Source organism: Lysinibacillus sphaericus OT4b.31 (assembly GCF_000392615.1).
Lineage (GTDB): Bacteria > Bacillota > Bacilli > Bacillales_A > Planococcaceae > Lysinibacillus > Lysinibacillus sphaericus_B.
Window position 1 is genome coordinate 859,076 of sequence record NZ_KB933398.1, and the last position, 115,343, is coordinate 974,418.

At 37.1% G+C, this 115,343-nt stretch carries 95 protein-coding genes and 1 riboswitch (2 of these 96 running past the window's edge); of the genes, 70 read left to right on the top strand and 25 right to left on the bottom strand.

What is annotated here, in order from left to right; translation table 11 throughout:
• A protein-coding gene (locus H131_RS03955; RefSeq protein WP_010857765.1) for a glycerol-3-phosphate acyltransferase crosses the window boundary here: on the bottom strand, nucleotides 1-21 show its 5' portion. It extends 609 nt beyond the left edge of the window; 21 of the gene's 630 nt are visible here — the first part of the coding sequence; the start codon lies at nucleotides 19-21; its stop codon lies beyond the left edge, outside the window.
• A 157-nt stretch (nucleotides 22-178) separates the two neighbouring features.
• Nucleotides 179-292, top strand: a riboswitch (SAM riboswitch).
• Nucleotides 293-410: 118 nt separating this feature from the next.
• Here H131_RS03955 and H131_RS03960 point away from each other — a divergent pair.
• From H131_RS03960 to H131_RS03970, 3 genes are all read left to right on the top strand, one after another.
• A complete protein-coding gene (locus tag H131_RS03960) occupies nucleotides 411-1,712 on the top strand; it encodes an O-acetylhomoserine aminocarboxypropyltransferase/cysteine synthase family protein (RefSeq protein ID WP_010857766.1) in 1,302 nt (433 codons plus the stop codon).
• 503 nt (nucleotides 1,713-2,215) lie between these two features.
• Entirely contained in the window at nucleotides 2,216-2,602 is a 387-nt protein-coding gene (locus H131_RS03965; RefSeq protein ID WP_010857767.1) for a hypothetical protein, read from the top strand.
• A gap of 513 nt (nucleotides 2,603-3,115) precedes the next feature.
• Nucleotides 3,116-4,102, top strand: coding sequence for a homoserine dehydrogenase (locus tag H131_RS03970; RefSeq protein ID WP_010857768.1), 987 nt, complete (start codon nucleotides 3,116-3,118; stop codon nucleotides 4,100-4,102).
• A gap of 46 nt (nucleotides 4,103-4,148) precedes the next feature.
• Here H131_RS03970 and H131_RS03975 read toward each other — a convergent pair whose 3' ends face one another.
• Entirely contained in the window at nucleotides 4,149-4,379 is a 231-nt protein-coding gene (locus H131_RS03975; RefSeq protein ID WP_010857769.1) for a MerR family transcriptional regulator, read from the bottom strand.
• 148 nt (nucleotides 4,380-4,527) lie between these two features.
• Between H131_RS03975 and H131_RS03980 the strand changes: the two genes are divergently transcribed.
• The 3 genes from H131_RS03980 to H131_RS03990 all read left to right on the top strand — a co-directional run bounded on the left by H131_RS03980 (nucleotide 4,528) and on the right by H131_RS03990 (nucleotide 8,518).
• Nucleotides 4,528-5,385 carry a DMT family transporter gene (locus tag H131_RS03980; RefSeq protein ID WP_010857770.1) on the top strand — a complete coding sequence of 286 codons (858 nt, stop codon included), beginning with the start codon at nucleotides 4,528-4,530 and terminating at the stop codon, nucleotides 5,383-5,385.
• Between the two features lie 102 nt (nucleotides 5,386-5,487).
• The gene (locus tag H131_RS03985) at nucleotides 5,488-6,180 is read left to right on the top strand and encodes a response regulator transcription factor (protein WP_010857771.1); all 693 of its coding nucleotides are present in this window, start codon (nucleotides 5,488-5,490) and stop codon (nucleotides 6,178-6,180) included.
• Nucleotides 6,181-6,331: 151 nt separating this feature from the next.
• Nucleotides 6,332-8,518, top strand: coding sequence for an MFS domain-containing histidine kinase (locus H131_RS03990; protein WP_230491874.1), 2,187 nt, complete (start codon nucleotides 6,332-6,334; stop codon nucleotides 8,516-8,518).
• An 84-nt stretch (nucleotides 8,519-8,602) separates the two neighbouring features.
• On the opposite strand, the gene H131_RS03995 is transcribed toward H131_RS03990, so the two are convergent.
• Nucleotides 8,603-9,751 (bottom strand): acyl-CoA dehydrogenase family protein, encoded by a 1,149-nt coding sequence (locus H131_RS03995; RefSeq protein ID WP_010857774.1) that lies wholly within the window; start codon nucleotides 9,749-9,751, stop codon nucleotides 8,603-8,605.
• 157 nt (nucleotides 9,752-9,908) lie between these two features.
• Between H131_RS03995 and H131_RS04000 the strand changes: the two genes are divergently transcribed.
• The 4 genes from H131_RS04000 (at nucleotide 9,909) to H131_RS04015 (ending at nucleotide 14,746) form a co-directional block, all read left to right on the top strand.
• A complete protein-coding gene (locus tag H131_RS04000) occupies nucleotides 9,909-10,988 on the top strand; it encodes a metallophosphoesterase (RefSeq protein ID WP_036129807.1) in 1,080 nt (359 codons plus the stop codon).
• A gap of 142 nt (nucleotides 10,989-11,130) precedes the next feature.
• Nucleotides 11,131-11,964, top strand: coding sequence for an undecaprenyl-diphosphate phosphatase (locus H131_RS04005; RefSeq protein WP_010857776.1), 834 nt, complete (start codon nucleotides 11,131-11,133; stop codon nucleotides 11,962-11,964).
• Nucleotides 11,965-12,266: 302 nt separating this feature from the next.
• On the top strand, nucleotides 12,267-13,559 hold the full coding sequence (locus tag H131_RS04010; RefSeq protein WP_010857777.1) for a globin-coupled sensor protein: 1,293 nt from the start codon (nucleotides 12,267-12,269) through the stop codon (nucleotides 13,557-13,559).
• 224 nt (nucleotides 13,560-13,783) lie between these two features.
• The gene (locus tag H131_RS04015) at nucleotides 13,784-14,746 is read left to right on the top strand and encodes a 2-hydroxyacid dehydrogenase (RefSeq protein ID WP_010857778.1); all 963 of its coding nucleotides are present in this window, start codon (nucleotides 13,784-13,786) and stop codon (nucleotides 14,744-14,746) included.
• 173 nt (nucleotides 14,747-14,919) lie between these two features.
• Here H131_RS04015 and H131_RS04020 read toward each other — a convergent pair whose 3' ends face one another.
• Nucleotides 14,920-15,720 carry a TIGR00266 family protein gene (locus H131_RS04020; RefSeq protein WP_010857779.1) on the bottom strand — a complete coding sequence of 267 codons (801 nt, stop codon included), beginning with the start codon at nucleotides 15,718-15,720 and terminating at the stop codon, nucleotides 14,920-14,922.
• Between the two features lie 472 nt (nucleotides 15,721-16,192).
• On the opposite strand from H131_RS04020, the gene H131_RS04025 reads away from it, so the two are divergent.
• From H131_RS04025 to H131_RS04040, 4 genes are all read left to right on the top strand, one after another.
• Nucleotides 16,193-17,671, top strand: coding sequence for an aldehyde dehydrogenase family protein (locus H131_RS04025; protein WP_010857780.1), 1,479 nt, complete (start codon nucleotides 16,193-16,195; stop codon nucleotides 17,669-17,671).
• Nucleotides 17,672-17,697: 26 nt separating this feature from the next.
• Entirely contained in the window at nucleotides 17,698-18,870 is a 1,173-nt protein-coding gene (locus H131_RS04030) for a saccharopine dehydrogenase family protein (RefSeq protein ID WP_010857781.1), read from the top strand.
• A gap of 9 nt (nucleotides 18,871-18,879) precedes the next feature.
• Nucleotides 18,880-20,073, top strand: coding sequence for an acyl-CoA dehydrogenase family protein (locus tag H131_RS04035; RefSeq protein WP_010857782.1), 1,194 nt, complete (start codon nucleotides 18,880-18,882; stop codon nucleotides 20,071-20,073).
• A gap of 114 nt (nucleotides 20,074-20,187) precedes the next feature.
• Nucleotides 20,188-22,299, top strand: a complete 2,112-nt coding sequence (locus H131_RS04040; RefSeq protein WP_010857783.1) for a beta-propeller domain-containing protein — start codon at nucleotides 20,188-20,190, stop codon at nucleotides 22,297-22,299.
• Nucleotides 22,300-22,401: 102 nt separating this feature from the next.
• On the opposite strand, the gene H131_RS04045 is transcribed toward H131_RS04040, so the two are convergent.
• The gene (locus H131_RS04045) at nucleotides 22,402-23,814 is read right to left on the bottom strand and encodes a polysaccharide deacetylase family protein (RefSeq protein WP_010857784.1); all 1,413 of its coding nucleotides are present in this window, start codon (nucleotides 23,812-23,814) and stop codon (nucleotides 22,402-22,404) included.
• A 184-nt stretch (nucleotides 23,815-23,998) separates the two neighbouring features.
• Between H131_RS04045 and H131_RS04050 the strand changes: the two genes are divergently transcribed.
• Together H131_RS04050 and H131_RS04055 are read left to right on the top strand one after the other, a co-directional pair.
• Nucleotides 23,999-24,751 carry a threonine/serine exporter family protein gene (locus tag H131_RS04050; RefSeq protein WP_010857785.1) on the top strand — a complete coding sequence of 251 codons (753 nt, stop codon included), beginning with the start codon at nucleotides 23,999-24,001 and terminating at the stop codon, nucleotides 24,749-24,751.
• A 12-nt stretch (nucleotides 24,752-24,763) separates the two neighbouring features.
• Nucleotides 24,764-25,231: a threonine/serine exporter family protein gene (locus H131_RS04055; RefSeq protein ID WP_010857786.1), complete on the top strand. Its 468-nt coding sequence runs from the start codon at nucleotides 24,764-24,766 to the stop codon at nucleotides 25,229-25,231.
• A 66-nt stretch (nucleotides 25,232-25,297) separates the two neighbouring features.
• On the opposite strand, the gene H131_RS04060 is transcribed toward H131_RS04055, so the two are convergent.
• Nucleotides 25,298-27,319 (bottom strand): EAL domain-containing protein, encoded by a 2,022-nt coding sequence (locus H131_RS04060; protein WP_010857787.1) that lies wholly within the window; start codon nucleotides 27,317-27,319, stop codon nucleotides 25,298-25,300.
• A gap of 186 nt (nucleotides 27,320-27,505) precedes the next feature.
• Between H131_RS04060 and H131_RS04065 the strand changes: the two genes are divergently transcribed.
• The 4 genes from H131_RS04065 (at nucleotide 27,506) to H131_RS04080 (ending at nucleotide 33,232) form a co-directional block, all read left to right on the top strand.
• Nucleotides 27,506-28,399 (top strand): DMT family transporter, encoded by an 894-nt coding sequence (locus H131_RS04065; RefSeq protein WP_010857788.1) that lies wholly within the window; start codon nucleotides 27,506-27,508, stop codon nucleotides 28,397-28,399.
• 75 nt (nucleotides 28,400-28,474) lie between these two features.
• A complete protein-coding gene (locus tag H131_RS04070; protein WP_010857789.1) occupies nucleotides 28,475-30,196 on the top strand; it encodes an ABC transporter ATP-binding protein in 1,722 nt (573 codons plus the stop codon).
• Nucleotides 30,196-32,022 carry an ABC transporter ATP-binding protein gene (locus H131_RS04075; RefSeq protein ID WP_010857790.1) on the top strand — a complete coding sequence of 609 codons (1,827 nt, stop codon included), beginning with the start codon at nucleotides 30,196-30,198 and terminating at the stop codon, nucleotides 32,020-32,022. Before H131_RS04070 ends, H131_RS04075 begins: the two co-directional genes overlap by 1 nt.
• Nucleotides 32,023-32,362: 340 nt before the next feature.
• On the top strand, nucleotides 32,363-33,232 hold the full coding sequence (locus H131_RS04080; RefSeq protein WP_230491819.1) for a GNAT family N-acetyltransferase: 870 nt from the start codon (nucleotides 32,363-32,365) through the stop codon (nucleotides 33,230-33,232).
• A 395-nt stretch (nucleotides 33,233-33,627) separates the two neighbouring features.
• On the opposite strand, the gene helD is transcribed toward H131_RS04080, so the two are convergent.
• Complete coding sequence (gene helD, locus H131_RS04085; RefSeq protein ID WP_010857792.1) at nucleotides 33,628-35,856, bottom strand: RNA polymerase recycling motor HelD; 2,229 nt, start codon at nucleotides 35,854-35,856, stop codon at nucleotides 33,628-33,630.
• A gap of 264 nt (nucleotides 35,857-36,120) precedes the next feature.
• Here helD and H131_RS04090 point away from each other — a divergent pair, with 264 nt between their 5' ends.
• Nucleotides 36,121-36,843: a glycerophosphodiester phosphodiesterase gene (locus H131_RS04090; protein ID WP_010857793.1), complete on the top strand. Its 723-nt coding sequence runs from the start codon at nucleotides 36,121-36,123 to the stop codon at nucleotides 36,841-36,843.
• Nucleotides 36,844-36,890: 47 nt separating this feature from the next.
• Here the strand turns inward: H131_RS04090 and H131_RS04095 are convergent, their stop codons facing one another.
• Together H131_RS04095 and H131_RS04100 are read right to left on the bottom strand one after the other, a co-directional pair.
• Entirely contained in the window at nucleotides 36,891-37,913 is a 1,023-nt protein-coding gene (locus H131_RS04095) for a DUF2804 domain-containing protein (protein WP_010857794.1), read from the bottom strand.
• A 33-nt stretch (nucleotides 37,914-37,946) separates the two neighbouring features.
• Nucleotides 37,947-38,243, bottom strand: a complete 297-nt coding sequence (locus H131_RS04100; RefSeq protein ID WP_010857795.1) for a hypothetical protein — start codon at nucleotides 38,241-38,243, stop codon at nucleotides 37,947-37,949.
• Between the two features lie 68 nt (nucleotides 38,244-38,311).
• On the opposite strand from H131_RS04100, the gene H131_RS04105 reads away from it, so the two are divergent.
• Both H131_RS04105 and H131_RS04110 read left to right on the top strand, forming a co-directional pair.
• Nucleotides 38,312-38,806, top strand: coding sequence for an amidase domain-containing protein (locus tag H131_RS04105; protein ID WP_010857796.1), 495 nt, complete (start codon nucleotides 38,312-38,314; stop codon nucleotides 38,804-38,806).
• A 100-nt stretch (nucleotides 38,807-38,906) separates the two neighbouring features.
• Nucleotides 38,907-39,479, top strand: a complete 573-nt coding sequence (locus H131_RS04110; RefSeq protein WP_010857797.1) for a nitroreductase family protein — start codon at nucleotides 38,907-38,909, stop codon at nucleotides 39,477-39,479.
• A 681-nt stretch (nucleotides 39,480-40,160) separates the two neighbouring features.
• On the opposite strand, the gene H131_RS04115 is transcribed toward H131_RS04110, so the two are convergent.
• From H131_RS04115 to H131_RS04125, 3 genes are all read right to left on the bottom strand, one after another.
• Nucleotides 40,161-41,543, bottom strand: a complete 1,383-nt coding sequence (locus H131_RS04115) for a dipeptidase (protein WP_010857798.1) — start codon at nucleotides 41,541-41,543, stop codon at nucleotides 40,161-40,163.
• 92 nt (nucleotides 41,544-41,635) lie between these two features.
• Nucleotides 41,636-42,838 (bottom strand): site-specific integrase, encoded by a 1,203-nt coding sequence (locus H131_RS04120; RefSeq protein ID WP_010857799.1) that lies wholly within the window; start codon nucleotides 42,836-42,838, stop codon nucleotides 41,636-41,638.
• Between the two features lie 55 nt (nucleotides 42,839-42,893).
• Nucleotides 42,894-43,772, bottom strand: a complete 879-nt coding sequence (locus H131_RS04125) for a helix-turn-helix domain-containing protein (RefSeq protein WP_010857800.1) — start codon at nucleotides 43,770-43,772, stop codon at nucleotides 42,894-42,896.
• Between the two features lie 137 nt (nucleotides 43,773-43,909).
• Here H131_RS04125 and H131_RS04130 point away from each other — a divergent pair, with 137 nt between their 5' ends.
• The 18 genes from H131_RS04130 to H131_RS04210 all read left to right on the top strand — a co-directional run bounded on the left by H131_RS04130 (nucleotide 43,910) and on the right by H131_RS04210 (nucleotide 57,168).
• A complete protein-coding gene (locus H131_RS04130; protein ID WP_010857801.1) occupies nucleotides 43,910-44,080 on the top strand; it encodes a helix-turn-helix domain-containing protein in 171 nt (56 codons plus the stop codon).
• A 19-nt stretch (nucleotides 44,081-44,099) separates the two neighbouring features.
• Entirely contained in the window at nucleotides 44,100-44,369 is a 270-nt protein-coding gene (locus H131_RS04135) for a hypothetical protein (RefSeq protein ID WP_010857802.1), read from the top strand.
• Between the two features lie 60 nt (nucleotides 44,370-44,429).
• The gene (locus H131_RS24210; RefSeq protein ID WP_155242368.1) at nucleotides 44,430-44,582 is read left to right on the top strand and encodes a hypothetical protein; all 153 of its coding nucleotides are present in this window, start codon (nucleotides 44,430-44,432) and stop codon (nucleotides 44,580-44,582) included.
• A gap of 203 nt (nucleotides 44,583-44,785) precedes the next feature.
• On the top strand, nucleotides 44,786-45,775 hold the full coding sequence (locus H131_RS22985) for a hypothetical protein (RefSeq protein ID WP_010857803.1): 990 nt from the start codon (nucleotides 44,786-44,788) through the stop codon (nucleotides 45,773-45,775).
• A 143-nt stretch (nucleotides 45,776-45,918) separates the two neighbouring features.
• Nucleotides 45,919-46,149 (top strand): hypothetical protein, encoded by a 231-nt coding sequence (locus tag H131_RS04145; RefSeq protein ID WP_010857804.1) that lies wholly within the window; start codon nucleotides 45,919-45,921, stop codon nucleotides 46,147-46,149.
• Between the two features lie 21 nt (nucleotides 46,150-46,170).
• Nucleotides 46,171-46,692 (top strand): ERCC4 domain-containing protein, encoded by a 522-nt coding sequence (locus tag H131_RS04150; RefSeq protein WP_010857805.1) that lies wholly within the window; start codon nucleotides 46,171-46,173, stop codon nucleotides 46,690-46,692.
• A gap of 389 nt (nucleotides 46,693-47,081) precedes the next feature.
• Nucleotides 47,082-47,423 carry a hypothetical protein gene (locus tag H131_RS04155; protein WP_010857806.1) on the top strand — a complete coding sequence of 114 codons (342 nt, stop codon included), beginning with the start codon at nucleotides 47,082-47,084 and terminating at the stop codon, nucleotides 47,421-47,423.
• Between the two features lie 109 nt (nucleotides 47,424-47,532).
• Entirely contained in the window at nucleotides 47,533-47,838 is a 306-nt protein-coding gene (locus tag H131_RS04160) for a hypothetical protein (protein WP_010857807.1), read from the top strand.
• 750 nt (nucleotides 47,839-48,588) lie between these two features.
• A complete protein-coding gene (locus tag H131_RS04165) occupies nucleotides 48,589-49,197 on the top strand; it encodes a BRO-N domain-containing protein (protein WP_010857808.1) in 609 nt (202 codons plus the stop codon).
• 16 nt (nucleotides 49,198-49,213) lie between these two features.
• Nucleotides 49,214-49,645 (top strand): hypothetical protein, encoded by a 432-nt coding sequence (locus tag H131_RS04170; RefSeq protein ID WP_010857809.1) that lies wholly within the window; start codon nucleotides 49,214-49,216, stop codon nucleotides 49,643-49,645.
• A gap of 4 nt (nucleotides 49,646-49,649) precedes the next feature.
• Nucleotides 49,650-50,279 carry a hypothetical protein gene (locus tag H131_RS04175; RefSeq protein WP_010857810.1) on the top strand — a complete coding sequence of 210 codons (630 nt, stop codon included), beginning with the start codon at nucleotides 49,650-49,652 and terminating at the stop codon, nucleotides 50,277-50,279.
• Between the two features lie 219 nt (nucleotides 50,280-50,498).
• The gene (locus H131_RS04180; RefSeq protein WP_010857811.1) at nucleotides 50,499-51,332 is read left to right on the top strand and encodes a hypothetical protein; all 834 of its coding nucleotides are present in this window, start codon (nucleotides 50,499-50,501) and stop codon (nucleotides 51,330-51,332) included.
• A 59-nt stretch (nucleotides 51,333-51,391) separates the two neighbouring features.
• Nucleotides 51,392-51,583 (top strand): XtrA/YqaO family protein, encoded by a 192-nt coding sequence (locus tag H131_RS04185; RefSeq protein ID WP_010857812.1) that lies wholly within the window; start codon nucleotides 51,392-51,394, stop codon nucleotides 51,581-51,583.
• A gap of 133 nt (nucleotides 51,584-51,716) precedes the next feature.
• Nucleotides 51,717-52,040: a hypothetical protein gene (locus H131_RS04190; protein WP_010857813.1), complete on the top strand. Its 324-nt coding sequence runs from the start codon at nucleotides 51,717-51,719 to the stop codon at nucleotides 52,038-52,040.
• Between the two features lie 19 nt (nucleotides 52,041-52,059).
• Entirely contained in the window at nucleotides 52,060-54,246 is a 2,187-nt protein-coding gene (locus H131_RS04195) for a tape measure protein (protein ID WP_010857814.1), read from the top strand.
• 53 nt (nucleotides 54,247-54,299) lie between these two features.
• Nucleotides 54,300-54,728 carry a hypothetical protein gene (locus tag H131_RS04200; protein ID WP_010857815.1) on the top strand — a complete coding sequence of 143 codons (429 nt, stop codon included), beginning with the start codon at nucleotides 54,300-54,302 and terminating at the stop codon, nucleotides 54,726-54,728.
• A gap of 139 nt (nucleotides 54,729-54,867) precedes the next feature.
• Nucleotides 54,868-55,317: a hypothetical protein gene (locus H131_RS04205; RefSeq protein ID WP_010857816.1), complete on the top strand. Its 450-nt coding sequence runs from the start codon at nucleotides 54,868-54,870 to the stop codon at nucleotides 55,315-55,317.
• Nucleotides 55,318-55,332: 15 nt separating this feature from the next.
• Nucleotides 55,333-57,168 carry a hypothetical protein gene (locus tag H131_RS04210; RefSeq protein ID WP_010857817.1) on the top strand — a complete coding sequence of 612 codons (1,836 nt, stop codon included), beginning with the start codon at nucleotides 55,333-55,335 and terminating at the stop codon, nucleotides 57,166-57,168.
• A gap of 312 nt (nucleotides 57,169-57,480) precedes the next feature.
• On the opposite strand, the gene H131_RS04215 is transcribed toward H131_RS04210, so the two are convergent.
• A complete protein-coding gene (locus H131_RS04215; protein WP_010857818.1) occupies nucleotides 57,481-57,696 on the bottom strand; it encodes a helix-turn-helix domain-containing protein in 216 nt (71 codons plus the stop codon).
• 433 nt (nucleotides 57,697-58,129) lie between these two features.
• Between H131_RS04215 and H131_RS04220 the strand changes: the two genes are divergently transcribed.
• From H131_RS04220 to H131_RS04260, 9 genes are all read left to right on the top strand, one after another.
• Nucleotides 58,130-58,459 (top strand): hypothetical protein, encoded by a 330-nt coding sequence (locus H131_RS04220; protein ID WP_010857819.1) that lies wholly within the window; start codon nucleotides 58,130-58,132, stop codon nucleotides 58,457-58,459.
• Nucleotides 58,447-58,707, top strand: a complete 261-nt coding sequence (locus H131_RS04225; RefSeq protein ID WP_010857820.1) for a hypothetical protein — start codon at nucleotides 58,447-58,449, stop codon at nucleotides 58,705-58,707. Before H131_RS04220 ends, H131_RS04225 begins: the two co-directional genes overlap by 13 nt.
• Nucleotides 58,704-59,003, top strand: a complete 300-nt coding sequence (locus H131_RS04230; protein WP_010857821.1) for a S24/S26 family peptidase — start codon at nucleotides 58,704-58,706, stop codon at nucleotides 59,001-59,003. The genes H131_RS04225 and H131_RS04230 overlap by 4 nt, the downstream gene beginning before the upstream one ends.
• 241 nt (nucleotides 59,004-59,244) lie before the next feature.
• Nucleotides 59,245-59,802 carry a YfbU family protein gene (locus H131_RS04235; RefSeq protein WP_010857822.1) on the top strand — a complete coding sequence of 186 codons (558 nt, stop codon included), beginning with the start codon at nucleotides 59,245-59,247 and terminating at the stop codon, nucleotides 59,800-59,802.
• Between the two features lie 385 nt (nucleotides 59,803-60,187).
• Nucleotides 60,188-60,730: a hypothetical protein gene (locus H131_RS04240; RefSeq protein WP_010857823.1), complete on the top strand. Its 543-nt coding sequence runs from the start codon at nucleotides 60,188-60,190 to the stop codon at nucleotides 60,728-60,730.
• Nucleotides 60,727-61,479 (top strand): hypothetical protein, encoded by a 753-nt coding sequence (locus tag H131_RS04245; RefSeq protein WP_036129816.1) that lies wholly within the window; start codon nucleotides 60,727-60,729, stop codon nucleotides 61,477-61,479. The genes H131_RS04240 and H131_RS04245 overlap by 4 nt, the downstream gene beginning before the upstream one ends.
• Nucleotides 61,479-62,486: a hypothetical protein gene (locus H131_RS04250; RefSeq protein ID WP_010857825.1), complete on the top strand. Its 1,008-nt coding sequence runs from the start codon at nucleotides 61,479-61,481 to the stop codon at nucleotides 62,484-62,486. Before H131_RS04245 ends, H131_RS04250 begins: the two co-directional genes overlap by 1 nt.
• 683 nt (nucleotides 62,487-63,169) lie before the next feature.
• A complete protein-coding gene (locus H131_RS24215) occupies nucleotides 63,170-63,307 on the top strand; it encodes a hypothetical protein (RefSeq protein ID WP_010857827.1) in 138 nt (45 codons plus the stop codon).
• A gap of 479 nt (nucleotides 63,308-63,786) precedes the next feature.
• The gene (locus tag H131_RS04260; RefSeq protein WP_010857828.1) at nucleotides 63,787-64,335 is read left to right on the top strand and encodes an RNA polymerase sigma factor; all 549 of its coding nucleotides are present in this window, start codon (nucleotides 63,787-63,789) and stop codon (nucleotides 64,333-64,335) included.
• A 625-nt stretch (nucleotides 64,336-64,960) separates the two neighbouring features.
• Here the strand turns inward: H131_RS04260 and H131_RS04265 are convergent.
• The 5 genes from H131_RS04265 to H131_RS04285 all read right to left on the bottom strand — a co-directional run bounded on the left by H131_RS04265 (nucleotide 64,961) and on the right by H131_RS04285 (nucleotide 69,321).
• On the bottom strand, nucleotides 64,961-65,407 hold the full coding sequence (locus tag H131_RS04265) for a MarR family winged helix-turn-helix transcriptional regulator (protein ID WP_010857829.1): 447 nt from the start codon (nucleotides 65,405-65,407) through the stop codon (nucleotides 64,961-64,963).
• Between the two features lie 22 nt (nucleotides 65,408-65,429).
• Complete coding sequence (gene spx, locus H131_RS04270; RefSeq protein ID WP_010857830.1) at nucleotides 65,430-65,834, bottom strand: transcriptional regulator Spx; 405 nt, start codon at nucleotides 65,832-65,834, stop codon at nucleotides 65,430-65,432.
• A gap of 396 nt (nucleotides 65,835-66,230) precedes the next feature.
• Complete coding sequence (locus H131_RS04275) at nucleotides 66,231-67,796, bottom strand: ABC-F family ATP-binding cassette domain-containing protein (protein WP_010857831.1); 1,566 nt, start codon at nucleotides 67,794-67,796, stop codon at nucleotides 66,231-66,233.
• A 27-nt stretch (nucleotides 67,797-67,823) separates the two neighbouring features.
• Complete coding sequence (locus H131_RS04280) at nucleotides 67,824-68,009, bottom strand: SE1832 family protein (RefSeq protein ID WP_010857832.1); 186 nt, start codon at nucleotides 68,007-68,009, stop codon at nucleotides 67,824-67,826.
• 265 nt (nucleotides 68,010-68,274) lie between these two features.
• The gene (locus H131_RS04285; protein WP_010857833.1) at nucleotides 68,275-69,321 is read right to left on the bottom strand and encodes a PseG/SpsG family protein; all 1,047 of its coding nucleotides are present in this window, start codon (nucleotides 69,319-69,321) and stop codon (nucleotides 68,275-68,277) included.
• Nucleotides 69,322-69,442: 121 nt separating this feature from the next.
• Here H131_RS04285 and H131_RS04290 point away from each other — a divergent pair, with 121 nt between their 5' ends.
• From H131_RS04290 to H131_RS04310, 5 genes are all read left to right on the top strand, one after another.
• A complete protein-coding gene (locus H131_RS04290) occupies nucleotides 69,443-70,288 on the top strand; it encodes an NAD(P)H-binding protein (RefSeq protein WP_010857834.1) in 846 nt (281 codons plus the stop codon).
• 139 nt (nucleotides 70,289-70,427) lie between these two features.
• Nucleotides 70,428-70,982 carry an NADPH-dependent FMN reductase gene (locus tag H131_RS04295; RefSeq protein WP_010857835.1) on the top strand — a complete coding sequence of 185 codons (555 nt, stop codon included), beginning with the start codon at nucleotides 70,428-70,430 and terminating at the stop codon, nucleotides 70,980-70,982.
• A 219-nt stretch (nucleotides 70,983-71,201) separates the two neighbouring features.
• The gene (locus tag H131_RS04300; RefSeq protein ID WP_010857836.1) at nucleotides 71,202-74,990 is read left to right on the top strand and encodes an AAA domain-containing protein; all 3,789 of its coding nucleotides are present in this window, start codon (nucleotides 71,202-71,204) and stop codon (nucleotides 74,988-74,990) included.
• 1 nt (nucleotide 74,991) lies between these two features.
• Complete coding sequence (locus tag H131_RS04305; protein WP_010857837.1) at nucleotides 74,992-75,741, top strand: hypothetical protein; 750 nt, start codon at nucleotides 74,992-74,994, stop codon at nucleotides 75,739-75,741.
• 143 nt (nucleotides 75,742-75,884) lie between these two features.
• Complete coding sequence (locus H131_RS04310; RefSeq protein ID WP_010857838.1) at nucleotides 75,885-76,958, top strand: glycosyltransferase; 1,074 nt, start codon at nucleotides 75,885-75,887, stop codon at nucleotides 76,956-76,958.
• Between the two features lie 113 nt (nucleotides 76,959-77,071).
• On the opposite strand, the gene H131_RS04315 is transcribed toward H131_RS04310, so the two are convergent.
• From H131_RS04315 to H131_RS04340, 6 genes are all read right to left on the bottom strand, one after another.
• Nucleotides 77,072-77,269 (bottom strand): hypothetical protein, encoded by a 198-nt coding sequence (locus H131_RS04315; RefSeq protein ID WP_010857839.1) that lies wholly within the window; start codon nucleotides 77,267-77,269, stop codon nucleotides 77,072-77,074.
• A gap of 536 nt (nucleotides 77,270-77,805) precedes the next feature.
• A complete protein-coding gene (locus H131_RS04320) occupies nucleotides 77,806-79,557 on the bottom strand; it encodes an ABC transporter ATP-binding protein (RefSeq protein WP_010857840.1) in 1,752 nt (583 codons plus the stop codon).
• Nucleotides 79,550-81,343, bottom strand: a complete 1,794-nt coding sequence (locus tag H131_RS04325; protein WP_010857841.1) for an ABC transporter ATP-binding protein — start codon at nucleotides 81,341-81,343, stop codon at nucleotides 79,550-79,552. Before H131_RS04325 ends, H131_RS04320 begins: the two co-directional genes overlap by 8 nt.
• A 13-nt stretch (nucleotides 81,344-81,356) precedes the next feature.
• Nucleotides 81,357-82,772 (bottom strand): ABC transporter ATP-binding protein, encoded by a 1,416-nt coding sequence (locus H131_RS04330; RefSeq protein WP_010857842.1) that lies wholly within the window; start codon nucleotides 82,770-82,772, stop codon nucleotides 81,357-81,359.
• Nucleotides 82,769-83,488 carry an energy-coupling factor transporter transmembrane component T gene (locus tag H131_RS04335; protein WP_036129822.1) on the bottom strand — a complete coding sequence of 240 codons (720 nt, stop codon included), beginning with the start codon at nucleotides 83,486-83,488 and terminating at the stop codon, nucleotides 82,769-82,771. The genes H131_RS04330 and H131_RS04335 overlap by 4 nt, the downstream gene beginning before the upstream one ends.
• Nucleotides 83,489-84,076, bottom strand: coding sequence for an MptD family putative ECF transporter S component (locus H131_RS04340; RefSeq protein WP_010857844.1), 588 nt, complete (start codon nucleotides 84,074-84,076; stop codon nucleotides 83,489-83,491).
• A 294-nt stretch (nucleotides 84,077-84,370) separates the two neighbouring features.
• Between H131_RS04340 and H131_RS04345 the strand changes: the two genes are divergently transcribed.
• From H131_RS04345 to H131_RS04390, 11 genes are all read left to right on the top strand, one after another.
• On the top strand, nucleotides 84,371-84,808 hold the full coding sequence (locus H131_RS04345) for a VOC family protein (protein ID WP_010857845.1): 438 nt from the start codon (nucleotides 84,371-84,373) through the stop codon (nucleotides 84,806-84,808).
• Between the two features lie 151 nt (nucleotides 84,809-84,959).
• Entirely contained in the window at nucleotides 84,960-85,130 is a 171-nt protein-coding gene (locus tag H131_RS24220) for a hypothetical protein (RefSeq protein ID WP_155242370.1), read from the top strand.
• Nucleotides 85,105-89,457, top strand: a complete 4,353-nt coding sequence (locus H131_RS04350) for a non-ribosomal peptide synthetase (protein ID WP_010857847.1) — start codon at nucleotides 85,105-85,107, stop codon at nucleotides 89,455-89,457. Before H131_RS24220 ends, H131_RS04350 begins: the two co-directional genes overlap by 26 nt.
• Nucleotides 89,450-90,532: a saccharopine dehydrogenase NADP-binding domain-containing protein gene (locus H131_RS04355; RefSeq protein ID WP_010857848.1), complete on the top strand. Its 1,083-nt coding sequence runs from the start codon at nucleotides 89,450-89,452 to the stop codon at nucleotides 90,530-90,532. The genes H131_RS04350 and H131_RS04355 overlap by 8 nt, the downstream gene beginning before the upstream one ends.
• A 23-nt stretch (nucleotides 90,533-90,555) precedes the next feature.
• Nucleotides 90,556-91,611, top strand: a complete 1,056-nt coding sequence (locus H131_RS04360; RefSeq protein WP_010857849.1) for a methyltransferase — start codon at nucleotides 90,556-90,558, stop codon at nucleotides 91,609-91,611.
• A complete protein-coding gene (locus tag H131_RS04365) occupies nucleotides 91,559-93,178 on the top strand; it encodes a (2,3-dihydroxybenzoyl)adenylate synthase (RefSeq protein ID WP_010857850.1) in 1,620 nt (539 codons plus the stop codon). Before H131_RS04360 ends, H131_RS04365 begins: the two co-directional genes overlap by 53 nt.
• 11 nt (nucleotides 93,179-93,189) lie before the next feature.
• The gene (locus tag H131_RS04370) at nucleotides 93,190-102,087 is read left to right on the top strand and encodes a non-ribosomal peptide synthetase (protein WP_010857851.1); all 8,898 of its coding nucleotides are present in this window, start codon (nucleotides 93,190-93,192) and stop codon (nucleotides 102,085-102,087) included.
• 207 nt (nucleotides 102,088-102,294) lie between these two features.
• Complete coding sequence (locus tag H131_RS04375) at nucleotides 102,295-104,499, top strand: bifunctional Gfo/Idh/MocA family oxidoreductase/class I SAM-dependent methyltransferase (RefSeq protein WP_010857853.1); 2,205 nt, start codon at nucleotides 102,295-102,297, stop codon at nucleotides 104,497-104,499.
• Nucleotides 104,492-105,244, top strand: coding sequence for a thioesterase II family protein (locus H131_RS04380; RefSeq protein WP_010857854.1), 753 nt, complete (start codon nucleotides 104,492-104,494; stop codon nucleotides 105,242-105,244). Before H131_RS04375 ends, H131_RS04380 begins: the two co-directional genes overlap by 8 nt.
• Nucleotides 105,241-105,858, top strand: coding sequence for a 4'-phosphopantetheinyl transferase family protein (locus H131_RS22990; protein WP_010857855.1), 618 nt, complete (start codon nucleotides 105,241-105,243; stop codon nucleotides 105,856-105,858). Before H131_RS04380 ends, H131_RS22990 begins: the two co-directional genes overlap by 4 nt.
• Before the next feature lie 14 nt (nucleotides 105,859-105,872).
• Nucleotides 105,873-107,012 carry an isochorismate synthase gene (locus H131_RS04390; protein WP_010857856.1) on the top strand — a complete coding sequence of 380 codons (1,140 nt, stop codon included), beginning with the start codon at nucleotides 105,873-105,875 and terminating at the stop codon, nucleotides 107,010-107,012.
• Between the two features lie 421 nt (nucleotides 107,013-107,433).
• Here the strand turns inward: H131_RS04390 and H131_RS04395 are convergent, their stop codons facing one another.
• Nucleotides 107,434-109,626: a DNA topoisomerase III gene (locus H131_RS04395; RefSeq protein ID WP_010857857.1), complete on the bottom strand. Its 2,193-nt coding sequence runs from the start codon at nucleotides 109,624-109,626 to the stop codon at nucleotides 107,434-107,436.
• A 787-nt stretch (nucleotides 109,627-110,413) separates the two neighbouring features.
• On the opposite strand from H131_RS04395, the gene H131_RS04400 reads away from it, so the two are divergent.
• From H131_RS04400 to H131_RS04415, 4 genes are all read left to right on the top strand, one after another.
• On the top strand, nucleotides 110,414-111,562 hold the full coding sequence (locus tag H131_RS04400; RefSeq protein ID WP_010857858.1) for a M20 peptidase aminoacylase family protein: 1,149 nt from the start codon (nucleotides 110,414-110,416) through the stop codon (nucleotides 111,560-111,562).
• Nucleotides 111,563-112,479: 917 nt separating this feature from the next.
• Entirely contained in the window at nucleotides 112,480-113,127 is a 648-nt protein-coding gene (locus tag H131_RS04405; protein WP_036131055.1) for a TetR/AcrR family transcriptional regulator, read from the top strand.
• A 90-nt stretch (nucleotides 113,128-113,217) separates the two neighbouring features.
• Entirely contained in the window at nucleotides 113,218-114,360 is a 1,143-nt protein-coding gene (locus tag H131_RS04410) for an acyl-CoA dehydrogenase (RefSeq protein ID WP_010857861.1), read from the top strand.
• A gap of 31 nt (nucleotides 114,361-114,391) precedes the next feature.
• Nucleotides 114,392-115,343, top strand: partial view of an AMP-binding protein gene (locus H131_RS04415; RefSeq protein WP_010857862.1) — the 5' portion only. It continues 683 nt past the right edge of the window; only the first 952 of its 1,635 coding nucleotides appear in the window; its start codon is at nucleotides 114,392-114,394; its stop codon lies off the right edge, out of view.

The following is a 115,343-nucleotide window of genomic DNA, read 5'->3' on the forward strand; positions in this document are numbered from 1 at the left end:
AATTATCAAGGCTTTTACCATAAAAATACTCCTCTCAAAAAATATATTTTAATGTAGTGTATGTGTTCATATTACGCAAAGGAACAGACAGAAGTTTCAGAAAAAATGAAATTTTAGTGTTGACAGAAAAAAACTCTATGTTTATACTGTGTAACAACGATGGAAATTGAATCACATACTCTTATCAAGAGCGGCGGAGGGATAGGCCCTATGATGCCCGGCAACCAGTGAGTAACCTACTTGCTAAGGTGCTAATTCCTACAGATTCTTACTTGGATCTGGCAGATAAGGGGAGGAAAACTTGCAACCGCAACCCTCTTCTTAACTGAAGAGGGTTTTTGTTTTCTACAGAAAATCCTCCTCATCTCCGGTACCATCGTAAAAAAATAACCATTTTAGGAGGAACAAAAATGACTAATTTTAAACCAGAGACATTACTACTACACGGAGGCCAAGAGCCAGACCCAGTCACAGGCTCTCGTACAGTCCCAGTGTACCGTTCAACAGCTTTCGTATTTAAAGACACTGCTCATGCGCAACGTCTTTTCGCTCTAGAAGAAGCGGGCAATATTTATACACGTATTACAAACCCAACTGTCGACGTTTTTGAAAAACGCATTGCTTTATTAGAAGGTGGGACAGCAGCAGTAGCATTTTCATCTGGTGCAGCGGCTATCGCATTTTCGATTTTAAATGTTGCGGGTGCAGGCGATGAAATCGTTGCAGCAAGTTCTTTATACGGAGGCACATATAACTTACTAGCAAATACATTACCAAACTACGGTATTAAAACTATTTTTGTAGATGAAACAAACCCAGAAAATTTCCGTTCAGCTATTAACGAAAAAACAAAAGCCATATTTGCTGAAGGATACGGCAACCCAAGCTTAAAAGTATTAGATGTTGAAACAGTTGCTAACATCGCACATGAAAATGGCTTACCTCTCATTATCGATAGCACATTTGCTTCTCCGTATGGCTCTACACCAATTGATTTTGGTGCAGATATTGTCGTCCACTCAGCAACAAAGTGGATTGGTGGTCACGGCACAACTTTAGGTGGAGTTGTTGTAGATGCAGGGAAGTTTGACTGGACACAAGGAAGATTCCCTGGCTTTACAGAGCCAGATGCCTCCTACCATGGTATACGTTACGGTATCGATACAGCAGCGGCTGCATTTGCCACAAAACTGCGCGTGCAATTACTGCGCGACTTCGGACCAACCTTAAGCGCTGATGCTGCATTTAACTTTTTACAAGGTTTAGAAACGCTTCATTTGCGTATTCCTAAACACAACGAAAATGCATTAGCTGTAGCTGAATATTTACGTAACCACCCATCCGTGGAGTATGTAAATTACAATGGTTTAGAAGATTTCGCTACCCATGATTTAGCGAAGAAATACTTGAAAAATGGCTTCGGTTCCGTGCTTACATTTGGCATTAAAGGTGGACGTGAAGCAGGGCGCAAACTAATTGATAGTGTCAAATTATTCTCACACGTAGCGAACGTAGGGGATGCAAAATCATTAATTATTCATCCAGCATCTACTACACACCAACAGTTATCTGCTGAAGAATTAATCCAGACTGGGGTATCTGAGTCGCTTATTCGCTTATCTATTGGCTTGGAAGCAATAGAGGATATTATTGCTGATTTAGAACAAGCTATTGCACAAGTAACTGCAGCTCAACAAGAGGTAGAAGCATAATTCTTTACAAAATATGATTCAGATATTGATGCTTGCGTGTTGTAACGTTTACGTATTTTCTCATGTGAAAAGCCTCATTTGGCAATGCGTAAACGTTACTACATAAAGCGTGCACCTCATTCGGTAACTAATCTGAAATTTCAAACAAGTAATACCTAGTAATTTTATAAGTATTATTGACATCGTTAAAGTCATGCTATATACTAGGGATTAAGTTAAAGGTTCGAGGGCTACCAACCAAGAACGACAGTGAATATATATACAATCACATCTTATCTCATTCGATAGATGTTCATTGATAGGGCTTTTAGAATCAAAGGCTCTGTAAAAATAGTACACATCCTATTAACAGATAGTTGATGTGGTCGATGAAATTTATTACGATTAACATTGTTTTCATAAGTGCTCCCCACTTTTGAATATATAGCGGGATAAGAGTGTAGTAGCATAGCCAGCTACTATACTCTTTCCTAAAAAAACGGATCGAAAAAGGAGTGTTTGAAATGGGAAATGTTTATAGTGCACAAAACGTCGCGTCTTATTTTATTTACGAGTTAAATGAGTGTCATGAGTTTGTCAACAACATCTCTATTCAAAGCTTACTGTCGATCGTCGAAAAAAAATGGCATCAAACTTTTGGCCATACTGCTTTTAAGGAAACGGTGCACACGAAAGAAGGAAGCTATGCGGTGCGAGAGGTTTTCGAGAGCTATCAAGCGTATGGTACAAATCATATTTCACTACCAGCAACAGAGTATTACTTAAGATATGGTACATTTCAATTAGTTGAGCGTACATATCCAATACCAAACTTTACACAAGAAGAAGAGATTCTTGTGCAAGTAGCTTTAGCTCATTACCGATATTTGTTGTTAACAAAAGTAAGCTAATTCTCCCTTATATAAAATCGGCTCATTCTCTACTGCTATAGGGAATGAGCTTTTTTTGCAAATTAGGCTAATTAAATCGAAACAGAAGTGATTGTTACGCTACATGTATTTATTTTTGATGAGGAAAAAGACATCTCTGTTAGTTCTAAACTTTGTACGTGTGTAAAGGGAAAAATATTTGTTACTATCTTACAAAAGAACAATTCTATATTACGTCTTTACATACATATATATAATAGAAGAAAGACGTAATTTTTTTATAAAGCAATCGTCGATTTTTGTTCAATAATTATAGAATAACTGAAAAAACGTATAATAAAGGGAATGAAACCGATTTCTTTTGCACGTCTAGGGAAAACAAATGTCCATCCTAGAAAGATTTTTCTTGTGTAAAGTATTTATTTACGTTACAATTTTCTTTAAGTTGAATTTTGAATTATTTGAATTTGTGTGAGGCACAGATTTTTAACTTCATTAAAACCGCGGAAGTGTACGTTGGAGGGAATAACAGGAATGGCAACTATAAAGGCAGCAATATTAGGATTTGGAACAGTAGGTCAAGGTATTTATCATATTTTAAATGAAAAGCGAGTAGAGCTTAAAAATAAATTAGGTATAGAGTTAGAAGTAGCGAAAATTTTAGTTACAGATGCTAGCCGTGAACGCGTACCCGGTACAGCACATTTGATGACAACAAGTATGGATGAAGTTTTAGCAGAGTCAGGTATGCAGGTTGTTTTTGAAGCAATCGTCAATGAAGAACCGGCTTTTGGCTATTTGAAGCGTGCTGTTGAACATAAATGTCATGTGATTACTGCAAATAAAGTGATGTTTGCGAAGCGTGGTTTAGAGCTGCAAGAACTTGCTAAAGCAAATGGTGTCTTTGTTGGCTTCGAGGCAACAACAGCTGGTGGTGTACCTGTTATTAAAACGATGAAAAATATTTTGCTTGTGAATGATGTAAATCGTATCCAAGGAATTTTAAATGGTACATGTAACTATATTTTAACGAAAATGCGAGCAGAGGGCTGGTCTTTCGATACTGCTCTAATAGAAGCACAAAAATTAGGATATGCAGAGGCAGATCCATATAATGACGTATCTGGTCAAGATGCCTTCAAAAAACTAATGATTTTAAGTGCTTTAGCATTTGGTGAGCAACCAGATTGGGCTAATGTTGAAGTCATTGGTATAGATAGTATTTCGGCACAGCAAGTAAAAGAAGCATATGAAAAAGGCTTACGTTATCGCCATGTGGCAGAGGTTGAAAAGCTCGTTGATGGTAGTGTGGTAGCAAAGGTTGGCCCGCAATTAGTAGATAAAGAACATCCACTTTACCCAGTTGACGACGTTAATAATGCGGTAGCATTGGATACAAATTACATCGGTACATTAACGCTGGTCGGTCCTGGTGCAGGTATGTATCCAACTGCAAGTGTTATGGTCGAGGATTACGCTGAGATTATAGGTAAACGAGCAGGTTTTGTCGTAACGATATAGTGCCAGGCACCCAAACAATTCTGAATTGTTTGGGTGCCTGGTATTTTTAGTCTTCATCTTTGATATCGATATCTTCGGGAATGGGTGTATTACGCCAAATTTCAATTTCCTCTTTAATACGCTCTAATTGTTCAAAGTAAGTGCTGAATTGACCGCTGTTAATAAGTACTTGCTTGCCATCATAGACAGAGCGGATACGTCCCTCGTATACAAGACGTTGTACTTGGTGTTCTGGCATACCAAGCTCAATAGCTGTTTCTTCAATTGTTTTGTACATAATCGCTCGCTCCTTTTGTTGTTATTATTATAACTTTTCTTTAGCAGAAAGCCTAATAACGTAGAAGAGACAAGAGGGAAAATAGGAATTGTCTATTTTTGGATAAATCTGTATAGTTATTGTTAATGGTATAGATTGGAGGAGCCAAATGATACGATATCCATTTTTTGTTCTTCTAGCCGCAATTTTATGGGGGATGACAGGAACTGTACAAACATTTTTAGATAATGGCGTTTCACCGATTGCTGTAGCGACGATTCGTTCAAGCATTGGAGGCGGATTATTATTAGTTGTAGCAGTAATGCTCCGTAAAATATCCTTACGTAAATGGTCTTGGAAATGGACCATTTTAGCGGCTGTAAGTATCGCATTGTTCCAAGGACTCTTCTTCTCGTCAATTCGTTTAACAGGAGTAGCTATTGGAACAGTTGCAACAATTGGCAGCGCTCCTGTATTTTCAGGTGTGTTTGAATGGTTGCTTTGGAAAATGCACCCAAACAAGGTGTGGGGTATGGCAACATTAATGGCGATTTTCGGTTGTGTTTTATTACTCAATAATAGTGGTGGTGAAGCAGTTCATCTGGGCGGTATTGTGCTAGCTCTTTGTGCGGGAGCATCCTTTGCGTTGTATACAAATTTTAGTAAAAAGCTAATGGCGCAAGAAGAGGCATTGCCTGCAGTGGCAATGACATTTTCACTCTGTGCATTATTGTTAGGCCTGTTTTCGATGAATGGCGGTTTTAGCTGGCTAATGGAAGTACATAACTTATGGACAATGCTCTTTATGGGCGTCATGTGTACAAGTGTAGCCTATTTATTATTTTTAAGTGGTCTTCAGAGGATTAGTTCCTCTTCGGCGGTGACATTGTCCTTAGCGGAGCCTTTAACTGCAGCGATGCTGGGTGTATTCCTTATTGGTGAATACTTAAGTGTGTCGTCCTGGTTTGGGGTAGCGATGTTGCTTGGGAGCATTGTTGTGCTAACGATGGGGGGAAGAAAAGTGTGATTCTATATTGATGAGAAAAAGCTTAAGAATTTCTTCATATTTATGCTAGCTGGTTTTTAAGATTTGAAAGGTACACTATTATTTGAGAGCGAGGTGTATATCATGACGAAGTTAACGGTTCTTGTAACAGATGACGATCAAGATATTCGTGATGGTATTGAAATTTACTTAAAAAACGAAGGCTACAATGTTATTAAAGCGGCTGACGGTGTAGAGGCACTGGAGCAGCTTGAGAACAATGAAGTTCATTTAATTATTTTGGATATTATGATGCCGAATATGGATGGCATTACGGCAACTTTTAAAATCCGTGCAGAACGCAATATTCCAATTATTATGCTTAGTGCGAAGGCGGAAGACGGCGATAAAATTCATGGCTTATCCGTTGGAGCCGATGATTATGTCACAAAGCCATTCCATCCATTAGAGCTTTTGGCACGTGTGAAATCACAGCTACGACGATATGTACAACTTGGGACGTACAATGATGAAACAGCGAAGGTAGAAATTGACGGTCTTGTGTTAGATGAGGATGCTAAAGAAGTAATTTTGGAAGGCGAGCCCGTTCGTTTAACACCAATTGAATATAAAATTACAGAATTATTAATGAAGAATGCAGGGCGTGTTTTTTCGATTCGAGAGATTTATGAGCGTGTTTGGAATGAAGAAGCCTACAATGCTGAAAATATTGTAGCAGTACACATTCGTAAAATACGTGAAAAAATTGAGGCAGATCCGAAAAATCCACGCTATTTAAAGGTGGTATGGGGCGTTGGCTATAAAATGGAGAAATAAACTAGAACATTATCTAACAATAGCAGGTTTTGTGGCTGGGGTTATTGGCCTTATCTATTTTGGCGTGTATGCGTATCAGATGGTAAATGCCCGTTCATCTGAAGTGCTACAATTGCTTGAAAGAATTTTTTAGAGGGGAGTCGTTATAGTGATGAAAAAATGGAAGTCTCTTCTCACACTTGTTTGTTTAATCTGGCTGGTTTTTGGCGTCTTTACATTTTCGAAGATTGGCTATCAGTATATAGGGAAGTCATATTTTCAATCTGAAGATTTTCAGCATGAGCTAGATAATTTTCAATCAGAGCTAGGGCCGCTGATATTGAATAAACCAAATGCTGAGGAATTAAAGAGCAAAATAGAAGTTACGCAAAATGAAATTGAAGAACATCGTAATTACTATGGTTCACTAAGTGACCAGGTAGCAAATATTAATGCACAATACGACAATCGCATTCAAGAAGCGGCTGATGTCAATGCGACTGAATTGAAGAAAAAGCTTGAAAGCGAGCGAAATGAAAAAATTAAGGACATTACTACGAATTTCCAAGATGATGAATATGTTCGCAAGAAAATTCAAGCAGACAAGGAAGCGCTTGTTGACAAATATATAAAATCTGCGCAAGAGGAAGCAAAAAGTTTCGCACAAAACTATCATTACTGGTCATATGAATTAACAAATAACGAAACCGGTGAAGTATTTGATTCAGGCGATGTTTCTGACAGCAGTGCATACAAAGTAAAATATACGTATCAGCACCCTTTAAGTACTTGGAATATAAGTAATAATTTAAATCATATTTTTTCTTCATCCAATGTCTATCTTGATTACGAAATATTCAATGAAACTGTAAATTACACAGGTACACTTACAATTTCTAAAAAGGCAGCGCAGGCAGCAGCAGTGATGGATGGCTATGATCGTTTCAAACGAAATCAATACATGTTTTTTATCATTTGGATAATAAGTATACTAGCAGCAATCTTTACATGGAAAGGACGTAAAGAAGTGCTTCTAGCAGTGCAAGGCTTAAAAGAGAAAAATAATCTGGAAAAGCTACGAATTGATATACAAGTCGCTATTTTGTTCATTACTGGCTGTATATATTGGTCTTCATCGTATATGGCCTTCGAATCGATTGAATTTGCATACGAGTCCAATTATGTACGCTTTTTCATTGATTTTCTATTGAAACTATTCGTTTTAATTATTATAGGTATTGCATTTTTCGTACAACTTATTTGGTTGTATGATCGAGTGAGTACAGCAAAAAAACTAGGGGATAACTTGAAAGACAGTTATTTATGGGGATTAGGAGATTCGCTAACTGATCTGTTTTTAAATCGTTCCATCGCATTACATTCCATTGTTATGGTCGCAGCTGCTTTTTTTGGTGGTGGTAGTCTTGTCGCTTCGATGGTAGCTGGCGGATTCCCGGTATTCGTATTTGGGGTCTGTGCTTTTGTAGGTATACCAGCAATGGTCGTTTTTCTTTCGAGAATGGGTTATCTAAACCGTATTATGAAAGACACGAAGGACATGGCAGAAGGGCGTCTGAACCGCGACGTCATGATAAAAGGGAAATCACCACTTGCCAATCATGCGGAGAATCTTAATCACTTACGTGAAGGTGTTCGTACGTCGATGCATGAGCAGGCAAAAAGTGAACGTTTGAAAACAGAGCTCATTACGAATGTTAGCCATGATTTACGTACGCCGTTAACATCCATTATTACCTATACCGATCTACTGAAAAAATCAGATATTACTGACGAAGAGCGCAAGCAGTATATTCATATTCTCGATAAAAAATCAGAGCGTTTAAAAGTACTGATTGAGGATCTCTTTGAAGTATCGAAAATGGCGAGTGGGAATATTGAGCTTCATCGAAGTCGTGTTGATTTAACACAGCTTGTGCAGCAGGCAGTAGGGGAGCATGAGGAGGACTTAGCGCAAGCACGTTTAGATTTACGAATGACGATGCCGCGCGAACCACTTTATGCTTATGTAGACGGACAAAAATGGTGGAGACTCATTGATAATTTGATCGTCAATGTATTGAAGTACGCATTAGAAGGTACGCGTGTCTATGTTACCTTAAAACGTACAGCTAATGGTGATGTAGAATTCACCGTAAAGAACGTCGCAAAATATGAAATCAGTGAAAATGCAGATGAATTGTTTGAGCGCTTTAAGCGAGCAGATGCTTCACGTCATACGGAAGGTTCAGGGCTAGGTTTAGCCATTGCACAATCAATCGTGGATTTGCATGGAGCACGTATGAGCATCGATGTTGATGGAGATTTATTTAAAGTGATCGTTCGTATACCAACAGTGTAAATGGACAGCGGCAGATAGTGCCGCTGTTTTTTTGTAATGAACGATGATAAGACAGTTGGGATTCACGTAGAAAGTGTAAAGCTCTTATAGTCCTAAATTTTTTGCTATAATCATTTTCATCACTTCATTTGTACCGGCGTAAATAGACATTACAGGAATATCACGATAACGTCTTGCAATTTTATATTCATCCATATAGCCGTAGCCACCGTGCAACTGCATACACTGGGCAGATAGCTCTCGCGCATTTTCAGTAATCCAATATTTTGCCATTGAAACTTTAGTCACAACATTTTTGCCAGCGATATGTTCTTCTATTAAAGATTCTAAAAAAGTTTTGCCAAGTTCTATTTTTGTCGCCATTTCAGCTATTTTAAACTGTGTATTTTGGAACTCACTAATGGCTTTCCCGAAGACCTGACGTGATGTTACATAATCTATTGTTAAAGCCAGCATATCCTCGGCAGCTGTTTGGGCAGCAATAGCTACTGCTAAACGTTCTTGTTGCAACTTTTCCATCATATAGGTGAATCCTTTTCCTTCTTCACCAAGTAGGTTTTCTACTGGAACACGACAATCTTCAAAATATAGTTCGGCCGTATCCTGCGCATGCATGCCAACTTTTTCAAGCTGTCGTCCCTTGGTGAATCCAGGTGTACCTTCTTCAATGACGAGAAGGCTAATACCGCGATGTTTTTTCTCCGCAGATGGATTAGTTTTCACCGCTATAACGGCTAAATTTGTATGAATACCATTTGTGATAAATGTTTTTTGTCCGTTGACGATATAATGATCACCGTTGCGTATTGCTGTTGTTTGGATATTTGCTAAATCAGAGCCTGTACCTGGTTCTGTCATGGCAATCGCCGTAATGTATTCCCCTGTGATACATTTCGGTAGCCAGCGAGATTTTTGTGTTGCTGTACCATAAGCCTCAATATACGGGACGACAATATCATTATGCAGGCCGATACCAATAAGACTTGAACCAATGCGCTCTAGCTCTTCTTGGATAATAACACTAAAGCTAAAATCTAAACCTAGGCCACCGTATTGTTCCTCTACTTGTGGGCATAGGTAGCCCATTTCTCCAAACTTCCGCCAAAATTCCAGCGGTACAAGATGATCTTTCTCCCATTGTGCATAATGTACTTCAGCCTCTTCTGCTAAAAACTTACGTAAGGTTTTACGGAATAACTCATGCTCTGTTGATTCAAATTTGTATCTTACCATTCGAATAACACCCCTTTTCGCTTGTTTATACGTAAATAATCTCTTACATGTATCATGTTACAGAAAGTATGGAAAAAATAAAAGAGCTTTAGAAAATACGATTTTACATTGTAATGCTATAATCAACTATGAATATATGAAAATAGAGGGCTTTTATATGGCAAAAGTAATAATAGGAATACTCGTAGTTGGTATATATAGTGCGTTAAACTTCTGCATAGGGTGGAGCGTAAAGCAGTGGCTTGTTGCGATGAACTGGTTCAACTATCCAGTTTTTTATTGGTTGTGCTTTTATATTCTAGCCTTTAGCATTGTTATTGGACGGATACATGAATCTATAAGAGTGTTTTCAATTATAGGGAATTATTGGATGTTTGTGTTCGAATATGGCTTACTGCTGTGCTTGGCAGCGCATTTTGTTTTTTGGTTAACCCCGTTTAAAAATGTACAAATAATCGGAAGTATAGTAATGACTCTATTCGTTCTCTTCTGCATAGTTGGCTCTTACTTAGCGTATTCTCCAGTTGTACGTAATTTAGAAATAACGATGGATAAAAAGGATAGTGAACTATCTGCGATGCGTGTTGTAGTTGCTTCGGATTTCCATCTAGGTGTGCTATCAAATAAAAAGCACTTACAACGTTTTGTCAATTTATCGAATGAAGCGAAGCCAGATATTGTTTTTCTAGCAGGAGACATTGTGGATGATGATCCTAAATGGTTTGTGAAAGAAGGAATGGCAGAGACGATGAAATCACTAACCGCTACTTACGGAGTCTACGGTGTGCTTGGAAATCATGAATATTACGGCAAAAAAATTCCGGAATTTGTAGAAGTGATGGATAAAGCAGGTGTGAATATTTTAAGAGATGAAACAATTCGAGTTGAAAATGCGTTTATAGTAACGGGTCAAGAAGATATTACAAATAAAGAGCGACAGCAATTAGATGCATTGCGACACAGTGATAATTTGCCATGGTTTGTCATGAATCATACACCAAATGATCTTGTAACTCCATCTCAAGAAGGCGTAGATTTTCATATGTCAGGTCATACACATAAGGGACAAATGTGGCCAAATCAATATATTACGGCACGTGTATTCGAGCTTGATTATGGTTATAAGTTGAAGGATCAAATGCATACACTTGTTTCATCGGGATTTGGGTTCTGGGGTCCACCGATGCGTATAGGCAGTCGTTCGGAGCTTTGGGTAATCGATATAACTTTTCGTTAAAAAGCTATAGTATATGGAAAAAGAGTATCTTATAATTAGTTGGTGTTTGGAAAAATTAATTACGCCTTGCGTAATGTGGCTGGCGTATTGCTGGCGCCACAAAAAACGATTGTTGAATAATGTTAAAAGGTAAGGTGACAATGTGGATTTCATAGAGTTATTAAAGGCACTTATTTTAGGCTTTGTTGAGGGAATGACAGAGTTTGCACCAGTATCGTCTACCGGGCATATGATTATTGTGGATGATATGTGGTTAAAAACAGAAGAATTTTTAGGGAAGTATCCTGCTAACACATTTAAAATCGTCGTACAGCTAGGTTCAATTTTAGCGGTAATCGTCGTTATGTGGAAGCGCATGTTAAGTCTAGTTGGTTTATACAATATTGATGGTCAATCAAGATCGATGAAAGGACGATTCAACTTAATGCATGTGATTGTTGGTATGCTACCAGCAGTAGTATTAGGTTTCGCATTTAAAGATTTTATAGACGATCACTTATTTAAAGTAGAGCATGTCATCTATGCATTAGTGGCTGGCGCAATTCTAATGATTGTTGCCGATAAGTTTGCACCGAGAAAGCCAAAAGTTGATTCTTTAGATGATATTTCATATGGCTTAGCATTCAAAGTTGGCTTAGTTCAGTGTTTATCTCTATGGCCAGGTTTCTCACGTTCGGGTGCAACAATATCGGGTGGGGTCCTTTTCGGGATTAGTCACCGTGTAGCAGCTGATTTCACATTTATAATGGCGGTCCCAATTATGGCAGGGGCAAGTCTTGTATCGGTACTGAAAAACTGGGATACGCTGTCAATGGATTACTTTGGTTTTTATGCAGTCGGCTTTATTAGTTCATTTATATTTGCTTTACTATCCATTAAGTTCTTCTTAGCGCTTATCTCAAAAGTGAAACTGATGCCATTCGCGATTTACCGTTTGGTATTGGCTGCTATATTAAGTATTATTATTTTTATGTAAACGAAAAGTCACTCATCTGTCACAAGGATGAGTGACCTTTTTTGTATATAGAATTTTTTAACCATATATTTCATGTATTTTTTGAATTTTGTAACTTTTTTTGATGGTTTTTCATTGTGTTAGTAGTTTTAAAGAACTATAAAATGGGATTTCTTTAAAATATACATTATCTTTACCATTGTAAATATGAGAAAATATACATTATAATCAATTTTATATAAGGTTATAATACTTTTATTCTATTAATAGTATTTAGTAAAAAAGACATGTAATGCACAAGATAATATTTATGGGGTGGAAAGATGTTTCAGTTTGGAAGTAAACCTAAGCGAAATACAATTGTTATGAGTGATGTGTCAAATACTGGGGTTATTATTCAAGAACAAGAACGTTTATTGCAGTTAAATCTCGTCAATCTTACAGAACAAGATTTACAATTAATTAGAAGTTTGAAACCTTATATTGAGCAAAATGCTGTAGAGGTTGTAGCAACGTTTTATGAAGCAGTTGAAAGTGTACCGGCTTTACTGGAAATTATTCAAAAGCACAGTTCGAGTGAGCGCTTACGCCAAACGTTGCGTCGCCATATTATAGAAATGTTTGAAGGGCGAATTGACGAGGCCTATTTAGAAAAACGACGACGTGTTGGGAAGATGCATGTAAAGATTAACTTGTATCCAAAGTGGTATTTAGCTGCATTTCAAAACCTTGAAAAATCATTGCGCAAGATCGTCTATGAACTGCATTTAATAAAAGATGAAGAAGAAAAATTTTGTGATGCCATCAGCAAAATTTGTAATTTCGAACAGCAAATTGTATTAGAAGAATACGATAATTACACTCATACGTTATTAGAGGAGCAACGTAATAATGTACGTGCACACGTAAAGGGGATTGTTGGTGAAATTTCAACGCAGTTAGAGACTCATTCTCATGAAACCAATGAGGCGGTAACTGAACTTATTTCTAGTACGAAGCAAGTGAATGCATATTTGAAGGAAAGTATAGATGAAGCGAATACAATGCAGCAGGTGTCTACTGAAGGTTATTCAAAAATAGTAGTAATAAATGAGCAAACTGGAAAAATAAATAATAAGACGATTGAAATGGCGAAGATGGTGGAGCAATTAAATCATTCATCCTCAAAAATTAATGTTGTAGTTGAAATGGTTAAAAATATTTCAGGACAAACAAACCTACTTGCACTAAATTCAGCAATTGAGGCTGCTCGTGCAGGAGAACATGGAAAAGGTTTTGCGGTTGTTGCCGATGAGGTACGGAAGCTAGCAGATCAAACGAAAGATTCAGTGCAACAAATAGCAGATTTAATCGGGATGTCCAACGGTATTACAAATCAGGTAGTACAAGCGATTCAGGAAATTCAGGAGCTTGTGAATAGCAGTATTGAACAAAACGTAGAATCCTTAAAAGCATTTAATGCCATATCAGGCTCGGTGAACAGCTCTATAGTAAACTTTCAAAATGTGGGACACCAAATAACAGAGTTGGCGAATATTATTGAATCCATAGGCGAGTCCTCAGAGGAATTGGAGAGAGTTTCAAGTCGCCTCGATACAACAATAAAAGAATTTTAACTAATTGGATGAAAGGCTATGCATTGGAAAGGGTGCATAGCTTTTTTATAGGTGAAATTGTTGATAGTTGAAGTGACGGATAAAAAGGGTAAAATGACAGATAAAATCAAACAGCCAATTGTTTTTAATAGCGACTGTCAAATGTAAATGGCTGCTTGAGCACATGACTTATTAGTGATACGCTAAAAGCGACATGGGGAAATGAACAGAGGGGTGTTGGGAACATGAAAAAGAAATTGTTTATTACACGTAAATTTCCGGCGCATATTGTCGAGCCGTTAGAGGAATTTTATGAGATTGAGCAGTGGCAGGATGAAGAAATCGTTATCCCGCGAGACAAACTTTTAGCAGCTGTCGCGGACTGTGAGGTATTATGGGTAACGATTGCGGATAAGGTTGATAAGGAATTACTTTCACACGCACCCAATTTGAAACTTGTGACAAATTTAGCGGTAGGTTTCAATAATATTGATGTGGTAGCGTTACGCAAACGAGGCATCATGGCAACAAATACTCCTGGTGTCTTAACTAATACCACTGCAGATTTAGTATTTGGCTTATTGCTTGCAACAGCCCGAAGAATACCAGAAAGTGAGCGTTATTTGCGTGATGGCAAATGGCAAAGTTGGTACCCAATGCAGTTAGTTGGTAAGGATGTGTCTGGTACAACTATAGGGATTATCGGAATGGGACGTATCGGTCAGGCAGTAGCAAGACGTGCAAAGGGGTTCGACATGAAGGTTTTATATCATAATCGTAGACGTCGCCATGAGGCAGAGGAAATGTACGGTTTTCGATATGCACCTCTTGAGGATCTCTTAAAACAATCTGATTTTGTTGTCATTATGACACCATTTAACAGTGATACAGTTGGATTAATTGGCGCGAAGGAATTAGCTATGATGCAGGAAGACGCGGTGCTGATTAACGCTTCTCGAGGGGGCATTATTGATGAGACTGCACTTTACGATACCTTGAAGAATGGCAAGCTATGGGCAGCGGGGCTAGATGTTTTTGAACATGAGCCGATTTCGATGGATCACCCGTTATTAACGCTCCCGAATGTTGTAGCACTTCCCCATATTGGTAGTGCTTCGTTGAAAACAAGAACAGCGATGCTGACACTCAATGTCAACGCACTTACTGCATACGGGCAGGGCAAGGCCGTATCCAATAGAATAGACTGAAAAACGGTCAGTAAGCCGCCCACCTCAAGTGGAAAGAGGTGAGCGAGCAACTGACCGGCAAAGCCCGATTGGTTCAACTAACAATCAGTGGGAATGAAGAATCCTAACTGATTGAAGTTTCACCTTATGGTTGTTTAAGTATTTGCTAGTGAAAAAAAGAAAAATGGGCATTATTATTTATTGAACATGTCAAATAGACCGCCAATTCCACCCTCACCTGAGGATTGGCCACCGCCGCCTTGTGAAATTGGAGCGGCTGCAAAGATACGGCTTGCCAAACGGCTAAATGGTAATGATTGAACCCATACAGTACCAGGACCACGTAAAGTTGCGAAGAAAATGCCTTCCCCACCAAATAATGCTGTTTTTACGCCCCCTACCATTTCGATATTGTAATCTACATCAGATGTCATAGCGACTAAACATCCTGTGTCGACACGTAAAACTTCTCCTGGTTGTAGGGTTTTTTGATGAATAGCCCCACCAGCATGAACGAAGGCCATGCCATCGCCTTCAAGTTTTTGCATAATGAAACCTTCACCGCCGAAGAAACCTACACCGATTTTTTTCTGAAATTCGATACCGACTGAAACGCCCTTAGCGGCTGCTAAAAAAGCATCCTTTTGACAAATAATTTTTCCATTCAATTGACTCAAATCCATTGGAATAATTTTACCAGGATATGGAGAAGCAAAATACACATGACGTTTCCCTGTACCGGCGTTGGTGAACGTTGTCATAAATAAGCTTTCACCTGTGATTATACGTTTCCCCGCACCAAGTAATTTCCCCATAAAGCCACTTTGTGCACTGCCTTTAGAGCCATCGCCAAAAATAGTCTCCATCTCAATCGATTGATCCATCATCATTAAAGCTCCTGCTTCTGCAACTACCGTTTCCTGTGGATCTAGTTCAACCTGCACGTATTGCATGTCATTACCAAATATTTTGTAGTCAATTTCATGGTTATTCATTATACAATTCCTCCAATAGTAATTTTGTTGTTACTTTATACGATTATAAGACACAATAGTTTCACTGTGTAATTAATTATTTTAGAAAAAAAGGGAATAAACTAGAAAATGTCGAATATAAAAAACTAGAATGTGTATTATTTTTTTCATTCAGCAAAAGATTTTCGAGGGATTTGTACGTTGAATGTAGAGGACATTCTTTCTTTTGTGGGTGCTCAATGACAGCTGAATAAAGATAAAGCCTCTGGCGGATGTCAATATATTGAAGGGGAATCAGACTTGAAGTTTGCCTAGATTTGAGCATTCATACAAAAATCTTATCTTTACAAAAGCGGTAAACGTTTTTTATTGCCAGTGTTTAGCCAGATGCATATCAGCTAAAACTAGTCTGCATCTAGTAGGCCCAAGCAACCTCTATAATATGGTGTAATTCCGCTCAGGCATAATTGAAATCTTTCAGGGGGTGTTTTTAATGGATATTAAAAACTATATTGGCGGTGAATGGGTAGCACATTCACATTTACAAAGTATAGCAGTGACGAACCCTGCAAATGGTGAGCTTCTAGCTACTATTCCTCGCTCAACGACAAGTGAAGTAGAGGAGGCGGTAGCTGTAGCAAAGCAAGCGCAAAAAGAATGGGCACTTGTGCCAGCACCAAAACGTGCAGATTATTTGTACGCCGTCGGTCAAAAGATGAAAGAAAAAAAAGAATACCTAGCTACTGTTTTAACAAAAGAAATGGGAAAAGTTATTGAGGAGGCAAGGGGCGAGGTACAGGAAGGGATTGATATGGCTTATTATATGGCGGGAGAAGGGCGACGATTGTTTGGGGAGACAACGCCGTCTGAACTTGCCAATAAATTTGCCATGAGTGTACGTGCCCCGATAGGTGTTGTGGGCTTAATAACACCTTGGAATTTCCCTGTTGCCATTGCTACATGGAAGTCGTTTCCTGCTTTAGTGGCAGGAAATACATTTATTTGGAAACCATCAAATGAAACACCGATGATGGCCTATGAAATGGGGAAAATTTTTCAAGAGATAGGCTTGCCAGCTGGTGTTGCCAATATTGTCTTTGGTACAGGACCAACTGTAGGAACAGCATTAATTGAACATCCAGATGTAAAAGTTATTTCGTTTACCGGATCTACTACAACAGGGAGTAAGGTAGCAGAGCTTGGTGGAAAGCATTTGAAAAAAATCTCTTTGGAGATGGGTGGGAAAAATGCGGTTATTGTTATGGATGATGCGGATTTACATCTTGCTGCGGAAGGAATTTTATGGAGTGCTTTTGGTACGGCAGGTCAAAGATGCACAGCATGTAGTCGCGTGATTGTGCATAAGGATGTAAGAGAAGAATTAGAAAAACTTCTTTTAGAGGCAATGCAGCATTTAACAATTGGAGATGGCTTGGATGAAAGCGTGAAAATCGGTCCTGTTATAAGTAAAGCTGCCCTCGAGAAAATAAATCATTATGTGCAAATTGGTAAAAAAGAAGGTGCAACATTACTAGCTGGAGGAAGAATCTTAAATGAGGCACCCTATGACAAAGGGTTTTACTATGAACCAACATTGTTTACCAATGTAAAGCCTAATATGATTATTGCGCAGGAAGAAATTTTCGGGCCAGTAGTTTCTCTAATTGAAGTCACAAGTTTAGATGAAGCGATCGAAGTAAATAATGGTGTGAAATTTGGCTTATCTAGCTCTATTTTCTCACAAAATATTAATACAATTTTCCGCGCACAACGAGATTTAGACACAGGTATTGTTTATGTAAATGCAGGCACAACAGGTGCTGAAATTCATTTGCCATTTGGTGGAACAAAGGGGACGGGGAATGGTCACCGTGACTCAGGTGTTGCCGCATTGGATGTATATACGGAATGGAAAAGCATTTATGTAGATTACAGTGGGAAATTACAAAGAGCACAAATCGATACAGAGTAACCTATCATTGAAAGGGGATGTTCATGATGAAAGTTGTTGTATTAGGTGCAGGGTTAATGGGGAAAGAGGTAGCTCGTGATTTAATTAAAAATAACAATGTAGAACGTGTATTTTTAGGGGATATTGACGTGAAGACAGCACAGGAATTTGTGGACACGTTGCATACAGATAGAGTTGAAGTCGTTGAGCTTCATGCGGAATCGGATGACTCATTGACGTCAGTTATTGCGAAAGGAAATGTCGTTGTGAATGCCTTATTTTATTCATTCAATGAGCGTGTAGCGAGAGCAGCGATTGAAGCGGGTGTTCATTCTGTAGACTTAGGTGGTCATATCGGTGGTGTGACAGAAAAGATTTTGGAATTTGATGAAGAAGCAAAAGCGAAGGGTGTTACAATTATTCCTGACTTGGGCGTAGCGCCAGGGATGGTCAATATATTGGCGGGCTATGGTGCGTCAAAATTAGATGAAGTAGAATCTATTAAGCTATTTGTCGGTGGTATACCAACAGAGCCAAAGCCACCTCTTCACTATACACGTGTATTTTCTTTAGATGGTGTATTTGACCACTATACAGAACCTTCTAAAATGATTCAGAAGGGTAGACTTGAAGAAGTGCCATCATTAACAGGAGTCGAGCCAATTTATTTCGATGGTTTTGGCGTGCTTGAGGCATTTTATACATCTGGTGGCATATCGACACTATATAAGACATTCCCAAATGTTCGAACATTAGAATATAAAACGATTCGCTATAAGGGGCACGCTGAGAAATTTAAATTGTTAGCAGATTTAGGATTCTTAGATTCTAGTAATAAGGTTGAGGTAGATAGTATGGAAGTGCCTGTGCGAGCTGTGGTACGAGAGGCACTTAAGAAGAAATTAGAGCTTGGAACAAAACCTGATGCGGTATTGTTACGTGTGATTGTGGCAGGTGAGAAAGCACAACAGCAGGTCACGTATGAGTACGAAATGGTTGTACGTAAAGATATGACGATTAACGAAACGGCAATGGCACGTGCAACAGCCAATACAATTTCTGTCGTTGCACAAATGATTGGTGAAGGCTCGATTACGAATCGAGGTGTTTTTGCACCAGAAGCGATTGTACCAGGTGATACGTATATTAATGAAATGGCAAAACGTGGCGTTGTTATTAAAGAGACGTCTCATAAATCTGCAATGATTGTGAAATGGTAGGTGATGGCCATGAATTTTGAATTTACAACGGAGCAAGAAATACTCCGAAAAACAGTACGCCAGTTTGTGGATGAAGAAATATTGCCACATATTGCAAAATGGGATGCGGAAGGAAGCTTCGATGCTAGCGTTTGGTCCAGACTTGCAGAGCTTGGACTAATGGGGGTTTGTGTACCTGAGCAGTATGGAGGCAGTGGCATGGATTATAACGCGCTTGCCATTGTCTGTGAGGAGCTTGAGCGAGGAGATACCGCTTTTCGAACAGCTGTATCGGTGCATACGGGTTTGAATAGCATGACATTGATGCAATGGGGTACCGAGTCGCAAAAGGAGCAATATCTTGTTCCGCAGGCAAAGGGAGTACGCATTGGTGCATTCGGACTAACGGAGCCAGGGGCGGGGTCAGACGTAGCGGCAATGTCAACTACAGCTGTACGCGACGGTGAGTATTATGTGTTGAATGGGCAAAAAACTTGGATTTCATTATGTGATATAGCCGATCATTTTATTGTTTTTGCTTACACAGACAAATCCAAAAAGCATCATGGAATTAGTGCCTTCATTGTTGAACGTTCGATGGTAGGTTTTACCTCGAAGGCTATTAAAGGGAAGTATGGTATTCGTGCAGGCAATACGGGCGAACTCTTTTTCGAAGACTTACGCGTTCCAGTAGAAAATAGGCTAGGGGAAGAAGGAGAAGGTTTCAAAATTGCGATGTCAGCACTGGATAATGGTCGTTTTACAGTAGCGGCAGGTGCTGTTGGTCTTATTCAGGCATGTATCGAAGCAAGCGTAAAATACTGTCACGAGCGTGAAACGTTTGGCAAGCCAATTGGTGAGCATCAGCTTGTCGGGCAGATGATTGCCAAAATGGAGGCAGGCTATCAAATGAGCCGACTGCTCGTTTATCGCGTTGGCGAGTTGAAAAATAAAGGTATCCGTAATACAAGGGAAACATCTCTTGCGAAATGGCAGGCCTGTGATTTTGCAAATAAAGCAGCGGATGATGCACTTCAGATTCATGGAGCATACGGTTATTCAGATGATTATCCAGTTGCGCGTTATTTACGTAACTCTAAAGCACCGGTTATTTACGAGGGTACTCGTGAAATTCACACAATTATGCAAGCGGATTATGTCCTTGGTAGACGAAATGATAAAGCGTTAGCAAAAATGTTACCCAAATGGCCGTTTGAACCGTAAACGAGAGGGATTTATTCCCCTCGTTTTTTTTATAAAAAAATTATCAGAAAAATGTAACTTTCCTATCTTTTGTCAGTCTAATGAATAAACAAGTATATGAAGGAGTGGAAAAACATGAGAAATAGATGGATAGCAATTATGCTCATCTCAGTGCTAGCTGTACTACCGGGGATTTTTACTTTTATGATGGCTCCTAAAGCTGAGGCAAAGGCGGTCAATACCATTATGGCGACTCAAAGCTGGAAAGCGTCATTCTCTAAAACAATAAAAGCTGGCAAAATAACAGATGAAAATGTCTATGTAACGGATGATAATGGGCAAAAAGTGACTGCAACGATTACTTTGGGAGAAGATAGTAAAACACTTGTCGTTAGTGAATTAGCGCCAGGAAGTTATAAATTACATGTCAAAAAGCAAGCATTTGTACAAAGTGAGCTTAAAACTGCATCGCATGTCATTGCATTTACGGTCGTTGAGAAATTGGAAAACGTAAAGTCTGAGGAAGAGCTGCAACAATATTTCAAAGCGATTGTAGCCAATAGTAATGGGGAAGTGGCATTAGAATCAAGTACAGAAAACTTTTCTAGTAGCGAGGATAAAGCGAGCTCTGTGGCCGATTCAAGTAACTCCTCTACGACAAACAATCAAGTGGATGGTGTAGAAGAAGGCGATATTGTCGTTGTTAAAAATGACATAATCTATGCGGTAAAAGATCAAAGTATCTCCGTTGTGGATGCCAGCAATCCGAATAGCTTAAAATTAGCAACGACAGTTAAGCTAAAAGAATCACAGTATATTTCAAAGCTTGCCTTGTACGACAATGTTTTAATTGCAATTGGGGATGAGTATATTGAAAAAGTTGGCACGAGCATGACAACGGCAACTTTTTTTGATATAACAAATCCAAAAAATCCTAAGTTTATACGTGAGGTTGCACAAGAGGGGCATTTACAGGATATCCGAATTACTAATGATACGTTATATTTAATTGGGAATATGCATCCTAATTATTGGTTGTTGGAACAAGGGCAGACACCGGATTTAAAGCCGAAAACTTATGATAGTTCGGTAAGTAAAGAGTATAAAAGTTTACCAATTGAGAAAATTTCTATATTACCGAACACAATGGATGGTACGTATAGCCTGATTACGGCAGTGGATATGAAAAATGGTGCCACAACAACAGCAAATACAAAGGGGTATTTAGGTGGTAGTAGCGGGCTATACATGTCGGAAAATGCACTGTATTTAACAACACCAATGTATGATGGAAACCGAGGAGGCACTGCAGACAAGAGGGTCATGGATATGATTTGGATGCCAACGCCAGTAGATACACAAGTCTTTAAATGGGATATTGATGGGACGGCATTGAATTTTGTAGGTGCGACTAAAGTAAAGGGAATTGCGTTAAATCAATATTCTATGGATGAATATAAAGGTGATTTCCGCATTGTTACAACAGAGGGGAATATGAGGGATGAACAAAATGTATCACGTAATCACTTATTCATTTTAGATAAAAATTTAAAAGAGCTTGGGTCAGTGAAAGATTTAGCACCAGGCGAAAAAGTATACTCGGCCCGTTTTATGGGGGGGAAGGCATATGTCGTGACATTTAAGCAGGTTGATCCACTCTTTGTCATTGATGTAGAAAATTCAAAGAAACCAACTGTTCTAGGCGAACTGAAAATTCCTGGTTATAGCAACTATTTACACCCATTGGATGACACACACCTAATAGGAATTGGCTACGATACAGAGGAGCGCTATGACGAATATTCAAAGCGTAACTTTACGGTGACAACGAATATGAAAATGTCTTTATTTGATGTATCAGATTTCCAAAATCCAAAAGAGCGGTCAACGGTGAAAATTGGCGGTAAAGGTTCTAATTCAGAAGTGCAATATAATCCGAAAGCGTTATTCCGTAATAGCGAGTACAATTACTTCGGTTTCCCAGTAGTCCTGTATGAAGCAGGAAAAGAAGACGAAATAGTATACAAAGGCCAAGGGGCGCAAATTTATGAAATCACAGCCGAAAAAGGCATTGTTTTAAAAGGCAATATCATAAGTAAAGACACAGATGATCTTTATGAAAATTGGGAGCAACTCGTACAACGTGTCGTATATATCGATGACACCCTTTACACAGTTGCACGTAATGAAGTAAAGAGCTATCAGCTGAAGGACTTCAAATCACTCGACACACTGCAAATAAAATGAAGAAATGTCCAATGAATTTTATTAAGTTCATTGGACATTTTCTTTAATTAGATTAGTAATGGTGATAAAAGTACACTCTCTAACTATAAGCACTGTAATTGCTTATTGACGATAGGGTAGAATTTCAGATACTGTAACGAATTCATAACCTTGCTCTTGTAAAAAGGCAAGTACAGCATCAAGTCCATCCGCTGTTGATTGATGGATGTCATGCATTAAGACGATGGCATTATTGTGCAAATTATTTTTAACATAAGGGAGTAGCTGTTGGGCATTTCTGTGCTTCCAGTCCATGGTGTCAATGCTCCAAAGTACTACCGGAATTGGCATTTGAGCATTTATGTCATTATTAGTTGCGCCGTAAGGAGGTCTAAAGACAGTCGCACCTTGATTGATAGCTAACTCAATTTCTGCTGCTGTTGAAGAATATTCCTTTAACACTTGCTCTGATGATAATTTTGTTAATACGGGATGGTTCCATGTATGGTTACCAATCTCATGTCCACGTGCAAGAACATCTCTGGCTATATCAGGATAGTATTGTACTCGACTACCAAGCATGAAAAATGTGGCTTTGGCATGGTATTTATCGAGGATGTCTAAAATCTGTTCTGTTACAATCGGATGTGGACCATCGTCAAATGTTAATGCAATACGCTTAGCATTTGGGTCCCCTGGAGTTTCAGGTTTCGTCGGTTCCATAGTCTCCATAGCAATTTGAAAATCAGATGCTAGCAAGGGATTAATAAGCGTAAGTGGCAATTTCACAATTGGAGCACCAGCTGCACCGTTTGCAATTTCATATTCATCGAAGTAAAAGAGTAACGCATCTTTTACAATAGCAAAACGTTCAAAATTTGCCCATTTTGGCTCCGTAGCTGTTAGTAAATCATCTTTATTAAGTTCAACTTTTAGTTGTGGATTTTGCTGTAAATCTTTGCGGACATGTGTAGCAATTGTCGACAAGTTATTTTCATCGTTCTGCAGCAATGTTTTTATATCGATTTGTTCACCTGTTTCATTATTAAAGAAAAATGTTTTCGTAGAAACCTCGTGATTGGCTCCACCTAGGTACTGCATTTTTGTTAGGACAAAAGAATAATAGTGCTCTTGATATGGAAATGTCTCAAAGCTAATATTTAGCTCGCCCATTGCATCTTTTGTATTGTTTTTTTTCATTTCCGACAAGTAGTTTTCTTTTGAATCCGTTATGTACTGTAATACGGCGTCATTAAAAACCTTATTTTCTGTTTGTGGATAGTGAATGGCAAAAGGTGTGCGTTTATCATTGGAAACATCTGTTACAATACGTATCCCTGGAAACGCAGAGCTTTCAGTCGATAAATTACTATTTAAAGAATTTGAGTTTGAATCTTTCGAAGCACTAATTTTTTGAAACTTAAAGTCATCCTTTGACAGGATAATGACAAGAATAATGGATGTTAATGCAATAATGAGGCCAATTAATAGGAAATCAATCATTGGGCCGCGTCGTTTTCTGCGTTCCTGCATCATGTTGGATACGCTCCCCTCTGTTAAATTATTTATCTATACAATCAGACGTGTGAATCATCGGAAAAGTTATACGAATCTACGAATTATGTAAAAAAATGTTGAAGATTTACGGTTGAGTTTTTATTTGCAGTTCGATACTATTTACTATTGGCAAGGAACCTTTTGAAGGAGGTAGATAACTGTAATGATATTACAAGAAGCGGATAATGAATTAACAATTGACTGCTTGCTACTTGCAGGGCGTATCATGATTGAAAGTGGGGCAGAAACATACCGTGTGGAGGATACGATGCTGCGTATGGCACAATCACAAAATATGTTAGATGCTCAATGTTATGCTACACCTACGGGTATCATTTTTTCGTTAGGTAAGACACAGCCGACGAGAATTACTTCAATTTCCAGTAGAGTTACAGATTTGCAAAAAATCGCCTTGGTAAATTCAGTATCTCGTAGACTCACATCTCACATGATAACATTAGATGAAGCTTATGACGAGTTAAAGTCGATACAAAAAACAAATTATTTTTTACCAATTTATATTCAAGTTTTCTCAGCAGCTCTTGCGAGTGGGTGCTTTCTTATAATGTTTAAAGGAGGATGGTCGGATTTTCCTGCTGCGTTTGTAGCAGGGGGGTTAGGTTTCCTTGTGCTGGTGTGGATGAATCACTTAACAAAGGTGAAATTTTTCTCAGAATTCACTGCTTCGTTAGTCATTGGTCTTATTGCTTTTATTGCAGTAAAATCTGGATACGGTGCAGCAATAGACAAAATTATTATTAGTTCTGTCATGCCACTTGTACCAGGTATTTTAATTACCAATGCAGTGAGGGATTTAATGGCAGGTCATTTTATGTCAGGGATGGCAAAGGGAGCAGAGGCATTTTTAACAGCATTTGCAATCGGTGCAGCTATAGCCGTCATCCTATCATTTTAGGAGGCGGATGTTATGGATATAATCGTACAATTAGTGGTCAGTTTTTTTGCAACAGCAGGTATCGCGATTATTTTTAATGTACCTCGAAAAACTTTGCTTCATTGTGGTTTTGTTGGCGTAGTTGGCTGGCTGATTTATTATGTATTAACAGAATATGACATGGATGTTGTAAATGCTTCTTTCTTTGGATCATTTGTCGTTGCCATTGTGGCACACTTGTATGCAAGGCGCTTTAAAATGCCAATGATTATTTTTATTGTAGCTGGTATTATTCCGCTTGTGCCAGGGGGCATGGCATACAATGCGATGCGGAATGTTGTAGAAGATGATTATTTACAAGGCTTACAATATGGTCTAAAGGCGTTTTTAATAACTGGTGCGATTGTTATGGGACTGGTATTTGCAGAGGTATTCATGCAGCTTATATTCCGTGCAATGTATATGAGTAAAATGAAAATAAAAAATGTATACAAAAAATAAACCTACTGATGTAAGATGTCATAAAAATAAAAGGCTGTCCAATGAGCTGGACAGCCAGAAATACTGTTATTTTACAAGCAATGCCTCAATTTCCTCTGGTGTAACAGGCTTACTAATATAATAGCCTTGAATAGCATCACAGCCGTATGTGATTAAAAGGTCGGCTTGTTCAGCGGTTTCAACACCTTCAGCAACCACTTTGAGTTCCATGGATTTACCTAATTGCACCATGCCATGCATTAGCTTTTGTGTTTTTTCAGACTTTAATAATGAACTTGTAAATGTCTTATCAATTTTTAATGTATCTATCGGTAAAATTTGCATATATCGGAATGAACCATATCCAGTACCAAAATCATCTAATACGAAAACAATACCTTCGTTTTCAAGCTTACGCATTTGCTGTGTAATAAAGGTTGCAGCTTCTGCTTCTAAAGCGAATTTCTCTGTAATTTCAATTTGAATAAGGCTTGCAGGACAACCTGTTTTTGCTAACATTTCAAGTATTGATTTGGCCATGTTTTTGTCACGGAATTCACGTACAGAAGAGTTAATGGCCACTTTTAAATTCAAGCCAGCCTTCTTCCAAATTAACGCCTGTTCACAAGCTCTTTCTAACATAAATGAACCGATATTGTTAATGAGCCCTGTCTCCTCAGCGATTGGAATCAATTCATCTGGTGAAACAACCCCCATGACCTCATCTTCCCAGCGAACGAGTGCTTCTACAACTGTAACTTTGCCTGTGTAAACATCAATTTGAGGCTGATAAAGGACCTTAAGGTTCTTCTGATCAAGCGCTTGAAGTAAACGTTTTTCAATTAAAGCTTTACGATTTAAAGCTTTATGTGTTGCTTTAGATAGTGAGACAATTTTATCACCACCAGCTTCACGTACCGATGTAATGGTAGCGATGGATGCCTTCATTAGTTGAGAGAAGGTTGTTTGATCTTCTGGGAAGCGTGTAATGCCACCGCTAATCGAAATAGGCACAGCAATATTACTACTGTATATTGGATGCTGCTGTAAGTAAGATAAAAAGCCTTGAATAAACCATTCACTTAAAGGTGTTATGACAACAAAATCATTTTCATTGATACGCGCCATTGCACTGTCTTGAAAATACATTTTTATACGATTTGTAAATTCAATAATTAGGCTCTGGTTAATTTGTTGATCATGTAACTCTTTTAATGTGTAAAATTTATCGATGCTTAAATAGACAAATGAAAAGTGTCTATCTTCTTCAATCATACTAGAAATGACTTTTTCAAGACGATGTGCATTCATTAAACCTGTCTCGGTGTCAATATATGCAATTTTTTCAAGCTGGTGCTGAATTGTTTTTGACTTCGTAATATCCTTTTCAATTAAAATAAACTGTTGTTCATTCGTTTCTAAATTAAAAGTAGGGATTGCAGTTAACAGTACCCAATATGATTGGCCAGTTTTTGTAACTTTTTCGACCTCACCTTGCCATGTGTTACTATTGTTTAAATTGCGCCAGATGGTATTTGTTATTTTTTCGCTTACATCGTTATCTGGGAACAGTTGCCAAAACGTTTTACCGATAACACGTTTTGGTGTCCATTGACTTGTTTTTAGGAATTCAGCATTACATTCTAAAATAAATCCGTCTTGGTCTAGTGTTACAGACATGAAAGTGGAGTCTAAACCATGCTTTAAGTCTGCAAAAGTACGACTATTTGATACAGAATTGATCATTAATTCAGGTAACATAAACATAAATAAGACAAGGTGTTCCCCTTGTTCCATAAACGGTTTAGCCAACACCGCTGTAGTAACTTCTTCATTTGAACTTGTATACACTTGAACCTTATCTAAATACGTACTGTCTTCACTTTGAAGTATGGATTGGAACGTCTCAAATGAAAGTTGACGCAGTAGATTTTCATGTATGAATGGAGTAGTATGTCCTTTAATATCAGTAGCAGAAAAACCAAATAGCTGTTCAGCATTCTTTCCCCAAATAGAAGCTTGTCCGTCTTGGTTTATGACAAATGCAGGAAAAGGAAGTGAATTTAAATAATGTTCATCAATCGTAAATGATTTATGGATTTGACTCATGATTTATTCAATCTCCTTGGGTAATCAATATATACTAATATTATAGAGAATTATCGGGAATTAGTCATTATGAATATATTTGTAAATATTTGATGGTGAAAAAAATTAGGACTTTTCTAATGAAATGTAAGAAAAGTTTTGAAATAAATAACAGTTTTTAGTACATATATAGGAAGCGGGATTGGTGTGGAACGGTTAAAAGGATTACTATTTATAATCTCTGGGTCGATGTTGTGGGGTGCAACAGGACCTTTAATGGAATGGTTACTCAATCATACCCCATTAACAGTTTCTTTTATGCTAACCATTCGTTTGTCAGTTGCGGGTATTGTATTACTCGCCTATTTATTGTTAACTGGAAAAAATATCATCTGTATATGGCAACAAAAAATATGGAGTAGACAGCTAATCATCTTTGGTGTAGCAGGAATGTTGGGCGTACAATATGCCTTCGTAGCAGCGATAAATGAAAGCAATGCTGTGCTAGCTACCTTACTTCAGTTTTTAGCGCCAATATTTGTTGTTGCTTATGTCTCTCTTAGTTTAAAGAAATGGCCACCTAAATATCAAGTATTAGGAATTATTGGTACATTAGGGGGGCTATTCTTATTACTTACGAATGCTTCTTTTGACGCTTTATTAGTTAGTAACAAAGCGTTGTTGTGGGGAGTAGCAGTGGGCTTAACTTTTGCATTCTACACACTTTATCCAGCACGTCTCATGAAAGAATGGAGTGTACTGCTTGTTGTGGGCTGGGGAATGTTAATAGGGGGTCTAACGTTAGGAATTATCAGTCGAATTTGGCAGTCGAATCAGTGGCTTACTTTTATGGATTTGAAGGTTACAGGCTTAATGATTGCGCTCATTGTCTTTGGCACAATGGCTTTTGTGCTATTTTTAAGTAGCATGAAATATATTACGGCTGTAGAGACAAGTATCTTATCGAGTATTGAACCGTTAACGGCTATGGTTATTTCAGTAATTATGTTTGGTACGTCATTAGGATTTTGGCAATTAATGGGTGTGTTTGTTATGCTTGTTTGTGTAACATGGCTTTCTATTGCGGGTGAAAAAGCATAAAAATATTATTTAAAAAGGAATTTAGAACTATATTGAGATTCAGTGATGTTTTTTCTCAAACAAGGGGTGAGGGAATTGAAAGAAATTTTTTCGTATGTAAAGCCTTATAAATGGACTGCAATATTTGCTTTATGTTTAATGTTGTTGGAATTATTTGTGGAGCTTGTACAACCACTCATTATGGCCAAAATAATAGATGAAGGCGTCCGAGCTCAAAATCATGAAATGATATGGCAATGGGGAGCAGTATTACTCATGTTATCCTTCATAGCATTTTTAGCGGGGATTGTTAATTCCTATTATTCTTCGCATACTGCACAAAGCTTTGCCTTTGACTTAAGAAACGCAATGTTCGAGAAAATTCAATCGTTCACGCTTGCAACATATCAAAAGTTCTCAACGGCCTCTCTGATTACGCGATTGACGAATGATGTGACACAGGTACAGACGGTACTTTTTATGAGCCTACGTATTATGCTGCGGGCACCACTTGCAGTAGTTGGTAGTATAATAATGGCATTTGCCGTAAATGCAAAACTAGCCCTCTTTTTAGTAATCGGTGCACCGATAATCTTGGTGTTTTTAGTTTATATGGTTGCGAAGGGCGTGTCTTATTTTGGGCGAGTACAAAAGCGTGTGGACCGATTAAATCGTGTACTACAGGAAAATCTACAAGCCATTCGCTTAGTAAAGGCTTATTTACGTGGTACATATGAGGCGTCACGCTTTGAACAGGTGGCATCACACTTAAAAATAGATACGGTGAAGGCTCTACGCACGATGGAGTACATTATGCCAGTGCTATTATTTATCATGAATATGAGCCTACTTGCAGTACTATGGTTTGGTACAAAGCAAGTTGCTGCAGGTACAGCGCCACTCGGAGATATTGTAGCCATTGTCAATTATGCAATGCGCATGACAGGTTCGTTTTCAATGTTTGCTTTCATCATTATTTTTTACGCACGTGCGAAAGCCTCTGCAGAACGAATGGCAGAAGTGCTAGCTGTTGAAAATGAAGTAGAGGTCACTTCTCCATTTGAAGAAGCTTTTAGTAAGGAAAAATTTGGTGAGTTAGTATTTGAAAACGTGAGTTTTACGTATCCAGGTGCAGAGAAAGCTGTGCTGTCCAATGTAAGCTTTCAAGTGAAGCCTGGTGAAAAGTTAGCGATTATGGGAGCAACAGGAGCGGGTAAATCAACTTTACTACAGCTTATTCCTCGTTTTTATGATGTGTCGTCAGGGCAGATTTCAGTAGAAGGAAAAGATGTACAACAATGGGATCTACAAGAGCTGCGTGAGACCATAGGTTATGTACCTCAGCAATCATTATTATTTACAGGTAGCATTGTGGACAACATTCGTTGGGGTGATGCAGAGGCTGAAATGGAAGAAGTATTTCAAGCAACTATGCAAGCGCAAATCCATGCCTCTGTTGAAGATTTTCCAAATGGGTACGATACACGAGTTGGGCAGAAGGGTGTTAATTTATCTGGGGGGCAAAAGCAACGCTTGTCCATTGCAAGGGCATTGCTCAGGAAAGGGCATCTATTAATGCTTGATGATAGTACGAGTGCTCTTGATGTGAAAACAGAGCAAGCGTTGTGGGAGGCTTTGAGCGATGAAAGAGCCACGATGCTTGTCGTAACACAAAAAATTCGTACGGCTAAAGTGGCAGACCGCATTCTTTTAATAGATGCAGGCGAGGTTGTCGGATATGGCACACATGATGAGCTTTTGCAGTCTTCCATTTTATATAAAAAAATTGCAATATCCCAACAGGAGGTGGAGGAATAATGAGATTTTTCCGCAAACCTTTTGGCTATGAGCCGATTTTGACGAAGGATGATTTAAAGCAGGTCGTAAAGAAAAAGAAGGGTCCTCGTGCAGCCGATTGGAAAAGTACGCTTGGTCGTTTATGGAAAATCGTCGATGAACAGCGTGCATTATTAATCATTGTGTTTGTACTCGTCATGGTAAGTTCGATTTTGGCATTATTGGGCCCATACTTAATCGGGAAAATGATTGATAACTATGTGATGCAAGGGGAACTAACGGGACTGGGCAGTACAATCGCCTTGCTAGTAGGAATTTATGGGCTGTTAGCTGTATCATTATTTTTACAAAACTATTGGATGATTGGTATTGCACAGCAAACGATTTACAGACTACGAACGTCTGTATTTGCACACTTTCAAAGTCTCCCGGTATCGTTTTTTGATCGTCGCCAACATGGGGAATTAATGAGCCGTGTGACAAATGATATAGAAGCGGTTAGTTCGACATTGAACAGTTCCTTTATCCAAGTCATTTCAAGTGTCTTAACGCTCGGAGGTACGCTTATCATCATGCTAAGTTTGAGTCCTTTATTAACTGTACTAACAATGACAATTATTCCAATCATGTTTATAGCGCTGCGTTGGATTACACGTCGTACAGCACCATTATTTAAAGAACAGCAAGCGGCCATCGGAGCGCTTAACGGAATGATTGAAGAAACCATTTCTGGGCAGCGTATTGTCAAGGCATTTTCACAGGAGGAACGTGTTAAGGCAGAGTTTCGTGACAAAAGTTTACGCTTAAAAAGAACCGGCTTTTGGGCACAAACGTATTCGGGCTATATCCCCAAGGTCATGAACTTTTTAAATAATATGAGCTTTACAATTGTTGCAGGAATTGGTGGGATACTTGCACTTTATGGTCACGTGACCATTGGCGTAATTGTTATTTTCACGGAGTATGCACGACAGTTTACACGTCCTTTAAATGATTTAGCCAATCAATTCAATACAGTACTTTCGGCGATTGCAGGTGCTGAACGTGTCTTTTCTTTACTTGATGAACCGCAGGAAATCGAATTCCCTAACACGCAAAACCACTTGTTAAAAGGGAACGTAGCCTTTCAAAACGTTTCTTTTAAGTATGAACAGTCAGAGGCAGCCTACACATTAAAGAATATAAGTTTTCGAGTAGAACCAGGTCAAACGGTTGCATTGGTTGGTGCAACTGGTGCCGGAAAAACAACGATTCTTCAGCTTATTGCTAGATTCTATGAAGTAACAGAGGGCGAGGTACTATTTGATGGTATAAACGTGCAACAAATTGAACGTGAGGCACTACGTTCGCAAATGGCCTTTGTGTTACAGGACCCTTTTTTATTTGAAGCAACGGTGAGGGAAAATATTCGCTATGGTCGTTTAGATGCTAGTAATGAAGAAATTGAAGAAGCGGCGCAACGTGCAAATGCACATGATTTCATCATGAAACTAAAAGATGGCTATGATACGCTTCTTGCAGCAGACGGAAGCGAAATCTCTCAAGGACAAAAGCAACTGCTATCTATTGCTCGAGCACTTATTGCAGATCCGAAAATTTTACTACTCGATGAGGCAACGAGTAGCATTGATACGGTCACGGAACTAGCCATTCAAGAAGCGCTTGATACGTTGATGCAAGGGCGTACAAGCTTTGTTATTGCCCATCGATTAAATACTGTGCACAATGCTGATATAGTGCTTGTGATGCAAAAGGGTGAGCTAGTCGAAGCAGGCCCGCAACAGCAGTTAATTGCTACTGGCGGAATTTACGCTCAAATGCTTGAATCGTCCGCACATCATTTATAAAGTGAGACTAAAGGATAAGGAAAGGCTTTCGGTGCGCAGGTTGTGCTAGTGAGCGGAAGTTGCAATTGTATATTGTGTTCTTAGTGTGCTTTCTCCCTACAATCATTTGTCAAAACGTCACTTTCTAAGGCGATGGCTATGTAATCAGCGGCTGAATTAATCAGATATTTGCGAGTACTTAAACCTCCCATTTAAACCGTTTTATGCTTTATTTATAAGTGGGAGTTTTAACACCTATTATATAGGGTAAAAATAAGCTGGTAAACACAAAGATTAATGTTGCCAGCTTATTTTCTTTCTTGCTACAATAGGGCAATAGTCTGATAAAAGAACGGAGTAAATGATGAACATTTCAGTGATTACAGTGTCTTTCCCGTTAGACGGCGAAACATTGAATGAATTAAAAACCTTATGTGAAGAAGCAACATTACATGATTATCGAGTATACGAAACGATTATGAATATTCCGTTAGCAGGCTCTTTTGAATCAAAAGGTTTTATGGTGCTAGCGTACGACGATGACAAAGATTTATTAGTTGGTGCAGCAAGTGCTATTGATTTAATGGGTCTATATACGTATGAGTGGTCGCTAGTAGTTTTACCAGCGTGTCGTCGAATGGGAATCGGTACAGCATTAGTAGAAGTTTTACAAGCTGGACTAGTAGAGCGGGGCGCAGAAGGTCAATTAGCATTAGTCATTGATGGTTCACCTTATGGTCATACGTTTATTGAAAATTGTTGTTATACGTACAGTTTTTCAGAGGCAACACTAGAAACTAAAGCGGAGCCGGTAGTGCTACAAGATGAGGTTATTATAACTGCATATGCAGGAGAACAAGCAGAGCTTATTTCAATTTATAGTGAGGCTTTTGGTGATTTGCCAGAAGAATCAGTGGAACTAATTAACTTTAATACATCTAAAAGTGAACGTAATTTATGGGTAGCCCGTAAAGACGGGAAGGTTGTTGGTACGGTGACGACAGCGCAAGAAAACGAAGTTCAATGGGTGACAGCATTGGCCGTCCATCCCATGTATGGGGGACAAGGTATTGGTACAGCGTTATTGTTATTCGCGAAAAATTATGCCAGCCAAATTGGCGTGAAACATGTAATGCTTGATGTGGAAATCGAAAATAGAAAGGCACTTTCGGTTTATGAAAAGGCTGGTTTTATGAAAGCGCAGCAAATTGACTATTACGTGAAAAAATAAAAGAAGAGTGAGGAGTATGCTTTATGCATGGCTTCTCACTCTTTTTTATGCAATTGTTTTTGAGCAAACGGTTTGCTTAAGACCATCAAATTCATCGCATTGAGCCCTTCACCTGATATAACAATTAATTGATACAGTGATAAATGACTTTTTTATCATAAATACGTACTATGCCCATATAGTAATAATAAGCCCGATGAAAGGAGTCGTTATCATGCGCATGCCGGCATTGCCGAAAAAGAAGTCTCCTCCAAAGGAAGCCCCTAGATCATGGTGGAAGGTTGTCAAAGCTTATTTATCAAAGGGCAAATTTTATCGTCTGCCACCACGACATAAATAACCTTGCATTTATCCATTATCATAAAAAGAGTCGCAGTTCACGAGAGCGACTCTTTTTAATTTTCTAAAAGAAACGTCTTTTTTGTTGGACCAATTAAATATAGCTCATGCATCGCACGCGTTAACGCAACGTACAGAAGTTTGCGGTCAATTTTTGTATCGTAAAAGGGCGTGTTAAAGGCTGCGACAATCACAGCATCAAACTCGAGCCCCTTTGCTAAATGGCTTGGTACCACGAGTAGGAGTTGCTGATTAATGGACTCATCCTCTGTTAATAGCTGTGAAGTAATGCCGTAATCAGTTAACGCCTGCTGTATTCCGATTGCATCGACTGTAGTTTTGCAAATCAAAGCAATTGACTGATGACCGTTGGCACGAATGCTATCAAAAATATGCCCGATTTGCTGAGCATTAAAATGATCTGCCTGTAAAAAAGTTGGTGGATGTCCATGACGAACGACAGGTTCAACTAGCGGAAGTTGTTCATCCATTTGTGCTAAAATTTCGTTAGCAACTTCCATAATTTCAATCGTTGTTCGGTAGCTTTTTTGAAGTGTTCGAAAGCTGGCACGTGGAAATAAATTTTGTACAGGCTCCCAGGCAGTTAGTGAACGGTAGCTATGGATTCCCTGAGCTAAGTCGCCCACCATTGTGAACATGTCGGTCTCAAGCCCAGTTTTTAAAGCAGCAAGCTGGAATAAACTATAGTCCTGTACCTCATCAATGAAGACAACACGCATTTTCCAGTTATCAGGGATTCCTTTTAGCCGGGCTTGTAAATAATAAAGTGCCGCTAAATCTTCCAACACCCACTGTTCTTTCGCATGCACTTGTAAAAATTGTTGTTGTTCGAGATAATGCCATTCTGGTGCAAGCTTTGCTAATAGTTCAGCATTTGTTAGAAAGGCACGATAGAGCGTTTTGACATTATATTTAGAAAAGCGCCGCATGTAGGCAGATACTGTTGATTTGGCCTCTTTTTCAATTGCGGGAATTCGTTCATCACGTTCATCGATATACTTTGTTACAATACGACGACGTTTTTCATCGTCACGAATGCCATTTAAAGCTTTGCCAAGTACTTCATCGTATTTCGCATGTAGCATATTTAAGACAGCCTGTTTCTTCTGACGAACATGACTCGCCATCACCTTTTTTATATGTGCAAGTCTATTTTCAATTGGCATATAGGAAAACTCATGTAAAAATAACTTTTTCAAATGAGAAGCTCGCATAATACGGTATTTCTCAATAAACACATCTTCAAATTGTTCCGCAATTTCTTGCTCAATCTTTTGCACATAACGTTCCATTACATCACGATAATAAAGCGAGCCTTTTATTTCAGAAATCCATGCTGTTGGCTGATTGTCACCATCTGAAACAAGTGATTCTAGCTGTTCATTTGGATTACGTAGTTTTAATTTTAGCTTTGTCGCCGCTAGGACATAGTCTGCAAAAGTTGTTTGACAAATTTTATCGACACCAAGCTCGGGTAAAACATCACCAATATAATCAATAAATAATTTATTAGGGGCTAAAATCATGAGCTGCTCGGGATTAAAATTCTCACCCATTGTGTACAAAAAGTACGAAATACGGTGTAGGGCTATTGTTGTTTTACCGCTACCTGCAGCCCCCTGTACGATAATCGGCTGACGGAGGTGAGCCCGAATAATTTCATTTTGCTCTTTCTGAATAGTTGAGACGATTTCTGTTAACCGAACATCTGCTTTGCCTCCTAACGCCTCTTGTAGTAATTCATCATTTGTTGTTAAGTCGATATCACGAATATCAAGCAACTGACCATTTTCAATTTTATATTGCCGCTTGGCAAATAAATGTCCCTTGTGAACTTCTCCGCGTACATCATATTCCATATCCCCAAGTCGACCGTCGTAATAAACATTTGCAACAGGGGAACGCCAATCAACAATTATTGGTTCGTGTGTTTCACGATGAAATAAGGATGTTTTGCCGATATATAAAAATTCTTCAAGATCTCCTGTTTTTTGGAAATGGATACGGGCGAAATAAGGCTTTTTTTGAACAGCCTCTAAGCCTTCCTTTTGATCGCGAGCCATTTCAAAGAATCGCGCGTTTGTTAAGATGTTCAAATAGCTCAAACTCGAATCTAAATAATCAAGATCTGCCATCGATTTACGAATATTTTCCTGTGCGGATTGCAAATCTCTTTGAGACTCGCTTAAAATTTGTTGCATATAGTGTTTGGTGTAAGCGAGTCGCTCCAGTTCAGCTAGAAAATCTGGATGTTGTGCAGTCATTTTGCACCTCCTAAGTACTTACAAAGTTAATTTCATCTGTTGGACGTCATGGATTTGAAAGCATTGAATTTAAGATATAAGCCGAACTAGCTCACAGCTATGCGGTAACAACTAATGGGCTTATATAACACAGGCACAATAACAAATAGGCCGAAATGGAAATAGGTTCTCATATTACTATACAAAATTTTACCTTTCAAGGGTAAGATTAATAACCTGCTTATTGGTATACTGTTAAGTAACTAGAAATGGGAGGGGATACGTTTGGACATATTTGCGCATAGAGGTGTATCTTCACACTACCCTGAAAATACAAGTGCTGCTTTTTATGCAGCATCGAAATTACCTATTGCAGGAATCGAGCTAGATGTTCATTTAACTGCGGATGGGGAAGTGGTCGTCATCCATGATGAAACAATTGACCGCACTTCCAATGGTACAGGCTATGTAAAAGATTATACGCTCCAGCAGCTACGAGCATTTGATTTTGGTTCTTGGTTTTCTGATGAGTGCAGAGGAGAAAGTATTCTAAAGCTTGGAGAAGTGTTAGAGCTATTTGCAGGCACACATCATCGTATTAATATTGAGCTGAAAACGGATGTTTTTCCTTATGATGGTATTGAGCCGCTTGTGATAAAGGAAGTAGCATCATATCAAATGACGGAACGTGTTATTATTTCTTCCTTTAACCATGAATCAATTCAAATTGTGTCACAAATAGCGCCGTATATTGAAACGGCTGCATTATTTGCTGAAATCTTAATTGATTTTACAACTTACACAGCCCAAATTCCAACGAATGCAATACATGTTAGCTTGCCTACAGCCTTCAGAAAATCTGTTGGTTTAGCGCTTGAAAAAGGGGCTATTGTTCGTGCCTACACTGTCAATGATATCGATATTGCATTGCAGTTACAGCAACTCGGTATAGATGCAATTTTTACAGATGACCCCGAAAAAATGCTAGACGCATTGCGCGAAGGCTAAAATACACAAAAATGGCGTTTCAAATTCCCTTTGAGACGCCATCTTTGTTACCATTTTGCACGGTGTTCTTCGATACAACCAAGCATTTGCTTAATAACTAGGGTTTCACCATTGTCCAGTAGAATGGAACCATCATAATAACCAAACAATTGATGTACTTCCGATTTTACGAGTCCAGCATTTGTTGCTGCAACACGTTCAAAGAATGGGGAAAAAGTTAAGGACACTTGGTTGGTGAACTTTGTTTTAACTTTCCAACGTTGCATAAAATCTTTTCGATCATAATGGAATAGTAAATCCTCATGAATTTTTGTCATTTTTCCATCAACGAACACAGCATTCTCAGTCATACCCGTACCGTCTGTCCATTTACCCCCTAAATTCAGCCCAATCCGCCGACCTCGAACTCGTTGAGAAGCCATACCCCAATTCCATGTGGCCTCGCGTGGCCAAACACCACGCCCATAATCCAACACTGCAAAATTTTCCTCAGGTGTAAATATAAAGCGACGATTGCCAATCGTCACATTTCCCGACGTAGGTAGAGTATGATGCTTGCCTGTAAATTGGAACGTTTTTCGATTCCATGGAATGACCACATTCAATGACTCATCTGTTGGGGGATGTTGAATGACAAGGTTTGCACGTAAGCTGTCTCCGTCAAAATTAGGAATAGAAACGGACAAATGAGTTTCATTGTGAATATAGGTCATATCAATCGTCATTTCACTACTGCTGAAGGATACAGATTCTAGTACTTGTGTAGGCATTTTTAGCTTGCCACCAAGTGGAATTGTCATGGTTTTCTCGAAATAGCGCTGTGTTTCATACTCAAAGAAATATACGAAGCAAACCGCTGCGTAATCTAGATGGCTGATAGTAGCGGAGAATAAAATCTCATCACCATATACACACCAATAATTCCATTTCTTTTTGCGCATCAAATGGCCGCTTAAATTGCTATTTATAAGAGGTTTTCGTGCAAATCCAATGGAAGCAGGATTCAAATTCCCTTTTTTGTCGCATAAAAGAGTAGGTTGTAAGATTTCTTTCTCAGCATGCTGCCTCACATTCAACATCCCTTCTGTTTATATATTAAATATCTACACTTCATTCAACCCTATTGTAGCAAAAAATAACTTAAAATTGGAAAAGATAGCACCGAATGTTGCCCTTACATCGATTTTTAACTGAAAGCTTCGCCTGATGTCACGAATTCGAAAAGAATTTTTAGATGTTAGCCTAGCATCGCTAAGTCTCACGACACCTGCTAACTGACTTGAATCGGTAAAATCGTAACGTTCTATGGCTTTACCGAAGTGACCGACATCGTGTCGACCCTCGTGCATACCTAAGCATAATATTGCAAATACCGGACGTAATGACGTTTGAGCCGCCATTGATAAATATGGTCCTAAACTAATAGATTTGTCCATCTATACATATGATGTACGTAAGGAGGGGAAACGTGGCAAAAATGTATAATAGGCAGGCGGCGGTACAGTATGCGAATTTGTGGTGGAATAGACGTAATTCCGCATTTCCAAATTTTGATGTCGATTGTACGAATTATATCTCACAATGTTTACTTGCTGGGGGAGCGCCAATGCGCGGAGCTCCAAGTAGAGATAAGGGTTGGTGGATTCAGCAGGGCAATTGGAGCTTCAGCTGGTCGGTCTCCCATTCCCTTAGGTGGTATCTAGAAGGCTCCAAAACAGGATTAAAGGGCAAACGTGTGCAAAATGCTGAAGAATTAGAGCTTGGGGACATCATTTTTTATGATTTTCAAGGGAATGGAAGAATCGATCACTCGGTTATCGTCACGAGTATCCAGAATGGAATTCCATACGTGAATGCGCACACCTCAGATAGCATAAATAGACCGTACTTTTATGAGGATTCTACTGCCTATACACCGAGTATGACATATTTTTACATTCATATTGATGATAGTTTTGCTTAGCAAGATAGCTGTTTTAAAGCTCATCGATTTGTGATAATGTGAGAGATAGAAAATACGTATAATAATATATGATGTAAAGTTCTAGAAGGAGATAAAGTAAATGAGCGAACATTTTTTATCTGTAAGAGATGCAATTATAGAGCGCCGTTCCATTAAAAAATTTAATGGGCAGCCTGTAGACCGTGATGAATTACTAGCAATTATTGACGATGCTGTATGGGCACCGAATCATGGAAATCGTGAACCTTGGCGTTTAGTTGTAGCGTGTGGTAAGGAGTTATCTGCACTTCATGATTTATTGCGAGACTTAACTATTCCGAAATGGCAAGACCTTTCAAGTGAAGACTTGGCAAAACAAATGACGAAATTCACACTTCCAGGCGGTTATGCTTTTGTAATCGTACCGGAGGATGCACGTCAAAAAGAACGTCTAGAAGATTTTGCTGCTGCAAGTACTTTTATTCAAAATATGCAGTTGCTTGCGTGGGATAAAGGTATCGGCTCTTGCTGGAAAACACCAGGCTTTTTAGATAATCCGAAATTCCGAGAAGCATTAAAAGTGCAACCAGGTGAACGTGTTATTGCGATGTTACAAGTTGGTTATTTTGATGATATTCCAAAAGCGAAAGAACGTAAAACATCAGCTGAAATTGTGACGATTTTTGGTGAATAGTACAAAGAAAGCCCCTCAGTGAGGGGCTTTTAGACAGTAGACAAACTCAAAAAACTGAGTTTGTTTACTGTCTTTTTTCTTTTAAATATAGAAGTATCTATATGAACTCGTTGATTTCCGCTATGGCGGACGCTTTTCGCAGGCATGGCTTCAGTCTCTCCTCGTCGCTACGCTCCAATCAACAGTGAACGTCTTGTGGAACCACTTGATCAATCGTCATCATTTCAAGTTGATGTTGTATGTACCTGAGAATTACTGCAGTTGACCTGAGCGATTGTTGCATGTAGCCAAGCGTTACGTCGGTTGATCTGAGCGGTTGTTGCTTGTACCTGAGCGTTACGTCAGTTGACTTGAGGGATTAGCGATAGATCTAGTTCGTTCTGTAAGTTTTTGACCGATTAGCACAACACGCCTTGATTCCTGATATAGAGGAAGAAGCTGCGAAACTCTTACGGAAAAACGAGGCAGCTAGACCCCGCACGAAGTGTATCGAAGGGGGAGGCCAGCTGGTTCGTCCGTGGAAAGCGAGTGGCTTGTTCCGAACCTGATTATTGTTACTTTCTATTGTATAAGAAAGACTATAGCCAAACTCGATTTTTTGCCGAAGTTTGTCTACAGTCTAAAAGCCCCCTCAGGTGAGGGGGCTTCCAAATCAACAAGTGCATTTATTTATTTATTTATTTATTTTTGTAATCCAGCTACTTCATATAAATAGTCACCTAACACGCGTAAACCATTATCGAAGTTTTCTAAATGGAAATGCTCGTTTGGAGCATGGAAGTTTTCGCTGGATAGACCAAAGCCCATTAACACAACAGGTAATTCCAAAATTTCATCGAATGATGCCACGATTGGAATCGAACCGCCACCACGTGTGTAAGCAGTGGGTACGTTATAAACTTTTTCGTAAGAGCGTCCTGCCGCTTGAATAAACGGATGGTCAAATGGCGTTAAGAAAGGACGGCCTTTATCGAACTCAGCAATCGTTACCTCAACACCAGTTGGTTTATGCTTTGCGATATGTGCTTTTAACAGTGCTACAATTTCATCGGGTTCTTGATTTGGTACAAGTCGGCATGTGATTTTAGCACCAGCTTCAGCAGGCAATACAGTTTTAATGCCTTCTCCTGAGAAGCCACCAAACACTCCGTTAACCTCTAGAGTAGGACGAGCCCATGTTTGCTCTAAGTAAGAATAACCAGCTTCCCCGAATAACTCTTTCACACCGACTTCTTCCTTCACTGACTCTTCATCGAAGCCAAGTGCGCGATAAGCATCACGTTCTTCTACTGATAATGGCAATACGTTGTCGTAGAAACCATCTACCTGAATAGTGCCGTGTTCATCACGGAAGGATGCTAAAATTTCTGCTAATGCATGAATCGCGTTTTGCACGCCACCACCATAAAGACCAGAGTGTAAATCGCCTTTTGCCCCGCGAACATCAATTTGTACACCTGTTAAACCACGTAAGCCATAGCACACAGCAGGCTTACCAGGTCCATAAAGGCCCGTATCAGAAATCAAAATCAAATCTGCAGCTAGCTTTTCCTTATGTTCTTCTACGAAAGCAGGGAGGTGAGGACTGCCGATTTCTTCTTCCCCTTCATAAATAAATTTCACATTTACGGGTAAAGTGCCAGTTGTAGCAAATAGTGCCTCAATCATTTTTAAGTGCATAAACACCTGCCCTTTATCATCGCTTGCGCCACGTGCAAATAATTTATTGTCACGAATCGTTGGATTAAAAGGCTCGCTATCCCATAAGTGTAATGGATCTACAGGCTGCACATCATAGTGACCATAGAAGAGAATTGTTGGTTTGTCCTCAGCATGTAACCAATCCGCATAGACAACAGGATGTCCTGCTGTTTGGGTAATCGAGATGTTTTCAAGGTTAAGTTTTTCAAAGGCGTTTGCTAACCATTTAGCAGCATCCTGAATATCTCCTTTGTGCTCTGATAATGAGCTAATACTTGGAATACGTAAAAATTCATTTAATTCATTCAAATGAGCCTCGCGATGTTCAGTAAAATAAGCGTCTAATTCCTGTAAATGTGTCATCATTTCATCCCACTTTCTATTATTTCGATACTAGAAATAGTATAGCATAATGTGGCTGGAGAATCCTGTTATAGCAATGCATTAAGGGACTTTTACAATTGATTAGCCCCAGTTTTAGCCCCACTAGCCTGTAAAGTTTGGCTGAACAACGAAACAGATTCTACCTCTAATTCCTTTAGAACATGACCGTATACATCCATAATCATCTTTGGTGTATTTCCTAACCTTTCTGAAATAACTTTCACATTAAGCCCACGATTTAACAAGATGGTGCAATGTGTATGACGTAAGCCATGTATCGTTGTTTTTGGTAGTCCTGTCCGACCCAAAATTTTATTGAATGCATAAGTAGGACTTGTCGGAGCAATTGGATCAGCTGCGTGTTCAAATATAAACACAAACGTATCATCTTTTGATAAGTCATCTTGCAACTTACGGCCATTTTTAAATAACGCTTTTTTACACCACTTTAAATAAGTTTCGAGTTGCCTCATAATCGCTTCATCCACTAGAATAGTTCTATAGCTATTCGTTGTTTTTGGTGTGTGGACGCCAATAACATCCCTAGTACGCTCAATAGTAATAGTGTTGTTTTGAAAGTCGATATTCTTCCACTGCAATCCTAATGCTTCGCCGCGACGGATACCTGTATAGGCGATCGTAAGGAAAAAAGTGTAGTGGGTAATATTTTCATGCTGTTTGGCATCATCTAAAAAAGTGACCAATTCAGCAGGAGTAAGGAAGTTAGCAGCTTCCTTTTTCTTTTTGCTCACTGATGGAATTGTTACTTTCGTGAAGCGGTTACGATTGAGTATTTCTTCTTCCACTGCAGCATTAACAGCAATTTTAAAAATGGTATGCCATGCCCGTATTGTACTAGCCTGGTATTCACCAACAAGTTGATTGATAAACACTCTTTGATATGTTTGTTTGTCTAACTTTTGTAATTTGTAATGGCCGAGTAGAGGCCTTAAATGTACACGTACAATGATTTCTCGTTGAACCTGTGTCCCTTTTTTCCACTTACCTTTATTCATTTCATACCAAGTGTCCAGCCATTCACCAACAGTCATTTGGTCATTTTCAACATACCTTTTTTCACCACGCAGCGTTGCAGCCTTCACTTCTAGTAGGGCTTTCAATGCTGCTTTTTCTGTTTTAAACCCACTTTTCTTCTTCTCTTTCCGCTTTCCAGCAGCATCATAATACTTATGTCGAAACATCCATAGTTTTTCTTTATTTGCATTGAAATAGTGATATATTTCAGGTTCTTTTGCTGATTTATATAACTTCACCTTTTCCATTCCTTTCATGTTTGGCGGCGTGTGTACAGGAATAGGTGAGTGTTATTTAATCTTGGTACTCGAATTTGTCTTTCATTTCTTCTATTTTTGTCAGTATTTTTTGTTTGTCAGTTGGCGATAACTTTCGCCCTCTGTAGTTAATTTGAACGTCTGGCAAGTTCAATAAATACTGAATATCAGGGGAATCACGCCATGGATTCGACATGGCATGTAATTGCATCAGTTGATCTATCTCATTAGCAAAGATATATGAATCATAAATGCTTTTAGCATATTCTACTTCTAGTATAGAACCATTACTTAACTTTTTGTTCAATTCATAGAATTCTTCAAAAGTCATTGAAGAGAATTTTTTTACACTACTATGCTGAAGTGGTCTTAACTGAATTAGTATATTGTTTAAAATATTTTGTTCGAACAGATTGTTTCCTTTACCAGCTAACAAATATAAATAAGCAAAAGTAACATCAAGAGCCTTAGCAAGTTCCATAAGTTGAACATTGGTAAGTGGAATATCCACACCGTTTTCTATTTGTTCAAGTGTAGTTTCTGGAATATTTATCTTTTTAGATATAACAGATAATGGAATAGTCAATTGTTCATCATTGCTATCATAATTATCTTCTCTAGCTACTCGGATAGCTTCGCCGAATGTTGGGATTGAGGGGGGCTTTTTTATATTTTCTTCAAACATTTCTAACCATTCATCAATATATTTGGCTCCAATTAATAACTCCCCAATTGGGATATCTAAGATACTACCTATTGTCTTCAAGGTATCGATTTTTGGGATTTTAAGATTGTTTTCGATTTTAGAGAGATATCCTTGCGTTATTTCAGCTTTTTCGGCTAGTTCAATCATGGTCATACCTTTCTTTTTTCTAGAATCTTTGATTGTTTCGCCAAGATTAACCTCAATGAACATTTATTTCACCTCTTCTTTATAACCTAAATATACAATAATATTCCCAAAATGAATATAAAATATTGCATCTGTTTATAAAATACTATAATATTCATTTTAGGAATATTCCTAAAATGAATATTTGGGGGGTGTTATATATGGATAAACTCGTTTTAACAGTTCCGGAAATAGCGAAAGTACTTGATTTAAGTACCGCAACTATTTATGTAATGGTCCGCAATAATGAAATACCTTATAAAAAGCTACGCGGAAAAATTGTTTTTCACCGTGAAACAATCGAAAAATGGCTAGCAACACCAACAGCATAACGAAAAGAGGAGAGATTCGATGATTCCAGCAAACATTGAAGTAAACCTTGATAAACAAGCCATTCGGCAATACATAGAGAAGCGGCTTGATGAGGAAATTAGAAATACTTTGTGGTTGATTGATCTAGACAAGATGACTGAACTAACTTGTATGTCGAAGCGATGGTTAGAGGATGTAATTGTTTGTGATATGCGTATGCGCGCGATTGAGATGAAAAAAAGCCGCAAAAGATGGTGGCCATATCGACAGGCTTTTGAAGTAATAACTGAAATTATGAGTGAATGGTGAAACTACACCGCTTGGCGGCGTGTGTTTGAGAATAGGTGTAGGAGGATGGAGGGCAAGAGCATGTATGAAAATCTAACTAACGATGAATTACGTGTCTATTGTATTTTAGAGGGCTTAGAAGATTCAAAGAGTTTAACAGGTACACAAATTATGGAGCGATTAATGATTAAAGATCGCCGTTATTTTCATCAGCTTATATTCGATTTGGTTTGAAGGGAGTTCCAGTAGTAAGCATTAAGAGTGGAAATCATTCGGGTTATTGGTTAGCACGAAATAAAGACGAGCTTGCATCCTATCTACATGATAAGGAACTTTATATAGCTACACATAGAAAAATCATCGAAGCCATGAGATGTGCAGCGAAAACGATTTTTCAACCTTAACACTATAAAAAAAGGAAGGAGGTGTATCAATGGATGCTAGGTTGGATTAGTTTGCACAGGAAATTACGGGAGAATGAGATATACGCGGATCCCTATATGCTGAAATTATGGATACATTGTTTACTTAAAGCTTCCCATAAAGAACGAAATCAACTAATAGGAAATCAGGTTGTTAATTTAGAAATTGGGCAGTTCATAACAGGTAGAAAAGCGCTTGCAAATGAGTTTAACAAAGGTGCGAAAGATACCCATATTATTTCAGAAAGTACATTGTGGCGATGGTTGCAATTGTTTGAACAACTGCAAATGTTGAACATCAAAAAAACGACTAAATACAGCGTGGTTACTGTAGTTAATTGGTGTGAGTATCAATGGATTGAACAACAGATGGACAGCAAGTGGACAGCAGTAGAACAGCAAGTGGACAGCAGTAGAACAACAAGTGAACAGCAAATGGACAACAAACGAACATCAGATGAACAACAGATGAACACAAACAATAATGTTAATAATTTAAATAATGTTAACAATGATAATAATTCTAATAACGACAACAATGTTAATCATGAAAATAATGCTATTAATGAGAAAAAAAGACCGACCGACAAAGATCTTAAAGATTCTTTTAACGCCCCTAGTATTACTAATAGCGTAGATAGAGAAAAAGAAGAAAAGAAAAAAGAAAAAACAGTTGTCTGTCTGTCTGTTCCTTCTCCAGTAGATTTAATTGGATTAGAAAAACAGTCTGCAAGCACTCTTACTCGTTCAGAACAGATAGCAAGTATCGAGAAGGCAATCCGATTTACTTTCGATAACGTTGATGAACAGGTTTATAAAGAAATACAAGGCTGGCTCATGATGCACAATTACGAATTAGTCAGCGAAGCAATAAAGGTAACAGCTCAATTAGACGAGCCACCCCCTAAACTTAGCAGCCATATTTTGACTATGTTAGCAGATTGGAAGAATCAAGGCATTAATACTTATGAGCACTTACTAGCAAAGCAGGAACAAACAGCATAACTTACTAATGCTTTGAATAAATAGCTATCAAAAGTCACAGAAAGACCGTAAGTGTGTTTTTATATCAATTCCGTTAGATTGGAGAGTTCGAAACGAAAATCGCTCACAAACGATTTTGAAGGGTTTTAGGAAGGAGGGATAACGTGGGTGACATTGTGAATTTTCCTGATTTAGATAACGCATCAATTGAAATTGAACGCGCAGAAGCTTTTAAACAGGCTGTTAATGAGTTAAGTGATTTCTTAAAAGCTTTACCTTTGAATCATGAAGACAATGACAGATTAGTAGCTTTAATGGTCCGAAATATAAGTGAAGCAGAAAAGGGAGCTTTTTTACAGGGCTTTAGTATGGGCTATGAATTTAGCGAATATTAACGGAATGAAGGTGAACTATGAATGATTACTAAATTCAAATACACTGACACCGAATTGAAGAAGTTACTCGCTTCTATGGTGGTGCTGGTCGATACGAGGGAACAGATCAACCAGCACATTACAGACTATTTCAACATTAATAATATATCCTACATAGCTATGAAGCTAGATACAGGCGACTATGGGGCAATAATTCCACAAAATTTCGAGCTGGGTATATACAGAGATACCTATTTTCCACTAACAGTAGAACGTAAGAACAGTATTGACGAGTTAGCCAGTAGTATCAAAGAGGAACGGTTTGAGCATGAATTGATTCGCTCGCAAAAATCACACTTTACGCTTTTGGTAGAAGGTAGTTACTCCGACTTAGTGAATGGTAACTACAGAAGCCAGTACAATCCGAAAGCATTACTCGCACGAATCAAAACATTTGAGGCACGCTACCGCTTCTCTACAACCTTCCTGAATGATAGGCAGTTAAGTGGCGATTGGATATATCACCATCTTTACTACCATGTACGAGCAGCATTAAAGGGATAGCAAAGGTAACAAATCTCACATCCTAAAAAGAGTTATCAGCTATATCAGCTACCCTAAAAGAAAACAATTATCGGAGTTTTTAGAGTCCTAAAAAAGAAGCAATATGTTGACTTTTGTTAACGTTTACGCGCGCATAGGGGTTATTGGCGACAAAAAAGTTACTACGAGGATTGTTCGTAGGTTAAAGTACCGTTCACGTATCGGACAAATCGGACACCCTAAAAAGGAGAGCTGAAAATTCAGCCGTCCTATCATCCGAGAACCTAAAAAGAATTATGCAGATTTCGCATATTCGAAATGGTCTGGTTCACCATGCACCAGAGCGTTAAATTTTTGGTCACTTATATAACAAGGAGCGGATATATACGGATAGAGCGAAGGTTGAAGTATTGCACACGAAGTTTGTAGAAGTAATAAGACCACTTTTAAAGGCGAATGGACGTAATAACATATCTAAAGTATCTCAATATTTTAGCCGTAACGTAAGAAGCGGGATTAACGAACTAGAGCTTACAGAACGGTTATTATTTAATGCTCGTCGTAGCAGAAAAGATCGCGCACTAGTTATATGGGCCAGTGATTTTAAAGTAATTCATCAAGAACATGCGCTTGATCACGTCATGAAGCTTATCAATTTCTACAAAGAGCGTACAGCACTCCCCGACCAAAACGGGAATACTACGAACAATTACGAAAAGCAGAAGTGGTGGAAACATTCGGCGGAGATATAGCTTAGAACGCACAGGGAGCTACAAGAGCCGTTTGAAATATAAAACTTCATGGGTAACGTACAAAGTCTAAAAAGTGCTTTTAAACGTTTTCGGTGAAAGAGGGTATATTTTGAATCTTAAATACGATTGGGATTGGATGAGGGAGTATTATGCTAGGTCATGTAAAAGTAAGACAAGTTTAAAAGATATATCAGCACTTTTTAACGTTCCTTACCAAACCGTTAGAAGAGTAGCGGCAAAAGAAAATTGGATAGGAAATGTAGCTGTTTGCCGATGCGCTGAATTAATCGAATACTTTCCCAATATGGAATACCAGGAACAATATTTGAAAATGGCTGTTTCACTAGCACATCGAAATTATGAAAAGTTGGAAGAAATACAACGACTTGAGGATAAATTCGAATGCTACAAATGATTGGGTTTTGAATAGTAGCGTTACGAAACAAACAACGTTCCCTTTGAAATCTAACCTGACCGTCAAATATGATGGCTGTTTTTTACACGAAACGGAACAAAATGCTACAAACCCTTGGATTGAACATGATTTTAGCTAAAACAGACATGTTAAGAAATGTTAAGGTTGCAACTTTCCAAAACGGAACTCAATTCACTTCCCAAACGGAACAGGACAGTAAGGAAACGTGAGGTGTTTGTAGCTTCAGGACCTTGCAAAACCTAACATTTTTACGGAGTACTCCATTGTAGTACTCCAATCGTTTTGCCTTAGTACTGCATTGATTTAGCTAGGGAATGAACAGTCGTTACGGAGCGTTCCGTTCGTTTTATTGGAACGTTTCGAAACGCAACTCAAATACTTTTCCAAAACAAACAATACCCCAAGAATTAAACAAAAAGCGTGCATCCAAAATGCATACTTTTATATGCAAAGGTTGCAACCTTTTTATTGATGGATGCAACGTTCCAAAATGGAACACTAAAGCAACTATGCTAACTTTTGCTAACAGTTTTCTTTATTAAGGATGCTTAGAAATGCTAAGGTATGTCGCTTATAGGATGCTGGCAAATAATTTTATAGATGTTGTCTTTGGTTGGCAAGTTGTTACCTATAAATGTTTGCAAATGTGAGCGTGCTGTTTATAAAGAATGGCGAGAAACATGGAACTTAATAGTTGGAGTGCTAAAACAACGAGGGAGGAGAATCATAGTGGATATTAAAAAAGAGAAATGGCTCGACTATGAAATACGTTTCGTAGAAATTGAAGGTGAGTGGTGGGGAGTAGCTAAAGATATTGCAGATGCTCTTTGCTATAGTAGTACAGCTGCTATGACAAGACACTTAAAAAGTAAATTTCTTACACATGTCAAATTGGCAGGTATGAATCAGAACTTTACAGCAATATCTGAACAAGGGATATACAAAGCGATAACTCGTTCAAAAAGACCAGAAGCAGAAGCATTCGAAGATTGGCTATTTGAAGTAATCAAAACACTTCGCCAGTCTAGTGGATTAGAAGGTTTTCAAATCTTTAGAATGCTAGACAAAGAGCATCAAAAAGAAACGATGGCTAAGTTAAATCAATCATTGCTTGAACCAACAAAGGTGGATTTTATCAAAGCCAATACGATTGCCAATAAAGCAGTATCCAGTCGTCATGGGTATGCGAAAATGCTTAAGAAAAATCAGATGACCCCTGAGATGCTACTGGACAGAGAACCTATTTTGAATGATGCAGTTGAATTGATGATGACAAAAGAAAAATTTCAACTCGATTTATCTATTAGTGAGAAAGTATATGAAAAGTATGTACATTGATGGGCGGTGAAAGGCAATGACATTGGACGAACTAAAAAGTCTTTTCAAAAAGCAAATACCAGCTGCATACGAATCGTTAAAAGAAGCGGAAGCCATGCCAGAAGGTGAGGCGAAGCGTTATAAAATATCTGCAGCTTTACAAACGATTGGGCAGGTACAAGATATATTGACGAGTTGCTGGGATGAACTTAGGTTTAAGGATGGGCTTATTTTAGCCCATAGAGCTGAGAATGTACCAAGGGAACACACGGCTCGGATTTTCTATGATTATGCTCATGTTGAACCTGAAAGGGCTATCCATAACCTTCAAGCGCTGGAGGGAATATCTTATAAAAAGTTATACAAGATTCTAAGTACACAAGAGAATGATTTGGAGCATTTAGAAGCTGAAAGGCAACGGAGTATGGCAGAACGCATAAAGGCAAGGGAACAACGCATAAAGGGGTGATAGCATGATTACAGAGAGCCAATTTTGGCAGTATTTGAATGCACAGCTAGAAATTGAACAAATCGAACGAGCATATCAAACAGAGCGGCAAGAAGCTTATGAGGGTATTGCCCCGACAATAACAGGTTTTGATAATGGCAGCGGATGTATATATAAATTGGCTTGTGATGTAGAGGACTATGCTATCTACCTAGTGGAATTAGATGAAAAGCAGAAAAAACGCACGGAGCATATAAACAAGCGTGCTGAAATTTTAAACGAAGCTATCACACTACTCTATGAAGACGAGAAGGTTCAATTTGAGGCTTGGAGAGTTAATTCTGTCCATTCACACCCGGAAGTGTTAAATACGTTGAAAGAGTGCATTAGTTTTGTTATAGAGCGCGATCAAATAATTGAAGTACCATACGAAATGACAGTTACTGAATGGGATGCTCAAATAGAGGAAATGGACGATGAGGAACTATTTTCGGATTACTGGGATAGGGATGGTTCGTTCGATGAGGATATTAGGAAGCGGAGAGCGATGGAAAAGCAGTATGGCCGTGTGGATCTATCTGAAAAGGCTTTACATAAATATGCTACTAAATACGCTGTGAAAGACCGCTTCCATAAATCAGTCGCAAGCTATTAGGCTTTGGTGGACCATTAACCAAACTGGTTAACGCTAGGGTAAGTTATTAGGTAGTGGTATCTGATCCCTCAATAATGAGCAGTGAACCAAGGTTTTGGATATTCCATTATAGAATAAAGGTCTAGTACAAGACGTAATTTTAGCGCTGTTATTTCGACTTTTAAATATTGTAGGTACTACATTAGGTTTCAAAGTAACTACAAAGAAAGGAGTTAATCAATGTTTTGTGTAATTCAGAAAATACAAAAGAAGAAGCTTGATGAGTATGGTGCCGCTAAAGAATTATTAATAGATACAGACACATATACAATCAACGGTGAAGAAATAACGGAATATATTTACCATTACAGTGAAGAACGCTTTGAACGCCCTATACTGGATGCCTACAAGATTAGTATTCATCATTCATATAGAGAAAATGGTAAGGTTAAAAAGAAACAATGGGCAATCTGTACAATGGGTTATTATGAAATTGTTGAATATTGCTTTGATGATAAGGTTATAAAGTCTGTACTTGATGCAAAGATAGCAGAAATGGGCATTAAAAAAAGTCAGTTTTATAGAATGGTTTATGATAAGTTAAATCTGCTGGAAGATTCCATAAGAGTCGAATATGAGGAAACTGAGGAATATAAAACCCATAAAGAACACCAAGCAATTTTGACAACACATAGAAATACCAAGAGAGAATTTGAAAAACTATATGGTAAAGACACCTACAACCGTATTTATGATGTGTACGGCGTAGTTAGAAACAAGGAATACTTAGAACAGTTGATAGCCGCTAAAGGTACAGCAGAAAAAGCACAAAAGGCGCAAGAAGAATATAAAAGACGTAGCGAGAAAGAGCAGTGGAAACGATTCGAGGAACACTTTGGAAAAGGTGGTGGTAGTTACTCGTCAACAACAAATAGTAACTACAACGAAAATGAAAAAACAATGTTAAAAGAAATCTATCGTATGGCATCGAAAAAGTTTCACCCAGATGCTTGTGGTGATGATGGAAGTAAGATGAAGTTTTTAACAAAACTGAAAGAACAATGGGGGCTGTAAGTGGCGGTAAATGCTTCGGCATGAATTATTGTTAATATTATAAAGAAAGAGGTAGCATAATGGAACCAATAAAATTAGACGTAAACGGAGCTTTATATGTATCAGCTGAAAAATTAGAAGGTCCATGTGTAATAGTAGTGTCAGATGGGAAGGCAAAAATGAAACTATTACAAGCATTTGGAACAGTGGAAGTCATTGTACAAGATAATAAGGTTTCTCGTATAAATAACAAGGAATCTATTGTATTTTAAGGTATAATTAGAGATAAAAAAATGAATATATGTCTATCGAAAAAATCGAGGGCAACAAACTAGCGTGGTGTTTAGAACCACCTCTGTTTGTTGCCTTTTTTATATCAAAAAAAGAGAAAAGGAGGAAGCTATATTGCATGTTTTACAAACTTTAGAAAATTTATTAGATACTGTGCAAGGAGCTGCAAAGCAATTTCGAATTGCTCATGATGCATATAAAAAAGAGCTAGAAACCGCTTCTAATAGAGCTGTATATAACGAGGTATATGATATATACGAGCGAAGTTATATGGATGCGTTGAAGAACTTCAAGAAAGCCCAAGAATGCGTTATTCAGCTAAATCAAAGTGTGTCAAAAATGAAAGGATTTACAAGGGTAAGGTCTATAAAGTTAGCAAAAAAAGTGAAGAAGATAGTAGATGAGCAATTATCTTATAAAAAAATAGAGCGAATTTAAGAGAAGGAGAGTTTATATCATGGCTACAATACGTACATCAATACAACTACAAGACCGTTTAAGCCAACCAATGCGAGCGATGCATAGCGCTGTATCAGTTATGGTAAATCAAATGGAAGCTATGCATGCGGCTTCTGGCAATATGATGGATACTACAAGTATTGAAATTGCGCGTCGAGAGTTAGCTAGAGCAGCGGATGCATTTAATCAAATAGAAGATGAAATTCGAGAAGCTGACAACGTCCAGCAAAGGTTTAATAATCATATCAGAGATGGAACTAACGCTGCTGAAGGTTTATTAGGGAAAGTGTTAGCTCTTGTTGCAGCTTATTTATCGTTACAATCGATTAGTGGCGTCGTTCAGTTATCTGATGAAATGACAAGTGCTAACGCTAGGGTTGGTTCCATTAATGACGGGTTGCAAACAACAGCAGATTTGCAACGAACAATTTTTGATAGTGCGCAACGCACATTCACTCCATACTTACAAGTGGCTGATACGGTTGGCAAGCTCGCGGCAAATGCGGGTGAAGTTTTTAATAGTACTAAAGAGATAGTTGCCTTTACAGAGCTTTTAAATAAATCATTTGCAAATGCTAATACAAATGCGGAAGGAATCGCTTCGGCAACATTGCAATTAAATCAAGCAATGGGATCAGGTGTCCTGCGAGGTGAGGAATTGAATGCAGTGTTAGAGGCAGCTCCAGGTATAGTACAAAATATTGAAAAATACTTGGGTATAAGTAGAATGCAATTAAGAGAAATGGCTAGTGATGGTGAAATAACTGCCGAAATAGTGAAGCAATCTATGTTTGCTGCAGCGAATGATATAAACAAATTATTCGATAGTATGCCTCTAACATGGTCACAAATATGGATCCATTTTAAGAATGAAGCGTTATGGGCTTTTAAAGATGTGTTACAACAAATAAATGGGATCTTCAATAGTGATCGATTCGCTGCATTTAGGGAAAGCGCCAGCCAATCATTGCAGGTAGTTGCAACTCTCGCTAGTTATGCTCTTAGTGCAATCGCTTCGGTGGGTGGATTCATTTACGATAATTGGTCATTTATTGCACCTATTGTTGGCACTGCTACGGTTGCGCTAGTCGCTTATATGATTGCATTAACAACAGTAAAAACAATTACCACAATCCTCGCTGTACAACAGGGTATTCTAGCAGTAAAACAGGCAATAGCTACAGGCGCTACTTATGCTCAAATCGCTGCTCAATACGGTCTAAATGCCGCTTTATATGCGTGTCCAATCACATGGATTATCTTGGGCATAATTGCACTAGTAGGGATATTGTATTTAGCTATAGCAGTTGTTAATCACTTTGCAGGAACATCTATAAGTGCCACAGGAATTGTTGCTGGTGCATTTATGGTTCTTGGAACGTATATCTACAACAACGTAGCTTTTTGGTGGAACATATTTTCCTCATTCTGGGAGTATTTCGCAAACGTTTCTAAAGATAAGACGTATGCAGTGAAAAGATTATTTTACAACTTAGCCAGCAATGTATTAGATTACGCAATATCCATGACAAGTGGATGGGATAAGTTTGCTACTAATTTTGTTAATGCAATTATCGATGGTGTTAACCGTGCCGTCGAAGCTTGGAATTGGTTCATTAGTATGTTACCAGATGGTCTCACAACAAAACTCGGTTGGGAACAAAAGGGTGCTTATGACCATAGAGAATCAATTACAAGTGACTTACAAGGTCTAAAAGGAGCACTGGGTGATTGGGTTGGTGAAGCTCCTGCTGACTACTGGGAAGCGCCAAAAATGGAACAAAAATCGCTAGGTGCTGCTTGGGACACAGGTTACAACTGGGGAGCCAATTTGTTTAATAGTGACAGTAAAGGACCTGACATACAAAGAAAAGACCCTTGGGCTGATATATTATCAACCTTAGGTAATGCACCAGTTGCCAACGCTGCGGATAGAGAAATCGCTGGTAACACAGCAAAAATGGCGAAGACAATGGAGGCTACAAACGAGGACTTGAAATATCTGCGTGATATGGCAGATTCTCGAGTAATAAATCGTTATACAACGGAAATCACTGTTGAAATGAAGAATGAAAATCACATCAAAAAAGAAATGGACATCGATGGTGTGATTGATCGCTTTGGTGAAAAAGTAGAAGAAGTAGTTGAAATGTTAGCAGAAGGTGGTCCTACAGATAATCTATAACTAACCTTTTAAGGTTTATTTCCTAATTGAAGATAAGAAATGAGGCGATTTCTTTGAGTAAAGCTATAGATTTTTCTGAAGCTTACGCGTTTACAGCAAACACTATAGGAGAAATGCTGGTAATGAAAGTTGTTCATAAACTTACTGGTGTTGCAATCTATACGAAACGAAAAAAGATATTGAATAAAGCTCATTTACGTGGTGAAATTTATTCTTTTCGAGAGTATTTGTTTGAACGGAATGGATTAGAACAAATAGTGCTGGACAGTCTTGCAAAAGAACACGAGATTGATACGTCCGGTAAAAATTTAAGGGGAATTCTTGATAAAATTTCAGCATTACAAGATAACAAACGTTACATTGATGTAACTAGTGAAGAAGTGCAGCACATGCATGAAGAAGTGGATGATGGTAAGCATTTAGGTGAAGTATTGAAAGCTATGGGGAAAACGAAATCAAAAAGAGTTGCTGCGCTCAAATAGCCAAAGTAACTTAAATAAAACAATCTAGCCGCTTCTCAATGTTGTAAAGGATTAAAAATTACAATAACTGGAAGCGGTAGTATGTATCTGGTATATTCTCTGTAAATTATGTATATTTGTATACTAGGAGGGGATGATTTTGGGGATATTCAATAAGAATACTAAAGATTTATCTATAGGTGTACCTCATGTTGATGGTTTACCGATTTCTGAAGGAGTTTTTGTAAAGGTAACAACGAGTTCCGATAAAATTGTATTCGAAAATGGTAAAGATCGTTATGAACTTAGTGCAGAGAAATTAACGAATATTCATCATAAAACAGAGGTAGAAATTCAAAAAAGCGTAAGTAGCTCAATTGGCGGTGCTATTGGTGGTTATGTGCTATTTGGAGCTTTAGGGGCGATGATAGGCGGTCGCAGTAAAGAACATGTTTCGCGCAACTTACAAGTCTTTTTAATTTTCGAATACGAAGATGACCAGAAGGATAAAAAATATATTTCTTTCGATATGACTTATACTCCAAAAGCAAGGCAAATTAACATGGAGTTTTTCGGAAAAAAGGTTTTACCAAAAAATATTCAACTTTAATGGGAGTGTGGAAATTTGCAGATACGTAAATTAGAAAATATAAAAGGAGAAAATTTATTAAAGCTTATAAAAGATCATTGTCAACAAAATGAAACAAACAGAGCGATTGAATTATTAAAAAAATCAGGTATTTGTATAAATACATTTGGCGGGGGTAGGCCAAATAAGAATGAAATATTTAAAAAAGCAATTGAAGCAATTAATAAACAAGAAAATTCCAATGTACAATTAAAGCGATTTATTGAAGAAATAAATATTTTAAACACCGTTTATAAAGATTTTAATCAAAATCATATGTCTACGATTGAGGAAAACGTGCCTGCTAATGAACATTTTGGAGCATATCTAATAGCTTTAGAATTAAAATTAAGGAGTTTACATAGTGAACTATCAGAAGAAAATGGAAATATATCGGAAAACATAATTCAATCTACAGGGGCTATTTTAAAATATTTTAATCATAAAGGGTTTAAGATAAATAGCAGTTACTTTTCTTTTAGCAAGGAAAGTATAGAACAAGTAAAGCAACATTTTAAACTTGCTTCAGATCATTTATTGTTATCCAAGATAACTGAATTATGGACATATTATGATATTCCTTTACAAAAAACTGGAGATACATATGTTATAAGTTCTATAGGTAATCTTATGGCCCAAGCTAAAAATGTATCACATATGACTTTTATGGATAAACGGATAGCTAAAATGACTAGTGATGCTTATTACGACTTTATTACAAGACATGTTTATAAGAACAAAGCTGCTTTACCACCAAATCATTATAATTCATCAAATGAGAAAACCTCTGCTGAGTTTTTAATGAGGTATCTTAACATTCCTGATATGAATTTTTTCATTAATAACATTCCTCTAAATATTTTATTGAGGGCTTATACCGTTTTAGAGCAAGCTTCTAAAGACTTTATAAATGAGAATGCACTCTATAGTAGTAATCGTTTAGATGAAGTCTGCATAATACTAAGTAAATCTCAATGGAGAAAAAAGTTCGAAGCTGCTGGTATCCCTTACAAATATGTGAAACAATTAATGGAATTTATGACGTTTTCTAAACAGTCTAATGACTTATTTGATTGTCCTTTCATTGAATTTGAAGACAAGTTATTAACGGTACCTTCTGTAAACTTAAATACAGATTCTTCAAGGGCTATATTATTAAATGCAAGTAAAAATAAAGTTAATTTAGGGGATAAAGGATTAACTTTTGAGAAAGTTATTTTAGATACACTTAAATCTCAAGGAATTAAATGCATCTCTAAAAAAAAGCATGAAAATGGGACTGATTATGAATGTGATGCGATTTTTTCTATGGGCGATACATTATATTTAGTAGAAATAAAAAATTGGAATATACCAACTACTTATAAAGCATATTCTTATTATCTTGATGATCTAAATAAAACAATAAATCAACTTAATAGGATAGTGGATTTTTATTTAAGAAAAGACAACTTTAATGAAATTCAATCAGAATTAGAAGTATCAAATATTAAGCGAATTAAAAAAATTATCTTAACAAATATATCAGTTGGAATGAATTCATTGAATTCAGATATTTATTTAATTGATGATACAATGTTTAGGGGTTATTTTACTAGGACTTCTCCTAAAAAAGTAGAGACACAGAATCTTAATTTGACTATTCATTCTAACTTTGAAAAATTTTATAATGGTGAAATTAGCGACTGTCAATTTAACGATTTTATTAATATTAAACCGTTATTGGACTATCAAATTAGGCGATTAGAAGAGTATGAATTTGAACCGTTTGCAGATTTAGGAATAAAACTCAAAGATTACACTTTTAAAAATTTGTATATTGAAAAAGTTTAGAATCTTAAAATCAAGGTACGGGTTTTCCAATTTTTATTGGCCAATTCTTTTAAATAATACAAATTAATTTTAATGAAGATGGGCTTGGGGAAGAATTGTCTTTTATAATATAGATTGGGATAAATAAACTTTGAAATTTAACACAGTTATATACCGCTTCTGATAATAAAGCATCTACTCATCTGATCTGCCCCGTAAAAGTTAGACACCAATCTAACTTTTACGGGGGTTTTAGAAGTTGCTTAACTAAATATGTCTAACTTTTTTGGGTCAGATCACATCTCTGGGCAGATGCTTTTTGTTATGCTGCTACTAAATTTTATCGCCGTTTTCTAATATGAAATGACTTTCGAATGTTACATCTAAAGCAGTAGCTATTTCTTTCAATTCGGATTCACTGAAATTATCGCGCTTCATTTTATTGTGGAGGTTTTGTCTAGTTTGACCTAGTTTTTCAGCCAGATCTGATACACTCATATTCTTTCTACCAAGTATAATTTTAATTTTTTCGGTTGTTTTTAGCTCCATGAGAACACCCACTTTCTATATTGTTATTGTATCATAAAAAGTATTTAAATAAACCATTAAATGTACTTTGTAAATAAAATAGTGTACAAAACTATTTACAATGTAAATTATAAAGTGTACACTGTGATTAGTAACAGGACAGCATATCAAATAGACAATCTAAGGTTAGTCGGTAAATAGACTAGAAATAGCCGACAAATTACAAAAGCAGATGTATATATGGTCAGACTATCGGATTTAGAAAGCCAGCGAATAGCTCAAGTTTTGATTAAAGGCTATATGCAGTTATTTATAAAGGGAAAGACAGGAAATAAAAGAAAAAATTTTAATCTAGTGTAATAGATTCTTAGTTTTTTGGTCATAATGTTGAAAATGATAGATTTTAACTTTAGAAAAGCTGCTTTGAAAAATAATACAGAGGTTGGGTGAGAGGATGAAAAGTAAAATTTATAGCGGTAGATTTTTGATTTGTAGCGATAACACAGCAGGTATTTTAACTTTGAAACTTATACACAAAGTAGAAGGTATTGTGCTACATGAATGGAAAGAAAAAGTTAAGAGTGAACGTGAAGCTACTATATCTTTAGAGGCCTATAAACGTTGTATGTTTGAAGAGGATGGTGCTCTGGTATTTATGGTTAAATATGTAGCTAGTCTTTTTGATATAGACTACAAAGGGAAAGGTTTAATCGAAATTACTGAGTTGATAAAACAAAAAGCAAAAGACTTGGAAGAGGAGGAGAAAACAATATGTATTCAGTAACAAAACACCTTAGATTCGGTGAATTATGGGACGCTAAGGCGTCTGCTTATAACGCTTTAACAGAGGTGCTTGTTAATAACGGATTAGAAGAAGAAATTAGCAAAGTGATAGCTTTGCAACATGCACAAAAAGAACTTTGTGGAATTTATGAGGAAGTAGCATTTGATAATGGCGTGTTGGATACGATTAATCATATTAAAGGAATTCTAAGAGAAAATAAAATGTCTAGGATGGAGGAAGCAAAATGAATGGATTTAAATTAGAAATAGCAAATGACAATGAACTATTAGGGTTATTAGAAGGTGATGAGGTGCTAGTTTCAACAGTTGAACAACCTCGAAGCAACGGAAAGGATTTAGCTGTATTTGAAGCAACCGGGGAGCATTTTATTAGTCCCTTCACCCGCTTCGGTAATCAAATCATGCTGCTGGGTGAACGTATCCAAGTAGTGCGTGAACATCAGGTGAAGATCATTGGTAAGGTTATTGAAAGAAGATTCGAGGGGAAAGAAAAAGCCGCAGCGTTGGTAGACGCTACAGCTTAAATTGATTCATGCCCTTTGAAGTGCACATATAGATTATCGTACAACTTTAATATACGCCAATCTAAGGATCCTTACACCTCAACGTAAGACTTTTTCTTTTGCTTTGAACACTGCATCAAACAGCCAATTGGAGAATGCGTGAAATGCAAATAGAGGGCTGAGTTTGGTGTGGTTTTGAGAGCAAAAAGTTATTACATATATTTCATCCTCTAGGTTATGATTGGGGCAAGGAGGTGAAAAAATGGGTGAAACATTTACATTAAAAGAGAGATTAATTTTATCAAATCAATACGACCTGTTAGCTAAACTATCTGATGATGATTATCAGAAAAAACAATACGAGAACATGAGCGAGATATTCAGACGTGGATATTCTTGGGGTTACGGACTAGCAACGGAACCTTTTTCTGATGAAGTGAATGAAGAAGAATGCAGATTTGTACTTGATGTACTTGCTATGTATAGTAAATTATACTTTTCAAGACAAAATTGTACTGAAGCTAAAAGTTCTATTGAAGAACGAAAAGTGTTGTTTAAAGGTTTTGACTTAAACGATGAACAGGAATGTAAGTATCTTTCATTCTACGAATTCTTAGTAGAAGATTTAGATAGATTTAATGAATTCAAAGAATGGATTGAAGAGGGGAAAATAGAGAGTTTTAATTCTCATGGATTTGGCCCTTCTATGGAAACGTTAGAGCGAATGGTACAAAAGACAAAAGAGCTTGATGAAATCCGTTATGAAAGACATGATATCTATTTTACTAAAGATGAAATAGAAGAAATATTAAATGCATAATCATTTTAGCACCCTTCGGGGTGTTTTATTTTGCCTGAAAAATTAGTACTAACTGCTCTCATACTTTTAGGTTATTCGGTACGAGCTTTTGGCGGTGTAGTATTTGTATCAAAATGTTATTACAAATCAAAATAATTTTGGATTATTATTGTATTTTAGGGAATTTTATAATGAAAGGTGGGGATAGATATAAGAACGAACAGTGGATGATTAGCATGAAACAAAGGAATTAGTTATTTGATTGGACATATCCCATTGGAATTAATTCTCTAAAGGAATTAATCGGAATATGTGGAATAAATAATGGTGATAATGGTAGCATAAAATTAAAAAGATGAGTATAATTTTTATGCTTAAGGCTGTTTAAATTGTGGAGGTGAAGAAAATGCAGATTTACAAATTATTTTCTAAAAATCAAAACCTTAAGGATATTAGTAAAGTTGTTGGTGGTGCACCAGTAATTTTCGGGAAATCTTCAGAGAGTTTTGGTGTAAAGGTAGATCCGGAGAATTACCGTGAATTTATAAATGGCATTAGTAAACACTTGAAAAATGCAAAAATTAAGCAGCATATTATGACCGATTTTAAATTTATTGAATTAATCAATAGGATGGAAACATTAAATATTTGTGTGAAAGATGTGAATTTTTATGATGCTGAGCAATTACAGGAAGAGGAAATTGTAAAGGAATTAAAATCAGCATTATGGAAAGAAAATAATAATGGGATAAAAGAGCTTATTCACGAAGCTGTTGAAGCCGGTATGAAAATACAAAGCATTATTGTTTTTCTGGATCAAGGTAATCAAAGTCAAGAGAGAATAGGGATTTTTTCAAATGGAACAATTACTATTGAGAATTCATCCACGTTAAAAAGGGAAAGTTTACGGATTATTGATTTTTTAGTAAAGGGGCCAACTGCCATTTGATGAAGAAAATTTTTCCTATTTTAATTCAAGCCGGATCCAATATATTAGCCCTTTGGTTTGTTTTTGTAAAACAGGAAGGCTTTTTCATTGATGTCCTAAAAAAATTTGATATAAATACTCAAGCTGCACAACGTGGTATTTTAGCTGCTGTAGCCGTATTGTTTGCTAGTTTAGCTATACATTTTTTAGAGTGGTTAATTTTTGAAATTGTTTTTAAGCCTGTTGAAATTAAAGTTAATTTTAAAAATGTAAATAATAATCAGATAAAAAAACTTGCAATTAATTATTCTACATCTACAATGCTGGAAACAAAAGCTGTTTACTTCTTTCATATAAATATAAGTGGAGGTAATAAGCTAACTAATATTTTATTAAATGTTTTGAAAAGTGACATTATTATTAAATATAGACCTAAATATTATCAAACTGAAATAAGTAATGGTTGGATTAATGAAAAGCCTACTGATCAAAATTTTGTGTATAAAGATATAAAAGATAATACTAGAATTTATTGGACTCATGTTGTTCAAAAATCTGGGGAAATTGAAGAGGACTCTATCGATTTAAGACCTGAACTAATTATTTGTCCTACAAACTTCAATTCGCCCAAGTCACAGGTCGAATATGTAATAGGGTCGCATTATTATAGTTTAAAAATATTGAGATTAGTATTTAAAATAATTAATAGATACTTAGTGAAGATAGATAGCAATAAACTCAAAATTAATCTTAAGGAGGAAAAAAACTAGTGGCAGGTACTACTATATTGAGTATAGTTGAAGAGATTAAGACACTTGAACAGGTAGAAGAAAATATTTTGAATATAAATTGTTCAAGTACTATAAAACATGTTGGTGAACAGGTATTAGAGGCGTTATCAAATCAAGAAAAGCAATTGTTCTCACTATGGCGTAGAAGTGATGATTTCCCTACGGAAATCCAAAATTTCACTTTGCCTAATGAAATAGGAATTCGTTATTTAGTAAGGGAAACTTACATAGAGACTTCTAGAAGAAGAGTTAACATGTTTGATGAAGAAGATAATTTATTACCTAAATCTCAACGTACTATTACTGATTCTATTCAGACAGTTTTCTTTGAAATAGGGGAGCGTATTTATGTCATATTAAACTCCACAAACTTAATTTCAATAAATAAATCAAAAAAACTATTTGGTGATAAGTTAAAAGAAACTGCTACAGGCGAAATAGAAATTACAGAATATATGATAGATCCAGATTTATTTTATTGGTTATTTTATAAACATGAAAAGGATAATGGAATCTTAGAACCAAGGTTTGAAGTATCAGACATTGCTGGTTTTGTAGGCAATATTGCAGATGAAAATCACACTATTAAAGGGAATAGTGTTGATACACCATCGTTGTTAGTAACGAAAGCCTTTGTTAGTAAATTCCACCCTTTTAGATCATTGCATGTTGTATTAAAGTATCAAAATTATACTTTAGATTTTATATTAAATGACCGTTCGGAATGTTATATTAATCCAGGGTGTTCAATACCGAATATAAGAATTGATAAACAAATTGCAGCTAGTATTATTATATATGGTTTTATTATACCTAGATTATATGAAATTTTTAGTGAAGATGAAGTTTGGAAAAGAGACACCACTAAACAAGATTTTACTAAAAATATGGGGCTTGAAGTTATTAAAGAAATAGCTGATTTTCATGGAATCAGCGCAGAAGAAATTATAGTTATATTGAAGTCGGAAGATGCGAAAGAAGCATAATAAAAGAAAGGTTGAATCAGTTTTTATTGGTTCGATCTTTTTTTATTTAATTTAAATATATTTATTGTTTAGCTAAAATGTATTGGGATATTATTTAATTCAATAACTTACCCATTCCTGTACACACGTTCGCCATTTTTTTATCCAGTCTCATTCAGCCCCACATTAGCCCCAATTAGCCCCAAAACTATGCTTTACTATGCTTTATCCTGCAAATTGTTGTAATTGTTGAAAAGGCATTTAAACCTTGATATATAAGGATTCACAGTTATTTTATGTTCTAATTTGCACCATAAAAATAATAGAAATAGTATAGCATAATGCTTAGGGAGAATCCTATTATAGCAATGGTTTAATGGATCGTAGAAATAGGGATTAGTTCTATATGATAATCATTTTTGATTATAAAGGAATATTTTTTAACGATGCAAAAGGGGAGAGATTATTGAATAGCCATTATATTGATAGTAGTACTATTGTATTTTTGGTTAAGAGTTCGGAAAGTAATCCAAAGAAATTGTCTATTTTACGAGGGGAAAATGATTGGTTGTTTGCTAATATTGAAAATATTGAACGTACTTACAAATAATCATGATATGATTATTCTCGTGGTCGGCATGTCCGTCTGCATACTTTTAAGCCTCCAAGCGTGACACGGTTGCGCTCGAAAGGGGGTGAACCGTTTGGAGAACCTTTCCCGAGTAGAAAGAGCAAAAGCCAATGCGGAAAAGCGTCGCATTCAAAGACTAGCCATCTTTAGAATTGCCACGGATTTATTTCGTGCAGCAGATACGCTATATCGAATTATTCGTATGCTTTAGCTAAACAAAAAAATGGCTTTTCACCGTCCTTTACTAGCCATGAAGGGCGGTGTTTTTCATGTTAAGGCAAAATAAAAAGCGACTAGGAGCCACCTAGCCGCTAAACCGTTTGGAGATTCTTCCCGAGTAGTTGGAATCTCATTACACCTTTAGTTTACACGTTTTTTTCGTACAAAGTCAAGGTGCTACAAATGCATTTACCGATTCCAATTGAAACAGCAATGCCCTCTATAGTTTATTATGTTCAGGCATTTTTTATACAAAAAGCTTTAAATAGAAGAAACCGTTGTATGAGTAGTTTGCCCTGTTGGCAGAAGGGAAGGGTAGTATAGTAGAAAAACATTTTTTACGAATATTACAAGTCAAAGCAATTAAGCTTACACGATTGTAATGAAATTGAAAGCAAATACGATAGAGTGTAATACATTATTTTGCGAGAATGTGTATAGAAGCAAGAACAAGAAGCGGAGGAATACACAATGAATGAAAAATTAGAAGGCGTATATGAGGAATTTAATCGTTATATTTATCATCTATGCTTAAAGCTCACTCGCAATAATGTAGAAGCGGAAGATTTAATGCAAGAGGTTTGGGTAAAAGTTGTACGCTATGAGGATAGCGTTGCCGAAGTAGAACATATTAAAGCTTGGCTAACAACAATTACAATGAATACATTTAGAGATCGCTATCGTAAAAAAGTACGACGTAGTAAGTACATGATGAATCAACCTGAAACATTAGACGTTCCAATCTTAGATTTGGTTCCTAATAATGAAATTTCTACTGAAGAAAAAATTGAAAAAGACATTGTCACAAAACTAGTACAGGATAAAATGGGTCAATTAGATACGATTTATCAAAAAACATTGTGGTATTTCTACATAGACCAATATTCACTTGCTGAAATTTCTACAATAATGAAGGTATCGATTGGGACAGTGAAATCGCGTTTATTCCGTGCGAAAGCGCGTTTAAAAGAAATGCTAATGGCCGACGTATCAATAGTGGAGGCTGTGCTGCCAGCATAATAGAATGCATTGGTCGCACACTAAAATAATTACTCAGACGGAAGTATTCGTTCGGCCAATCCAAAAAAAGATGTATTGCAAAATGATTTAATTTGCAATGCATCTTTTTTGATGAAATTTATTGAGGGTGGAGCATCGAATAGAGCTAGAGGCCCCAAAATCGCTGAGATGAAAAGGGTGTCTTGAGAGTTCTATCCGTCAGTTCGGCAGTTCTATTCGTCAGTTCGGCAGGTCTATCCCTCAGTTTGACGTTCTATCCGTCAGTTCGGCAGTTCTATTCGTCAGTTTGACGTTCTATCCGTCAGTTCGGCAGTGCTATCCGTCAGTTTGACGGTCTATCCGTCAGTTCGGCAGTTCTATTCGTCAGTTTGACGGTTCTATCCGTCAGTTTGACGGTCTATCCGTCAGTTCGGCAGTGCTATTCGTCAGTTTGACGGTCTATCCGTCAGTTCGGCAGTTCTATCCGTCAGTTCGGCAGTTCTATTCGTCAGTTTGACGGTTCTATCCATCAGTTTGATGGTTCTATCTGTCAGTTCGACAGCCCTTAAAATCTGACCAAAAAGAAAAGCACCTCTAAAAGTTAGATGTAGTCTAACAATAGGTGCAAGGTGTACAAATGAAGTTTTTAATCATGACGATTGATATCAACTTCGAGCAAACATTTTGCGAAAATATCACGTAAAGTTTGTACCTCTTCAGCTGACAGCATTCCAAACATATTGTTAATGATTTCGCTGACTTGTTGGCGAGATTCTTCTAAAATATCTTCACCATCGGTTGTGATTTCTAACTGTGAAGCCCGACGGTCTGTTGCGTGCTGCGTTTTTTCGATAAAGCCTGCATTGATAAGTTTAGTCGTTAAAACTGTAACGCCACCTGTTGTCACTTTTAACCGATCTGCAATAGCAGAAGGGCGCTTAGGTCCCTCCTGCGATAAATAGTCTAAAATTAAAATATGGGTTTTTGAAAAGCCGAGTACATTATGATTATTCCACTCGTTTGCCCATCTGCGCTCGATGGAAGAGACAACTTCAAACAACGAGGAAATGGCTTTTTGTTTTTCTTGATCCATATAGGTCATCTCCAGAACTGTTTTAACTTTCTTGTGCCAATCTTGTCATCGCAGTTAATTCGTAAGCACGTACTTTACGTGGAATAAAACGACGGATGTCCATTTCATTGTACCCAACTTGAATACGTTTTTCATCAATTAGAATTGGGCTACGCAACATTCTAGGGTGAGCCTGAATAATTGCATATAATTCTTGAATAGAAAGTTGGTCGATATCGATGTTTAGATTTTTAAAATCATTAGAATTTGTTGCAATAATCTCATCAGTTCCGTCTTCTGTCATGCTTAAAATTTCTTTAAATTCTGCAAGAGTAAGTGGGTGTGATGTAATACGTTTCTCTTTATACTCGATATTGTGATCTTTTAGCCATTTTAATGCTTTTCTGGATGAAGAACAGCTCGCTTGTGAGTAAATTGTAACTGTCATTCTTCATTCCCCGCTTTCTTTTTTAGATTATATTTAATGGATATCTTATTAGTAAGCTAAATAGGTTATACATATATCTTACTAGTAAGCTATATGTAAATCAATAGCTAATTGAAAAAAAGTCAATAGAATATGAGATTTTTTCAACTATACTAGAATATACGCTTGGACTAGCGAAAAGTTTCGTTATATTTACTTACAATGATGTAAGATTAATAGTTTTCAGTAGTTTATATGCTGAGATGGGGAAAATTATGAGTAGATTGATTGAATTTTGGGAAGACGAAGTGAAGTAGCGTAAGCTAATAACCGACGGTGTCTAAGGGGCCATTCCACTTCTAAGACGCTCGAAGTACAAAAACACCGTCACATGTTTGCGTGACGGTGAGATCTGTTTTAGCTTTGTTGTCCAGAAGTAAACCAATCTTGGACATTCCAAACTTTTGTTACTAAACCTTCGTAGAATTCAGGTTCATGGCTAACGAGTACGATTGTGCCTTTGAATTCTTTCATTGCGCGTTTTAGTTCTTCTTTCGCATCAACGTCTAAGTGGTTAGTAGGTTCGTCAAATAATAGCCAGTTGGCTTCTTCCATCATCAGTTTACAAAGACGAACTTTAGCTTGCTCGCCCCCTGATAAAGAATTGAGTGGGCGTGTAATATGGTCAGTTTTTAAGCCTGCACGCGCTAGAGCGGCACGAACTTGCGCTTGCTCCATTGAAGGGAAGGCGTTCCATACATCATCAATTGGTGTTATTTTGTCGGCTTTTACTTCTTGCTCAAAGTAAGAAGGGGCTAAATAATCGCCACGAATAACCTGACCACCAAGTGGATTGATTTTGCCAAGCATCGTTTTCAGTAATGTGGATTTACCAACACCGTTCATGCCGACTAAAGCGATTTTTTGACCGCGCTCAATCATAAATGACAGAGGAGGTAGTAACGGCTTATCTTTATCGTAACCGATGACTAAATTTTCCGCTTCCACCACGTAACGGCTTGGCGTACGAGCCTCTTTAAAGCCGAATTCAGGCTTCACAGCTGTTTCGGGACGGTCAATTCGCTCTAATCGATCAAGTTGCTTCGCGCGAGATTTGGCACGACCAGTTGTTGAGTAACGGGCTTTGTTTTTTGCTATAAAGTCCTCTTGCTTTTTAATGAATTCCTGCTGCTTTTCATACGCATCAATATGCTGACGTTTGTTAATTTCAGCCAGTTCTAAAAATTTTTCGTAAGTTGCAGTGTAGCGAGTTAACTTAGAAAATTCCAATTGGAAGATTACATCCACTGTTTCGTTCATAAATTCCGTATCATGTGAAATCAATAAGAAAGCATGCGGATAGTTCTTCAAATAGTTTTTTAACCATGTAATATGTTCTTCGTCAAGGTAGTTAGTCGGTTCATCGAGTAATAATACTTTTGGCTTTTCAAGTAAAAGCTTGGCCAGTAAAACTTTTGTACGTTGACCACCTGAAAGGGCAGCAACATCACGCTCTAAGCCAATCGCATCAAGACCTAAACCACGTGCAACTTCTTCGATTTTCATATCTAATGTGTAAAAGTCACCGGCATCTAGTGCATCTTGTACTTCAGCCATTTGCTCCAATAGTACTTCTAATTCGTCAGGTGTTGCTTCAGCCATTTTACCAGTAATGTCATTTAGCTCTTCTTCCTTTTTGTAGAGAGGGAGGAAGGCATCACGCAAGGCATCACGCATTGTACGGCCAGCTGTTAACACAGTATGTTGATCTAAATAGCCGTAATGTGTACCTGGTAGCCATTCAACTTTTCCTGTATCGTGGATTGTTTGCCCTGTTATGATGCTCATTAGTGTAGATTTACCAACACCATTTGCACCAACAAGTCCAATATGATCGCCTTCTACTAAACGAAAGGATACGTCTTTAAAAAGTGTGCGGTCACCGAATGAATGACCTAAGTTTTGAACTGTTAATATTGCCATAAATGTTCCTCCAGAAATCTAGATTACTTAAAGTGCTGCGAGTTGTTTATTTAGTTCAGCTAGTTTTGCTTCCATGTTGGCAAGGCGTTGTTCAGCCTGTGTTACTTGATCGTTATGACCTGTAGATTCAAGCTTTTCGATGTCACCTTGTAAATTCATATAATCCATTTTTAATTCTTTTATTTGATATTCGATATCACTTTTCGATGGCATGATACATTGCTCCTTTATATGGTTATTTGTATGACAAACGCGTTTAAAGTTAAACTTTAAAGCGGTGAGGGTTTTTTTCATCCCTCACCGCTTATTAGTTGAACCAATCGGTACTTAAGGGTGCTTGAATCTTTACTTAAACTTCCCACATATTCATCAATGTGAAGTGGGGGAGTTTAGCACCCTTTAGTACGGGATAAACGCTTATAAAAGCGAAATTGTAAAAATTCTAATACATTGTATCATATCCACCTAAAAAGAATCACTAAGTTGAAGCGATATTATGACGGTCATATGCAAAATCAAGTAGTAATGCTTCTAGTGTCTCATTATTGCTTACGAGATTAAGCTGACGTTGCTTCTTTACCGCGCGTTCGCTTCTCGCATCATGTAACAAAAATTCCATAACGGCGTTTTGAATTTGTGATTGTTTCATTTTACGGCCAAGACCGAGATGGATGAAGCCGTTATGTTCACGAGGAAATGCATGTAATAGTTCCGCCTCAGTTTGTGCTAGTGTGATGCAAGGTACACCATAAGAGGCAATTTTATAAGGTGTGTAGTTGGCGTTACAAATAATGATATCAGCTTTAGGTAAAAGTTTTAGAAGTGCGTCTTTATCACGAAGAATAGCAGTATTGCGGCGACTTAACACCATCATTTGTAAATCATCGGTTGCATGCCGGTAGCTGTTATCGATCATCACAGTAATTTGTAGTGGGATTTGTAGCTGAGTTAAGTGTCGAAGAGTTCGGTAAGTTAAGTTATGCTCGTCCCCATCCTCAAATGCAACAACGATATGAGGTGGATTTTCGGATGTTTTAATATCGGGCATATCTTCTGCATGCTGGAATGTATCAGGTAACGCAAAGGCGAAGCTCCCGCCAATATAATGTGATGGTAAATAATCTTTCACTTCTTGATAGAGTGCTAGTAATACGCAGTCGCAGGCTTGGCCACCTTCACCAAAATCATCAAAATGAATGATTGTTTTACAGAAAGGTCGTAAATTGTGTACTTGCCAGCTTTCAGAATTACGACCATCTCGAACAATTAAATCAGGCTGTAATCCCTTCATATGCTTGACTAATTCGTCAAAATGTTCGAATAGTATAGGTGATAGATTTTCATTCATTAAAATTTGTATCCCATCATTTGAAGGGGTCTTTGCGAATATGAAAACTTTCTCATGTGTGAGTAGCTTTGCAAGTGTTGCAACCCGTTCAAAAGGATAGAGCCCTTTATCAATACAGCTTTCAATAATGAAAACAATCGTTTTATTCGGTTTAAGTATTTGAGTTTCGTTTTGCAAATGTATCCCATCCTTTCGTCTGTCTATTTAAATTATGGTGAAAAATGGGCAAGTATGTGTAAAAATTAGGATTAGATAAATTAATACATAAACTTCATTAGTAGAAGGAGGGAACATAAGAATGGGAATGCGTGCAGCAATTGTTGTAGGGGCTACAGGTCTAACAGGTGCCTCACTCGTAGAACAGTTATGCGAAAATGATGAATACGTTTCAGTGACAGTGATTGCACGTCGCAAGCCAGCGTTTGAGCACGCAAAGCTTGAGGTGAAAATTCGTAACTTTGATACATTAGAGGAAAATGATATTGCGTTTGCCCATGAGCTTTATTGTTGTTTAGGAACAACGATAAAAAAGGCAGGATCACGTGAAGGATTTGAGAAAGTAGATTTTGACTATCCTTTAGCTATTGCATCGCTGGCGAAAAAGCGTGGTATACCGCATCTGCTTGTTATTACAGCGATGGGCGCAAACGAGAGTTCACTGTTTTACTATAATAGAGTAAAGGGCAAGCTTGAGCATGAGTTAATGGAACTTGGCTTACAGCGCTTATCAATTGTTCGTCCATCATTATTGGTAGGAGAACGCACAGAATTTCGTTTTGGCGAAAAGGTAGGAGAAAAAGCGCTAAAGTTTGTAAAGCCTCTATTAGTAGGGCCCCTTAAACGATCTCGTGCAATAGAAGCGTCCCAGGTTGCTAAGGCAATGATTGTTATTGCTTTGTACGGTAAAGAGCTTCCTATAACGATTTATCCGTCGCAGGACTTGGCTTCGTTAGATTTTCCGAAGGTTAAAGATATGGGAGCCCCGCGTGGGAATTTATTTTATTGGGAAAAAAACAAATCACCAAATGCAATGGAGGAAGAAGGTAAAGTCAGCCGAGATGTCATCATCAACCGAGATAAATTCAAAGTACAGGAAACTGTTGTAGATGAAGAAGTGAAATTTAAGCGAAGAGATGAGGAGTGAAAGTATTCTACACCATTGAGCGTTTACTTCATTCCGCCTAAAGACTGAATTTACGGTTTTAATCGTTACAATTCTTCCCGTGCTTCTATTCATTTGTTACAATATTATTGTAGAAGATGAATGTGGAGGCAAAATGATAATGAAAATTTTACTCGTTGATGGCACGATGTTTGGTCGTAAAACTGGTGCTATTTTAGAGCAAGTTGAACAATATATTAAAGAATTTGATGCTAGTTTCAATTTAGAAATTATGCATTTTAGTGAATATAAGCATCAAATCGTCGATGGTTCACCATTAAACGATGATATGAAAAAAATGATTCAAAAATTTGAAGAAGCTGATGCTTATATCATTGCAACGCCGATTTTTCAAGCTTCGATACCTGGTGTATTGAAAAATGCATTTGATTTCTTACATCCTAAAACAATGCGCTATAAACCAGTATCTATTGTAGCAAATGGTGGCACATACCAGCATCATTTAGTAGTAGAAAATCAACTAAAACCAATTTTAGATTACTTCCGTGCGCTAGTAACACCAAACTATGTATACACACACACATCACATTTTGATGCGGATAACAATATTGTAGATGTAGATGTTCATAATCGTTTACGCGAAATGGCACGTGTTTTCGTACAATATTGTGAAATGAGCAAAACTTTACCGAAAGAAACCATCGATCAACATTAAAAAGTAGCATATGCATGTTTGATGGATTTTACCTATCACGGCTAAGTTATAGGACGCAAAGTAACAGCGAGCATGTGGAACGGATGCTTAGTTATCTAAGAAAACTAAAATCCCTTGTACAGTGGAAGGAAATCACTGTGCAGGGGATTTTTCTTTTCTAGAATCCTTTTACAATATGATAAAATAAGACTTTAGTGAAATCGGAAGGGAGGGCTGCTCATGCAGGACATCGCTTTACTAGAAAAACAACGCTGTAATCTGATTTTGACGAATAAGGCGAAGGAAGCGGTAGAGGAATGCTCAGCAAATGAGCATGCCTTTTTTGCGTTACAAAAAACATTTACGGTCTATATTGAAAAACGAAAGGCGAAAACACCAGGTGAAACGTTTTTGTCGATCTATTTTAATGCCCAGCAAAATGAAAAGTTAGAGGGCATAATAGCAGAGAAAACGGCCATTATGGATTGTGTACTAAAGGTTGAAGGCTTACTGGCAACGAATATCCGATTCGTGCATATGCGCGGACCGGTTCATACAAATCGTCGTTTACCAGCTGCCCTGCAATTCGTGACAAAGCTAAATAATGGGGCAGGTATTCCGTTAGACCTTCATAAGAAAATAAGAGAACTACCAATTGCGGAGGAACGTACGGAATATGTTAAAAAGCGCATTGCAAGCTGGGAAGGCTATTTAAAAATCCAAGAGCGTGATGCAACAATTGATGATATCCATACTGAATTTAAACAAAGCTATTACAATGAAGATTTTACGCGCCTTACACTTGTATGCCCTTATGTGAAAGCAAAGGAATGGAAGCAGTTAGATGGCTTGAGTGTAAGTATTCAAGGCATTCGTGGCGAAATCGGGCAAGTATTAAAGGTTAATGCGGGGAAGCAAACGGTTGAGATTGACTTAAAACCTTTCGCACAAGAACAGGCGAGAAAAGATCAACTCAATCTTCGTTCGAGGCAGGCTAGCTTTAGTAATTTTGCAACATTGAGCCAAATTAAACGCTTACGCAATGGGTTTACTAAGCTCGAAAAAGGGGAGGCAGTCAACCCTAGCTTAGAGACAATATTATTTGAGAAACGTCCTACTGTAAGGACAGCTAAGCAACGGGATGATATAGATTTTCACAATAACTTAAACGACTATCAACGTCGGGCTGTTATAGGAGCTCTATCTGTAGAGGATCTCTATGTCATACAAGGGCCACCTGGGACAGGAAAAACAACGGTTATTTCCGAAATCTGTCAACAAAATGTGAAGGCCGGCTTAAAAACACTTGTTGCCTCTCAATCAAATTTAGCGGTTGATAATGCATTAGGAAGACTACTTTCCAATCAAGAAATTCGTATTTTGCGCTATGGTCGTACGGAGAGTATTGAGGAAGAGGGCAAAAAATTCATCGAGGAAAACGTTGCACTACATTGGCGTGAACAAACGCTCATGGCCATCGAGGAAGAAATTACAACGTTTACTGAACGTGAACTCGAACTGCAAAACAGTATTATTAAAACGAATGATGAATTAGAAAAACTTGAGACATGGCTTGAAGAACTTACAAAAGAAATTGCGGCAAAAGAACAAGCGGCTATTGATGAACCGATTTTACAACAAGAAATTCAAGCATTAAAAAAAGAATTGAAAGCTGTTAAAACAGAACAACAAGCGTGTGAAGCACAAAAAGAGCATTATGACAAACAGCTCTCGCAATTAGAACCTGTTGTGCAGTCACTTGAACAGACTTTAATGGAAAACGCATCAATAGAGCAAGTGCAACTAAATTTGCAAGAAACTACTAAAAAGATTGACCAGTGGCAAGCTGCTATTCAATATAAGGAATTACAAGATCAGATAACGCGAATGGCAATACAGTTCCAAGAAATTCAAGTGAAATATGAGGGAGAAAGTAAGCAACTCCTAACTATGAAAGAAGCAGCAAATTTTATTAGTACCTTAACTACTTATGAACGTATCCATCGCTTTTTGCAGCATTATCACATCAGACCTTCACATGTGTTAGCACAGCAAATTGAACGTGTAAAGCATTTAGAGGATGCGAAGGATTTAGAGGCATGGGCGATCATTAATACGCGACTACGCAATGCAATTGAAAAACTGGAAGCTTTAGTATCGCCTGAAGAGAAGGAACGCGCTCTTGCAAAAAGTCGGCAGCAGCCTGTTCAGTCATTTTCATTGCAAAATTTAACGGGCGTGTTTGCACAGTTAAATACAGTTTTTCAAGAGGGACAGACCCCACCAGGAGACCAAATAGAAGGCTATTTACTTGGGCTCTATATGCGTCGGGATTTTGTATGGCAGAAGGGTGTTGCACTGCGAAAGCAGCAGGAACATAAAGATCAAGAATTTGCCTCCTTGCGTCAAAATATCGGTAGTTTATTACATCAAGAATGTGCTATTACAAGCTTTGATGTTCAAAGTTTATTGCGACAGTTAAAGCCGTATACCGAACATAAAGAAAAGCTTCAACAGCTTGCCGAAACATTAGTAACACAATGTGGCTCTATGCCAGAAGAATCTGTAGAACAGTTGAAGATACTTGTATCAGAATCGCAACTTTTTTTACAGACAGTGCGCCAACAGCTTCAAGCGGTTGAGCAGGCAAACACGCAACTTGTACCGAAGAAAGCAGCACTACAAACGGTGCAAGCAAGCTTACAAGAGATTGAACAACAACAAATACAATTTGAAGAAAGCCTAAAGAATATAAATGTAGCTGGTTTGAAAAAAGAAAAACAAGTAACAGCAATAACACAACTCCTTCAGTCTACTCCAGAGCGTACATATGAGGAAGTAGCACAAGCAATTGTATCGGCTAAAGCAAGCTTAGATGAACTGCAACGCAAAGAAAAGCAGCTACCGCTTCGTAAAAAATTGCAAGAGGAGTGGCGTGACAAGCTACAAAACGCAACAGAATATGATTTAGATGAAATTCGTAAACTATATGTGCGACATGCCAATGTAATCGGAACAACCTGCGTTGCTTCTGCAAGTAAAGAATTTATGGAAAACTATCCAACCTTCGATGTCGTTATTATCGATGAAGTCTCAAAGGCGACACCGCCAGAGTTGTTATTACCAATGCTTAAGGGGAAGAAAATTATTTTAGTAGGCGATCATCATCAATTACCGCCATTGCTTGGCGATGATACGTTAGAGGAAACACTAAAATCAATGATAGATGACAATCCTCACTTTGATGGGGCACAAGAGTTGAAAAATTTGCTGCGTGAATCTTTATTTGAGCGCTTATTCAATAATTTACCAGCGACTCACAAGCAAATGCTTGCATTGCAATACCGTATGCATGAAAAAATCATGCACAGTATTACACCGTTTTACGCTAAGGAAGAAAATGGCCTACAATGTGGTTTACAAGATTCGGATGTAGTGCGTGACCATGGTTTAGAAGGGCAATTCATTGGTCGTGATGACCATTTACTATGGGTGGATATGCCAACTGAAAAGCCTTATTTAGAGGAGCAGGTTAAAGGTGGAACAAGTCGTTACAATGAGGGAGAGTTACAAACAATCTACCGCATTTTAACAGACATAAATGCCGCTGTCATTGAAGCGAAAAAGGCAGGACGTATACCACAAGATGCGCAAAAAAGTGTCGGAGTAATCAGCTTCTATGGGGAACAAGTGAAGAAAATTAATCGCCTACTTCAGCAGGAATTGCATTTACCACATCTACAGTTTAGAACAGGAACTGTCGATAAGTTCCAAGGAATGGAAATGGATGTCATATTAGTTAGTATGGTGCGTAATACACCTAAAGGAGGAGACATCGGCTTTGCACGGGATTACCGTCGTTTAAATGTGGCGCTTTCTCGAGCACGTGAGCTGTTAATGTTAGTCGGTAGCGCAGATATGTTCGCGAAACGTGCAAAACATCAAGATACGCGTGAAATGTATAGCAATCTTCTAACAACAGTGAAATCCTACAATGGCTTACGTAATCATGAAGGACAGGTGATATAGGATGTCAAAATTACAACAACGTTTAATGAGAGAGTTACAACAAAATCGTCATCTGAAAGTAGTGAAGTCAATTGAATGGTGTATTCCAATTCGCACCGTCGAAGTGACCTATGAGCCAATTCGACGTTCTACCATGGATGTCCTGATGAAAATGCTATTAATGAGCATGCAGCAGGCAGATTTTCAAAATGCACAGGAATTAAGTGAACTATTACTTGTAGATCCGCTTTTTATTGAGGACCTCGTATCATTGATGTCCCGGGTACGTCTGATTGAACATAGAGAAGATTTCTACAGGTTAACAACGAAAGGCGAGCAACAATTGGAGCGGGGTATTTTTGAAGAGGAGCTAGCTGTTGAAACAAAGAATCTTTTATTTAGCCCATGTCATCACACATTTCTCCCTATTGAAGAAGACAGTATAGAGGAATATGATGAGTTACCAGAGCCATATCGCTATGTGGATAGCGAGTCAGAACAACAAGAGCATTTTGAAGAAACTATGATTATCGCCGCTTTACAGAAGGAACATGAAGAATCCACTACCTCACAAAAGATAATAGAGACCATTGTGAATACTGAAGCCAAACAAATTAATGATATTCCATGTCTTGAATTTATACTCCATGATAAGGAACAGGATATTGTGTATGCCAGGGTGTGGAATACACTGTTAAATCAATGGGATAACATCCTAGAACAGCAGTTAACTGATAAAGAACAAATACAATGGCGAGAAGAATATTTATAAAAATTCGAACGGATGGAGCGTAAAGCTCTGTTCGTTTTTTACTTTAGTTAATAAAATGGAAAAACGCCTCTTGCAAAATGGGAAAATATCCAGGCTGATGATTTTAGAACCAGCATATATTACTTAGATAAAGGAGGGGACAGATGCTAACTATTAGTTTATGCATGATTGTCAAAGATGAAGAGAGTATTATTGAGAGGTGCCTAGACTCAGTGCAACATGTAGTAGATGAAATCAATATTATTGATACAGGCTCTACTGATCGTACAAAAGAAATTGTTCGACACTATACCGCTCGTATCTTTGATTATACATGGTGTGATGATTTTGCCCAAGCACGGAATTTTTCCTTCCAAAAGGCAACGAAAGATTATATTTTATGGCTAGATGCAGATGATGTTCTTACAACAGAACATCAGCAAAAGCTAGTACAACTTAAGAAGTCACTTAAACCTACTATTGATGCTGTCTCAATGGATTATTACGTACTGTTAGATGAAGACGGAGAAATTGAGACTTCTGAAAAAAGATACCGTCTCCTAAAACGCTCGCGAAATTTTCAGTGGCAAGGTGCTGTCCATGAGTCTCTAAATGTAGCAGGGAAACTCTACCATAGTGATATTGCAATTACCCATTTACCATTAAAAATAGATACAGATCGTAATATGCGAATATATGAGAACTTAAAGGCAACAGGGCATTTGTTTTCAGCAAGTGAAACGTTTCATTACGCGAATGAATTAAAAAGGCATCTTCGTTTTTTAGAAGCAATTAATCAATATCATACATTTCTAGACTTAGCGCTGGGTTCTGCAGAGGATAATATTCAGGCGTGCTTAAATTTAGCAGATTGTTATTTGCATTTACAGGATTCAAAACAAGCAACGCAGTCCGTTTTACAAGCATTATTGTATGATCAACCTAGACCAGAAACTTGTTGTCGACTCGGTCGTTTTTTTATGGAGCAATCAAAAAACAAAGAAGCAATATATTGGTATTCACAAGCACTACAACAAGCTCCAGCTACGTTAGGGATTCAAAGACCAGCGTATTCAACATGGGTTCCACAATTGCAGTTAAGCAAGCTGTATGATCGCTTAGGTCTATATGAAAATGCACATGAGCATAATGAAGCAGCCCGCATGTATAAACCAAATGATAAGCGCATACTAGACAATCAAAAATACTTATACAGTCGACTGAACAAGGGAAAATAGCAATTATCGATAATATTTAAAGAAGCAGGATATCACGATTTATGTGATTTCCTGCTTGTTAAATTATTTACTTTCGGGTTAAGGTCACTGATATATTCATCTTGAAGCATATTCTAGGCTTTCATCTGATTACTGAGAGTCATAGGCGTGCTGATTTTACTTACAATGACGCCAGATTTTTTATCAGTATTTGTGTCAGTTGAATGCACCTCTATGAAGTTTGTATAAATAGCATGACCAGTTGATAGGGATAAACTAACAATAATCGCAATAACAATCACATTCCGTGGCCTAAAATGTCGTGCTTGCATTTTCATGTCCCCCTTTTGTTTAGTGAATATTCTGGAAATTCAATATATGTTAGGGATTTTGGAGTATGCAAATTCGAGTGAAGATTTTGACAATTCAGAAGTACATAACGCACTATGCATATTTGCAATGTTAACTTAATTCACTAGAAAACACCTACCTCTATTTTTTAGGCGTGTCTAAACGCCTATTGTACAAAGATCAACCCCTAGCGGATGTCTCAGCTGTGAAAACGTAGCGACAGCTCCGTACAACAATGTTTTCTTGGTTCATCATTAAGTAACAAAAAGTTTTATTCCACAATCAGGCGCTATTATGGAATAAAACTTAGCTTTCTAAAAGACAACTTTATTTTATCCCTTCTAACATCAGGACGGGGGTATGCTTGTTTGCAGTTATAAAATGATATAACTCTACTGGAATTCTATAGTTCAACTTTTCCTCACTTCAATAAAAAATAGTAGCACAAAACCTTGATCGAGGTTTGTACTACTAACGTTATTAGGCTTAAATTGATTACTATTTATCGTATATAAATCTATGTTGTTAGCTTCCAATTTTCGGCGCCTTGTCGAATGTTGATAAAATGACGATACACACCTTGTTCTTTCATAAGTGAGTGATGTGACCCTTTTTGGACGATTTTACCATCTTCTAAGACGATAATTTGATCGGCGTTTTCTATTGTTGCTAAACGGTGAGCGATGATGATGGTTGTTTTTCCTTGGATTAATTCGTCCAGTGCAGCTTGGATGAGTGTTTCATTTTCAGGATCGAGACTTGCTGTCGCTTCATCTAGTATAATAATCGGCGCATTTTTTAATATGGCGCGTGCAATTGAGATTCGCTGCTTCTCACCACCTGATAATGAAGAACCACCATCATTGAGAACCGTATCATAGCCTTTTTCAAGTGACATAATAAAGTCATGACATTGTGCTTTTTTCGCTGCTTCAATGATTTCATCTTGCGAAGCATATGGATTTCCAAAAAGAATATTATGGTAAATGGTATCGTTGAACAAATAGACCTTTTGGAATACCATACTAATGGATGATAATAAATTGTTTAGCTGCATAGTTTTAATGTTAATATTATCAATAGATATAGCCCCATTATTGACATCATAAAAACGAGCTATCAAATTGCACAAGGTTGTTTTACCTGAACCTGATGGTCCGACAATCGCTGTCGTTGTTCCTTCTTTAATCGTAAAGGATACATCCTGAATGATAGGTCTTTTGTCGTAAGAAAAGGAAACTTGATCGAACTGAATACTATATTGTGTAAGAGTCGTATCTGTTCCTTGTTCATCAATAAATGTCGTGTTTTCAAGTGATTCCAATTTATCAAGTGTATTGTTTATAGTTTCAAGGACATGTGTGGCATCGCTGATAGGTTCAAGACTATCAAACATCACGAATGAAAAAAGAGTAATCAGTAGCATATCTGCAAGCCCCATTTCGCCATTCATTACCATGTAAGCTGCAATCAATACAAGAAAAACGGACGCAAGTTTTAGGGCTAGTCGATGTCCGACATTGAAAGCACCAAATCCTTTTTGAATCATGATATTGATTTGTTTGCTGTTGTGAAAGGCTTCTTGTAAGTTACGAGATGCAATTCCTTCTTGATTAAAGTTTTTAATCACTGACATACCACGTAAATACTCTAATGTAGAGCTGACAAGCTGGTGTTGACTCTTTTGATGGGAACTAGCATTATTTCTACTATGACGTTGAAGTAGTCTTAGGAAGATGAAAGAGACGATAACACCGCAAATAGCAACTAAGGCCATTCGTGGCTGATAGAATAATAAGAAAAGAATCATAGTGAATGTCAATATATATCCATTGATAACAACATCAATCATTTTAATGCCCATCATTTCAAAAAATGATAGATCTGTTGTGACGGCACTATTAATGTCACCTACCCGATGTTTATGAAAAAATCCAAGAGAAACTCTCTTCAATGTATTGCCCATTTTAATGCGGTGGTCTGCTGAAATTTCATAGCCAATACTTTCTTGGTAGAGAGCTTTTAAGTAGGCAAAGATGAATCGGCCAATAACTGTTAGAATCAAAAGAAGTAATAGAAACCAAATAGTGTGTATGTCCAATGTTTTTTTTCCATGATAGTCATCAAGCATCAATTGCAAACCATTAGCGGTGATAACGATTGGAAGGGCAATACATACAGACTGAAAAAATGAGAAAACAAACCCCAGATACAATCGTTTTTTGTAAGGACCAATCCAATCGATAATTCTCTTCATTATTTTAATCATTTGACGAGACCTCCTGAGAAAGATTAGCTTCAGATAGGAGCCCATGTTCCTTTGAACTAATATGTGCCTTCCATAATTTTAGATAAAGTTCATTACCTTTGAGCAAGTCATCGTGGGTCCCAACTTGGTGGATACTTCCGTCTTTTAATACGACAATTTGATCTGCCTGCCTAATCGTTGATAATCTGTGGGCAATAACGATCAGTGTTTTATCTTTTGCAAGCTCGTTAAAGGCTTTTTGAATTTCTGCTTCATTTTCAGGATCAGTAAAGGCTGTCGCCTCGTCAAGAATAATGATAGGTGCGTCTTTTAAGATGGCACGGGCTATAGCAATACGCTGTTTTTCACCACCAGACAGCTTGTTGCCAGCTTCACCAGAATCAGAATCATAGCCATTGTCTAATCGAGAAATAAAAGTATCACATCTTGCTAATCGTGCTGCTCTAAACACTTCTTCATCACTAGCCTGTGGATTACCCATTCGAATATTTTCTAAAAGGCTTGTTTTAAATAAAAAGTTATCCTGAGCAACAAAGCTAATGTGTTTAGATAGGTCATTTGGATGAATTTCTTTGATATTTGTCCCGCCAATGGTAATAGTCCCATCTGTGACATCCCAGAAACGTGCAAGTAGTTTGGCAATGGTCGATTTACCACTTCCTGAAGGGCCAACAAGTGCTGTGTAACTTTTTTCAGGAATAGTTAAGGAGAGATTTTGAATTACATGATGCTGATTATCATAACTAAATGAAATAGCATTCAGTGCAATATCATAATTTATTAATGTTGCTGTTTCTTCTACAATAGGAAGTGATTCAAGGTTTAAATAGGCTTTTGTATCATCAATCGCATATTCAATGGCTTTGAAATCATTGATGAAAACAGTAAACTTCATAAGCGGATAAATAAGCCCCATGGATAAAATAAGACAAATGATTAATTGTGGTGGATCAATGGCATCGCGCTGATAAAGCCATAAACCGATTGGGAGTGTACCAACAAGGGTGGATGGTAAAATAGCATTACCTAATGTCATCCATGGCCATGTGCTACGGAACCATTTCATTGTATAATTTTTAAAATCTGTAATGGAATTGGAGAATTTTTCGTAAGAAGTATTTGTTTGATTAAATGTTTTTATTACCTCAATTCCTTCAACGTATTCCACAATGACACTATTCACATGATTGCTTGCATCCATATATTGTTGATATTGCGTGTTGAAATTCCTCATCATGAAGGCATAAACGATAAATGCAATCGGAACTGTCACAAGTGAGGCAAGGGCTAGACGATAGTCAATTGTAAGCATATAGATGAAGACACCAATTGGCAATAATAGGTTTGAAATACCTTCAGGGATAATATGAGCTAGTGGCAACTCCAATGTTTCAACCCGATCAATGATGACATTTTTAATCTTTCCAACTGGTTGGTTAAGAATATGACCGAGTGGTGCGCGTATTAATCTTTCAGCTAGCTGCAGACGTATTACCTCAAGGATATTATAAGCAGCTCGATGTGAGAAATAACTGGATATTGAATGAAATAATGTTTGAGCTAAGTAACCAATCATGGCAATCGCAATCCAAAAAATAATGTCTTGCATATTCTGTGTACCATCAACTAAATTAGTGATTATTTGATATATAGCTACATAGGGAACCATGCCACCAATCACACTAATAATGGCTAACAGCACGGATAAGGTAAGGGGCACTTTAGAGCTCCCTGCAAAGTGAATGATTGACTTGATCCAATGTTCTTTTTTTTCGATATGTTCCAAGGTTTCACATCCTTTATTCGTTAAATATTGTTAATTTTTTTATAGTACCTTGCGCTAATTCAATAGTTCCATCACAACAAAGCGATATCATCTCAGGATCATGGGTAATAATGAACACTTGCTTGTTTTGCTGGCGTAGAACATTCATGCAGTAAGCAAATTGCTTCATATGATGATAGTCAAGTCCGCTTGTCGGTTCATCCATAATAATCAGTTGTTTATCTGCGGCAATAGCTGAAAGTATGGCTACACGTTGCTTTTCACCACCAGATAACGACATAGGATGCGCATCTTTAAATTGAATGGCATCCAATAGAGAAAGCAGCTTAAGTGCTTCGTTTTCATTAGGTTCTGGCATGGAAAGAAGAATTTCTGATAAAACGCTTTCTGTAAATAATTGATGGTGTACATCCTGCATCACAATACTACTTGCTTTAAGGCACTGCTTTTTCTTAAACGTCACATTGTTTATGTGAAACGTAGGTGAAGATTTTTTGTTGAGACCTGTCAAGGATTTAGCAAACGTTGATTTACCTGCACCGTTGTGGCCAGTGATTGCGATTATTGCTGGAGAGGGGAGGTCAAACCCGTCTATTCTAAGTTGAAAATCATGCTTTACATAAGTGAGTGTATCAGCTTGAAAACGTGAACCCTGATCCACAAGAAAAGTTTGCATAGGTATTAATTCCTCTAGGTGAATCGCTCGAAGGCCTAACTGATAAAGTGCCTCATTAGGGATGTTGAGCATCTCTTTTTGTGTAAAAATATGACTGACTTTCCCCTGCTCCAACACAACAAACCGATCAGCAAGCGTTTGTAAGTAATGAAGCCGATGTTCTGAAATAATAATGGTTTTACCCTGACTTTTCCAAAGAGCAATCATCTCTGCTAGTTGTGCTGTTGCTTCCTGGTCCAAATTAGCAGATGGTTCATCAAGGATTATAATGGGCGGATCATGAATGGCAACAGAGGCACATGCGATCCTTTGTTTTTCACCACCTGAAAGATGAAACAAATTCCGTTTTAAAAGAGGGTGTAACCTAAGCTGTTTTACGATAGAAGCTTTTCTATTTAGTATTTCCACTGCAGGCAACCCCAAGTTTTCCACTGTAAAAACAAGCTCACTATCTGTATCAATGTTATAAAATTGAGTTTTAGGATTTTGAAAGACTGAACCAGTAAGCCGCGAAATTTCGTGTATCTCCAAAGATTGAATGTCCTGATTATCCAACCTAACTGAACCTTCCAGTTGTCCCTCAATATAGTGGGGAATAAGTCCATTCAATAATCTTGTAATCGTTGTTTTTCCGCAACCAGACTTACCACATAGGACGACTACCTCACCCTGTGAAATAGTTAAATTAATATTTTGTAAGGACATTTTTGTTTGATTGTTATATAGAAATGAAACATTTTCGAGTTGAATCATAAAAGTACCTCCCAAATAAATACTAACCATACCAAAATACTTATGAAGATCAACAAAAAATCCTGCGGGTAAAAACGAAGCTGACATACATTTGTTCTAATTACTGGAGCCGATAAACCACGTGTTAATGATGTCATCGTTAACTCATTGCCAATCGTTGAGGCTGATACAATGAGCGGAATAAGGCGATATTCCATTGCCTTGAAAGGATGTAACAGCATAGAGAATCCAGTGAGCCCACGGAATGCCATTGCCTGCTGAATATATAAATATTCATAGCTAAGTGTAGGGAAAAAGCGAAACATGACAGAGAGTGAAATAATGAGACCTTTTGGAAAATGTAATTTTTCCATCGCTGCAATGAGTTTGCTTATAGATGTAGTGGACACAAGAAAATAGCCCATCATGATACCAGGAAGTAATCGTAGGGAAATGGAGATTATTCCTAGTGATAGATAGAAAATAAAACCGTGTAAATAAGGAGCAACAGTAAACTGAAAGATAGAAAGAAACAACAACAACATCAAATAATAAGATGCTATCTTGTATTTTTGATAAATGAACAATAAAATGAATGGAATAAACCATAGAATGGGCAGTATGTATAGGAACCAACCGCTTTGAGGAACACTCACTGTGATGATATTTATAGTAAGTGTCAGCAATAGTTTGGTTCTTGGGTCTATCTGTATCTTTTGAGACTTGCTTAGTTTCATTTATACAATCCCCGATTTCACAAAATGCTTTGATAACAGTCTATTTCCAATCATACCTCCTATAAGACTTGCAACAAATGTCATGAAAATGAATAGAAAAAGTGTCCAATCAGGAATATAACTATTTAATGCATGGGCATAATCAGCCCCGTATAAAGCAGTAATATTAGAAAAATAAGATGTTCTATGGATGTAAATAGGAAGGTACATGCCAATTGTCCATAAACTAAACACAGCATATGATAGAGACATAGAGAATGAACTTGATTTAAGATTTATATAAAGAACGTCTGCAATCAAGCCACAGATCAGCCCAGCAAGAAGAGGATAAAAGCCACTTCCACCCATTAACGTCATAATCAAGCCACATATTATACCACTCAAGGTAATCATGCCGAACCTTTCGGATTTTACCAAAAACAAAATAAATGGAACTCCACCAAAAACGCCAATCAGAATAGGTAAGATTGCATTAAAAATAGGCATGTAACCTAACAATGAGATAGCAAATAGAACGGTGAAGTAAATACTCGTATAAATTCCCACTGTCATAAAATCTTCTGTACGTAATGCTCGTTTTTTTGCCATAATAATAGCTCCTTTCGAAATGAAGAAATAAACTTTAACAGGTTATTTTCTTTTTTTTTTGGAATAATTAGGGTTATACTCATGTCGAGTATATTGATAATGATAATCATTGTCAATTGTTATTTGTGACAAAATAAAATTTTTAAAAATAACTAGTAATGACTATTGTATTTAATTTTAGAATATTTTAGAATTTAATAAAGTACATGATAATGATAATCATTATCAATCAAAAGATTATCTCAACAACATTTTTAAAAGGATTCTAAAATATCTTAGAAGGTTGGAATTTACTTGTTAAAAATCAGTCATATCCAATGTAGAGTAAACAATATTAAAAAGGCTGTTAGCGATTTTGAAAAAGCGGGATTTCATGTTGAGTGGGGAAGGAATCCAAAAAATTCTCTTAATGCGTTTATATGGTTTGAACAGGGTCCCTTTCTCGAATTATTTGAAATGAAACGGTTTATGTCAGCTATAAGTTTTCCATTAGGAATCATTTATGGAAAATCGATGCGAGAACGCTGGCAGAAATGGATGGTTCAACGTGAAGGCTTAATTGATTTTGCTTTAGAAGGTTATGAGGAAGACATTGCAAAGCAAGAAAATTTAAATTTAGTAAAAAGGAAAATAAATAATTTAGGAATAGGCACTTCTAAAGTACTGAATGGTCGCAGGAAGAAGCCGTCAGGAGAGGTTGTAACATACGGTTTTTTTCTCTCTATCACCTAGTGAATTGCCTTTTGTTGTTTCCGCTTATAGTACACCCCAAAGGCCAAAGCATATTGAGCATTCAAACGGATCTAAATACATCCACTCGGTGTCCGTTAGCTGCACAAAAGAAACGAAGGGTATACTGAATACCATTTTGATAAATAAGGCAATGTTAGCTATCAATGAGTCTAATAAATTTCAAATAGACGGCATCACAATTGAGGGTTTATCAGACAAAATCGACGCTAATTTACTGCATGGAGCAAATTTGATGCGCAAAGAATACATATTACAAGAAAAAGGTGAGGATCGTATTGAACAAAACTTTGAAGCACTTTAAAAATGAAATATACAAATTAAAAGCACAAGGAATAGAACTATGGACTAGCGATGGTAAATTGAATTTTAAGGCTGGGAAGCATCAAATATCTGAAGAAATCATGACATTTCTTAAAACGTATAAAGATGAGCTAATGGATGTATTAGAACAGGAGGGACAAGACAATACATTCCCTTTAACTCCTATTCAATCTGCTTATTTATTAGGAAGTATGGATAGTTTCGAATACGGAGGAGTATCTAGTCATATTTATATGGAGCTCGAATACCTCCATCTAGATAAAGAAAAAGTTGAACATGTGTGGATGTCATTAATAGATCGACATGAGATGTTAAGAACAACAATTAATCATAATGGATACCAAGGTGAATTGGAACAAATGCCGAAATTGGAAATATATTATGAAGACTTGACAACTAATGGTGTCGATGACTGGAATCGCCTTGATGCCATTAGACAACAGTTGGGAAGTAAAAGATATTCACCGGATTGTTGGCCGTTGTTTGATATTGCATTGAGTAAAAGAATGCATGGGACAACAATGCATATTTCTTTTGATTTTTTAATAGTTGATTGGGCAAGTATTTGGATACTAATAAAAGAGTTCGAAGTACTGTATTTTAATGAAAATGCAACATTACCGAACAATGATTTTACCTTTAAAGAGTATGTAAAGTTGGAAGAAGAAAGGAGTTATCAAGAGAAATATAAAGAAGATAAAGCTTATTGGTATCACAGAGTATTGGATCTCCCGACTTCACCCACACTACCTAAATTGCCATTATCACAAGATGAAAAATCCTTTGAACGATATTTTATCCAATTAGAAAAAAACGATTGGGATAAATTAAAACTTGCTATCGCCAATAAAGGTATAACCGCTACAAGTGTTTTATTCACCTTATATAGTCAATGTCTAGCTAAATGGAGCGTAAATAAGCACTTTATCATCAATCTTATACTTTTGAATAGATTACCTGTTCATCCCGATGTTAACCATATAGTTGGTGATTTTACATCCATTAATTTAACAGAAGCTGACTTTAGAAATGCACAAGCACCCTTTATTAACAATGTGAATACGATTCAACAACAAATGTTTCGTGATTTAGATCATAGCAGTTTTTCGGGAGTAGAGGTGTTGAGGGAAATTACAAGACAAAAAGGCCAAACGCATGCTTTTATGCCATTTGTGTTCACGAGTGCCATTAACCTAATTGATTCACATGGTTTAATAGGAAAAATGAATGAATATGGTATTAGTCAAACACCACAAGTATTTATCGATTGCCAAGTCATGGATGATGATAATGGCTTGCGAGTGAACTGGGATGTAAGAAAAGGCGTTTTTCCTGCCAATTTAATACAAGATATGTTTTTGTCATTTGAAACAGCCTTAAAAAGGTTGGTGCATGATGATAAAGCGTGGGAATCAACGGCATTAGTTACACTGCCAAAACAACAAATAAAACAAAGAGAGAGTGTGAATTTCACTAAAAATACTAACGAACGAAAACGTTTGTTACACCAAGGATTTTTTGATCAAGCATGGAAGCAACCGAATAAAATAGCAATGATAGAGGGGAACCATCATCATTCATATCAAGATTTGCGTGTCATGGTATTTAAATTAGGGACCTTACTTCAGAAGCATCAGGTAAAAGAAGGCGATAAGGTAGCGATCATTTCCGACAAACCAGTATACCAGGTTACGAGTGTGTTAGCGATATTATCATTGGGAGCGGTTTATGTGCCAATTGACAAAGCACAGCCGATTAGTCGAATAAAAAAAATAATCGACCAAAGTCAAGTGACTGCTATTCTAATTGACGAGCGTAATTCCATGTATGACTGCTTAGATTGGCGATTAATTATATGTAGTCAATTAGAAGAAGTAAAAACAACATCAGCATACGACGTTTATAAAGGTGATCCCGATACGCTGGCATACATTATTTTTACGTCGGGTTCAACGGGAGAACCAAAAGGTGTAGCCATGTCCCATGCTGGAGCAATGAATACGATTCAAGATATCAACAGACGATTTTGTATGACGAGTAACGATCGAGTCCTGGCATTATCAAAACTTCATTTTGACCTCTCTGTCTATGACATCTTTGGTTTGTTAAGTGTTGGTGGGACGATTGTTTATCCTGAACAAGAACACCTATATGATGCTAGTTACTGGTTAGAATGTATTAGAACGAAGAACATAACACTGTGGAATACGGTGCCAGCACTTATGAAAATGCTGCTAAGTAGCGTGGACGAAATAGAACAAATAAATATTAAAACGATGAAAACGATTTTATTATCTGGAGATTGGATACCGCCTAAAATGGTGAAACATTGTTCAACGGTTTTCCCAGAAAGTTCGATTGTTGCCTTAGGTGGTGCCACAGAGGCAGGTATTTGGTCAAACTATCACCTATGCTGTGAAGAAGACTTTGTTAGAGAGACAATTCCATATGGATATCCTTTAGCAAACCAACGCTTTTATGTTTTGGATGAAAAAGATGAAGATTGTCCGAATTGGGTTCGTGGAGAATTATATATTGGTGGTGAAAGTCTTGCGCTAGGATACTATAACAATCCTCAACTAACGAAAGAGCGATTTATTACAAATATTAAACAAGAGAGAATATATAAAACGGGCGACTTTGTAAGGTATATGGATAATGGCGAAATCGAATTTATAGGGCGTCTCGATAATCAAGTGAAGTTAAGAGGGAATCTCGTAAATTTAGGAGAAATCGAATCATTATTAAACAAATATGAACGAATTGATACTTCATGTGTTGTCGTACTTGATGATACACATCTTTATGCAGTAGTTAAATTAGTGAACCACGATAGCCAAAGCATTATCCATAGTAACGATTTAATAGACTATCTTGCCAATTTATTACCTCAATATATGGTGCCAGTAAAAATATTTATTGTAGCAGAGCTGAAACTGAATGCTAATGATAAATTAGACCGTCAGTTTATAAAAAATCATGTACAACAGTTGGTTGCAGAATGTACAAAAGATGATGAAATAGGCGTTAAGCAGACAGGGATGGAAAATCAATTACAACAAACACTCATTCATTTTGCAACAGAAGTGCTGAATGTAGAACATATTCAAGTAAGTAAAAATCTATACGATTATGGCGCAGATTCCTTAACATTATCGCAATTAGCAGGAAAAATAAAAAAAACCATTGAGAATGATAATCAATATCAAGATATAACTTTTGATTTCATTCTTCGACAACTATTAAATGAGCCCATTATTGAATCGATTGCACAGAAATTAAATCAAAGTGCAGCTAGAGAAACAAACGGTTCAGAGCAAATTGGCGAACTAAACTCTTCCCAATCGATAGGCTTATTAAAAGAAGAATCATTTTCGTATGGGGATCCTCTACGTATTGTCGTACATGCAGGATTAGGGACGATGAATGCCTTTCAATATTTGAATAAACATTTAGCGAAACAAGGTGTTGGTACAGTTGTCAGTATCTCCGTTCAAGACATTAATAAATATTTAGCTATTGATTCTTCCGTATTAATTGACTGTTTAGCGGATGATTACGTCTTGCAAATAATGGATAGGGAACCAAGTCAAGTTCAATTGATTGGTTATTGTATGGGTGGGCTTATAGCTCTTGAAATAGCCAGAAGATTAATGGAAAGAGGAGTTGAAATCATAGATTTTACATTAATTGATAGTGCTCCCGTCTTGTATGAAATTGAAGATTCCATTCCATTAGAATTAATTTTTATTACTAATTTCTATATTACGGTTGAAGATGTATACGAAGGCGCTTCAAATAATGAATTAATGGATGCGATTATGTATGTTTTTTATCAAAACAATGAGAGTTTAAGTGCATCAAATCTTGAGGAATTAAAAAATGAACCAAAATACGAAACAATCTATCGATTCTTAAAGAAACTATCGCAATTAAGTAGAAAGCAACGATTTAAAGATTATAAAGCAGTAATTGAACAAAAAACGGGTCAGATCATTGCGGATGAAATGTTGGAAGGATACTACAACATTTATTTGCAAAGTTTTAAAGGTTCAAATATACGTCCAATGGCTTACTTTGGTGATATTCGTTATTTAGTGGCAAAAGAAGATATGGACTTCATCTTTACCAATAAACAGGATACGTTGAAGTTTTGGAAAGAACTATGTATTGGGGATTTTGAGGAAACATCAATCGAAGGAAATCATATAACCTGTATAGAAGATGACGAGAATGCATGCAAAGTTGCTGAAAAGCTACTAGAACCAATTAATAAACTAATGGGGAGTATCAATCGCCATGAATAAAAAATCGATAGGAATTGTTGGTGCAACAGGACAAGTAGGTATAGGAGTTGTCGAAACACTATTAAAAAACAATCAATATCAATTATTACTAGGATGCAGAAAGATAGACAAGCTAATTGGGAAGTATGGTGAAGAATCGGAAACCATGCAATATAAAGTTGTCGATGTCTTTGATGAAGTTAACATTATTTCCTTTTGTGATAGCTGTGATGTAGTTATTAATGCCGTTGGTCCTTCTTCCATTGTCCTTGATCGAGTCGCCAAGGCTTGTATGTTTACGAACACACACTATATTGATGTATCTGGCGATAAAACGATGAAAGAGGCGATAGAAGAGGCTCTTGCGAAGCATGATAGTTCCATCTCTCTAGCAATTTCCGCTGGTGTCTACCCAGGTTTGACCGAAATGTTTCTATCTTTTTTGTTACAAAAAAACAAGGAATCCATTGATCATGTAAGCTGTTATTTTGCTGGTAAAGGTAATTTTTCTGAAGCAGGGGCATATGACATTGTATCTAGCTTGGAAAAGGATGAAGGACATGGGATGGCCTATTACTGTAACGGCGATATTAAGAAATTAACATCAGGAATAGGTAGCCAAATCATATTACCGTCACCGTTTAATCAAGTATACGCTTTACCAATTATCAGCAAAGAATTTATGCGGTGTTTAGAAGTTTTTGATATTACAAATGCCTATTTTTATAATACATTCGCTACGCAGAAAATGTTAACTGATTTCATTATGATTAAGGCAATGCAGCAATTCAAGACACATGAGGAAAAGAGAGCTTCTGCTAATCGTTTGATTGAAACCTATACTACTCAAGATGAAAGTCAAGGATTCATCATCTATGTAACATGGGGTGTAGACAGCAAGAAAAGAACGAGTTGGTTACAAAGTAACGCTAACTGGAATTATTGCTCTGGTGTCGTGGCTGCTTGCGTAGCCATGCAAATGCTAGAAATGGACTTAACACAAGAAAAAGGATGCTACTTTGCTCAATCAATCGTGGATATGGAAGAATTATTTAATCAACTACTAAGAACAGGATATATCTCCATTAGTGGATGATCTATCGGCAGGGGAGAATTCGTGTGGATGTAGAGAAAATAAAAATCATTAACATGATACAAGGTTATTCACAGTCGTATATCGTTTACAGCTCTGTGGAATTAGGAATATTCAATACATTATTCACACAAAGCATGACGAATCAGCAACTTGCAAAAGAACTACATCTCTCTGCTTCATTATTAGAACGTTTTATGAAGGTTCTCATGGCAATGGATTTAGTTCATAAAGAGGATGATTGCTATCAATTAACTTCTTTAGGGAAGAAATTATCGGGTAATAGCGAAGAAACAATGGAGCCAATCATTTTGTTTAATGGAAGAATATGCATGAAGGCGTGGGGTTTTTTTCATGAGGGTCTGTCAATGAACAAATCGCCAATTGAACTAATGGAGGGAGAAGCTTTCTTTGACAGTAACGTAGACAGCGACCATAGGCTAACTACGTTTAATCAAATGATGCGTCAATCGAGTATGCACCTGAATTTAGATATATTGTTCCAAACAAGAAATGTAGAGGAGATCAAGCAAATAGTGGATATAGGAGGTGGTGCGGGAGATGTTATTGTCCAACTTTTAACAGGTTTTCGTTTTGCTGAAGGAATCATCCTCGACAAGGACTATATAAGAGAAGAAGCTGAGCGAACAATTCGTACGCATGATTTAGAAAGTCGTTGTCGATTCGAGGAAGGAGACTTCTTTTTACCAATTGAACAAAAATCGGATGCTTATATATTATCTAGGATTCTTCATGACTGGGATGATGATCATGTACGGGCAATATTAAGGAACATTGCGGAAGTTATGACGGATAAAAACGTATTGTTTATTATTGAAAAATTATTACCTGAAAAAGTGACCAAACAAACACTTCCCGCTTTTTTAGGCGATATGCATATTTGGGCATTATGTAATGGCAAGGAGAGGACTGAAAGAGAATTTGAAGAACTACTCCAGCAAGAAAATTTATATATTGCCAGGAAGCATTTACTAGATACAGATACTGTCATACTGGAGGTTAGAAAAAATGTACAGCATACAGACAGAAGATATGATTACGAAGTTTGTGGAGCACTATGAAAATACGGGCTATCTCGAACCATTTTCTTTAGCGGATGCATTAAAAAATTGGGCAGATGAGTACAAAGGCAAAGTAGCACTAGTAGATCAAAATGGATCATTAACTTATGAGGCATTATATCGATCAGCCAACTTTTTGGCCCAAGGATTAAGCGTTAAGGGTATTCAAAAAGGAGACAATGTACTCGTTCAATTACCGAATAATATGTATTTTGTGAAGGTATGTTTTGCTTTATTTATTATGGGCGCGAGGCCAATTTTACTATTGCCAACACATCGAGAAAAAGATATTAGCAATATAGCTAAATTAACAGAGCCAGTAGCAATGATCGTTCCATCATCATTTCATGGTTATGATTATACATTAATGGCTTTAAAAGTAGCCAAAGAACAGCAGAGTATTAAGCTAATTTTGACAGATGAACACAATGATAACTTTATTTCTTTACAGGATATTGAATCTGAGTCGTGCACTCACAATGATCGTTTCATGAAACATCAGTCCTCTTATAAGGATGTAGCTCTATTTTTACTTTCAGGCGGCACTACAGGTATACCGAAAGTAATTCCCAAACTTCACACTGCGTACTTGTACAATGCTAAAGCTGCAGCTGACCATTGCCATGTGACTGAAGATAGTACGTATCTTGCAGTGTTATCGATTGCTCATGATTATCCTCTTTGTTCTCCTGGAGTAATGGGGACTTTAAGTAAAGGAGGGAAAGTTGTACTAAGTTCAACGAGTACATTTGATGAAGTACTTGAATGGATTGAAAAAGAGCGCGTCACTTTTACGTCTATCGTACCTGTTATTGCAAATTTGTGGGTAGAGTCATTAGCTTTGGAAGAACAAGCAGATATATCTTCCATTGACTATATTTTATTAGGGGCAGCCAAGTTAGAGAGGCAATTAGCACATCAATTGATGACACAATTTCAGTGTCAGTTAATTCAAGGTTATGGGCTTGGAGAAGGCATAACGTGTTTTACTTCGCCAAATGATGATATGGAGACGATTATCTCATGTCAAGGTCGGCCAATTTCACAGGGCGATCAATTCAAAATAGTTGATGAGGATGGCAATGAGGTACTTCCAGGTGAACCTGGTGAGCTTATCCAAAAAGGTCCTTATACGTTTCTAGGTTACTATAATTCACCTGACATCAATAGAAAGAGCTTTACAGAAGATGGCTTTTTCAAGACGGGAGATAAAGCACGCGTAACAAATGAAGGAAATATTCAAATACTTGGGCGAGTAAAGGAACAGATTAATCGGGCTGGAGAAAATATAATACCGAGTGAAGTTGAAACCTATATTCTTGAACATGATGAAATAAAGGATGTTTCTGTTGTCGGTGTTCCAGATGTAGAGCTAGGTGAACGAATATGTGCATTTGTTGTGAAAAAAGGTCATGAATTAGCCTTGACTGAACTATGTAAATTTTTGATAGAAATCGGTGTTGCACATTATAAACTCCCTAATCAGTTGGTTTATGTAGATGCCATACCCTATATCAATGTAGGGAAGTCGAACAAGAAAAAATTAGTTGAAGACTATATAGAGTAGGAGGAAAGGAAATGCATCAAGAAGATAGCTATCTACAATGGCAAGCATTTGAAGAAGCGGTATGTAATATGTTGAATCATGGCGAAATAATGGCAGAAGATGAAAATTTGCTCAATATGGGATTATCGTCCATTCAGATGATGAAGCTGATAAACATAAGTAAAAGACTAGGATCCCGCCTGACGTTTGAGGAAATAGTGAAAAATCCCTGTTTAAAAGATTGGAAACGATTATTTATAGAGAAATCAATAGCGGCAGAAACTATACATCGTAAAGTTGAAATAGATAATGTGGACATGTATCAACCTTTCTCATTAACAGAAGTTCAGCATGCTTATTGGGTAGGGCGTTATGATGGTCAGTACCTTGGTAATGTAGGCTGTCATGGGTACTTAGAGATTAATGTTCAACAGATAGATACAGCTAAACTAGATGCTTCTTGGAGGAAATTACAAGAGCATCATCCTATGCTAAGATCAATTTTCACAGTGGATGGGCAACAATGTATCTTGAAAAAATCGCAGGTAAGGCCGTTAATTATTCACGATTACCAAATGGCGGACGAGCATCAGATTAAACACCATTTACAGGAGATGCGAAATCAAACATCCCATAGACTACTAAAGATTGAAGAAGGTCAAGTAGCAGAATTACAAATCACGTTATTACCTGAAAATAAAGGCCGATTGTTTTTCGATATCGATCTGTTAGTAGCAGATGTTCAAAGTTATCAAATTATATTAAGAGATTTAGTGGCGTTATATAATAGAAATATGCAGCCTAATGCGCCTCTTGAATGGAATTTTGCTACATATTTGTCAGAAAAAAACGAAGAAAATAAAGAAGAAATACAAAAGGCCAAGGCTTATTGGACAAAAAGGTTAGAGACATTACCGACCAAGCCATTATTACCTGTTTCAAATAAGTCAGAAATAAATTCTAAATTTCATCGGCGTTCTTTCTTTTTAACTGCTGATTTATGGAAGAAATTACAGCGTATTTCTGCTAAATCTGGTGTAACACCGGCTATGGCCTTGTTAACTATTTATAGTTTAATTCTCAATAAGTGGAGTGAAAATAATCATTTTTTAATAAATATTCCGTTATTCAATCGACAACTATCTGATAAATATAATATCGAAGAAGTAGTAGCTGACTTTACAACTTTGCTGTTATTAGAAGTCGATTTAAAGGAGCAAAGGTCATTTTTACAGGACGTTCAAACGATTCAAGCACAATTTCATACAGATATGCAATATACCGCTTATTCGGGTGTTGATGTGCAAAGAGATTTTGTGCGGCAGCATGTTAGTGAACAACAAATTGCACCAGTCGTTTTTTCATGCAATATCGGTTCCCCTTTATTGAATGAAGAGTTTGTCGAAGTTTTTGGTGATATCCACTATATGATTTCACAAACGCCTCAAGTTTGGTTGGATTTCCAAGTGTTTGAGCAAGGTGGTGGCTTACTATTAATTTGGGATAGTATAGATGACGTATTTAGACCTCATGTATTGGATGAGATGTTTACAAGCTTCAAACAGACGGTAGAACGCGTAGCCAATGCTGAGGATTGGTCAACACCTTTACTAATTCCAATATTAGAGCAACTAAACGTAAGAAAAAATGTGTTAACGGAAATGGAAATTGAACCGACTTGTCTGCATGCCCCATTTTTTGAACAAGCGCAGCGATTTCCTGATGTAATAGCATTAATTTCTCCTTCTACTAACAGGTCATTAACCTATGGTGCTTTAAAAGAAAAGGCACTCATTATCGCAAATTATTTAAAAAATAACGGTATTAAAAAAGGAGATACGGTTGGGATAGTAATGGAACGAGGCATCAATCAAATAGCTACTATCTTAGGCATTTTAGCAGCTGGGGCGGTATATGTTCCAATTGGTCTAAAGCAGCCGTTGTCTCGTAGAAACAAAATTTATCAAGCCGCGGATATACGTGTTGTTGTAACGGATCAACCTCAATTGGACGATAACGGTAGCATTTCGGTTTTATCTTTTGCAGATGCAGAAAAAGGTTGTCAAAGCGCTGAAATCATCTACGATGCATCATCCACCGCATACATCATTTTTACTTCAGGCTCAACTGGTGTGCCAAAAGGTGTAGAAATGACCCATGAAGCTGCATGGAATACAATTCATGCTGTAAATCAATTACAACAAATTGATTCTTCAGATAGCGTGTTAGCCGTTTCGGCGACTGAATTTGATTTATCTGTATATGATATGTTTGGATTACTTGCTGTCGGCGGTAAAGTCATTTTACTTAGTGAAGATGAGGTTCGGAGTGCAGATAAGTGGGGTGCCTACATTGAAAAATTTAATATAACATTGTGGAATTCTGTGCCGATTTTGTTTGAAATGTTATGCACAGAATTGGAAAATAAAGAGAAAATTATTTCATCAATTAGACTCGTTTACCTATCAGGTGATTGGATTAAACCGGATTTAGTAAAGCACATGCACGTGAAAATGCCGAATGTCACACTGATAGCGATGGGTGGAGCTACTGAAGGGGGGATATGGTCCAATTACTATAGAGTAACAACTGATGAATCGTGTGAGCTTTCTAGTATTCCGTATGGATATCCATTACCGAACCAGCAATATCGAGTTGTCAACGAAAGAGGCGAAGATTGCCCAAATCAAGTAGCAGGTGAATTATGGATTGCTGGCAAAAGTATTGCAACAGGCTATAAAGGGAATGAGCAGCAAACAAACAAGCATTTTATAAATATCGATGGCGAAAGATGGTATCGCACTGGAGACTATGGCAAGTACTTAGACAACGGTATTTTAGCGTTTTTAGGTCGTCAAGATGAACAAATCAAAGTGAATGGACATCGTATTGAATTAGGTGAGATAGAAAGAAGCTTGAAAAGTAACAAAAGTATTAAAGATGCAGTTGTCTTGGCAGCTAGACAAAATAATGGTAACAGCCTTCATGCTTTTATCACTGCTGAAGGTTATGGTGATATTTTTGATATCCATTCAACTTCATCAGATGTTCCAAAGCTTGTACGAAAGGCGTTAGAATCTGTCTCCGAAAGATTTAGTGCCAATGACATTCATCAGACGGAAGCAATGCAATCATTTAGTAAAGAGATGGATCAGCTAACCTGTTATGGGATCACGTTCATCTTACAACAAACAGGGTTTCCTATGAAAAAAGGCGATACTTATTATTTAAAACAAATAGTAGCACAACAAAATATCGATACTAAATATGAAGAGCTTATCAATCAATGGTTTAGGTTTCTACATAAATTCCATTTAGTATCTACAACTGACAATCTATTATATGAAAATATATGTGATTTATCTGATTGCATGATGCCATCTGTCATCAATTACCCAAATATTAAGAAATTCAGCACGTCTTTTATTGAGAGTGGTCAAGCCATTGTTCAAGGACAATTGGCACCAACAGCATTATTATTTTCAGAAGATACATTAACACCAATGGAAGTAATCTGTGAAGAACCAGGTGCTATGGAAAGTACTCAAGAAATAGCAACATTAATAAACATGATTAGCCTGGCTAAAACGAATTGGAAACGACCGTTGCGAATTTTGGAGTTAGGGGCAAGGAGTAGTGCATTTACAGAAGCAATAATCAATCAATTGGCAGAGGTTGATTATCACTATACCATTACGGATGCTTCTATTTACTTTAAAAACAAATTTGAAAAAATTATTTCTGACAATATTAAATTTACTATTTTAGATGTCGACGTGGACCCCATTTTACAAGGGTATCAACGCCAAAAATATGACATCATTATTGCCAACAATGCATTACACAGTATGAAGAATTTGCCACAGGCAATGCGGTTTATTGAACAGCTATTAGATGTGGATGGTTTGATCATTTCTGCAGAAAACACGTTGAATAATAGTTTGCAACTTATTACGACAGGATTTGAAGAACGCGGTTTTACTCAATTTGAAGATGTAAGAAAAGATGTTTGCCAACCGTTATTATGTGATGAACAATGGATAAAAGTTTTTAGCGAAGCGGGCTATTCGAACGTAAAAGTCATTAATCATCCGCAACTTTATGCGCATCATATTTTCATAGCGCAATCATCGCCTGTGAAGATTCAATTAAATCAAAGGAAGCTAGAGGACTACTTAAGCGAGCATATACCAGACTATATGATACCCAAAAATGTAACAATGGTGCAGAAAATGCCCGTTACAAATAATGGTAAAATGAATCGCAAACTGTTAAAAATAAGCGTCGATCTAGGTGTGAATGAGCAGGCCGAGCCTACACGTCCAATGAATGATGTAGAGAAAGGAATAGCTAACATTTGGAAAGTGGTATTAGATAAGCATCAGATTTCATTAGAAGATAATTTCTATCAACTGGGCGGTGATTCATTAATTGCCACACAACTTAATAGTCAATTACAGAAAAAACTAAATTTGCCCACTTCATTGGAATCCATTTTTAAATATCCTAAGTTTAGTGATTTCGTAAATTATATATCGAAGCTGAAAATTGTAGAAAAAGAAGAAAGTAAGCTAACGCATTTACCTAGCATCCAAAGCAATACCAGCCATCTTTATGAGCCGTTTCCATTAACGGACATCCAGCAGTCCTATTGGTTAGGAAGAAGTGGTGTATATGACTTAAGTGATGTGTCAGCTCATTGTTATTTTGAACTTGAGTGTGACGAACTAGACATGGAGGCAGTTAATGCTGCATGGAATCAATTAATTCGTCGTCATGACGTTATGCGAGTGGTTGTTCTAGATAATGGACTTTCTCAGCAAATACTAAAGGAAGTACCTGATTATCAAATTAGGATAAATGATTACAGATATCAAGATAAAGTAGCTTTTGAAAAAGGTGTACTATCTACAAGAAATAACATGTCACATCGTCAATTCAATGTTAGCAAATGGCCTTTGTTTGAAATTGAAGGTAGCTTGAGTCAAGACCAGAAGACACGATTGCACGTTAGCTTCGATAATACAGTTTTTGATGGAAATAGCATTTTTCTATTGTTTGATGAGTGGTACCGATTATACAATACACCGATGTTGAAACTACCGAAAATTAACATCAGCTTTAGAGACTATGCGATTGCACTCGCTGATTTGAAAAAGTCCCTTCAGTATGAAAAGGACATGAACTATTGGGCAACACGTATTCTAAAGTTACCGTCTGCACCTGAGTTACCATTAGAAAAACAACCGAATGAAATCGTAGAACAAAAGTTCACTAGATATCAAGCTGTTTTAACGAAAGATAAATGGAAAGTTATAAAGCAAATGGCACATCAACTTAACTTGACACCATCAAGCGTCATTATGACAGCCTATGCAGAAGTTTTAGGACGATATAGTAGACATCAGCATTTTACCCTAAACTTAACCCATTTTAATCGACTACCTTTACATGAAGACGTAGATAAATTAGTCGGTGACTTTACATCGTTGGTATTGATTGAAATGGATCATCGACATGACAGCAACTTTATTATGCGTTGTCGGGATACACAAAAACAATTATTACAAGACCTAGAACACACACTTGTTAGCGGTGTAGAAGTAGAAAGAATGATGAGGAAAGAAAGAAATCATGTTAATGACACGATCATGCCAATTGTCTTTACAAGTGGCATCGGTGTAAACAAAGATCATTTAGAAGATATTCGTTATTTAGGAAAAATTGCTTATGGAGCTTCTCAAACACCTCAGGTTTGGTTAGATCATCAAGTTTTCGAACAAGATGGTGAGCTCATACTTTCATGGGACGGTATTGAAGAATTATTCCCTAAAGGTATGCTTAACGAAATGTTTGATGTTTATATTCAGCTATTAGATAAGCTAAGCCAGGGCATTAGTGCGTGGCAACAATTATCTTCATTAATCGTATTGCCGGACGCAAAACAAAGAGCGGCGATTCATCAAGCAGCTATAATACCGTCTTCAGAAGAAACATTAGTTAGTCTGATAGAAAAACAGTGTCTTGAAAATGGCACGAATACAGCCATTATCGATTCAACTGTTACAGTTTCCTATAAAGAATTGGACGTACTATCAAAAAATATAGCTTATGCAGTAAGTCGAGCACAACCACAAATTGTCCTTGTATTGATGGAGAAAGGTTGGAAGCAGATTGTTGCGGCACTAGGCATTATGCGAGCAGGTGCAGCTTACTTGCCAGTAGATGTGGATACACCAATTGAACGATTACGTCAAATCATGCAGCAAGCACGTATCAACAGTATGATCACAACGCAGTCTTTGTCTAGTCGATATGGTGATTTAGGTATTAACGTTTATATGGTTGAAGAGCTTATAGTTACGGGAGAAGAACAAACATTACCACTTAGAAAAGTAAAGCCAGATCATTTAGCATATATTATTTTCACTTCAGGCTCTACAGGCAAACCTAAAGGGGTTGAAATCACTCATCGTAGTGTCGTGAATACGATTCAAGATATCAATCGACGTTTTCATGTCACTGCCTCAGACCGAAGTATTGCCTTATCGAATTTCACTTTTGACTTAGCTGTTTATGATGTATTTGGATTACTGTCCGCTGGCGGGGCGGTAGTCATACCAGAAGTTGAAAAGCTAAAAGATCCAGAACATTGGATAGAGTTATTGCATAAACATCGCATTACGATATGGAATACGGTGCCAACCTTTATGGAAATGTTAGTGAATTACCATAAAACGGCTAATACGATGACCAATCAAGGCCATTATTTAAAATGGGTACTATTAAGCGGTGATTGGATTCCATTAACTTTACCAGAAAACATAACAAAAACTTTTAGAGGAGTCAGTGTTATTAGTTTAGGTGGAGCAACGGAATGCTCCATTTGGTCTAACTATTTTATGGTAGATGTAGTGCAAGACAATTGGAAGAGCATCCCTTATGGTAAATCGCTGTCACATCAGCAATTGTATGTGTTGAATAAAAGCTATGAAGAGAGCCCTATCTGGGTAAAAGGGGACTTATATATTGGGGGTATAGGCTTATCAACAGGGTATTGTCATGACGTTGAAAGAACGAAAGCACATTATATAAACCATCCTGTGACAGGGAAACGTATATACAAAACAGGGGACCTGGCTAGATATCTTCCAGATGGCACTATTGAATTTTTAGGTCGTGAAGATCAACAAATTAAAATAAACGGTCATAGAGTAGAGTTAGGAGATATAGAAGCTAACTTATGTCAATTCCCTATTGTGCAACAAGCTGTTGTAACGATGCAAGACAATAAGCTCATTGGCCATCTTAAGCTACATGAACATATCCATAGTGATCTGATTCAAACCATTACAACAAATACGAAGTTCACCCAAAGCATCGAAACAATTAACAATGAGCTAGAGGATACTGTGCCAACATTTAATACAAAGGAGCTCATAGATTATTCAGAGTCTATTGACTGGCTGAGTGTCGGGATTATGTTTTCAGACTTGTATGCTTTACAAATTTTTAAAGCCCAAGGACAAGTATTCATGAAAGAGGATGTCATGAAATCCGTTGTGAATGTCTACGAATCTTTGATGGAGCATTGGCTAGGCTACCTTGTAAAGTATGGCTTTGTAGACAAAAAGGGTGCTAGTTATATTGTTAATTTTAGCGAAGATGGCGCTTGGAACTATATGAGTCTTAAGTTAAACGAATTCAATCTCGGTGAAACAGAGACAACCTTCTATCAGCTGAAGGAGCAGCTGATTGCTTCTCAATGTGCCCGACTAGCAATCTTAAAAGGGGAGCAATTAGCGAAAGCCTATTTACTAGATTCACAGGGATTTTTAACGCCTGAACAATTAGGTCAGTATAATTTATGGAGTCAATATACAGAAGAATTAGTCGTGAATATATTAAAAACATTATCGTCCGAGCAAAATCGAGCTTTAAATGTGATGGAACTTGGTACAAGAACCGGACATGGTACTGACAGTTTTGCTAAGGTATTCGAGAGCTTTGGACAGTACACTTATTGTGATGAATCAACAGACTTTATAAATAGAAAAAAGGCAACCACAACTCAAGAACATATAAAGTTCAAACATTTTGATGTCAATATGCCACCAGATAATCAAGATTTCGTGCTTCATGATTTCGATATCCTCCTTGCTGAGAATACGCTGCATAGAAGTCATCATTTAAAGGACACTATGTCGTATTTAAAACGTTTATTAAAGCCTGGTGGTCTGATCATATTAACGGAGAATGTAAAAAATAATGCACTATTATTAATCACTGTGGCATTTTTTGAAGACGGTTATCAGCAACTTAAAGATTTTAGACGTTTAGAGAAATTGCCATTACTAAATCGGGAAGCGTGGCAAAATTTATGGAACGAAGTAGGCTATACATGTCTATTGGAATGGCCCCGAAGTAACATGAAGTGGTTGGGCGAACACATCATGATATTGGAAGGACCAACACAGATTAAATCTTTAGCACTTAATCATTTTTCACAAGAAGTGAAGAATACCATTCCTAAGTATATGTGTCCAGATCATTATTTCGTTCATGAAACCTTCCCAATAACGGCTAACGGTAAGGTTGACCGGAAGCAACTAACACAATATAAAATGCTTTATCAACCAGATGTTGCGGAGCAAGGCAGACGAGCAGTTACATTAGAGGAACAGGTTGTTGTTAAGGTTTGGGAAGAAATACTAGATACGAAATATAGCAGTGTGAAAGATAATTTCTTTGAACAAGGTGGCGATTCACTAAAAGCCATTCGTTTGATTAATCAACTTGATGAACAGGGCTATGTTTTATCATTGGAAAAATTATTTTTACATCCTACGATTGAGCAGCTGTCTGAGAATATTTTAGAAAAGAATAACGACCGAGATGGAGAAGAGGCACAAGTCATAGGGTCTCTTTAGTAAAGACAAGGGTACTTTGCCAAACAGTTTTAAAGAAGTAGTTATGAAGGGAGTAGCGGGCATGATCGTTCTACTTGGCACACCCAACCAAGGACAGAATGAGTTTCTGCTAAATGTCATGTTCGCTAAAAGCTCCATTTTAAGCTGAAGACTAACGAATTCGATATTTACTAATTTTGTAGAACCAAGTGAAAGGATGATAAGGGATTGACCCGAAAATTACGTGTGCTTGTGTGTGGTACAAGGTTTGGCCAATTTTATTTAGAAGCCATACAGAAATCTAATTTATTTGAATTATCTGGTATTTTAGCGCAAGGAAGTCAAAGGTCGCGTAGTTGTGCTAGCGTTTATAAAACGGACTTATATACGGATATAGAGGATGTACCTAAAGATATTGATATTGCTTGCATTGTTGTACCTACTAGTATTATGGGGGGCTCTGGTACAGAGCTCGCTATACAGTTCATGAAAAAGGGAATTCATGTCTTATTAGAACAGCCAGTCCATTATCAAAATTTACTAGAATGTTACCGTGTGGCCAAACAATATAATGTTAAGTTTATCGTGGGAGATCTATATGTAAATTTGCCTTATGTAACAAAATTTATTGGAATTGCTCAAAAAATTATGGAGAAAGAAGATCTTGTATACCTTAATGTTGATATGGCAACCCAAGTTTCATTTCCATTAGCCCATATATTAGCAAAGCTCTTTGGAAATTTACAACCTTGGGGAGTGAAAGATTTTATTTCAGACAATATGCCGTTTCAAATCCTCTCCATAATGATAAAAGGTGTTCCGACAACGATTAGAGCACAAAATCAAGTAGATGTAGTGGTCTCTGATAGTTACATGCATTTAATGCATCAGATAACATTAGGGTTCGATAGTGGTAAATTAACTCTTTTTGATACCAATGGGCCGGTCGTTTGGACACCCAGGATGCAAATACCTGATATTGCTCTTATTCCTAGAGAGTTGAAGCAACAATCTTCATATTCACTAACTACGCCAGTTTTTGAGGGCTTTGAACCAAATTACAATTCGACGTATCAAGAGATTCTGACAACGACTTGGCCATCAGCTATTTTAAAAGATGTCGAGAGATTATATAACTTGATAACGAAGGACATGAATTCGATAGAGATGAGGAAAGAGGGTCAACAGATTATTCAAACAGCACAGCTGTGGAGTGATATAACGAGTGCATTGGGTTATCCCAATGATTATAGGAAAACGGAAAAACCATTCTTAAATATCGAGGAGATAAAAACACAGTTTCGTAAAGAAGCGACTATGGACTATCGATATGAACAATTAACAGTGGATAGTGTTCAACAAGCTGTAGCGAAATTTAACGAGGTTTGTTTAAAAACCATTTTACTAGAACTCCAAAAGAACAATACGTTAAATACGAAAGGTAAAGTATATCGATTTGACGATATTAACAGTTCAATCAAAATAGCCGAGAACTTTCAATTTGTCCTCAAAAGATGGTTAACATCACTTGCAAAGCATGATTATCTTATTTGTGTACATACAGGTTATGTATTGAACTATCCAGTCCTGACTTCTGATGAAGTGCAACGTGATTGGCTAGGACTCAAATCACGCTGGTCAGAGCAATTAATGCCGGAGAAAGTCATGGACTATTTTTATCGTCACGCGCTACTACTAGGTGATTTATTGACGGGGAAACAGTCTGCTGTACAACTACTATTCCAAGATGGTGAGATGGATATAGCAACAGCCTTATACAAGGAAACAATGATCGCTTATTATCTCAATAACGAAGTATCCAATATTGTCAAAGCACGAATTGCTCTGAAAAACGAGGTGCAATTATTAGAAATTGGTGCTGGAACAGGTGCCACCTCTACAGTGGTCATAGATGCCATTATTAACAATCAACTACAAAAAAATATAAAACGTTATATGTTTAGTGATGTTTCTAGTTATTTTCTCAATGAAGCCAAAAAAACGTTCCAAGACATTAACTGGATGGACTATATGAAATTAGATATAGAAAACGAGACAGATATGTCATTAATTGAGAATGATTCTCAAAACATTATTCTAGCAGCGGGTGTTTTAAATAATGTCAAAAATACAAAAGAGGTTTTATTAAGACTGAAATTGTTATTAAAAAATGATGGCATGGTCTTACTAACAGAAGCAGATGGTGAATCGTTACAAATATTAATTTCACAAGTATTTATGATGGAGCCTGCTGATGATAAAAGAAAAGGGACATCCTCTACTTTTTTAACGACTTCACAGTGGTTGGAAATATTTAATGAAGTGGGATTCAAATGTATGTCTATTCAACCGGATAAAGGACATAAATTATATCCGCTAGGGCAGCGATTATTTGTGCTAGAAAAAATAGAAGGAGGAAGCTGTAATGGATAGGAAAGTATGGTTTCCATTCTCACGTGATAATCTGCGTGAAGTTAATTTATTTTGCTTTCATCATGCTGGTGGATCAGCCTCCAATTTTAAAGGTTGGGTGTCAGAATGTAAGCAAGTAAATGTTTATGGTGTAGAACTACCAGGGAAAGGAACACGAAGAATTGAAGAACCCATTTTAAACATTACTGAATTAGGTGTGAAAATGGCAAAAGCCATTGAAAGTATTTCAAAAAATAGAAAAGTAGTCTTACTCGGACATAGCATGGGTGCCGCAATGGCATTTGAAGTCGCTCACTATCTTGAAAATTTTACAGACATAGAACTTCAACTTTTAGTCGTGGTAAGTCGCCAAGCACCTCATTGTGAAGGCAAGGATCGATATCATTCAACGATGGCAGATCATTATTTAATACAGGAGTTACATCGACAAGGTGGTACGCCACAACAATTATTAGAAAATCAAGAATTTATTAATTTTGTTATCCCCTCTATAAAAAATGATTATATCTTGCATGAGTCTTTTTCCTATAATGGACAGAAATTGAACACGCCGATTATTGCTCATTACGGAGAGGATGATATGGATTTAACTGAGACAGATATACTACAGTGGCAAGAGATGACGCATAATGAATTTTCTATTCAAAAATTTCAGGGTGGTCACTTTTTCTTTTATGAATTAGGTAACAAGTATTTAAAAATAATTGAAGACAGCATCATTCATCATAACGTCAACGCATTATGACAAACTTACTTCAATCCATAAATGTCTATTTATATAGAACAAGTGATAGCAGTAATCATGATTCTGATTTTTTTAAGCGCTATATTCTCTTTAAGGAAACGGGATGCAAGGAAATTCAATTTGAATTTGGCCCCTATGGAAAGCCGTATGTAAAATTACCAGGCTATGCTGACCTTCATTTTAATATATCACACACGGGTCATTATCTTGTAGGTGCTGTTTCAGTAGGGAGTTTTATTGGTATAGATATTGAATGTTTAAGGCCAATTGAGTTTGACTGTATTGACTATTTTATGAGTGAACAAGAAATAGCACAATTCAATAAATTCACATTAGAAGAAGAAAAGCTAGATTATTTTTATACCATTTGGACATTAAAAGAAGCTTATGCCAAAATGCTGGGTGTGGGCTTAAATATGAACCTGGCAGAAGTAAGTTTTTCTCTCAAAAATCAGCAAATTAAAACAGCGGTAGGGGATGTATGTTGTCATTCAATGATCGTTGATAATCTATACCGTCTGTCTCTCGTTAGTAATATACAGATGAAAATAAATGTAGTGAATATCAGACAGAACCTATTAATAGAAGAAGCAGATAATAACTATTTCAAATAAGTGAGTTGAAAACTATGGAAAAAATAAAACTTTCTGAAATCCTTCAGAATTTTCAAAACCAGGATACCTTATTTAAGACACCTGAAAAACTGTTGTTGTGTAAAGAGGGACAAAAAAGATTGACTATAGAATATAAAGATCCTTCAAAGTTCAAAGAAGAAATAAGAGGCTTACAAAAGCAATATAACAATCAAATGATTATTGGGGCGATTCCATTTGATGGACGTTCTAAAGCAACAATTATTGTTCCAAAAAAACTTGCGTATTATCATAAGTCTGATTTCATAGATGACTTACAAATAGCTTCTCAGCCCTTGACTGTAGAACATAGTAAAGTTATGCCTGATAGACAGCAATTTAACGCCATGGTGTCAAATGCAATTCATTGTATTAATGATAAGCAATTTAAAAAAGTAGTTCTGGCAAGAACATTAAACTTCCATTTAGAAACTGAGCCGCAAATCTCTTCATGGTTAAAAAACTTAATATATAAAAATAAACAAGGCTATATTTTTTCAATTGGTATGGATGACTTCCAAAACCTTATTGGGGCAAGTCCAGAGTTGCTCGTTAAAAAGGAAGGAAATAGTGTCACGATTAATCCATTAGCTGGTTCACGCAAACAAACGTTTAATAAGGTAAAAGATACCGATTTAGAAAAAGAATTGCTTAACTCAGAAAAGGATTTGCATGAACATAAAATCGTTGTGGATTATATGTGTGAGACATTACGCCCTTATTTAAGTGATATGGAATTCAATGACAAGCCAGCAATCCTTTATACAGATACAATGATTCATTTATCTACTGTTATCAAAGGCAAAGTTAAAAATGATACGATGGATGCATTGGATTTGGCTCAATTGTTACACCCCACACCTGCAATATGTGGAGCGCCACAAAAACAATCTTTAGACTTTATACAGAAAACAGAGCCATTTAACCGAGGTTTTTATACAGGCATAGTTGGGTATATGGACAGTAAAGGTGACGGGGAATGGGTAATTACCATTCGTTGTGCTGAAATAAATAATAAGGATATTACATTATTTGCGGGAGCTGGCATTGTTAATAGCTCAGAGCAGGATAGTGAATACAATGAGATTTCGGCAAAATTCACAACCATGTTAGATGCAATGGGGATAACAGAGTAATTACAAGTGTTCAGTTTTAGTAATTTGACTTAAAGAGGGCAATCCAATTAACAAGGTTTCGGGTATGGTCAGCATGCCCGAAACCTTTTGTCTACAATCTGGCATGTCTAACTGATGTAGACAAATTCAAAAAATAGAGTTTGTATGAACCCGTTGATTGCCGCTACGGCGGCCGCTTTTCGCGGGCATGGCTTGCAGGCGATGCTTACTTTTACTGCTATGAATTTTAAGAAGCAGCTAATTAGACATGGCCAAATCCAATAGTAAAAATAGTTGCTCGTAGCTTACTTCTGTCGTTAATAGGGGCTATTTGGTATTACTATTTGTGATAAAATATCAAAAGGTATTCGGAATAATCACATTCCGAATACCTTTTATCGTCAGTCTGGGCTACATGTTTTTTTATTAATATTTAATCCACCTATTCATCAAACTTTAGTCCTTTTAATAAATCCGCAAAGGCGTTATTAATTGGCTCTTCCGCTTTATTCTGCTGTTTCATATAGTTTTGTACAGCACGTTTGTCTACTTTACCGCCGCCTTCTTTTTTACGGCGGGCTTCGAATGCAGATAACTTTTCACGATGACCACATTTACATACGAAAATTTGACCATCGCCCTCACCACGAAGTTCTAACTTTTTCTTACATTGTGGACAGCGAGCATTTGTGACACGAGCTACGTTTTTACGATGACCACATTCGCGATCCTGGCACACAAGCATTTTGCCTTTTTTGCCATTCACTTCAAGCATTGGTTTACCGCAATCTGGGCACGATTTTGTTGAGATGTTGTCATGTTTATATTTTTTATCACTAGATTTGATAGTAGAAACGATTTCTTTTGTATGATTTTTCATTTCATTGATAAAGGTTTCTTTTTTTAGTTTACCGTTCGCGATTTGCTCTAGCTTTTGCTCCCACTGGGCTGTCGTAGCAGGGGACTTTAATTCTTCTGGTACTAAATCAAGCAGCTGACGACCTTTTGATGTAATATGAATGTCTTTACCACGCTTTTCAATCACGAATGAATTAAATAGCTTTTCAATAATATCTGCACGAGTGGCAACCGTACCAAGTCCGCCAGTAGATTTTAACGTGTCTGCAAGCTGTTTATCGCTTGTTTCCATGTATTTCGCAGGGTTTTCCATTGCAGATAGTAAGGTCGCCTCATTGAAGCGTGCAGGTGGCTTTGTTTGCCCTGACGTTTGTGCAATTAGTTTTGTTTTTAATGTTTGTCCTTTTTCTAGACGAGGAAGGATTTGTTCTTTAACATCTTCACCTTGGTCGTCATCATCAAATCGATTTTCGTACACTTCTTTCCAACCAGCGTTGATAATTGTTTTGCCACGCGCAACAAATTTCTCATCGCCAATTGTTGCATTCAATGTAAGCTGTTCGTATTCAAAAGCAGGGAAAAGAACGGCTAAGAACCGTTTGATAACAAGGTCATAGATTTTTCGCTCCTTATCGGTCATCGCAGAGAAATTCACGTAACCCTCGGTTGGAATGATGGCATGGTGGTCTGATACCTTACTATCATCTACAAACGATTTAGAAGCCTTTATTTGTTTGTTTAAGACTTTGTTTGTTAAAGAACGATATTCGCCAATTCCACACGCTTTTAAACGCTCAGGAAGGGTACTAACGATGTCGGATGAGATATAACGTGAATCTGTACGAGGGTACGTTAATACTTTATGCTGCTCATACAGCTTTTGCATAATGTTCAGCGTTTCTTTTGCAGAATATCCAAAGATTTTATTCGCATCACGTTGTAGCTCTGTTAAGTCATAAAGTCCTGGAGAAAACATCTTTTTAGGTTTACGATCAATATCAGTTACAAGAGCATCCTTGCTGCCAAGCTTTTTAACGATTGCATCGACCTTTTCTTTATCGAAGCTACGACTATTACCGTTTTTATCTTGCCAAGTTAGTTTTAGCTTATCAGCTGTTTGTGCTTCAATACCGTAATATGTTTGTGGCTTGAAGTGCTTAATTTCATCTTCACGTTTCGCGATAATTGCCACGACAGGCGTTTGCACACGTCCTGTATTTAATTGAGAATTATATTTTGTACTGAGCGCTCTTGTTGCATTCAGCCCCAAATACCAATCTGCCTCAGAACGTGCTACTGCTGCATGATATAAATTTTCGTATGCTTTACCAGGCTTTAAATTAGCAAAACCATCTTTAATCGCTTTATCTGTTACAGATGATATCCACAGTCGCTTAATTGGTTTATTTACCTTCGCTTTTTCGATAATCCAGCGTGCCACAAGCTCACCTTCACGCCCAGCATCAGTCGCAATGATGATTTCATTTACATCACCACGTGTTAATTGAGCTTTTGCAGCGTTGTATTGTTTACCTGATTGTTTAATAACCGTCAATTTAAGACGTTCTGGTAACATTGGCAAATCTTCTAAGTTCCATGTTTTATATTTCACATCATAGCTTTCTGGATCAGCTAACGTTACAAGATGACCTAGAGCCCATGTAACAATGTATTTATCTCCTTCAAGATAACCATTTCCTTTTTTATTGCAATTCAACACACGCGCGATATCGCGAGCTACTGAGGGTTTTTCAGCTAGTACTACACTTTTAGCCATAAATAACATCCTTTCATAAATCCTTGTGTTTAATATAGCATATCGAAATCATAATAATAATTATTATGCTGAAGTCACGATTTAGAATGGAATCTAAAATTCCTATACATATCATGAAAATTACTATCGTATTGTTTGAATAGAGATAGAAAATACGAGGTTATTGAATTATGATGACGAGCGATTTTATCTCCAATATATTTTGATTCTCCAGGAGACTATTTAGTAGCTGAATTGATCTAATTGTAGGGAAGTTTTCAAATATTGCTGTCATTTGACCAGAACGTTTCTTACGTCATTACGTAATCGTAGTTGGCGCTATCTTATATTCAATTAGAAAAAAACTTAAAAACAGAAATTTTAGAAAAAATATTGAAGCGTGAAAATCACTATGCTAGGCTATGTAACGTGGAAAAATATGTATATGATTCGGAAAATCAAATGAAAAAAGGGTGCACTTCAATTTGGTGGATAATAGGTCAATATTACATATCATGCAAGAAATATTTCATACAATTTCAAAAAGCCAACAAAAAGTAGCAACCTTTATTTTTACAATTAGCAGTTTGTTGGTATGCACTCAGCTACAAATGTTGGGGGCAAGCAGGGGTAAGCGAAACGACAGTTATTCGATTTGCTATGCAATTGGATTATCGGGATATGCACAATTGCAGCGAGAGGTTACGATGCACATATAGGCAACAGTAGTAGTTTGCAAAATTAGTTGAAATTAAAGCAAGAACTTTTTGAAAAGCCCGTTTTTATGAAATCGATGGAGTTGAATAAAATGAATAAGGTTTTACAAAGTTTACAGCCAAGAATGGCTGAAATTTTTTCACATTTACATGCGCATGCAGAAATTAGTTGGCAGGAACAGCAAACGACACAATACATTGCAAATTTACTGAAGGAAGCCAATTTGGATCCACAAATGTTCGACGACATGACGGGGCTTTATGTTGATATTGGTAAAGGAACGCCAAAGGTAGGCTTTCGAACAGATATAGACGCGCTTTGGCAAGAAGTAGACGGTGTTTTTAAGGCAAATCATTCTTGTGGACACGATGGCCATATGACGATGGCTATTGGGACGGCATTACTTTTAAAGGGCATGGAGCCAGCACTTCCTGGTGCAGTGCGTATCCTTTTTCAACCGGCAGAAGAGAAGGCAGAGGGTGCTCGTGCATTAGTCGAAAAAGGTATTATTGATGACTTGGACTACTTGTTCGGGGTTCATGTTCGTCCACTTAAAGAATTACAGGATGGAACGTATGCACCAGCACTGTATCATGGAGCGGCGAAGCTTTTTACGGGTACCATTTTCGGAGAACAGGCACATGGTGCATGGCCTGAACTTGGCATTAATGCGATTGAGGTAGGGGCAGCAATTGTAGAAGGGCTACAAAAAATTTGGACAGATCCGAATGTATCGGCTTCGGCTAAAATGACACAATTTAATGCAGGAGGCACTTCCGCTAATGTTATTCCTGGAAAAGCAACATTTAGTATTGATGCGCGAGCACAAACGAATGAAGTGATGCATGCGTTAACAGAAGGTATTGAACGTGTAAAGGCATCTGTAGAGGTAATGTATAGTGCAAAGATCGACCTGCAAGTAGCTGCTCATATTGTCGCTGCACTAGTGCATGATGAGGCATTGGAACATATGCGTGCAGCGATTATTGATGTGGTTGGGCATACAGCGTGCGCATCACCAGTTGTTACACCAGGCGGGGAAGACTTTCATTTTTATACGTATGAAAAACCAGAGCTCAAAGCTACGATGCTTGGACTAGGCTGTGGAGTTACACCAGGATTACATCATCCAAACATGACATTTAATAGAGAACGTCTTGTAACAGGTGTAGATATTATTACAAAAGCTATTTTACGTGCGTTATCAGATGTAACTTCGCATGGAGATAGCAAGCCGTAACAGAGTGCACTAGTGCAGCATTCATTCAACGACCTGAATGTAGTGACACAAAGAGACTAATACACAATGCGCTTAATCTCTTGTTTGTAGAAAGGGCTTAAGCGCCTGTAATACGGAACTTACTAGATGGAATGTTTACCATCAGCCGATTATTGAGGAACGTAGACTAAGAGAGCCACGTCCTATGGCGTCGCCTAAGTGACCAACATCATATTGACCTAAATGAACAAGAAAGAGGCAAATCCGATGGTCGGTAGTGTTATATGGTGAATCTTACTATTTTAACATTGTAATTAAATGTAAAAAATATTATTTATATAATAGTAATGGTAATACCTTATTTAAGGAGATTATTCTCATTATACTGGTCTATTCAATTTTTACGATGGATTTGCCGATTGCTGAACAGGAAGACGAACGGTTGATGGGTGCCCTTCTTTATGGCTAGAAAATTTAATGGTGTCCTAAGTAGTTGTAGGTCTATTAAATCGAAACTGTGTATCAAAAATTCAATAACACATGCTAGACCCAAGAAAATAGACTTTAAGAAGCCTCTTTTTTTATTGCGAAAATGGGTGCATGAAAGCTTAATGGAATTCATACATATTATGTATATGAGTAATAATTGACACAAAGTAAATTTCTATAGCTAAAAAGAGAAATTATATTGAGCTATTGAAAGATATTATATAAAGATAAGTATCATACGGAATTTAAGTGATGTAATTATTTCTACATTAAGTAAAATAAATTCTCGTAATTACTTTTAATTTCTTTGTTAATGCTAGACACCTTTTTTTGAGAATGCTATATTAATGGTGTCATAGTATTTTTATAATTAGGTAAAATAAGTAAAAAGTTATTTCCTGATTATAGGGGATGATGGAGTAGAGTCATAAAGAGGATGATGGATGCCTATGGTAAAGAAAACATTAAAACAACGAATTGTAGACGCTTCTGTAGTACTGTTTCAGCAAGATGGCTACCACAGTGTAACTGTCGACCGAATTGTCGAATATATTGGTGCATCAAAAGGTGGGTTTTATCATAATTTCAAATCAAAGGATGAATTGTTGTATGAAATTCATGATGTGTTTATTTCCTATGTTATAAAGCAATCACAGGAAGCTTACGATCAATACAACACACCGATTACACGTTTATGTGCAATGGTTCATACGCTGTCACAAGTGTTTGATGTGTATCAGGCACATATAATTGTATTTTATGAAGAAAGTCGTTCGCTACCAGAAGAGTACAGCGAGCTTATTCATAAAAAACGTGACCAATATCGGGATATTTTACAGAAAGTTATTGCTGAAGGTCAGGCGACAAATGATTTTCGTTCGGAATTGCCGTGTACGATTGTAACAATGGCCATTGTTGGGATGATTAACTGGACATATAAATGGTTTAAACAAACAGGGCCATTGACTATGGATGAAATTACGGAAGTCTTTACGGATATGATATTACGTGCAATCGTCACTGAACAAGCTATGGAAGAAGCAATTCAATTTATGGTAGAGGTGAAGCCAGCTACAGGGACTGGTTTTATTAATTAGTAATACAAACCGACTAGTCGGTACAGATTTAAGCAATTGTAATCTTAACAAAATCTGCTATGGCGAATTTAAAACTAGGGGGAACTTGGAATGAATTTTGAACTAACAAAAGAGCAAGTGATGATTCGAGACATGGTTCGTGATTTTGCAGAAAAAGAAATTAAACCTTATGCGCGTGAAGTAGATGAAACTTCCACAATGAGAATAGAAAGCTTTGAAAAAATGGCAGAACTAGGCTTATTGGGTATCCCGTTTCCTGAAGAATACGGTGGTTCAGGTGGAGATACGGTATCTTATGCAATTGCTGTTGAAGAAATTGGTCGCGCGTGTGGGGGAACAGGGTTAAGTTATGCAGCTGCAGTTAGCTTAGGTGCTTCGCCAATTTATAATTTTGGAACAGAGGAGCAAAAACGTGAATGGCTTGTTCCTTTAGCGAAGGGTGAAACACTGGGGGCATTTGGTTTAACAGAGCCCAATGCAGGCTCTGATGCTGGAGGCACACGCACAACAGCGGTGGTTGATGGTGATGATTATGTCATTAATGGTGAAAAATGTTGGATTACGAATGCAGGTCATGCCCGTCAAATTATCGTGACTGCAGTAACAGGTAAACGCGAAGATGGTAAAAAAATTATCTCGTCTATTATCGTACCGACTAATACACCTGGTGTAACAATCAACTGTAATTATGACAAAATGGGTGTGCGTGGCTCAAATACATGTGAGATTGTATTACAAAACGTCCGTGTACCAAGGACTAATCTATTAGGTGATGAAAAACGTGGATTTAGCCAATTTTTAAATACTTTAGATGGGGGACGAATTTCTATCGCAGCGTTATCAGTGGGAATCGCGCAGGCAGCCTATGAAAAAGCATTGCAATTCGCAAAAGAACGCGAACAATTTGGGGCACCTATCTCCAAATTACAAGCAATACAGTTTAAATTAGCTGACATGGCAATGGAAATAGAGCTTGCTCGTACGTTAGTACATAAGGCAGCATGGTTAAAGGATCAAAAGAAACCATTTGGCAAAGAAGCAGCGATGGCAAAATTATTTGCTTCAGAAATGGGTTTCCGTACTTGCAATCAAGCAATTCAAATTCACGGTGGTTCAGGATATATGAAGGAATATGACGTAGAGCGTCATTTGCGTGACATTAAATTAATGGAAATTGGTGAAGGTACATCAGAGATTCAAAGACTTGTTATTTCTCGTCTAATAGGCTGTTAATAAGTAAATAGCACATATAAGGGGGATTTTCATGGCACAACTGGTGTATCAAACAATTGGTCAGTTGCTAGATGAACAAACTGAAAAGTATCCGAAACGTGAAGCACTTGTGTATGCAGATAGAGATTTGCGAATGACTTATGAGGAGCTAAATCACCAAAGTCGCTTAGTTGCTAGAGCATTAATGTCCCTTGGCATTGAAAAGGGAGACCATATTGCTGTGTGGACAACAAATGTACCTGAATGGGTGCAGCTACAGTTTGGTACAGGAAAAATGGGTGCCCCAATTGTCACTGTAAACACAAATTATCGTGCACATGAATTGGAATATTTATTAAAGCAATCAGATGCAAAAACGATTATTTTAATTGAAAATTTTCGAGACCATTCTTTTATCAATACACTGCAAGAGTTATGTCCGGAGCTAGAACATTGTGAACCAGGTAATTTACAATCGAAGCGACTACCTTTATTGAAAAATGTTATTTTAATTGGCAATACGAAATACCCTGGTGTGCTCAATTGGTCAGATGTATTAACTGCTGCTGAACAAGTGACAGAAGAACAATTACATCAAAGACAGCAAACGCTACATTATGATGACGTCATTAATATTCAATATACATCAGGGACAACTGGATTTCCAAAGGGCGTAATGTTAACGCATTATAACTTAGTGAATAATGCATTAAATATTGCTGAATGCATGCGATTAACCTACGAAGATCGCTTATGTATACCTGTTCCATTTTTCCATTGCTTTGGCTGCGTCATTGGTACATTAGCGATTACAACAAGCGGGGGGACGATGGTGCCAGTACAGGAGTTCTCACCTACGGAAGTGTTACGAACAGTAGCGAAAGAAAAATGTACAGCGTTACATGGCGTACCGACGATGTTTATCAGTGAATTGAATTTACCGAATTTTTCGTCATATGAGTTATCATCATTACGCACAGGTGTAATGGCCGGCTCTAACTGTC

Bases quoted from the DNA above. Each gene is read 5' to 3' on its own strand.
- H131_RS04230 (WP_010857821.1), top strand. From the start codon at position 58,704: ATGAATGGATTTAAATTAGAAATAGCAAATGACAATGAACTATTAGGG.
- H131_RS04020 (WP_010857779.1), bottom strand. From the start codon at position 15,720: ATGAATAACCATGAAATTGACTACAAAATATTTGGTAATGACATGCAA.
- H131_RS04310 (WP_010857838.1), top strand. From the start codon at position 75,885: ATGCTAACTATTAGTTTATGCATGATTGTCAAAGATGAAGAGAGTATT.
- H131_RS04045 (WP_010857784.1), bottom strand. From the start codon at position 23,814: ATGATGCAGGAACGCAGAAAACGACGCGGCCCAATGATTGATTTCCTA.
- H131_RS03960 (WP_010857766.1), top strand. From the start codon at position 411: ATGACTAATTTTAAACCAGAGACATTACTACTACACGGAGGCCAAGAG.
- H131_RS04135 (WP_010857802.1), top strand. From the start codon at position 44,100: ATGATTCCAGCAAACATTGAAGTAAACCTTGATAAACAAGCCATTCGG.
- H131_RS04115 (WP_010857798.1), bottom strand. From the start codon at position 41,543: ATGACACATTTACAGGAATTAGACGCTTATTTTACTGAACATCGCGAG.
- H131_RS03970 (WP_010857768.1), top strand. From the start codon at position 3,116: ATGGCAACTATAAAGGCAGCAATATTAGGATTTGGAACAGTAGGTCAA.
- H131_RS04180 (WP_010857811.1), top strand. From the start codon at position 50,499: ATGTTTTGTGTAATTCAGAAAATACAAAAGAAGAAGCTTGATGAGTAT.
- H131_RS04150 (WP_010857805.1), top strand. From the start codon at position 46,171: ATGATTACTAAATTCAAATACACTGACACCGAATTGAAGAAGTTACTC.
- H131_RS04370 (WP_010857851.1), top strand. From the start codon at position 93,190: ATGCATCAAGAAGATAGCTATCTACAATGGCAAGCATTTGAAGAAGCG.
- H131_RS04240 (WP_010857823.1), top strand. From the start codon at position 60,188: ATGCAGATTTACAAATTATTTTCTAAAAATCAAAACCTTAAGGATATT.
- H131_RS03980 (WP_010857770.1), top strand. From the start codon at position 4,528: ATGATACGATATCCATTTTTTGTTCTTCTAGCCGCAATTTTATGGGGG.
- H131_RS04330 (WP_010857842.1), bottom strand. From the start codon at position 82,772: ATGATTCAACTCGAAAATGTTTCATTTCTATATAACAATCAAACAAAA.
- H131_RS04195 (WP_010857814.1), top strand. From the start codon at position 52,060: ATGGCTACAATACGTACATCAATACAACTACAAGACCGTTTAAGCCAA.
- H131_RS04300 (WP_010857836.1), top strand. From the start codon at position 71,202: ATGCAGGACATCGCTTTACTAGAAAAACAACGCTGTAATCTGATTTTG.
- H131_RS04170 (WP_010857809.1), top strand. From the start codon at position 49,214: ATGACATTGGACGAACTAAAAAGTCTTTTCAAAAAGCAAATACCAGCT.
- H131_RS04015 (WP_010857778.1), top strand. From the start codon at position 13,784: ATGAAAAAGAAATTGTTTATTACACGTAAATTTCCGGCGCATATTGTC.
- H131_RS04340 (WP_010857844.1), bottom strand. From the start codon at position 84,076: ATGGCAAAAAAACGAGCATTACGTACAGAAGATTTTATGACAGTGGGA.
- spx (WP_010857830.1), bottom strand. From the start codon at position 65,834: ATGACAGTTACAATTTACTCACAAGCGAGCTGTTCTTCATCCAGAAAA.
- H131_RS04235 (WP_010857822.1), top strand. From the start codon at position 59,245: ATGGGTGAAACATTTACATTAAAAGAGAGATTAATTTTATCAAATCAA.
- H131_RS04295 (WP_010857835.1), top strand. From the start codon at position 70,428: ATGAAAATTTTACTCGTTGATGGCACGATGTTTGGTCGTAAAACTGGT.
- H131_RS22990 (WP_010857855.1), top strand. From the start codon at position 105,241: ATGACAAACTTACTTCAATCCATAAATGTCTATTTATATAGAACAAGT.
- H131_RS04175 (WP_010857810.1), top strand. From the start codon at position 49,650: ATGATTACAGAGAGCCAATTTTGGCAGTATTTGAATGCACAGCTAGAA.
- H131_RS04215 (WP_010857818.1), bottom strand. From the start codon at position 57,696: ATGGAGCTAAAAACAACCGAAAAAATTAAAATTATACTTGGTAGAAAG.
- H131_RS04290 (WP_010857834.1), top strand. From the start codon at position 69,443: ATGGGAATGCGTGCAGCAATTGTTGTAGGGGCTACAGGTCTAACAGGT.
- H131_RS04405 (WP_036131055.1), top strand. From the start codon at position 112,480: ATGGTAAAGAAAACATTAAAACAACGAATTGTAGACGCTTCTGTAGTA.
- H131_RS04080 (WP_230491819.1), top strand. From the start codon at position 32,363: ATGATGAACATTTCAGTGATTACAGTGTCTTTCCCGTTAGACGGCGAA.
- H131_RS04275 (WP_010857831.1), bottom strand. From the start codon at position 67,796: ATGGCAATATTAACAGTTCAAAACTTAGGTCATTCATTCGGTGACCGC.
- H131_RS04260 (WP_010857828.1), top strand. From the start codon at position 63,787: ATGAATGAAAAATTAGAAGGCGTATATGAGGAATTTAATCGTTATATT.
- H131_RS04025 (WP_010857780.1), top strand. From the start codon at position 16,193: ATGGATATTAAAAACTATATTGGCGGTGAATGGGTAGCACATTCACAT.
- H131_RS04185 (WP_010857812.1), top strand. From the start codon at position 51,392: ATGGAACCAATAAAATTAGACGTAAACGGAGCTTTATATGTATCAGCT.
- H131_RS04220 (WP_010857819.1), top strand. From the start codon at position 58,130: ATGAAAAGTAAAATTTATAGCGGTAGATTTTTGATTTGTAGCGATAAC.
- H131_RS04010 (WP_010857777.1), top strand. From the start codon at position 12,267: ATGTTTCAGTTTGGAAGTAAACCTAAGCGAAATACAATTGTTATGAGT.
- H131_RS04050 (WP_010857785.1), top strand. From the start codon at position 23,999: ATGATATTACAAGAAGCGGATAATGAATTAACAATTGACTGCTTGCTA.
- H131_RS24220 (WP_155242370.1), top strand. From the start codon at position 84,960: ATGTTAGCTATCAATGAGTCTAATAAATTTCAAATAGACGGCATCACA.
- H131_RS04100 (WP_010857795.1), bottom strand. From the start codon at position 38,243: ATGGCGGCTCAAACGTCATTACGTCCGGTATTTGCAATATTATGCTTA.
- H131_RS04355 (WP_010857848.1), top strand. From the start codon at position 89,450: ATGAATAAAAAATCGATAGGAATTGTTGGTGCAACAGGACAAGTAGGT.
- H131_RS03975 (WP_010857769.1), bottom strand. From the start codon at position 4,379: ATGTACAAAACAATTGAAGAAACAGCTATTGAGCTTGGTATGCCAGAA.
- H131_RS04320 (WP_010857840.1), bottom strand. From the start codon at position 79,557: ATGATTAAAATAATGAAGAGAATTATCGATTGGATTGGTCCTTACAAA.
- H131_RS04265 (WP_010857829.1), bottom strand. From the start codon at position 65,407: ATGGATCAAGAAAAACAAAAAGCCATTTCCTCGTTGTTTGAAGTTGTC.
- H131_RS04365 (WP_010857850.1), top strand. From the start codon at position 91,559: ATGTACAGCATACAGACAGAAGATATGATTACGAAGTTTGTGGAGCAC.
- H131_RS04315 (WP_010857839.1), bottom strand. From the start codon at position 77,269: ATGCAAGCACGACATTTTAGGCCACGGAATGTGATTGTTATTGCGATT.
- H131_RS04035 (WP_010857782.1), top strand. From the start codon at position 18,880: ATGAATTTTGAATTTACAACGGAGCAAGAAATACTCCGAAAAACAGTA.
- H131_RS04335 (WP_036129822.1), bottom strand. From the start codon at position 83,488: ATGAAACTAAGCAAGTCTCAAAAGATACAGATAGACCCAAGAACCAAA.
- H131_RS04110 (WP_010857797.1), top strand. From the start codon at position 38,907: ATGAGCGAACATTTTTTATCTGTAAGAGATGCAATTATAGAGCGCCGT.
- H131_RS03990 (WP_230491874.1), top strand. From the start codon at position 6,332: ATGAAAAAATGGAAGTCTCTTCTCACACTTGTTTGTTTAATCTGGCTG.
- helD (WP_010857792.1), bottom strand. From the start codon at position 35,856: ATGACTGCACAACATCCAGATTTTCTAGCTGAACTGGAGCGACTCGCT.
- H131_RS04395 (WP_010857857.1), bottom strand. From the start codon at position 109,626: ATGGCTAAAAGTGTAGTACTAGCTGAAAAACCCTCAGTAGCTCGCGAT.
- H131_RS04305 (WP_010857837.1), top strand. From the start codon at position 74,992: ATGTCAAAATTACAACAACGTTTAATGAGAGAGTTACAACAAAATCGT.
- H131_RS04075 (WP_010857790.1), top strand. From the start codon at position 30,196: ATGAGATTTTTCCGCAAACCTTTTGGCTATGAGCCGATTTTGACGAAG.
- H131_RS03985 (WP_010857771.1), top strand. From the start codon at position 5,488: ATGACGAAGTTAACGGTTCTTGTAACAGATGACGATCAAGATATTCGT.
- H131_RS04390 (WP_010857856.1), top strand. From the start codon at position 105,873: ATGGAAAAAATAAAACTTTCTGAAATCCTTCAGAATTTTCAAAACCAG.
- H131_RS04000 (WP_036129807.1), top strand. From the start codon at position 9,909: ATGGCAAAAGTAATAATAGGAATACTCGTAGTTGGTATATATAGTGCG.
- H131_RS04030 (WP_010857781.1), top strand. From the start codon at position 17,698: ATGAAAGTTGTTGTATTAGGTGCAGGGTTAATGGGGAAAGAGGTAGCT.
- H131_RS04280 (WP_010857832.1), bottom strand. From the start codon at position 68,009: ATGCCATCGAAAAGTGATATCGAATATCAAATAAAAGAATTAAAAATG.
- H131_RS04125 (WP_010857800.1), bottom strand. From the start codon at position 43,772: ATGTTCATTGAGGTTAATCTTGGCGAAACAATCAAAGATTCTAGAAAA.
- H131_RS04410 (WP_010857861.1), top strand. From the start codon at position 113,218: ATGAATTTTGAACTAACAAAAGAGCAAGTGATGATTCGAGACATGGTT.
- H131_RS04060 (WP_010857787.1), bottom strand. From the start codon at position 27,319: ATGAGTCAAATCCATAAATCATTTACGATTGATGAACATTATTTAAAT.
- H131_RS03995 (WP_010857774.1), bottom strand. From the start codon at position 9,751: ATGGTAAGATACAAATTTGAATCAACAGAGCATGAGTTATTCCGTAAA.
- H131_RS04380 (WP_010857854.1), top strand. From the start codon at position 104,492: ATGGATAGGAAAGTATGGTTTCCATTCTCACGTGATAATCTGCGTGAA.
- H131_RS04040 (WP_010857783.1), top strand. From the start codon at position 20,188: ATGAGAAATAGATGGATAGCAATTATGCTCATCTCAGTGCTAGCTGTA.
- H131_RS04055 (WP_010857786.1), top strand. From the start codon at position 24,764: ATGGATATAATCGTACAATTAGTGGTCAGTTTTTTTGCAACAGCAGGT.
- H131_RS03965 (WP_010857767.1), top strand. From the start codon at position 2,216: ATGGGAAATGTTTATAGTGCACAAAACGTCGCGTCTTATTTTATTTAC.
- H131_RS04400 (WP_010857858.1), top strand. From the start codon at position 110,414: ATGAATAAGGTTTTACAAAGTTTACAGCCAAGAATGGCTGAAATTTTT.
- H131_RS04130 (WP_010857801.1), top strand. From the start codon at position 43,910: ATGGATAAACTCGTTTTAACAGTTCCGGAAATAGCGAAAGTACTTGAT.
- H131_RS22985 (WP_010857803.1), top strand. From the start codon at position 44,786: ATGCTAGGTTGGATTAGTTTGCACAGGAAATTACGGGAGAATGAGATA.
- H131_RS24210 (WP_155242368.1), top strand. From the start codon at position 44,430: ATGTATGAAAATCTAACTAACGATGAATTACGTGTCTATTGTATTTTA.
- H131_RS04225 (WP_010857820.1), top strand. From the start codon at position 58,447: ATGTATTCAGTAACAAAACACCTTAGATTCGGTGAATTATGGGACGCT.